Raw genomic sequence first — 106,103 nt, forward strand, 5'->3', positions numbered from 1 at the left:
TTTACCAAGTTCCGTATACAAGCTTTTAATATATTTAAGTCGTGCAGGTGTATTATAGAAGAGATTTTCTACAAAGATATCGGTGCCTTGTTTCGCTTTAGCTGGCTTTTTCTCTATGAGTTCACCGTTTAACGCATAAATTTCAAAGCCGTCTTCACCATTGGTACACGTTTTCAATGTGACTTTTGACACGGAAGCGATACTTGCTAACGCCTCACCTCTAAAACCAAGCGTTCGCACGTGAAACAAGTCTTCGTCTTTATCAAGTTTACTCGTCGCATGTCGATGGAACAATAAGGGTAAATCGTCCTCTTCAATTCCACTACCGTTATCGACCACACGAATCGACTGAACCCCGGACTCTTTAACTTCAATATTAATTTCCGTAGCTTGAGCATCAATCGCGTTCTCAACGAGTTCTTTGACGACTGAACCGGGTCGCTCAACAACTTCACCTGCAGCAATCTTATTAGCGAGAGAAGTTTGAAGTTCTTTAATTTTACCCATATCATTCATCTCCTACTTTAACGCATTTTGTAATTCGCTCAGTTTCACAAGTGCCTCGATTGGTGTCATTTGAGAAAGATTTAAAGATTTAAGTTCGAGTTCAACTTCAGATTCCGCTTTCGAATCAAACAAGTCAAAGCTTGGTTGTTCAAAGGCATCTTTCGGTTGTTCAGGTGTTTTACGGTTACTTTCATCGTTAATAGACGCAGCTTCCTGGCGGACTTCGGTAGCATCTTCACTCGTCACTTTAGCTTGTTCAACGTCTTTATGTTCAAGTGAATCAAGAATCACTTTCGCACGGTCGATGACAGCTTCAGGTAAATGCGCAAGCTTAGCAACTTGAATACCATAGCTATCATCAACGGCACCGTCTTTAACTTTATGCAAGAAGATTAACTCACCGTGATGCTCATTAGCAGCAACATGTACATTCTTAAGCGCAGGTAACGTTTCATCTAGCGTTGTCAATTCATGATAGTGTGTTGAGAATAACGTTTTAGCATGGGACGTATTCGCGACATATTCAATCATCGCTTGAGCAAGTGCAAGTCCATCATATGTTGAAGTACCGCGACCAATTTCATCAAAGATAATTAAACTTTCCTGAGTCGCATGCTTTAATGCTTTTTGAGCTTCAAGCATTTCCACCATAAACGTACTCTTACCTGATACTAAATCATCTGCTGCTCCGATACGCGTAAATATCTGGTCAAAGATCGGTAGCGTCGCTTTATCAGCAGGTACATACGCACCCATCTGCGCCATTATACTAATAATTGCTACTTGTCGCATATACGTCGACTTACCAGACATATTAGGCCCCGTAATTAAGTAAATAAACGTTTCATCATCAAGCTTACAATCGTTAGGCACATAGTCATTGTGATCCATCACACGCTCTACAACAGGATGTCTTGAATCTTGTAAATCTAGCGTTCGCTCAGCGCTAAATTCAGGTTTCACATAGTTATACTTTTGCGCAATTTCCGCAAAGCTCTGTAAGCAATCGAGTTCAGAAATTAATTTCGCTTGCTGTTGCAATTTAGAAGTATAACTCTTAACCTTCTCACGTAATTCTAGGAACAATTGATACTCAAGGTCGATAGCCTTCTCCTCAGCCCCCAAGATCAATGCTTCCTTCTCTTTTAACTCATCCGTTATGAAACGTTCCGCATTAGACAATGTTTGCTTACGCTCATAGCCATAGTCCCCCGGTGAAAAGCCCTTTAAATTCGCGCGCGTAATTTCAATAAAGTAACCAAATACTTTATTAAAACGAATCTTTAACGAGCGAATACCCGTACGCGCTTGTTCCTTTTGCTGCAGTTCAGCTAACCATGACTTACCATTACGAGATGCTTCTAAGTACTCATCAAGTTGTGCATGATAATCCGCTTTGAAAAGCCCACCTTCCTTAACAGAAATAGGTGGTTGTTCAACAATACTTTGTTCGAGTAGCTCAAGTAAGTCATCTAATGGTTCTAATTGATTAAACTGAGGCGATTCATAGCCTTCAAGAGAGTCTAGTAACGCTAAAATATTCGGAATTTCTGCGATTGAATGCTTGAGTTGAATCAAGTCTTTCGCGTTCACATTACCGTAATTCACGCGACCAACTAAACGCTCGATATCATAGACTTGTTTTAAATAGTCGCGTAACGTATCACGCTCGATAAAGTAATTTAAAAAGCTTTCAACGGCTTTTTGACGCGCTTCAATATCCGCTTGAACGATAAGCGGTCGGTCAATCCATTGTTTTAAACGTCGTGCACCCATAGGCGTCTTCGTTTCATCCATGAGCCAAAGAAGCGTACCTTTTTTAGATTTAAGACGCATGCTTTCAGTTAGTTCCAGATTACGTTTCGCATAGTAATCCATTTTCATATAGTGAACCGCTTCATACATCTTGACGTTTTCAATATGAGATAAATCTCGCTTTTGCGTTTCATGAATGTAGTCTAATAAAACTTGCGTTGCTTGATAACTCGATTCATGCGTGGCATTATTCATCTCATATTGAACATCTGATAACGATTCTTTAAGCGTTATTGTTTCAGTTATGACACTCACTTGACGTTTCAAATCATCGGATAAAGGTTGTTGAATAATAATTTCATTCGGGTTAATTGTTGTGATTTCATTGATTAAAGTAGCTTCATCGGTAAAATGCGTTGCCTTCAATTCACCCGTTGATACATCACAGTAAGCTAATGCGAAATCATCGGCTTGAATAAGACTTAAGATAAAATTATTTTCTTTCTCATTGATACCATTCTCTTGCATCACGGTACCAGGTGTTACGATACGTACGACTTCGCGTTTAACCATACCTTTAGTTTGAGTTGGATCTTCCATCTGTTCACAAATCGCAACTTTATAACCATTTTGAACGAGCGTATCAATGTAGTTATCAGCTGAATGATACGGCACACCACACATCGGGATAGGATTTTCCTTCTTCGCATCACGCTTCGTTAACGTAATTTCTAAGACCCTTGAGGCTTCAATCGCATCTTCAAAGAACATCTCATAGAAGTCACCTAATCTAAAAAATAGTAAACAATCTTCGTATTGGTCTTTAATATTTAAATACTGTTTCATCATAGGTGTTACTTTCGCCATAGTATTCACAGTCCTTCTTTATTATCACACTTTTTCTTTGTCTTAACGCATATATTTTATCAAAATATCACTTAATTAACTACTCATTCAAAATATGCAGAAATTTATAAAATGATATTAATTCCACATAGGGCTTTTCAAAAAGAAAAAAATGAGTCATACGCCACTGCGCAGACTCACTTTAAATTTAAGTACTAAAAAAAAGTATATTTAAACTTTATTTTTAATTTCCTAATCAGCATGCTTTCCTGGGGCGTGGCTGGAGCCTGTAGTCTCCAGACACACGCTTCTTCCCTAGGAGTCAGCTAATTAGGAAATTAATATCACATTACCAACCTAGTTTGATCAATATTCTAGATTTATCGCTTGTATTTATGAGAAAACTTATCGATTAAACCGCGTTTTTTAAGAACCATTAAAAGCACGTAACTAATAATAGCGCCTACAAAACTTGAAACCATAAACGTCATCATAAGCGGACGAATCATAAAGTTTTGAATGTTGAGTACCATCGCTAATGGAATACAAACTAAACTACCAATGATGCCCGTACCAATAACTTCGCCAATTGCTGCCACAAAAATGTGTTTACGGTACATATATAAGATACTCGCTAAGAATACCCCGATCATACTACCAGGAAAGGCAAATGGGCTTCCGATACCAAATATCATGCGAATAACGGATGATAAAAACGCTTGTGCTAAACCAAACCATGGTCCTAAGAATACGGCGCTTAATACATTAATAAAGTGCTGCATAGGTGCTGCTTTAATTGGACCGAGCGGAATTGTAATGAGTGTACTTAACACAACATTTAAAGCTACAAACAATGCTGTAAGTACGAGTTTATTCGTACGCAATGCTTTTATCCTCCTTTAATGATTCATTTCGTCATTTAAGATATCCACCATTGAATGTAAGAACGTATTCGCATCTTGTTGCGCGACTTTAAATTCTCCAACAATGGGTAACGCGTCAATTTTCTTTTGTATATCAGAAATATGAGATTCAGATTGATTGAACGCGGTCTCTTTACCGTAATTCTGTAAATTTACAGATTGCTTTTGATTCATTTTAAGACGTTTCATGTAGGCATCAAGTCGTTGATTATGATGAATTTGATCTTCTACACGCTTGTAATCTTGGATCATGTCTAAGTCTTGAATTTTAAGACTAATACGATTGGCCTCTTGAATGATATCGTCTTTGCTGTACATTTATTGCGCCACCATAGCGTCATGAATGCCTACGAATTCACCATTTAGGGAATATTGTCTTGGATCAGTGATTTTAACATCCACTAATTTACCAATAACGTCTTTAGGCCCTCTGAAGTTAACGAGTTTATTCTTATCTGTATAACCAGCTAACACTTCATCGTCTTTCTTACTTGTACCTTCACAAAGCACTGTAACAACTTCATTATCATATCGCTTGAGTGCTTCTTGACAATATTCGCCGACTTTTTTGTTTAATGTTTGTAAACGTTCTTTTTTAACACGAGTTGGTACATTGTCTTTCATTTTAGCTGCAGGTGTACCGTCACGTTGAGAGTAGATGTACGTATAAGCATGCTCGAAACCAACTTCATCGTAAAGCGTTAAGGTATCTTGGAATTGTTCTTCTGTTTCATTTGGGTAGCCTACAATGATATCAGTAGTTAGTGCTACATCTGGAATCTTAGCTTTAATACGTTCAACTAAATCTAAATAACTTTCACGTGTGTATTTACGTCCCATAATTTTAAGTACCGCGTCATTACCTGATTGAACTGGTAAATGAATATGAGGCACGATATTGCCACCTTTCGCAATGACATCAATCATATGGTCTGTAAAGTCCCACGGGTGACTCGTTGTAAAACGAACACGCGGAATATCAATCTTAGAAATATCTTCAAAGAGATCGCCTAAACCATATTCAATATCCTTAAGGTCTTTACCGTAAGAGTTAACGTTCTGGCCTAGTAACGTAATCTCTTGATAACCTTGACGTGCTAAATCACGAACTTCATCAATAATATCTTGTGGTCGACGACTACGTTCTTTCCCTCTTGTAAAAGGCACGATGCAATACGTACAGAATTTGTCACAACCATACATAATGTTAACCCAAGCTTTAATGTTGCCTTCACGAACTTTAGGAAGGTTCTCGATAACATCGCCCTCTTTAGACCATACATCAACAACCATCGCTTTAGACATATATGCTTCTTCTAAAATCTCAGGTAACTTATGAATGTTGTGCGTACCGAATATCATATCTACGTTTTGATATGATTTTAAAATTTTATTGACAACAGATTCTTCTTGAGACATACAACCACATACGCCAATTAAGCAATCAGGACGTTCTTTTTTAAGATGTTTTAAGTTACCTATTTCACTAAACACTTTATTTTCCGCATTTTCACGGATGGCACAAGTATTGAGTAAAATAACGTCAGCTGAGTTAATATCAGTTGATGGTGTATAACCAAGCGCACCAAAGATACCTGCCATAACTTCAGTATCGTGTGCGTTCATTTGACAACCATACGTTTTAATAAAGAACGTACGACCGTTACCCATACCACGATATTTCTCATCGATTTGGAAATCACGATTATATTGAACTTCTTCTTTACCACGCTTACGCGCCTCTTTAAGGCTCGGTGGTTGATAAACATGCTCAAAGTATTTGCTATAATCTTTTTCTTCTTTATCACGGTGGTTTAGGACGTCTAAACTACCCGCTTTTCTTTGTTCTTCATTCACATTAAAAACCCTTTCTCGCCATATATCATCTTTTCATTATATTAAATTTAAGTAAAAAGTGCAAAATGAAAATTTTGTTTAAAGATGATAAGGAATGAAGTGAATACATCTCGCGTTAAGCCTTAATCATCATACTTGCCAGTAAGTGTTTCAATCGAAATCCCTTCTGGTACATGATAAAACTTAATTTGATTCATTAAACTTTCCACTTCAAGTTCAACCATACGTTCGTTCATCTTTTGAATTAAAATTAATAACTCGCTCATTTCGCCTTCAATCGTTGTTTCTAATGGACCTACTCTATACTTTAATCCGGACTCATCAATTACACGAATTGCTTCATCTACGTACGGAATCACGTCTTCACCATTCTTCGGTCTTGGTATCATTTGAATACTCATTAATGTATCATTCATCACAAACAACCACCTTAAATGTATTTTTAAATAGAAAAACTACTTACATTATAACGTTGATGTAAGTAGTTTTACCATGAATTATTGAGAATCGACCTAAACAAGACAACTCGTGTCCGTCAAAGTCGCTTATATATTAAACGAATTGTTTCATTAAGTCATTGAATTGATTTTCATCAAGCTTAATATCTTGCTTAGCAAGTGGTTCTTCGTTGAACGTATCGATTTGAGACTCATAAGATGGTGTTTCTGTATCTTGATACACGATACCTTTAATGAGCGAATCATAATCAAGCACAGTTTGCACAGCTTTTTGTTTATCTGACGGATCATAGTTCTCGATGTCATCAATACTTGTAAGATTTTCTTTAAACCAATCATACGTATTGACTTTATTATACGTAACACATGGTGAGAACACGTTCACAAATGAGAAACCATCGTGATTAATCGCATCTTCAATCATCTTCGTTAATCCTTTAATATCACTTGAAAAGCCCTGTGCGACAAATGTGGCACCTGAAGATAACGCTAATTCAAGCGGTGCAATATTCTTTTCAATATTACCTTTAGGTGTTGTCTTCGTTACAAAACCAGGTGCAGATGACGGTGATGTTTGACCTTTAGTTAAACCATAAATTTGGTTATCCATAACAATATACGTCATGTTCATGTTACGACGTAATGCATGAATCGTATGACCCATACCAATCGCATAACCATCTCCGTCACCACCAGAAGCAATAACTGTTAGCTCACGGTTAGCCATTTTAACACCTTGAGCTAAAGGTAATGCACGACCGTGGATGGCATGTACGCCATAAGCATTAATATATCCTGATAAACGACCTGAACAACCAATACCCGTAATTAAAGCAACTTCGTCAGGTTCTAAGCCTACATTAGCCGCTGCTTTTTGAATGGCCGCTTGTACTGAGAAATCACCACAACCTGGGCACCAGTTCGGCTTAACATTATTTCTAAAATCTTTAAACGTAGCCAACTATACCAACTCCTTTAATTCATTGGCAACTTCTAAACCTTTTTCTTCAATTTCGTGTGGTAAGAAAGGTGTACCATCATACTTCGTTTGTTTAACTAATTTATCGTTAACATTCACGTTCATTTTTAAGATGCTTGCAAGTTGACCTTGATAATTGTGCTCAGCAACAATAACTTTTGAAGCTTGATCAATTGCATCTTGAACCGTCTTAGATGGGAATGGGTGTAGCTGACGAATATGCATATGATTTACTTTAATGCCTTTAGCATCTAATCTTTCGATACCTTCGTCAATGGCACCCTTCGTTGAAATAAAGCCAATATATAAAATGTCCGCTTCATCATAGTTATTTGAATACGTAACAGGATCTTTCATAACTAAGTTTTCAGTTTTACGCATTCTCTTTTCCATTTGAGCTTGACGGTTTTCGCTAACTTCACTTGGTTTACCTTCTTCGTTGTGTTCAACACCAGTAATGTGGTGAATACCGCCTTTAACGCTTGGTAGAGGACGAGGTGATACGCCACTGCCAGTTAACGCATAACGCTTGAAGTACCCTTTATCATCTTCATCGCGTTCAATATCACTTTGAATTGTCTCGCCACGACGAATTTCAATTTTACTATAGTCTAAGTTTTCAACTGTTTGCTTACCAAGTGATAATTGTAAATCACTTAAGATAATCACAGGACATTGATATTCTTCAGCAAGGTTGAACGCTTCAATTGTTAAATAAAAGGCATCTTCAGCATCAGTAGGTGCTACCACAATTTTAGGAATATCACCGTGTGTACCATAAATCATTTGCATTAAGTCAGATTGTTCCTGTTTAGTTGGTAGTCCTGTTGATGGGCCACCACGTTGCGTATTAATAACAACAAATGGTGTTTCAGTCATACCAGATAGACCGATTGATTCCATCATTAGTGATAAACCAGGTCCAGCTGAAGCTGTAAATGCACGGACACCAGCGTAGTTTGAACCAATAGCCATCGTCGCTGCTGCAATTTCATCTTCAGTTTGAATAACCGTACCGCCAACTTTAGGTAAGTTATCAATCATATATTCCATAATTTCTGAAGCTGGCGTGATTGGATATGCCGCCATAAATCTTGAGCCTGCTGATATCGCACCTAAACCAATCGCATCGTTACCAATCATATAAAGATGCGGATTAGAATGTGATTCTTCAAGTTCAAAGTCGCCTTCAATTGTTTCTAACTGTTCCTTCATAAGATCGTAACCTTGTTTAAGTGCATCAATGTTTAATTCAACGACCTTTTCGCCTTTTTTCTGGAACATATTTTCAATAAGATTTTCGAATACGTCTAAACGTAAATTCATGACTGCACATGTCGCACCAACTGCAACCATGTTTTTCATTAGCGTCGTGCCTAATTCTTTAGCAATTTGTGTGAAAGGTAAATCAATGAGTTGTGCTTTGCAATCGTCTGGTTTTTCAGGTTTCGCTTTTGTATCAGCGATAATAATACTATCTGAACGCATTTCGTGATGGTTCACTTCAATCGTTTCTTGGTCAAAAGCCACTAAGATATCTAAATCATCACTAATCGCATGTACTGGTGATGTTGAGACTCTTATTTTATTATTTGTATGACCGCCTTTAATTCGACTTGAAAAGTGTCGATAACCATATAAATAATAACCTTTACGGTTCATAGCTGTAGCAAAGATTTCACCCGTAGATTCAATCCCTTCACCTTGTTGTCCGCCGACTTTCCATGATACTTGTGATTTCATGTCACATGCCTCCTAGGGATTTTAATTCATTTCTAATCATATCAAAAGAACCCACTAGATACCATGGTATTAGTGGGTTTTAGCCTAAATTCATACTAATGGACGATACTTATTCTAATGGGTGATCATCGTTCACAAGAACGCGTTCAATACGTTTTGTACGACCTTCTTTATCAAGGTCAATGATACATCCTGAGAGTACCATACGACCTTCATCTGGTACGACATGACGTTGCGGTAAACTTGTGATAAAGCGTTCAATAATTTCATCTCGATTAATTCCTAGAATACCGTCGTAATAGCCAGTCATACCTACGTCGGTAATATAGCCTGTACCTTGAGGTAAAATACGTTCATCGGCCGTTTGGATGTGTGTATGTGTACCTACCATCGCACTCACACGACCATCTAAGAACCATCCCATCGCGTTCTTCTCAGAAGTCGTCTCAGCGTGAAAGTCTACAAATATATAGTCGGTAACTTGTTTCGCTTCTTCAATTAAAGCGTTCGCTTTTTTAAAAGGATCATCGATATCTTGCATAAATGAACGACCTTGTAAATTGATTATAGCAAGTTTAATATCGTTGATTTGAATGTAACGCATACCAACACCTGGTGCTTCCTCAGGGAAATTGGCTGGGCGTACCATGCGTTTCGCATCATCTATAAATTCATATATTTGACGTTGACCATATGTATGGTTACCCATCGTCATAAAGTCTACGCCTTCACGTAAAAGTTGCTTATAAATCTTTTCTGTCAAACCTTTGCCGTGTGCAGCATTCTCAGCATTTACAATCGTCACTGTAGGTTTATATTTATTTTTAAGCTTTTGAAGATAAGTCGAAATAGCTTCACGACCTAATTTCCCAACGATATCCCCAATAAATAAAATTCGCATGCTTGTTCATCCTTTCATTACCCTAAGTGTAAAATAATTTGATGAAAATGAAAAGTGAGTGTCAAAATTTGTTCAAATCTGAATGTAAAATAATGTATTAGTTAAATTGTGAGCGGGTATATTAGAATTACAAATAAAGATTGTCGCTTGATTGCCTAGGCTATACATGACGATGTCTTTATCTTTTACAATTTTTATCTAAAAATTGGGAATTTTAATTAATTAGGAGATGTAAAAAGTAGTATGTCTATTAATATCGAACCAGAAAAATTTGCTGATTTAGTAGTTAAAGCTAATCCATCAAATAGTGAAAATCCTGAGGAAATTTCGAAGGAAGCACTTGAGCTTTACATCACTGCTTATCGCATGGCTGAAAGATACGCAAATCTTTCAACTGGTTGCCTAGATACTAAGAGCACGATTAAAAAAGTAAAAGAATCAAAACTACAACTTAGCTAATTAAAGACTATTAATCATTTCACATATATAGAATTAGTTATAGAAGAGACACCTATCGTCTTTTTTAAAAAAAGAAATTTTACAAGAAAGCGCGAATGCAAATCAATGTTTGTACTCGCGCTTTCTTGTATTTTGAGCGGTTAAATATTAGAAAATAAGCTTTTATATAGGTTATATAATTTAGAAGCACATTGCTTTTGATACATACGAATCATACATAAAAAAAGCAGCACACTGCTTAAAATAAACGTTAGAATAGGAAATAGTATACTTAACTTTAAGAACTCAGATTTAACGTGTTGAATTGGATAGTCATTCGCAATTCCACTTTCATCAACCAGTGTACGATAGTCCATATTACGGTTTACAAAGTCAGGCGTAAGATTCATATTAAAATCTCTCAGTTGTGAATCAATTTGATAGAGCTTAAGTTGCTCAGGATAGTTCTTGTCTTTAACTAGCAGCGATAGTATATAATCCTCAGACAATTTATCCTTTTGATAAATGAGTGCGGCATCTTCATAGCGATGTTGATACGCTTTACCATTTAGCTTAAGCGGTGACATGTCTACGCTTTCATCGTTGATATACACATCCGTAAATCCATCATCCTTTTTCTTCTTCTCTAATGTAATCGTTTGATGTGCCATATGGTAACGTTTCGTATAAACCTCATAGTCTTTGGACAATAATTCATATAACTCATTTTTAGTGCGTGCAAATTGGGAATCATTTTTCTTTAACACGAATTCATGTTCAATCTGAATCGTACCAACGCGTTGATTATTTTTACCAACAACGTGCGTAATATCTTCCTCATTGTTTGGTACTTTTAATGTTGTAACAAGATGATGAGACTCATAATCATTAAGACTAATCTTTAAAATAATACCATTTATGATAGGTATAAGTGAGCATATAAATAATAAGCTACTTGCTAGCAGCCATAGTATGAGTTTTTTATTTCGTTTAAGCATGTCATAACTCCTAAGATGTTTTTTATATTATACCATATCTAATTTTTTAAATATATAATTTATTTTAGAACTTAACTAACGGGCACAAAAAAAAACGAAACATGATAACATGTCTCGTTTCGTTAAATCATTATTTTGCATATTCAATTGCTCTCGTCTCTCGAACAACTGTCACTTTAATATGACCTGGGTATTGAAGTTCATCTTCAATTTGTGATTTTATGTCTCTAGCTAAACGATGTGCTTTTAAATCATCTATAGAATCTGGCGATACGACAACGCGTATTTCTCGTCCAGCTTGAATTGCGAATGCTTTTTCAACACCATCATAACTTTCAGATAATTCTTCTAAGCGCTCTAAACGCTTGATGTAATTTTCAAGTGTTTCTTTACGTGCGCCTGGTCGTGCTGCTGATAACGCATCGGCTGCGGCTACAAGAATTGAAATAATCGTTGTTGGCTCAACATCTCCGTGGTGAGAATGGATGGCATTGATAACCGTTTCAGACTCTTTATATTTCTTAGCGAGTTCTACACCAATCTCCACGTGACTACCTTCAACTTCATGATCGATAGCTTTACCGATATCATGTAACAATCCTGCACGTTTAGCGAGCGTTACATCTTCACCAAGTTCAGCTGCAAGCATACCAGATAGATGTGCAACTTCAATAGAATGTTTAAGTACATTCTGACCGTAACTTGTACGGTATTGCATTCTACCGAGAATCTTAATAAGATCTGGATGCATGTTATGTACATTTAATTCAAATGTAGCTTGTTCACCAGCATCGCGAATAATCTCATCAACTTCTTTACGTGCTTTATCAACCATATCTTCAATTCTTCCTGGATGAATACGGCCATCAGAAACAAGATTAACTAAAGCTGTACGTGCAATTTCACGTCTTATAGGATCAAAACCTGATAAAATAACAGCTTCAGGCGTATCATCAATAATTAAATCAATGCCTGTTAATGTTTCTAATGTACGAATGTTACGACCTTCACGACCGATAATTCGACCTTTCATTTCATCATTAGGTAAGTTAACAACAGATACAGTAGACTCAGTCGTATGTTCAGCTGCAAGGCGCTGTACAGTTGTTGCTAAAATTTCTTTTGCAGTCTTATCAACTTTTTCTTTCGCTTCTTTTTCCTTTTCTTTAACAAGTATTGCAATATCATGTGACAGTTCTTCTTCCACACGAAGAAGTTGTTCGTTACGAGCTTCCTCTTGTGTGAGACCGGAGATGCGTTCTAGTTCTTGTTCGTGCTTCATTATTATTGTTTGAACACTTCGCTCATTTGCATCTACTTGTTGTTGTCTTTCTTCAATTTTAGATTCCTTTTGCTCTAAAATCTCGTCTTTTTTATCTAAAAGATCCGATTTTCGCTCCAAGTTTTCTTCCTTTTGAAGAAGTCGGGTTTCTTGTCTTTGAAGATCACCACGTCTCTCTCTAAGTTCGTTTTCAGCGTTTTCTCGTATTAATTGGTTTTCTTCTTTGGCTTCTATTAATTTTTCTTTTTTGAGATTAGCTGCTGATCTTTTTGCTTGTTCGATGATATCTTCAGCAGTTTGCCTTGCTTGTATTTGTTTGCTCTGCAATAAGTGATGGGCAATGAAATACCCTACAACAACTCCTAGAATTACTCCTAGCAAAATGAGTAAGAGGGTTAATAAATTCACACAAACACCTCCTTTTTCTAGGATTTGGTACTGTATATCAAATCTAATATGATTATATGAATTATATAAGAATCATACATATCAATTGTACGTTTAATGATAGAGTAGTGTCAAGGTTTCCCCTTACCTTTATCGTTTATGATTTTATAATTTTTATTTTATTTTTGGAAAAATTTCCCACCGATTTAAATATAGAAATTTTATCTAAATAACCAAGCCATTTTTTCGACTTTTCAATAAAAAAAGACATAGTTGGATTATTAAACGTCCAACCATGTCTTAATTGATTATAAGATAACTTATTCGTCAAATAACGTTGGTGATTCATTTTCTTCTGTTTCTTCAACATCACCGTCTTTAATTCCTAATGTTTCACGTAGTTTTTGATCGATTTCGTTCATAATTTCAGGATTTTCTTTTAAGTAGTTTTTAACATTTTCTTTACCTTGACCCATGCGGTCACCATTATAAGAATACCAAGCACCTGATTTATCGATAATATCGTTTTGAACACCTAAATCGATGATTTCGCCTTCTTTAGAGATACCTTTACCATACATAATATCAACTTCAGCAATTCTAAATGGTGGTGCAACTTTGTTCTTAACAACTTTAAGTTTCGTACGGTTACCTACGATATCTTGACCTTGTTTAAGTTGTTCGGCACGTCTAACTTCTAAACGAACTGAACTATAGAATTTAAGTGCACGGCCACCAGGCGTTGTTTCAGGATTACCAAACATAACGCCAACTTTTTCACGGATTTGGTTGATAAAGATAGCAGTCGTATTTGATTTTGAAATAGCACCAGAAAGTTTACGTAGCGCTTGAGACATTAAGCGGGCTTGTAAACCAACGTGCGCGTCGCCCATCTCACCTTCAATTTCTGCTTTAGGTGTTAAAGCAGCTACAGAGTCGACAACGACAATGTCAACGGCACCACTACGAACGAAAGCTTCAGCGATTTCTAAACCTTGCTCACCGTGGTCTGGTTGAGATAGGTATAAATTATTTATGTCTACACCTAATGCTTCAGCATAAACTGGGTCTAAAGCGTGTTCGGCATCGATAAATGCTGCAATACCGCCATTCTTCTGAACTTCAGCGATAGCATGTAATGCAACTGTTGTTTTACCTGAACTTTCAGGACCATATACCTCTATGATACGGCCTTTAGGATAACCGCCTACACCTAACGCGTTATCAAGCGTTACAGAACCACTTGATACACTAGAAACACGGCGACCTTTGTTGTCACCTAGTTTCATAACTGCACCTTTACCGAAAGATTTTTCCATATTCTTAATGACTGTATCTAAAGCCTTTTGACGTTCATTACTCAATTTGGAACCCCCTATTTGAATTCTCTTTTTTAGATTTACCCATACTATACAACCTATTTTTTAAAAATACAAGCATTTTGCGAATATCCGTTCGATATTTTAAGCGAAATATCGTCATATTTACGAACATGCGTTTTCAATTTCTAAGAAACTGAGCACTAAGTTGTACGGTTTAAATCTTTTAGTAAACGTATGAGTACATAATTTTGACTTCTGTCTCTTTTTAATGTGTAATTATGAGACATTTCAAATTGCATCGACTTAAAGTGATCGTTTTTAAGGATGCCAACGTATATTGTTTTACCTTCATTACAAATAGATATACCTATTTTGCTTTTAAATAAGGATTGAACGAGCTGCGCACTAAATTCTAATCGCGCTTCAACTGGCATGTTAGGATCTACGAAGGCCTCATTCTCAGGAAGATACCCTGTTAAAAGTTTCTGATCATTATAAGCTTGAAGTCGCGGATAAAGTGCGCCTTCAGACACTTCGTCATAGATACTAATTGAGTCTTGTAGTTCATGCATAAAGGCTTCCTCAAGTAATACATCATCTGAACCGTAATAATACATACCGATACGACTTAAAATCTCATCTTTAACGGGTTGAATGTTAGCTTTGCATTGATCAATCGTTTCGTCTTTAGAAGTTAGACGAATCTTTACTTCATGTGCACCAGCTAAAGGTGCAATTGTAGGATTTGTTTGTGCATCAATTAAATCCATCAATTCTGTTTCAACTTGTGATTCTCCGATGCCACAGAATTTTAGCATTTCTGAATAGATGGTATTCTCATCGTTCGTAAAGTAAGGCATTAACTCATGCTTAACCATGGGTTTTAGTTCACGAGGAGGTCCAGGTAATAAAGCGACGATCTTACTGTCCTTTTCAAGATACATACCTGGTGCCATGCCAACTTCATTCTTAAGTACTTTAGAACCTTTAATAACGAGTGCTTGTTGTTTATTATTAGGTGTCATCGTTTTATTTTGTTCTTTAAAGTAGTTTTCAATATATGTCATGGCTTCTTGGTCCATCTCTAAAGTTGTATTAAATAAAGAAGCTACAGTTTGTTTCGTTAAATCATCTTTCGTAGGTCCTAAACCACCTGTTAAGATAACGGCATCATGATATTTGAGTGCTTCTGACATCACACGTTCTAAACGTTTAGGATTATCACCTACAACGATATGTTGTAAGACATCATGTCCCACTTCATTAAATCTTTGAGATAAATACGTACCGTTCGTATTTGTAATTTGACCAAGTAAGAGTTCTGAACCTACAGCGATGATACATATTTTCATATGTGGATCCTCCTTAAATATAGAAAAAGCCTGAGACGTGTATAAGCATTTTATATGCTTGTTTCAATTCACAATCGTTAAAACGTGAGAATTGAGGATGCGTCCCAGACTTATCGAATCATTGATTATTATATGTTATTTTTTACTATTTTGTAAGAATACTGCTCGACCTTTATAAAAGTATTCAATACCTGAAAGAATCGTAAAGAATACGCCGATATAAAGTAAAATTTGACCTAAATAAATTCCGAATGGATCGCCAAATAATAATAAGATAATTGCTACCATCGTTACGGCAGTTTTAATTTTTCCTAATTGACCTGCAGCACTTACATAACCTTGTTCTATTTGTAATAAACGTAGTCCTGTTACAGCAAATTCACGCGCAATTATAATGATTGCTACTACTGAATTTGTGATATCAAGTTGCACAAGTACGATTAAAGCACTTGATACAAGTAATTTATCTGCTAATGGATCTAAGAATTTACCCATGTTTGTAACAAGTTGCCACTTACGTGCAAGGTAACCATCTACCCAGTCACTGACAGATGCTAATACAAAGATAATACCACTTATAATTAGCTCTATTCTTACATTATTTCCACCTAAAATTGAGATTGAACCAAACCCAAAATTATTGAGTGCAAATATAATAAATACTGGAATCAAAATAACACGAAATAATGTAATTTGATTAGGTATATTCATTTTCAAGCCTCTTTTCTAAAATCATTCTTGCTCTATTATACATGAATTTTTTTAAAATACGAGTGCCATTATAACCCAAATTACAGCCGTAATGATGACAAAGCTTGAAACGAGTGTGCTGAGCTGGTAAATATCTTTATTATTTTTACGATATGTAGGAACTGTTTTATCGTTTGAAAATTTCTCAAGTGCTTTTTCGGCAGAGTACTTTGTACGCGGTAACTCATCACGATGTTGTTCGATTAATCGATTACCATCTATGTTAACTGCGCTCGCATACTTATGAATAAATCCTTTAACATATTTAGAAGAAGCAACACTTTTAAAGTCATTGTTTTCAATACTTCTCAAAGTATCGCCTTGAATGCCTGTTTTGTCTGCAATTTCATGTAACGTCATACCCAAATTTTCACGTTTAGATTTTAAAATTTGACCTAACTCTGCCACTTACATTCACTCCTAATTTGAAAAGAAACCGAATCCGTCTCCGAAATCTCCCATGTCATTACTAAAATCAAGGTTATTCTTTTGTTTCACAGTTTGTTTTTTCATATGTTCATATTGAATTTCTTGGTCATGATTTTCTCGTAATTCAATAATATAATCAAAGTCATCCATCTCATATTCACTACTTTGAACAAATAAATCTGGATGCTCAACAACTTTAACCACTGGCATCGTCATAACTTCACGTACAAGGTCTTGGTGTTTTTGATTGCTTTCACGTGCAGTAACGGCGCCATCAATGATATAAACATGGTCATCACCATATTCACCTTTAATGAGTGAGCTTCTTACCGTTTGTTTAATCAACGTTGAACTAATAAACAACCATCTCTTGTGCGCACATACACTGCCTGCAACAATTGATTCAGTCTTACCTACACGCGGCATACCACGAATTCCGATAAGCTTGTGCCCTTCTTCTTTAAAGATTTCAGCTAAAAAGTCGACAAGTAAACCGAGGTCTTCACGTTCGAATTTATATGTCTTTTTATCTTCTTTATCTTGTTTAATATAACGACCGTGTCGAACTGCTAAACGGTCACGAAGTTCAGGATCTCTTAACTTCGTTAATGAAATGTCATCAATCTCTTGAATAATAGATTCAAAGCGATTAATTTTTTCATAACTATCAGACTTAATTAATAATGCACGTTTACCTTGATCAAGACCATTAATTGTAACAATGTTAATGCCTAACATACCAAGTAAACTTGAAATATCCCCCAACAAACCTGCTCTGTTCATTTTAATATCATATTCTAAGTACCATTCTTTCTTTGTAACTGCTGTCATGATATGACACCCCTTAATCACAATTCAGTAAGCGTTTTATTACTTTATATCATAACACTTAGTTATAAAGACATTCAAAGCTTTTCTGAATTGTCGCTTAAGTTTTATACATACCAACCGCCGTTTATACGATGAACCGTTCCCGTGATACTTTGAGACATTGGATCAAGTAAATATATACAAGCATGTGCAACTTCTGAAGGCGCTATCAGACGTTGCTGCGGAATTTCTTCAAGAATAGCTTCTAAGTCAGATTGGTCGAAGTCATCAGTCATGCGTCCACGTACGATACCTGGCGCTAGCGCATTTACCGTTACTGAAGTTAACGCTACCTCTTTGGCGAGGGCTTTTACAAAAGCAAGCTGGGCACCTTTCATAGTAGAATAAATGGTTTCGAAGCTCGCACCCGTTTCGCCCCATATTGATGAAACGACGACAATGCGGCCCTGGTCACTTTGTCTTAACTGATCAATAAAGTGTCGAGACAATCCGATAAGATGCTTAACATTTAAGTTATAGCAAGCATCAATTGTTACATCGTTCATATCTTGTAGCTGACCATAAAGACTTTGACCGCTAACATAAATCAGCGCGTCTAGGTTTTGAATAAAGTCAAAAGCGTTAATATCAATTTCAGTCTGCGATAAATCAGCTTGCACAAATGTCACTGGTTGATGCTTGAATTCATTCTCAAGGTCATTTAACTGAGCGTGATGGTAGTGCAATATAACCTCATAATCCTTTTCCAAGAGTGCATGAACGATAGCCTTGCCGATGCTACCTGAACCACCTAATACGAGTGCTTTCATGATTGCTTGTTTTCTAATCGACTATCTACCATGTTGTCTAAATCTAAGAATTCTCGAGATGTCTGATTAACGCTTTCTATCGTAATTTCTTCCATGATATCGAGCAGTTCAAATAAACTGATACCTTCAAAGTAGAATTTCGTGTATTGGTTCGCGATGTATTCCGGCGCGTTGAGGCCTGAGATAAATTCACCGATGAATTGTTTCTTTAACAGTCTAAACGCAATTTCATCTTTAATTTGACCTTGTTGTTGCTTTAATTCGTCAGTAATTAATGTTTTTAAACGGTCTGGTTCATGTGTAGCACTTGTCACAATTGAAAAGCCATATGTGCGTTCCAGAACAAATTGATAACCGAATGTTTCATCGATAAGATCTTGATTTAAGAGATTTTGATAAAATTCTGTTTCTTCGCCGAAAATCATCTCAAAGAACAATGTCATTTCAAGGTCGTGTTTCACAAGTTCACGATCTTCAATTTCTTTAATCGGGTTTTTAAAACCTAGCATTAAACGTGGTGATTGAATAGGCATCTCTTCCGTAACATACTTCTGTTTAACTTCATACGGCTCGTCAATATGAAATCTTTCAATCGTTGGTTGATTTGTTTTATCACGCTTATCCTCATGTTGGCGTACGACTTTACTAATGTGATCAGGGTCTACATCGCCAACGACAAATAAGACCATATTAGATGGGTGATAGAATGTTTCATAACATAAGTATAAATCGTCTTTCGTAATGTCATAAATACTATCAACTGTTCCAGCTATATCTACTCGAATCGGATGATTATGGAACATTGAACGCAGTGTATTAAACATTAGTTTGTAAGCGGGTTGTTCTTGATACATTTTTATTTCTTCTGCGATAATACCCTTTTCTTTATCTACCGTTTCTTTCGTAAAATAAGGACTTTCTACCATTTTAAGTAAACGTAAGATATTGTCTTCAACGTTCGAAGTTGCGCTAAATAAATAACTTGTACGGTCAAAACTTGTAAACGCATTGACTTGAGCATTATCTTCAGCGAATTCTGTAAATAAGTCGCCGTCTTCTTTTTCAAATAATTTATGTTCTAAGAAGTGTGCAACACCATCTGGGACTTTAACAAATTCGTTGGATTGATGCGGTTTAAACGTATTATCAAGCGATCCAAATTTAGTTGTATACGTGACAAATGTCTTTTGAAATCCTGGTTTAGGAATGACAAATAATTTTAAACCGTTCTGCATTTCAGTTTCATATACGGTCTCATCTATACGTTCAAAGTACGTTTTATTCATTTACATCTTCCTCCTTCGTTAAGATGTAAATCGTATCAAGTTCAGCTTGGTCACAAAGGTTTTGAACATCTGCTCTTGAGACTTTCTTGATGTTCTGTATGAACATTTCGTCAGTCATTGGTACATCTAATAAGAGTTGATTATGCATAATTTCAATCATGTTCTTAGGACGGTCTTTTGATTCAAGACGATGTGATTGGATAATTTTCTTAGCTAAATTTAATTGATTGTCGCTGAATTCGCCATTTTTTATCTTAGTGAATTCCTCTATAATCGTGTCCTTTGCTTGCTCATACTTATCTTTTGAAACGCCGCTCAATACAAATAGAAAACCGTTTTTAGCATCGATTTGCGAATGAATCGAGTAAGCAAGGCTTTGCTTTTCACGAACTTCATTAAATAAAACAGACGATGGATCGCCACCGAACATCATATTAAATACGACGAGTGCGAAATACGCATCTTTACCGAATTCCGTATTAAATTTAAAGCCCATGTTTAATTTGGCTTGATCTACGTCAGCATATTCGACAATCGTGTTCGTTTCATCATTATTATGTATCGCTGAAATTTGAGAAGGTTTATATGTAAATGGCTTAATTGCGAATTGTTGCTTTATTTGTTCTTCTGCTGCAGCTTTATTTACATTACCAACCACATATACTGAACAGAAATCATTTTCAATCATGGATTGATACGTTTCGTATAAAGAAGCAGGTGTTACTTTCTCAAGTTCCGTTAAATCACCCGTAGCAAGAAAGCGATAAGGATGGTCGTTGAACATATGTTTAAGTAGGTTTAAGTATGCAAGCTGAGATTTGTTATCGTTCATCGCTTTTAATTTCTTACGTAACAATGACTTTTCTTGTTGTAAGAATTGTGTGTTGAACGCGCCATTTTCTACTAAAGGATTCCAAATGATTTCATTAAGTAATTCGAGTCCCTTTTCGAAAAGTGGTGTGTCATCAGTTAGATAACGTTCATTAACAATTTCTAAGCTAATCGTGATAACGTGCTTGTCTTTAAACTTGGATACGTAACTATGTATGTATGCGCCATAAAGGTCAGATAAGTGACGATTAAATGCTTTATCGTCTGGCCATTTTTGTGTTGCTCTTACTAAAATCTTACTGAGTAAGGATCGATGTGTCATCGTTTTAACATCGAGTGGCGCCATAAATTTAAATGTAACAATCGTTGTTTTAAATTTATCTGTCGGTGTCACTTCAGTGTGAATGAGTGGCTCATCTTTCATTAGATTGTCCAATATATTACCTCACTTTCATTAAAATCGTTACATCTATTATAAACGTTTTCGAATTGTTTGAAACTTAACTAAGCTACTTTTTAAATAATTAAGTGAATATAAAATAGGTTTGTCATTCGAATCATAATGTATTTGCTTGAGTAACATTAATGCATCATGCGGATTCGCATTTAATGCTTCTGAAATATAAGGTTCATAACTAATTGATTCTATTTCAGTGCGTGCGTATGTGATATTACAGTCTGATGAAAGCTCAATGGCTTTTAAAATAGAACGCTCATGAGATTGATATTCTTGAGCCGAAAGGATAGCTGTCGGCACTTTATCAAGACAATAAACGACAGGCTCATCGTTTGCAGTACGAATGCGTTCAATTACGGTAATATCTGCCTCAGGTTCGATATTTAAGACATCACAATCGTGTGACGACGCAACTTCTTCATCTAAACTTAAGAAATGCGTACCTGAGCGATACCCTTTTTCTTCAATCATTTGGTTGATACTAACGAGTTCATGTAAAGGGTAGAAAAAAGGTCTTATCGTTTTAACATATGCACCTTCACCAAAGTTTTGCGTGATAATTTGCTCTGTAACGAGTTCGTGAATGGCTTCATTTACTTCACCCGTTTTGACATCAAGCAATCTTGAAAGATCGTAAGCGCCTGGTAAAGATTCCCCAGGCTGAATACGTTCTTCCTTGATTTCATTAATAATCCATTCTTTGACTTTATTGATTGATACATTTGTTGACATGATTACACCTCTTCTTCACTTAAATCTACAAGAACTTGTCTTGGTTTACTTCCCTTTTGTGGACCGATGATGTTATTGCGTTCTAAATCGTCCATTAATCTTGAAGCACGATTATACCCTATTCTAAACTGACGCTGTAATAATGACGTACTCGCTTTTTGCTTTTCAACGACAAACATATAAGCATCTGGATAGATTGGATCTTCACTTTCCATCTCAGATTTATCAACTGGCGCGTCAGGTTCCATTTCCTTAACATAGTTCGCCTTTTGTTGTTCTACTACATAATTCACTACTGTCTGAACTTCTTCATCGCTTAAGAAGGCACCTTGAACTCGGGTTCTAATTGAACCACCATTAGCGACAAATAACATATCACCTTTACCTAATAGCTTTTCAGCACCCGAACTATCGATAATCGTTCGAGAGTCAGTTTGGGAACTCACCGCAAAAGCAATTCGTGATGGAATATTATTTTTAATGAGCCCTGTTATAACGTCTACAGAAGGTCTTTGTGTCGCAATGATAAGGTGAATGCCGGCTGCACGGGCCATTTGCGTAATACGTGTGATAGCACCTTCTACATCTTTACCTGCAACCATCATTAAGTCTGCTAGCTCATCGACTATAACCACGATATACGGTAGTTTAGCTTGCTTTTCGTCCATATCTTGATTACTTTTCTCGATGTATTGATTATAACCTTCGATATTACGCGTTCCAGTGTGTTGGAATAAATCATAACGACGTTCCATTTCACCTACAATTTTATCTAGTGCCTGAGAAGCCTTTTGAGGATTTGTCACAACAGGCGTTAAGAGGTGTGGAATACCGTTATAAACGTTTAACTCAACCATCTTAGGATCAATCATCATGAGTTTAACTTCGTGTGGTTTTGCGTTAAGCAAGATACTTGTAATAATACCGTTAATACAGACTGACTTACCACTACCAGTAGAACCTGCTACGAGTAAGTGTGGCATTTTGTTTAATTCAGCTGTAATAGGATCACCTGAAATATCACGACCTAGCGCAACTTCAAGTTTGTTTTTGGCAGGGAATTTTTCATCGAGCACTTCTTTAAGTGATACTAATGCAATATGGTCGTTCGGTACTTCAATACCAACAGCTGACTTACCCGGTATTGGAGCTTCGATACGCACATCTTTCGCTGCTAGTGCTAAGGCGATATCACTATGAAGATTGACGATTTTACTCACTTTAACACCTTGTGCCGGTTGAATCTCATATTGTGTTACAGCTGGACCGATTTTAATTTGAGTGACATTTGCGTTTACACCAAAATTCTTGAGCGTATTTTCAAGTAAACGCCCCTTCTTTTGAACTTCAGCTTTAGATGTTGATTTCTGCTTTTTAGGTTCATTTAATAATGTTAATGGTGGAATGGTATACGCATGGTTCTCAGCTTCACCAGCTTCTGAAATTGAACCTTCACTTTCACCTACTTCACCTGATGATGATAGTTGTGACGCTTCTTGCTGCGCAGGTTCTCTTTTAGGTGTAGACGTAGGCTTAGGCGTTTCCTTAGTAGGTGCCTGTGGTTCAGGTTGCTGTACATCGTCTTCATCTTGATGACCATATATTGGAATTGAACTTGAACCTGTTGGGTGGTCCTCCATCGTAGGCGTCACGTCTTCGAAATTCGAAACATCTTTAGGTTTCTTTGATCGTCTGCGATTCACAGGTTTATCTTCTTTGTTAGCACGACGGTTCGCACGTTTATCCTTATAAGATGAAACAGAGCGATTGAGTCGTGACTGAGTACGCTCAAAGGCGCTTTTCGAGACGTCACGGTGCTTTTTCTGTTGAAGCAAAATGATGCTCGATATTAATAATAGCGACATCAATAGGAAAAGCCCTACAATAGAAATCAATGGAATAAAAAGTTCAAACATATAATATCCAAATAAGCCACCGCCAAAATTTGAAAATCTCGTTATATCATATGTATGGAAAACGTGTGATAATACAGGCTCTCTTCTCGCCTTTTCCCCAGAAGTAAAAAAATAAACAAATTGTGCAATAAGTAAAAGTTCAGGAAGTAAAAGAATTGATCCAAGCATACGTCTCGATTTAGGTAGTTTACCGTTAAATGCTAAAAATCCAGTAGCTAGTAATAAGAGTATATATACATAATAGCGACCCATACCAAATAAATAATTGAAAAAACTATCTATTGCGATGCCAATAATTCCTAACTGAAAGATACCTAAGATGAGGACAATTACTGCTATGATCGCTAATAAAAAACGCAATGTGTGGTCGTTTTGTTTTTTCGTTGTACGTTTCTTACCTTTTTTCTTTGTTGTTTGACGCTTCGATGTGGTACGTTTTTTACCTTGTGGCAAGATATGTCACCTTCTTTTACTTAAAAATAAATATAGTGTTGCGTCAATGAACTGACGATAAATCATCACTGAATAATGAAATGCTATGGTACATACTAACTATACCATAGCATTAAACGTATCTATTTAAGAAACAATCATATGATAAATAACGTTCACAATTAAACTTCTGAAATAATTGGAATAATCATCGGACGACGACGTGTGCTATCAAATAGTAATTTACTGATTTGATCACGCATGTTTTGCTTCATCTCAGACCATTCAATGCGTTTCTCTTGAAGACCCGCTTCAACGATTTCATGCACTTTCTCTTCGGCCTCTTTTAATAACGCTTCGCTTTCTCTTACATAAACGAAGCCACGTGATTGAATTTCAGGCCCTGCTGCAATACGCTTATTCTTCTGATCAAGCGTAACAACAACGATAAAGATACCATCCTCTGCAAGTAAGTGACGGTCACGTAGTACAATGTTACCAACGTCGCCAACACCGATACCATCGATTAAGACGTTACCTGCATGAACTTTTTCATTAAGAATCATTTCTTTTCCATCAAAGTTAATGACGTCACCGCGCTCAGCTAAAAAGATCTTCTCAGGCGCAACACCAGTTTCATTTGCAAGTTTTGCATGCGCAATTTGCATCTTGAATTCACCTTGAACTGGAATGAAATATTCGGGTTTCATAATATTTAACATCATTTTAAGTTCTTCCATACAACCATGACTTGAAGCATGAATTTTCTTGTTATTTGGAATAATGTTAGCACCAGCACGTGACAATTCGTTTAACGTATTACCGATAATCACTTCCATATTCGCACTAGCTGTAATCGCTAGGAATACAGAGTCGCCTTCTTCAATATTCATAATCTTATGCTTTTGACGTGCCATTTGGCTTAAAGCTTCAACAGGTTCTCCTTGCATACCTGTTGCGATAATAACGACTTCGTTTTTCGGATAATTTTCAACTTCATTAATCGGAATTAATAAGTCTTTAGGGATATCAAAATAGCCCATCTTACGTGCAGTATTAAACGAACTTTCTAAAGAACGACCTAAGAAAGAAACTTTACGGTTTAATTTCTTCGCAATATTTAAAACTTGTTGAATACGAACAAAGTTTGATGCATAACAAGATACAATTAAACGACCGTGTACCTTAGTAAACGCATCTTGCATATGACTTTCAATCACATTTTCAGGCGTATTGTAGCCTGGCTTTTCTGCTTCGGTCGAGTCACTAATTAAAGCAAAAACGCCTTTTTCGCCAATTTCAGTCATACGTTGTAAGTTTGGTGCATAATGACCATGTAAACTTTGATCAAATTTAAATTCACCCGTATAGACGATTGCACCATATGATGTATGAATACAAACACCTAAACTATCTGGAATACTATGTGTTGTGTTAAAGAATGTCACGTTCACGCTCTTGAAACGCATAATCGATTCGTCATTTACAACATAATAACGAACCTTTTTCTTGATGTTACGTGCTTTCATGTTTTCTTTAACTAAACCAATTGTTAATTTAGAACCATAAACAGGTGCGTCAACTTGTTCTAATACGTATGAAACAGCACCAATCGCATGTTCATGGCCATGTGTAAGGAATATACCTTTTAATTTATCTTTATTTTCAATGACATACTGAATATCAGGAATAACGATGTCGATTCCTAACATTTCATCTTCTGGAAACATGAGCCCAGCGTCTAACATGAACATCTCGTTATCAACTTCAACGATGTACATGTTTTTGGCAATTTCACCCACGCCTCCTAAGGGGATGATGCGTATGTTTTTATTATTTTTCTTTACTAATTTCAACTTGCTACCTCCTCATCATTTGCCCCGACGATATATGAATTCATTCTATATTATAAGTTAATTTAAGTTATATGTACAATTTGAGCTATTTATCACAAGGGTCTCTTTAGGTGTAATCGATTTAAGTTAGTGCGTATATTTAAAGGGCTTTTCAATCATTTAGGAAAAGCACTCTAAGATAACGATCAATGCTCTCGCGATATCCTAAAAAGTAAAGACCGGGACGATGTAAACAATCCCAGTCTTTCAATCATAATATGACTAAAATACATGTTACCTATTTAAATAAAGGTGATGACGTTTATTAGTCTAATAGGACTTTGTGAGATGCATTCACGCGACCTTGTTTATCAATTTCAGTTACTTTAACTTTAAACGTGTCGCCGACTTTAAGCACATCTCCTACTTTATTAATGCGTTCCTTAGAGATTTGTGAAATGTGAACAAGCGCATCTTTACCAGGGAATAATTCAACGAAAGCACCGTATTTCTCAATACGTTTAACTTTACCGTCGTAGATTTGGCCAACTTCAGCTTCACGCACGATATCTAAGATCCATTCTTTCGCACGTGTAATCATGTCTTGTTCTACTGAACCGATAAATACTGTACCATCTTGTTCGATATCAAGTTTAACACCTGTTTCATCAATAATTTCGTTGATTTGTTTACCACCTGGTCCGATTACGTCACGTATCTTTTCAGGCTTAATGGTAATTACTTCAACTTTCGGCGCGTATTTACTTAATTCAGAACGAGGTGTATCAATTGTTTCAAGCATATGCTCTAGGATATTTAAACGTCCAATACGAGCTTGTTCTAAAGCTTCTTCGATAACTTCTTTCGTTAAGCCATCAATTTTGATGTCCATTTGAATCGCTGTAATACCTTCTTTAGTACCCGCTACTTTGAAGTCCATGTCACCTAAAGCATCTTCCATACCTTGGATGTCTGTAAGAATTGTGTAGCTATCTTCACGTGTTACTAAGCCCATCGCGATACCTGCTACAGGTGCTTTAATTGGTACACCAGCATCCATTAACGCTAATGTAGAACCACAAATTGACGCTTGTGAAGAGGAACCATTTGATTCTAAAACTTCACTTACAATACGAACTGTGTATGGGAAGTCCTTTTCATCAGGAATTATGTGTCTTAATGCACGTTCACCTAATGCACCATGACCAATTTCACGACGTCCTGGCGCTCTAACTGGTCCAGTTTCACCTACTGAGAAGTTAGGGAAGTTATAGTGATGCATAAAGCGTTTATGTTCTTCAGGTCCAAGTCCATCGATTAATTGATAGTCACCTAACGCACCTAAAGTTAATACAGATAAGGCTTGCGTTTGGCCACGTGTAAATAACCCTGAACCGTGAGCTCTTGGTAATAATCCCGTTTCTGATGATAATGGGCGAATTTCATCAGGTTTACGACCATCAGGACGGATTTTTTCGTCTGCGATAAGACGTCTTACTTCTTCTTTGATGATTTGATTCATAATGGCATTTACATCATTAATGAGTGCTTCGTTATCAGGATCTTCTTCATCGACATATAGCGCTACAATTTCGTCACGAACCGCATCGATTTTATCTTCACGTTCTTTTTTATCTTCAGTTTGAATCGCTTTTTTAAGGCCTTTTTCTTCAGCTTGCGCAACGACCTTCTCCTCTAAGTCCGCATCTTTAATTGGCGGTGTGAATTCAATTTTTTCAGGTTGAATGTGGTCAATAATCTCTTGTTGAAAAGCCACTAAACGTTTAATTTCTTCATGACCGAAAAGAATGGCTTCTAACATCTCTTGTTCCGTAATTTCTTTCGCACCAGCTTCAACCATGTTAACTGCGTCTTTATGTCCAGCAACTTCTAGGTCCAGACGTGAAACCTCTTTTTGTTCTTTATTCGGATTAATGATATATTCACCATCAATATACCCAACATTAACGCCAGCAATTGGGCCTTGGAATGGAATATCAGATACAGATAGTGCCATAGAAGAACCAATCATTGCAGCCATTTCTGGTGAACAATCTGGATCCGCACTTAAAACCGTATTCATGATTTGAACGTCATATCGATACCCTTCTGGGAAAAGTGGACGAATAGGTCTATCGATTAAACGTGCAGTTAAAGTTGCATCATCGCCTGGTCTACCTTCTCTTTTTTTAAAGCCACCTGGAATTTTACCAGCAGCGTACATTTTCTCTTCATAGTTAACCATTAATGGGAAGAAGTCCCCATCTCTAGGTTCTTTAGATTGAACAGCAGTAGATAATACAACTGTTTCACCGTAACGAACTAATACAGCACCGTTAGCTTGTTTCGCTAATTGACCTGTTTCAATCGTTAAAGGTTTATTTGCCCATTCCGTTTTGAATATTTTCTTTTCTTGAGACATTATGAATCTCCTCTCCATCGTCTATTATCCTTATCATAACATTTATTAAAGTAAATGAATAATACAAATTTATAGAAAAAAAAGAGAGTGTAACAGCTTAAAGTGTCACACTCCCTTAAGTAGAAATTCGTCTACTAATTTATAAAACTTAAGTTAAAGTTTAGATTAACGACGAAGACCTAATGATTTAATTAATTCACGGTAACGTTGGATGTCGTTGTCACGTAAGTAAGTTAATAAGTGTTTACGACGACCAACCATTTTTAATAAACCACGACGTGAATGGTGGTCTTTTTTGTGTACACGTAAGTGTTCGTTTAAAGCAGTGATTTCAGCAGTTAAAACTGCTACTTGTACTTCTGGAGAACCAGTGTCTGCTTCGTGTGTACGGTATTCTTTAATGATTTCGTTTTTACGTTCTTGTGAAATTGCCATTATCAATTTCCTCCTTTAATTTTAGTGTCGCCTTAATCTGAGCAAAGCGCCGGAGGGTCAACTTGCCAAGAGAAAGGTCCTTCAAAACAAATACGTTAATTTGTTCGACTTATATATTATAAGAGATATCGTCTTCAAAATCAACCGATAATAAATACTTTGCACGTTCTTTATCTTGATTCATTTGTTCAACAAGCGGATCGATACCATTAAATTTTTGTTCAGGTCTTAAATAATGATGCCAGAATACAATGACACGTTCACCATAAATATTCTCATCAAAGTCAAAAATATTCACTTCAATTACAATGTGCGACGTATTAGGATCGTGGAATGTAGGTTTAACGCCTACATTACAGACACCGCGGTAAACCTGGTCACTCGGTCCAATAGCTAAGCTTACGGCATATACGCCTTTTTTAGGTAATACGAAATCATCGCTTGGCTCAATATTTGCCGTAGGAAAGCCGATTGTACGCCCACGTTTTTCACCTTGAACAACCGTACCTTTAATTTGATAACGGTATCCAAGTTGTTCATTTGCATATTGAAGCTCGCCTTCTTTTAGAGCTTTACGAATCGCAGTTGTAGAAATTTTTTCATCATTTAAATCTTCCTTACCAACAACTGTACAGTTAAAATGATTGTCTAACGCCTGTAGTACCGCCATATTACCTTTACCAAACTTTCCAAAGGTAAAGTCAAAGCCAGCAATAACTTCTTTAACATTATTCTGAATGAGATACTGATCAATAAATGCTTCAGCAGTAACACTCGCGAATCGTGATGAAAAGTTCACGACTAAACAATAATCGATACCCATTTCTTCAATCATTTCAAGTTTATAAGGTAGTGGTGTTAAGTAATCAGTACGCTTACGCTCAGGATTTAATACAACAGATGGATGAGGGTCAAACGTCATAACTGCTTTTTTCAATCCTTCACGAGAAGCGATTTCATCTAATTTTTCGAATACCTTTTGATGCCCTCGATGTAATCCATCGAAAAAGCCAAGGGCCATCGCGATGTTTTCATTGATAAATTGTTCTTTTTGAATCGGATGTGTAATTTCAATAACTTCCATGCCAATACTCCTTTAATTGAAGACCTTTTTTGGTTTAAGTTCATCATTTTTAGAAGGATGAATTTCATAGATAGCGAGCGCTTTGTTCGTTCTAATATCCTTCATAACACATATATCTTTAATATCTTGTTTAAAGTAACGTCGCTTAAATTTTTGCCCATTTAGAATTCGTTTAACTAATTGGTCATCATCAATTTCAATTGTTAACAATGCATTCAATCCATATTCTAATGGAAATAATTCAGACTGTAACTTCTCTTGCTCATGTAACGTTCGAATCTCTTCTAGTGTAAAGCTATCATTTAAATTAAAGCCACCACTATTCGTACGCTCAAGTTGATGCATGTGCGCTGGCTTACCAAGCTTACGGCCGATATCAGTTGCGAGTGTTCTAATATACGTACCCTTACCACATGTCACTTCTATTTCAAAATATAGCATATCATCCTGATAGTTTAAGTCACCTAAACGCGCGATTTTATGAATATAGATTTGGCGTTCAGGTCGTTCTACGGTTTCATTGTTACGCGCATATTCATATAAACGTTTCCCTTTAACCTTTACAGATGAATACATTGGCGGTATTTGTGTCGTTTCACCTAAAAATGAAGCTAAAACGTCATCAATTGTCTCATTAGAAAACGCATCGACCTCAATCGCTTCAGAATCCAATACGTCGCCCGTTTGATCCTCTGTCGTTGTACTTTGACCAACCGCTATGGTTGCACGATACGTTTTACCCATTTCCATGATATATTCACTGACTTTAGTAGCACTACCTATACAAACAGGTAATACACCTGTAACTTCTGGATCTAATGTACCAGTATGACCGACCTTTTTCGTTTTCAAAATTTTTCGTAGTTTGAAGACTACATCATGACTCGTAAGCCCTTTAGGTTTATTTACAGGCAAGATGCCGTGATACATACTTTCACTTCCCTAAACGATATTTACATAAAAAATAAGCCGAGACATTACCTATCTCGACTGTTTTGTATGGTATATTAATCTTTTTTGTGTAAATCTTGAATCATTTTTTCAATTTTATTACCATATTCAATCGATTCATCATATTCAAATTCAAGTTCTGGTACAATACGTAAACTTAAACGGTTTCCAATTTCTGATTTTAAAAAGCCTTTTGCTTTTTCTAAACCTTTAAAAGTATCTTCACGTTCTTTCTCACTACCTAGAACAGTTAAGAATACCTTAGCTTGTGATAAATCGCTTGTAACGCGTACATCTGTAATTGTTAAGAAACCAATTCTAGGATCTTTAACTTCATTATTAATGATGTCCATTAATTCTTGCATCATTTGTTGACCTACACGTTCACTTCGCATATTACTCATTTTCTCACCTCATTTATTTATTATGGTAAGATGCTTCTTATTATAAAAATTATAGACTAGAGTTTACCTATTCGTCAATTGACTCCTTTTCATGATCTCGTCAATAACGCCCTTATCCTTAATCGATCTTATAGTTACAGATTCTTTATGATAATCAAAACTCAGATGATAGTGATTGAAAGATTTATGGCATTCTACATTTCGCATTTCTCTAAAGCGGAACGTATCTAAATAAAGTGGGTAAATCGGAGCTAATGGTTCGAATGTCACACTTGTTTCAGATAATATGACGTGACCTGGTATCGAAATCTTTCGAAATAAGTTAATTTCACGACGACATTTATATTTGGTTTCTTGATTAGATTTTAATTCAGTCATATTTGTTCACATCCTCTACTCTTATTATATAGCGGTAGCAGACATATAAATATGACTTTTTTATTAAATATTTACGTCGTGTGATTTGTATATTCCCTCTTTGAAAATGAACTTCAAATTTTCATTCCTTAAATCTATTTTCCTTTTCAAAAAGCAAAATAGAAGGAGCGAATGTGAAGTCAACAAACTCCCTATTTCGCTCCTTAAGAATCATCTAGCTCTATAATATTAAGCATCTTTCAAACGAACATAGATAAAGTAAAGTAATAACCTTTAAGGCTAGAACTTACTTAATCCCGTCGTTCGAAATCGTGTTATCTTTCAATTTCTACCATTACAAATGCTTCGATAATGTCGCCTTCTTTAAGGTCATTATAGTTAGAAATTGTAATACCACATTCATAACCTTTAGCAACTTCTTTAGCATCGTCTTTGTAACGTTTAAGGGTATCTAATTCGCCTTCGAATTGAACAATACCATCACGAATAATTCTTACACCAGAATCACGTGTGATTTTACCGTCTGTTACGTAACTACCAGCGATTGTACCTACTTTAGATACTTTGAATGTTTGACGTACTTCTGCTTGACCGATAACTTTCTCTTCGTATTCAGGGTCAAGTAGACCTTTCATCGCTGATTCAATTTCTTCAATAACGTTATAGATAACACGGTGTAAACGCATATCTACGTTTTCAGCTTCTGCTGCACGCTTAGCACCAGCATCTGGACGTACGTTAAAGCCGATGATGATACCGTTTGATGCATTCGCTAATGTTACGTCTGATTCATTGATTGCACCTGTTGCAGTATGAATAATACGTACATTAACACCTTCAACATCAATCTTCATAAGTGAAGCAGATAATGCTTCTACAGAACCTTGAACGTCACCTTTGATGATAACGTTTAAGTCTTTCATTTCACCTTGTTTCATTTGTTCAAATAAGTTATCAAGTGAAACGTTTTTACTTTCTTGACGTTGATTTAAGATATTTTCTTGATGACGTGCTTCACCGATACGGCGTGCTTGTTTTTCATCTTTGAATACAACGAAGCGGTCACCTGCTTGAGGTACGTCATTAATACCTGTGATCTCAACTGGCGTAGAAGGTCCTGCAGATTTAATACGTTGACCTAAGTCATTTACCATCGCACGAACTTTACCGTAAGCATTACCAACTACAATCGCATCACCTACGTTAAGTGTACCGTTTTGTACTAGTAATGATGCAGCTGGACCTCTTGATTTATCAAGTTCCGCTTCAATCACCGTACCAACAGCGCGTTTATCTGTATTAGCTTTAAGCTCTTGAACTTCTGATACAAGTACTAACATTTCAAGTAAGTCATCGATACCTTCACCATTTAAAGCTGAAAGTGGAACGAAAATGGTATCGCCACCCCAGTCTTCAGGGATAAGACCATACTCAGTTAATTCTTGCATCACTCGATCTGGATTAGCAGTTGGTTTATCGACTTTATTCACTGCCACGATAATAGGTACATCTGCTTCTTTCGCATGGTTAATCGCTTCAATTGTTTGTGGCATTACACCATCATCTGCCGCAACCACTAAGATCGTAATATCAGTTACTTGAGCACCTCTAGCACGCATCGTCGTGAATGCAGCGTGTCCTGGTGTATCTAAGAATGTAATTGTTTTACCATCGTTCTCAATTTGGTAAGCACCGATATGTTGAGTGATACCGCCTGCTTCACCTTCAGTAACACGTGTATCACGGATAGTATCTAATAATGTCGTTTTACCATGGTCAACGTGACCCATGATTGTAACGATTGATGGACGTTCAATTGCATTTTCATCTTCTTCGTCTTCATCATCAAAATAAGTTGATAAGTCTTTGTCGTCAACAATAACTTCTTCTTCAACTTCTACACCATAATCTGAAGCAATTAACTCTAAAGCTTCAACATCAAGTGATTGGTTGATATTAGCCATAATACCAAGCATAAATAACTTCTTGATGATTTCAGAAGAATCAACGTTCATTTTCTCAGCTAACTCACCAACAGTGATGCCTTCTTGATAATAGATTTTCTCTGGAATCTCTTTCTTTTCTTTAGGCTCAGCTGATTGCTTGTTATTTTTCTTATTGTTTTTGTTGTTCTTTTTATTTTTGTTATTTTTCTTGTTGTTTTTCTTGTTCTTAGGTTGGTTTTGGTTCTTTTGATTCTTTTGGTTGTTGTTCTTTGTGTTTTTATTTTGTTGTTTGTGATTATCTTGAGTTGATGCAGTGTCTTTGTTGGATTTAAATACTTTATCTAAAGCTTTGACTTGATCCTCTTCAAGTGCTTGCATGTGATTGGAAACTTCCACGTTCATCTTTTTTAATTCATCTATAATATCTTTACTTTTTAAGTTTAATTCTTTTGCATATTCGTAAATTCGTTTTTTACTCATATAATCACTCCTTACTATATTCATCCAGCAAGGACAATAGTTTTTTCGAAAAACCATTATCCGTAATTCCTACATTCACTCGCTCCCCTTTACCAATTGCTTCACCTAACTCATGACGTTGGCCGAAAAATCTAAGCGGGACTTGATAGGTATTACATTTATTTTTCATTACTTTAATTGCGTTGTCACTCGCATCATGAGGTAGAATGACTAATTTGACCTGGCGTTTTTTTAAGCTATTTACAATAACGTCTTCCCCTGTTTTGACTTTTCCTGCACGCATCGCTAACCCTAAAAAGTTAAGAATTTGCGTCTTCATCATTTCGGAATCTCTTCACGATAGATTAAGCGAATAATCTCTTTATAAACAGGCTCTAAAGTTTCTTGATTACTTTTAAAGAACTTTTCAAGTGTTTCTTGTTCTTGTGCCTTTTCAACAAGATTTAAGTCCTTTGAAACATACGCGCCACGTCCTTGCTTCTTGCCAGTGCCGTCCGCAAAGATGTCGCCTTCTTTATTTTGAACGACACGAATCATGTCTTTCTTAGGTTTCATTTCTTGCGAGAGAATACATTTTCGCATTGGGATCTTCTTTTTCTTCAATGACTATCCCTCCAAATTAAGCTTCGTCTTCGTTTTTAGCAACTGATTCATTATCTTCAGAAGTCTCATTGTCGTCATCTTCTGTAGCTGTCTCAGTGCTTTCTTCTGTAGTTGTTTCCGTACTGTCATCAGTAGTTGTTTCGACTTGTTCGTCAGAAGTAACGTCTTGTTCTTCTATAGTAGTATCTACATCTTCTTCTAGAACGTCATCATCTGCTTCTTCAGTCTCTTGTACAGGATAAATACCTGCTTCACGAGCATCCGTTTCAGATTTAATATCTATTTTCCAACCTGTTAATTTAGCCGCTAAACGTGCGTTTTGACCACGTTTACCAATTGCTAAAGATAATTGATAATCAGGTACTACAACTGTAGTTGATTGATCAGCTTCATCAACAATAACAGATAGTACTTGTGATGGACTTAAAGCATTGCGTACGAATACTTTAGGGTCTTCACTCCATTGAACGATGTCGATTTTTTCGCCACCTAATTCTTCAACTACCGCTTCAACACGCGCACCTTTAGACCCTACGCATGCACCTACTGCATCGATATCTTCGTTATCAGAGTGTACACTGATTTTAGAACGGTCGCCAGCTTCACGTGCTACAGATTTCACAATAACTGTACCCTCGTAAATCTCTGGAACCTCTTGTTCAAATAAACGTTTTAAAAGCCCAGGATGACTTCTTGAAACATAGATTTGAGGTCCTTTAGTAGTTTGTTCTACTTTATTGACATAGACCTTAATGCGTTCATTCGGAATATAGCTTTCATTAGGACTTCTTTCAGCCTCAGATAACACAGCTTCAGTACGACCTAAGTTAACGTATACATATCTATGGTCTACACGGTCGATTAAACCTGTCATAATGTCTTCTTCTTTATCAATAAACTCATCATAAAGAATTTCACGCTCAGCATCACGTAAGCGCTGCATAACTGCTTGTTTAGCTGCTTGTGCACCCACACGACCGAAGTCTTTAGGTGTAACATCTTCTTCATAGATGTCGCCTTCTTCGTAAGCTGGGTTTTTCTCTAGTGCTGTTGAAATATGAACTTCATCACGATCGTCCATTACTTCTTCTACAACACGTTTACGTGAGATAACTCTAAATGAACCTACGTCCATATTTAATTCTACACGTACGTTGCGCGCACTGTCGTAGTTCTTTTTATAAGCAGTAATTAATGCTGCTTCAATCGCATCAATTAAAACTTCTCTAGGAATCTTTTTTTCCTTTTCTAAATATTCAACTGCTAATAGTAATTCATTACTTTCCACTTTAGTTCCTCCTTATCACGGTTAAATCATAACTGCATGTCTTGCTTTAGCAATTTTGTTTCTAGGAATTTCAATATCTTTTGTATTAGATTTAACTTTAATTTCCATGACAATCGTGTCTTCATCTACTGATTTAAGAATACCTAAATATTCTTTACTACCATCAATTGGTGCATAAAGAGAAACGAATATGGGTTGCGTGACCGCATTTTGATATTCTTTTTCCTTTTTAATCGGGCGTTCTGCACCAGGAGATGCTACGTCTAAATAATACATTTCTGGGATTGGATCTTCTTCATCCATAACTTCACTGATTTTCTCAGAAGCTAGCGTACAGTCATTTAAATCGACGCCACCAGGTTTATCTATGGAAATTCTAAGAAAATGATCTTTACCTTCTTTAACAAATTCAACTTCAACAAGGTCATAATTTAATTCATCAAGGACGGGTTGTATTATTGTTTCAACTTTTTCAGTTACTTTACTCATACGAGCCTCCTTTAAAATAACAAATAGAAAAGAGTGGGACAAAACCCACTCTTTCTGCTGAGTCATATTTTTTAAGCAAGTATATTATACCACAGGTTCAATGCGTTAACAAATGTAACCTTTACGAACGCCTTCATATCACAACTTTACATATCGAATATAGAAAGTTGTGCTTTATCCGGCATGTTAGGTAATGAGCCTAGGGCATCGAGATAATCGATGACTTTTTGAGAAACACCTGCTTTTTTATTAAGGTCTTCTTTTGATAAGAAAGGTCCCTCTTCACGGGCTTCCACAATACGTTTCGCAACATTCTCACCTAGACCTGGTACTGCAATAAATGGCGGAATAAGCGTATCGCCTTCAATAATAAATTCAAACGACTGACTCTTCTCTAAATCAATCGGTTGCATACGAAAGCCACGATGCGCCATTTCATTCATAATTTCAAGAACCGTTAAGACGTCTTTCTCTTTCTTACCAAGTTCCATAAAGCGTTGGTACATATCTTGAATCGTACTCTTAATACCTTCTTTATCTTTAATCATCGTCAGTAAATCAAAGTCAGATGCACGAACTGTAAAGTATGACGCATAGTAATAAAGTGGATAATGTACTTTGAAATAAGCGATACGTACGGCCATAAGTACATAAGCTGCGGCATGGGCTTTAGGGAACATGTACTTAATCTTCTTACATGAATCTAAATACCAATCCGGAACGCCATTTTCCTTCATCGTTTCTTCCCATTCTTCTTTCAAGCCTTTACCTTTACGCACGGCCTCCATAATTTGGAAGGCAAGCGCTGGTTCAAGCCCTGCGTACATTAAGTAAACCATGATATCATCACGACAACCAATCGTACCTGATAAATCACACGTACCTGAGCGCACAAGTTCCTGCGCATTACCTAACCACACGTCAGTACCATGTGACAACCCAGAAATTTGAACCAATTCTGAGAAAGTCGTTGGTTTCGTGTCCTCTAACATTTGACGTACGAACCCTGTACCAAATTCAGGTACACCAAACGTTCCAGTCTTACAAAGAATATCTTCTTCAGTTACGCCTAAACTCTCAGGACTACTAAAGATTTGCATCGTTTCTTTATCATCAACCGGTATCGTTTGTGGATCTATACCTGATAAGTCTTGTAGCATACGAATCATCGTTGGGTCATCGTGCCCAAGTATATCAAGCTTTAACACATTATCATGAATCGAATGGAAGTCAAAGTGCGTCGTCATCCAAGCTGACGTTTGGTCATCGGCTGGATATTGAATCGGCGTGAAATCATAAATATCCATATAATCTGGCACAACGATAATACCACCAGGGTGCTGACCAGTCGTACGCTTAACACCCGTACAACCTTTAACCAGTCGGTCTACTTCAGCACCGCGTTTATGAATTCCTTGGTCATTTAAATAACCTTTCACGAAACCGAACGCTGTCTTTTCCGCAACCGTACCGATTGTACCCGCTCTGAATACTTTATCCTCCCCGAAAAGCACTTTCGTATAGTTATGCGCTTCAGGTTGATATTCACCACTAAAGTTCAAGTCGATATCGGGTACCTTATTACCTGTAAATCCTAAGAATGTTTCGAACGGAATATCTTGGCCTTCTTTAATCAATTCAGTACCACATTTCGTGCAACATTTATCTGGTAAATCAAATCCTGAACCAACAGAACCATCATTAAAGAATTCACTTTCCTTACATGTCGGACAAATATAATGCGGTGGTAATGGGTTAACTTCTGTAATCTCTGTCATTGTAGCGACAAAGCTTGATCCAACCGAACCACGTGAACCTACTAAGTAACCATCTTCAAGGGACTTTTTAACAAGACGTTGTGAGATTAAATAAATAACTGCGAAGCCATTACCAATGATACTCTCAAGTTCCTTTTCAAGACGGTCAATAACGATTTGAGGTAAGTCATCACCATATAAAGCTTTCGCGTTGTTATAACTAAGTTCACGAATCTCCTCGTTCGCACCATCCATATTAGGTGTATAAAGCTTATCTTTAATCGGTACAACCTCTTCGATGCGATCCGCTAATGCATTCGGATTATCGATTACGAATTCTTTCGCTTGTTCTTCACCTAGAAAATGAAAGGCATCTAACATTTCGTCTGTCGTTCTAAAATGCGCTTCAGGTAATGTTGAACGGTTCAATGGATTACCTGGTTGTGACGCAATTAAAATCTTACGTGCGATATGATCTTGTTCGTGTAAGTAATGCACATTACCTGTCGCAATAACTGGTATGTGATTCTTCTTACCAACATCAATCAATCTGTTATAAATTTCATGCAACGTATTCGTATCTCTGATAAGTTCACGGTCGATTAAATCTTGATATAAAGCTGGAGGTTGTATTTCGATAAAGTCATAGTACTTCGCGATACGTTCAACAGAACTTTGATCTTTCTGCATCACTGCTGTAAAGACTTCACCTTCGTCACACGCACTACCAACTAAGATACCTTCACGATATTCGTCCAGTACTGATCTTGGAATACGGGCTGTACGATAGAAATACGTCACTAATGACGAACTTACAATCTTAAATAAATTCTTAAGACCTTGTTGATTCTGAACAATTAATGTAACGTGGCTTGGTCGCGCACGTTTATACGCATCTTCGTTAGACAATTTTGTATTAATCTCATTATGGTTCGTAACATTGAGTTCTTTTAATTGCTTTAACATCTTAATGAAGATATAAGCTGTTGCTTCTGTATCGTAAATCGCTCTGTGGTGTTGCGTTAGTTCAACGCCATATTTCTTAGCTAAGAAATTCAAACCATGCTTACCATACTCTGTATTAACAGTACGTGATAATTCAAGCGTATCAATAACTGCGTTTGAAGATGGTCCAAATCCTAATCGTTCATAACCTGTATCAATAAAGCCCATATCGAATGAAGCGTTATGCGCGATAAAGATACTGTCACCGACCCACGCTTTAAATTCAGTAAGCACTTCATCAATTTCAGGCGCGTCTTTCAACATATCATCTGTAATGTGCGTTAAGTTGATGATGGTCTCAGAGAGCTTTTCATGGGGGTTACTAAATCGCTCGAATTTATCAATAATCTCGCCATTATGCACTTTCACAGCCGCAAGCTCAATAATTTTATCGTACTGATTGGATAAACCAGTTGTCTCAACGTCAAATACTACGTACGTTGCGTCTTCAAGCGGAATATCTTGCGGTTTATAAGCAATCGGCACGCCGTCATCAACAAGCATACCTTCCATACCATAAATCATCTTGATGCCGTGTTTAGAAGCGGCAGCGTGCGCATCTGGAAACGACTGCACACCATTGTGATCCGTCACCGCAATCGCTTTGTGCCCCCATTTCGCTGCTTGTTCAACATAACCACCTATATGTGTCACGCCGTCCATTTGACTCATAGATGAGTGTAAATGAAACTCAACACGTTTCTCTTCAGATTTATCTTGTTTCGGTGTCTTCTTAATTTCTTGGATATCAGACATCATCATCACGAGGTCACGGATAAACATATCTTCTTCAATACGACCTTGAGCACGCACCCATTTACCTTCACTCAATGCTTTGAAATGTTCTAAGTCATCTTTACGCTTACGTGTGAACATCTTAAGCACAAGCGAATCCGTGTAGTCTGTAACCTTTAATTCTATAATGTGACGACCGCTTTTCAACTCTTTAATATTGATATCAAAGATAACACCTTCGATAGCTACCTTAAATTCTTCTTCTATAATGGATTCAATCGGACGCACATTTTCGACTTGGATCGGTTTACCAATCTCACATTTATCAACCGCGCTATCATTGTTATCCTGTTGTTTCTCCTTCTCTTGCTTCATCTTCTCGAGTTTCTCTGAAGCTTCACGCGCACTCTTCTCATCTTCTTCTTGAATGTGCGCTTCAAGAGAGGCTAAATCATCGTCATGATCACTGTCATCCGTTTCGAAGATGACTTTATCAATATCAAACCCACAGTTTTGAAAGGCTTTTACAAGACTGCCATTACATACCTTATCAAAGTGATTACGTTCAATATCGTTCGAAACCATTACCTTAAGAACGTTACCAGATGTAATCAGTTTCTTTTGCTTCAGTTGGCCCTTAACTTTCGGTGATAAAGCAGTTTGATCAATACAATGTGGGAAATAAGAAATCGCATGCTCATCTTTAATAGATTGATCCTTGATATTAAATTTCCAGTTCACTTTCGCGATATCTTCAAATTCAGTTACAAGCGCATTCGTAAATATAAGGAAGTCTTCATGCGATAAAAAATGTGGTAGCGTGATATTAAATGTCCAACATCGATTAGACACTGAAACGTCTACACGTTCTAATTCGCCTTGTTCTATTATTTGTGCGTCAAGTTGGTTGGCTATTTTTATCTGATCAGCCAATATTTTAAACTTTTGTTGGTTAGTTATATCCAAGTTAGTTACCACCTTAATGTATAAGTTAACGCTTAAGTCATAATTTATATACTTTCATAAGTTGTAAGATACTTTAATTTATTAATCTCACTTAATTGATGTATCGGTTAGTATTGGTTTAATGCTTTACGCCTTTCACGGTGCACTTTACGCGTTTCACAATTCACATTTCGCCCCTTGAAAAACCCTTTCAAAAGCACTTTTTGATAAAACCTGCGTACATTTGGTTCCGGTACATAAGTCTTGAAATAGAGCATTTAAGCTTTATTTCATACGATTCTCAAAATAGCTGACTCAGAGGGCGGGGCCCCGGCAAAGAAATTTGCGCAAGCAAATTCTAAAGCTAAGGAAGCCGGGGTTTTCAATGTTATGAGCAAAGAAGCTCAGGCTTCTTTGTAAGTTCAACTAACGAATTTTAAATTCGAGTTGAACTTTACAGGAAAGCATGCTGTTTAAGAGAATTGTAGTAATATGTCCCAGAACCTTTTTCAATACTTTAATCAACCGAATACATCTTCTATAAGCTTTAAAGCTAAAAAAGCTGAGACATCTATACTTAGCGTTCATAAATGTCTCAGTTTGAATATGTCATGACTTATTAAAATCATATACTAAGTATATAATATTGATAATTGTTTAACTTAGTATAACAAATTTTAACCGGTCATGCTTATTTAATTTCTTGGAAAATCTGTGTTAAGTGCGATGTTAAATCATCAATATGAACTTCATCGCCTTCACCATTATCACGGCGTTTCACTTCAACAATTTGTTCATCTGCACGCTTACCTACAACTACGCGTACTGGTAAACCAATGAGGTCAGCATCATTAAATTTAACACCTGCACGTTCTTTACGGTCATCATAAAGTACATCATAGATCGTTGATAAAGATGTATAAAGCTTGTCACCTAAAACTTGTTGCTCTTCTTTTTTAGGATTAATCGTAATTAAGTGTACATCAAACGGTGTAACGGACTTCGGCCAAATAACACCATTGTCGTCATGGTTTTGTTCAACAATCGCACTAAGCGTTCTTGAAACACCAATACCATAACAGCCCATAATTAAAGGCTCACTACGGCCATCTTGATTTAGGAATGTCGCGTTCATTTCTTCTGAATAACGCGTACCGAGCTTGAAGACTTGACCAACTTCGATACCTTCTTTGAATTTAGCTTCGCCTGAACCATCCGCAAGAGGTTCACCTTCAAGAATAAATCTGAAATCACCAAATTCATTAACCTTAAAGTCACGTTCTAAATTCGCATTGATGTAATGGTAATCATCTTCGTTCGCACCTACAACAATGTTAGCCATATCTTGAACAAAGTTATCCGCATAAATCGTAATGTCTTTATCGGTAATTGGACCTAATGAACCAGGGTTAGCACCAAGTAAGTTAAAGATATCGTCTTGTGTAGCCATTTCGATTGCATCAGTTGCGAAATGCGCTTTAAGTTTAACGTCATTGATTTCATGGTCACCTCGTACAAGAACCATGATATATTCACCATCAACTTTAAAGACCATAGATTTAACGATTTTGTCTAAACCGATATTAAGATGTTTGGATAAATCTTTGACCGTTTTTACTGAAGGTGTATCTATCTTTTCAAGTGCTTCAGGTGACGCGTTTGACGGATTCGCTTCATAAACCACTTCTGCTTTTTCAATATTCGCGGCGTAATCACTATGCTCACTATAAACAATCGTATCTTCACCGATATCACTCAAAGCCATGAATTCGTGTGTATGATTACCACCAATAGCGCCTGAGTCAGCGACAACTGGACGTGCGCTAATACCTACTCGCTTAAATATCGTTGAATAAGCTTGGTACATCGCTTGATACGTTTCATCTAAAGATGCTTCATCACTATGGAATGAGTATGCGTCTTTCATAATGAACTCTCGGCCACGTAATAATCCAAAGCGTGGGCGTTTTTCATCTCTAAATTTCGTTTGAATTTGGAATAATGTAATAGGAAGACGTTTGTAAGACTTTAATTCATCTCTTACTAATGATGTAAAAACCTCTTCATGTGTAGGTCCTAAAGCGAACTCACGACCATGACGGTCTTTCATACGCATTAACTCTGGACCGTAAGCTTCCCAACGCTTAGATTCTTCCCATAATTCTTTTTGTTGCATAACGGGCATTGATACTTCTACTGCATCAATATTTTCCATTTCTTCACGTACGATATGTGAAATGTTGTTAAGTACGCGTGTTGCAAGTGGTAAGTAGCTATACACACCACTTGTCATTTGTTTGATTAAACCTGCTTTTAATAATAATTTATGACTTATCGCTTCAGCCTCAGCTGGTTCTTCTCTAAGTGTTGGGATAAACATTTTAGTTTGTCTCATAAATCTAACTCCTCCTTTTTATAAAAAGTAACGTTGTAAATCATTCCATGTTACTAAAATCATTATAACAATAACGAATATCGCACCAGCACCGATGATATATGTCTCAGCTTTTTTATTAACTGGCTTTCTAAATATCGCTTCGTAAATGACAAATAAGATTCTACCACCATCTAATGCAGGAATTGGTAGTAAGTTCATGATACCTAGGTTAACACTTAATAAAGCAGTCCAACCGATTAAGTTAATAATACCCGTTTTAACTACAGTATCAACGTTTTTATAAATACCAACTGGTCCATTAAGCATGTCGAATGAGAAACCACCAGTGAAGATACTCGCAATCATACCGACAACTGCTGTAAAGATGTATGTACCTGCTTTAAAGGTACGTTCAATACCATATATAAATGGCTCAAATATAGAATGTTTCATTTCAGGTGTGAAACCAAGTAAATACGACTCTACTGTTCGTGTTTTACTTACCTTTTGTTTGACCTTCTTAGGTGTAAACGTTGCAGTTTTCTCTTTGCCATCACGTTCATATGTTAACTTAGACGATTCACCTTTAGATTGATCTAAAGCATCTTTAACGTCTTGCTGTGAGTCAATTTTATGATCGTTAATTTTGGTGATCTCATCACCTTTTTGAAGGCCGATCTTCTCAGCTGGAAAGTCCTTTTCAATATCTTTAACGACATTACTTGGAACCCCTTGGAAATAAGCAAGTCCGATGAACAAGATACCAGCTAAAATGAAGTTGAATAATGGGCCTGCGAAAAGTGTTAAAAACTTTTGGTAAGGCTTCTTATAAGTAAGTTGACGGTACTTAGGTGCAATTTGGATAAGGCTACCATTTTCAACAAAGTAAGCTTTGTCTGCAATTTTATAACGATGACGTTCTTCATCAAAGCCCATGATACCTTCAGCGAACAAGTCGGATTTGAAATCACATTTCTTAACTTCCATAGATTCAATTTGTTGGAACTTATGTTGATCATCTAAGAGAATATGTGTGATCTCATCTTTATCATTAAGTTTAACTTTAATGTTCATACCTGGTTGCACGGGTGGTTCTTCTAAACCATCACCAGCCATACGTACATAACCACCTACAGGTAAAAGACGAATCGTATATAATGTTTCACCTTTACGAAAGTGATAAATTTTAGGACCCATCCCGATTGCAAATTCAGGACACATAATACCTGCTTTTTTAGCAAAATACATATGCCCAAATTCATGCACAAATACTAAAAGACCAAATACACACATGAATGCAATAATTGTAATTAACACTGATTTACACCTCGTAATTCTTAGATTTATAATACTGATCGACTTCTAAAATGTCTTCAAGTGTTGGATTTAATTTAACGTCGTGTTCGGACATTTCTTTTTCAATTAAATGCTCAATATCTAAAAATGAAATCTCACCTTTTAAAAATTTAGCAACTGCTACTTCGTTCACGGCATTTAATACAACTGGCATCGTACCACCGACTTTAATCGCATCATATGCGTATTTTAAGCAACGATAACGTTCTAAATCCATTTCATTAAAATGAAGTTTTTGAATGTCTGCTAAATTTAATGATGGTGCATCATGCTTGATACGTTCTGGATACGTGAATGCGTACTGAATCGGCATTCGCATATCAGGCGTACCAAGCTGAGCCATCACACTTGTATCTTCAAATTCTACCATCGAATGAATAATACTCTCTTTATGTAGGATAGTCTCAATTTGATCAATATCTAAATCGAAAAGCCATTTCGCTTCTATAACTTCAAACCCTTTATTCATCATAGTAGCTGAGTCTATTGTAATTTTGTGACCCATAGACCAGTTAGGGTGATTCAGTGCATCTTCCACAGTAACATCTTTAAGTTCGTCTCGAGATAAATCTCTAAAAGAACCGCCACTAGCAGTAATTACGACTTTCTTTATTTTCTTAGGGTCTTCCCCATTTAAACATTGAAAAATCGCAGCATGCTCTGAATCAACTGGTAGAACTGCTACGTTGTTCGCTTTGGCATGCTGCATCACAATTTCGCCAGCAACAACAAGTGTTTCCTTGTTTGCTAAAGCAATATCTTTCTTAGCTTCAATCGCTTGGATGGTTGGTCTTAAGCCTACACTTCCAAGTAAAGAATTCAATACGACATCCGATTTATGGAATGTCGCAACTTCAATTAACCCTTGTTGTCCTGAAACAACTTTTATATCATACGCAGATAACGCTGCTTTATCTTCACTTAACTTAACTGAAACTAATTCAGGGTTATGTTCTTCAATAACCTGTTTTGCAAGTTCAATATTTTCTCCTACTGAAAATGCGACTAATTTAAATTCATCTGGGTGATTTTTAATCACGTCTAAAGCTTGTGCTCCAATAGAACCTGAAGCACCTAGTATCGCTATATTTTTCATAAATTTAATTCACCTTAGTTTTGGATTAATAAAATATTCATAAGTGGTAAAACGAACATGAAACTATCAAATCGATCTAAAATACCACCATGACCTGGTAATAGACGACCCGAATCTTTCACACCAAAGTGACGTTTAAATCCAGATTCTACAAGGTCACCTAATTGACCAAACATACTAAAAATAACAGTACTAATTAACAATAACCACATCGGGTAATGGAAATCAACAACGAGGCTTAGTAAAAGTGGTACTAATAAACTACAGAATATCCCACCAATAAAACCTTCTATTGTCTTATTTGGACTAATGACCGGCCATAACTTGTGTTTACCAATCATTTTACCGAATATATACGCACCCGTATCTGTCAACCAAACCGTACATAAAGCAAGTAAAATAAATTGTAAACCAGCTGTTCTTGTTTCGTAGAAGTACATGAAGCCGATTCCAACATAAGCAATACTCATAAGACAAAATGCCGCATCCATAAAACTAAAACGGTTTTTAGACATAACCGTATAGCTTAAAAATACGAAACTTAGAATCGTAAGCGTTTTTAATTGGTAGACACCGACCCATGATCCAGCGTTTTGTGGGAACATGATAATCAATAGTGCCAAAGTACTGATTAATCCAGGGATGGATAAAATTTTGATTTGGTTCATATTCAAAAGCTCTTTTAAAGCGATGATAGCAAGTAAATATGAAAACGCAATTAAAGGCGTACCACCGTAAAGTACAAACGGTAAAAAGACGAGTAATGCTATTATCGTCGTAATAGTTCTTACTTTCATAATAAGCTCCTTAACTTACAATCCTCCAAATCGTCTTTGACGGGATTGATATATTTTTATACATTCTTTTAGATCATCTGCATCGAAATCTGGCCATAGCTTTGAATTGAATATAAATTCACTATATGAAAGTTGCCAAATTAAGAAATTACTAATACGTTGTTCTCCAGATGTACGAATTAATAATTCAGGATCTGGGTAATGTTTAGTCATAAGATGAGAAGAGAATTGTGCTTCAGTTAAATCATCGATAGACTGCTCACTATTTTGTAACTCATGATAAAGTGATTTCACGCTATGGATAATTTCTGCACGTCCACCATAGTTAATCGCAAAAATAAGACGTAAACCTTGGTTATCCTTCGTACGTGCTTTTGCAGTTTCAATTGCTTCACGTGTCTTTTCAGGCAATTGATCAACAAAACCAACTGTCTCAACCTTTACGTCTTTTTCAATAAGTTCTGGTAAGAATGTAGATAAGAAATCTATCGGTAAACTCATAATATACTTAACTTCTTTTTCAGGTCTTGACCAATTCTCCGTTGAAAAGGCATATAACGTTAAATATTTTACTCCAATATTACTTGCTTCGCGCGTAATTCTCTTAATCGTTTGCATACCTTCATAATGTCCTTTAATACGCGCTAGTTTGCGATTTTTAGCCCATCTACCATTACCATCCATAATTATAGCGATATGTTCTGGAATATTATGTAAATCTAATTCTATATTCTGTTTATCTGTATCTTTTTTATTTTTAAACTTATTAAACATGGTCTATCCTCCGCGCCTGACTATCTCTCTGTATTATAATAGGTTTTTCATGCAATTATCTACCATTTTATCACACAGAACGGCTTGGTTGAATAAACAAACAAAAAAACTGTACCAAAGTTGTATTTGGCACAGTTCTTAAATGTTTATATATTATACAGCCATAACGTCTTTCTCTTTATCATCAACTAATGTGTCGATGTCTTTGATAGACGCATCTGTAATCTTTTGAACTTCATCTGTTTGACTTCTTAATTCGTCTTCAGAAATCTCACCGTTCTTTTCTTCTTTCTTAAGCGCATCGTTCGCATCACGACGGATGTTACGGATAGAAACTTTACCATTTTCACCAAGCTTCTTAACTTCTTTGAAGATTTCTTTACGACGTTCTTCAGTTAATGCTGGTACCGTGATACGGATTACTTCGCCATCGCTTGAAGGATTTACACCTAAGTTCGCTGCGTTAATCGCACGCACAATATCATCTAAAGATGACTTATCATATGGAGATAGTACAAGTAAACGTGCTTCTGGAACGTTAATACTTGCTAATTGTTGAACTGGAGTTGGCGCACCGTAATAGTCAACGTTAACACCGTTTAATAAGTTAGAGTTAGCACGACCTGCACTAATGTTTGCAAGTTCACGTGATAAACTATCGATCGATTTTTTCATTCTTGTCTTAGCATCTGCAATGATGTCAGCCATTTCTTTCACCTCAAATTATTTTGTAATTAATGTACCAATTTTCTCACCCATAACAGCACGTTTAATGTTACCTTCTTCCATAATTGAGAAGACTGTTAATGGAATATTATTGTCCATACAGAATGATGAAGCAGTAGAATCCATAACTTGTAAGCCTTCTTGTAACATTTGAATGTGAGTTAAGTGGTCATATTTCTTAGCATCGCTATTTGTCTTAGGATCTGCAGAGTAAACACCATCTACATTGTTTTTACCCATTAAGATAACGTCTGCTTCTACTTCAGCAGCACGTAATGCAGCTGTTGTATCAGTAGAGAAGTATGGATTACCGATACCTGCAGCGAAGATTACAACGCGTTTCTTCTCTAAATGTCTGATAGCACGACGGCGGATGTATGGTTCAGCTACTTGCTTCATTTCAATTGAAGTTAGAACGCGTGTATCACAATCTAGTTGCTCTAAGCTATCTTGTAATGCTAATGCGTTCATCACTGTTGCAAGCATACCCATATAGTCAGCAGTACCACGGTCCATACCTAGATCGCTACCTGTTTTACCTCTCCAGATATTACCGCCACCAACGATAACTGCAATTTCACAGTCCATTTTAGATACTTCTGCTACTTGTTGTGCAATGCTTTTGATAATCATTGGATTAATACCAAATCCTTTATCGCCAGCTAATGCTTCTCCGCTAAGTTTCAAAACTACACGTTTATAATTAGAAGATTCAGTCATAGTCATTTCCTCTCTATAATCAGGATATGTACAATATACAATTAAAGAAGACACAATAGGTCTTCCTAAAAGCTTTAACTTTACTAAATAATAACATATTCATAAAGCTTTAAGCTATAAGGAAAACACAAAAGGTGCCTTCTTAACTGTTGATTGTGCTTTATTTATTCATTTGGCCTTTAACTTCATCAGCGAAGTTTTCATCACGTTTTTCTAAACCTTCACCAACTTCGTAACGTACGAAGTCAACAAGTTTACCGCCTTTAGATTTTAAGAAAGCTTCAACTGTTTGATCTGGGTCTTTAACGAAGTCTTGATCAACAGCACAGATTTCTTGTAAGTATTTACGTAAACGACCTTCAACCATTTTTTCAACGATGTTTTCTGGTTTACCTTCGTTAAGTGCTTGTTGTTTTAATACTTCTTTTTCGTGATCTAATTCTTCTTGGTTTACATCTTCAGATGAAACGTATTTAGGGTTGATAGCTGCAACGTGCATAGCTACGTCTTTAGCAGCTTCTTCATCGTTAGAACCTTCAACTACAGTTAATGCAGCGATACGTCCACCCATGTGTAAGTAAGCACCAAATGCGTCATCATCATTTTTAGTTCTTACAGCGAAACGACGAATGCTTAATTTTTCACCGATTGTAGCAACTTCTTCTGTCATACGATCAGAAACAGTTTGACCATTTTCAAATTTAGTTTCTAATAATTCTTCAACAGATGCTGGTTTAGTAGCAAGAATTTGGTTAGCAATTTCTTTTACTAGACCTTGGAAACCTTCATTACGAGCAACGAAGTCAGTTTCAGAGTTAACTTCAACTACTACTGCTTCATTTCCTTTAGTTTCAACGTGAGTAATACCTTCTGCAGCGATACGGTCAGCTTTTTTAGCTGCTTTTGAAATACCTTTTTCACGAAGGTAATCAATTGCTTTATCAATATCTCCATCAGTTTCAGTTAGCGCTTTTTTACAATCCATCATTCCTGCGCCAGTTTTTTCACGTAATTCTTTTACAAGTTTAGCTGAAATTGCCATTTTAATTCCTCCAATATGTTCTTGTTAATATATTTTAAAAAAAGGTGATAAGCTTATTATCTTATCACCCATTTTAAGAGTATACTTAGTTTGATTCAACAGATGTGTTTTCTTCTGATGATTCAGACTCTGATTTAGCCTCTTCATCAAGGTTGATGTTTTGCTCAGCCGCAACTTCTTCGTTAGAAACACCTTGTTGACCTTCTAAGATAGCATCTGCCATTTTACCAGTTAATAATTTAACGGCACGAATAGCATCGTCGTTTGCTGGGATCACATAATCGATTTCATCTGGATCACAGTTAGTATCAACAATACCTACGATTGGAATACGTAATTTACGAGCTTCCGCAATAGCATTACGCTCTTTACGAGGGTCAACTACGAATAATGCTTGAGGCATTGATTTCATATCACGAATACCGCCTAAGAATTTGATTAAGCGATCGTATTCTTTTTTAAGTTCAACTACTTCTTTTTTAGGAAGTACTTCGAAAGTACCGTCTTCTTCCATTTTTTCAATTTCAGAGATACGTTTAACACGTTTAGAAATTGTTTTGAAGTTTGTTAAGATTCCGCCTAACCATCTTTGGTTAACGTAGAATTGGCCAGCACGTTCTGCTTCAGCTTTAACTGAGTCTTGTGCTTGTTTTTTAGTACCAACGAATAGTACTTTACCGCCATCTTCTGATAATTGTTTAAGGAAGTTGTATGATTCCTCAACTTTCTTCACAGTTTTTTGAAGGTCGATGATATAGATACCATTTCTTTCTGTGAAGATGTATTTTTTCATTTTTGGGTTCCAACGGCGTGTTTGGTGACCGAAGTGAACACCTGCTTCTAGTAATTGTTTCATTGAAATTACTGCCATGTATAATTCCTCCTTGGTTTTTTCCTCCACATAAAACTCATATAAAGACGATTTATTAACATCGCACCTTTTATACTTTGGTTTTACGTGTGTGTGTTTAGCTTAATAGCCGCAAATAAATATATCATATACAAGTAGAAAAATCAACAGTCATTTATTGCTTATTTAGATTGACTTAATTCATCTAAGAATTGGTTTTTCTTAACTTTAATAAATGTACCCTTCATACCAAGTGATCTTGATTCAATAACGCCTGCACTTTCAAGTTTTCTAAGTGCGTTAACGATCACTGAACGTGTAATACCAACACGGTCTGCTACTTTAGAAGCGATAAGTAAACCTTCGTTGCCACCTAATTCTTCAAAGATATGATCAATTGCTTCTTTTTCTGAATAAGAAAGTGAATTAATAGCCATTGTAATCGCTGCTTTATCACGTGCTTCTTCTTCAACTTCTTTATGCTTTTCACGTAAGATTTCCATGCCGATTACAGTTGCAGCATATTCACCTATAACTAAGTCGTTATCGTCAAAGTCTTCACTTACACGACCTAGTACTAATGTACCTAAACGTTCTCCACCACCTAAAATAGGGAAAATCGTCGTTTGGCTTTCTTCGAATAAATCACGACTTTCTAATGGGAATACTGATAATTCATCTTCAATATCAATATTTGATGTCGTTTGAGAAACGTGCATTAATTTTTCAGTGTACTCTACAGGAATATGACGATCGTCTAACATGCGAATGATACGGTCATTTTTAAGTAGCTCGTTTAAGTTTGAACCTAGAATTTTACCTCTGCGTGAAACTATAAATACATTAGAAACTGAAACTTGGCTGATTGTTTGTGCAACATCTTTAAAGTCAACAGCAATACCTTTATGTTTTTGTAATAGTGTATTGAGTTCTCTAGTTTTCGCTAATAAGCTCATGATTCTTCTCCTTTTTTATGATATTTATAAAATAAATGCGCTTAAATCTTTGTTAGTTGAAATTGTTTTTAGTTTTTCGTCGACATATTGTGGTGTAATATCTACCACTGCATTAGGCATATTTGGTGCTTCAAATGATAAGTCTTCAAGCATTTTCTCAAGAATGGTATGCAAGCGACGCGCACCAATATTATCCGTATCTTGGTTAACTTGATATGCCATCTCAGCAAGTCGCTCAATCGCTTCATCAGTAAAGTTAACAGTTACGTCTTCAGTATTAAGAAGTAGTTCATACTGTTTAACTAATGAAAGCTTAGGCTCTTTTAAGATTCTTACAAAGTCTTCAGTTGTTAAACTTTCAAGTTCAACACGAATTGGGAAACGACCTTGTAATTCTGGTATTAAATCACTTGGTTTAGATACATGGAAAGCACCAGCACCAATGAAAAGCATATGTTCCGTACTTACAGTACCATATTTTGTCTGAACAACGCTACCTTCAAGGATTGGGAGTATATCTCGCTGTACACCTTGTCTTGAAACGTCTTGTCCATTGGACTGATTGTTGGTTGCAACTTTATCAATCTCATCTATAAATATAATACCCATTTGTTCAGCTAATTCTAACGCTTCTTGGTTTGCTGTTTCTTGATCAATCAATTCATCAGCGATATCGTTAGCTAATATTTTACGTGCAGTTTTAACTTTAACTTCACGTTCGACTTTCTTTTTAGGCATTAATTGATTCATCATGTCTTGCATTTGTTGGTTCTGGTTCATACCAAGCATGCCCATTGAACCCGGATCTTGTTCAACTTTGATTTTAACTTTCTCATTTTCAAGCTGACCGTTTAATAATTGTTGTTTAATTTCAGAACGTTTCGTTTTGATATCTTCTGTAGGAGGTTCTTCATCTTCATCTTGGTTAGGCCCAAAGTTAGGCATAGACATTCCAAACATATTCTCAAGTGGGTTATTACTTTGTTCTTTTTTCTTTTTCATACTCGGTACAAGTAATTTAACGAGTTTATCGTTCGCCTTTTCGATAGCCTCATCATGAACGTCGTTTTTCTTCTCTTCTTTTACTAATCGAACCGCACCATCTACTAAGTCACGCACCATGCTTTCGACATCGCGTCCGACATAACCAACTTCAGTAAATTTTATAGCTTCCACTTTAACAAAAGGCGCGCCAACGATCTTAGCCATGCGACGTGCAATTTCAGTTTTACCTACGCCTGTAGGTCCCATCATCAGGATATTCTTTGGAGCAATCTCTTGTTTAATTTCATCATCTAATAAGCTACGACGATAACGGTTGCGCAGTGCAATAGCGACCTTACGTTTCGCATCATCTTGACCAACGATGTACTCATTTAATTTTTCAACAATATCTTTAGGTGTTAATTTAACTTTGTTTTGTATCATTAGGACACTCCTTTATTACAAGTCTTCAACTATAATTTGGTCATTCGTGAACACGCAGATTTCAGAAGCAACTTTCAAACTCGCGTGTGCCATATCATGAGCGCTCATATCTGTAGCATGTTGTTTGAGCGCTCGGCCAGCACTTAATGCATAGTTACCACCAGAACCAATGGCGATTAAGTCATCATCTGGCGCAATCACTTCACCAGTACCGCTAACGAGTAAGATTGCATCTTTATTCATAACGATTAACATTGCTTCAAGTTGTCTCAGTTGTTTATCACCGCGCCATTCTTTAGCAAGTTCTACGGCTGCACGTTCTAAATTGCCACTATATTCTTGAAGTTTAGTCTCAAACATTTCGAATAAAGTAAACGCATCAGCTACGCTACCTGCAAATCCTGCAAGTACTTGGCTGTTATAAAGGCGTCGAACCTTACGTGCTGTTTGCTTCATGATGACTTGTTCGCCTAGCGTAACTTGTCCATCACCTGCCATCGCAGCGTGACCATTATGTCTAACCGCAAATATTGTTGTTGCATGAATTGAAGGTTTCATTAATCATTCTCCTTTTTTGCACGTGGATGCGCATTTAAATATACATTACGTAATTGACTATTCGTTACATGCGTATAGCGTCCCGTCGTAGATAAATTCACGTGACCTAATAAAGACTGGACTGTTCTCAAATCAGCGCCTCGGTTAAGCATGTGAGTTGCGAATGTGTGGCGAAGTTTATGTGGGTGAATTTTATTAACACCAGCTGTTCGCTTAACGACATCATTTAGCACATATCGCACACCACGCTCGGTAATAGGCTCACCTTTCATATTTACTAGTACATAATCGTGAGATACATGTTGAATTGGCTTAAACAATTCGAAATATTCAATCAGACTTTGGCGACAAAATTCCCCGAAAGGAACAATGCGCTCCTTATTACCTTTACCTAGTATTTTGATAAGTGAAAGCGATAAATCGATATCTTCACGTTTCATATGTACTAATTCAGATACCCGAATTCCAGTAGCATATAACAACTCCAAGATAACACGGTCGCGTAGCCCCTTTTTAGTATCTTGCTTAACCGTATCAAACATCGCGTCGATTTCCTCATCGTAAAAGAAATTAGGTAATCGTTTCGATTTTTTTGGATGAACAAGCTGAATAAAAGGATTGTTGACCTCTTGGTCATTAGCCATCCAGTACGTATAAAATGAACGTAACGTCGAAATTTTTCTCGAAACAGTCGTACGCGTTAAACCATTATCATAAAGATACGCTAAATAGTTACGAGCGTCTCGATACTCAAAATCTTCTAAATTCAAGCTTTCTTGTTCTAGAAATCGATTGAACTGGATGAGATCATCTTGATAAGCATGTAGTGTATGTGAGGAAAACATTTTTTCCGCATGTAACATATATAAAAATTCTTCTTGGATTTTATTCAACAAAAAACCCCTCCATCATTAGCATTGTAGCATAATCATGTAAGGGTTCGCATATAAAAACAAATAAAACGTTAAAAATATATTAGTTTAATACTTATAATTCATATAATATTGACACATAATAATTTGTTTAGTCTAACGTTTGTTTAAAATGATCTAAATACTCAAGTGCACGGTTCGCAAGTGTTTCGTAACGTAATTTCTTGTTTTTGATACGTTCTTCGAGTGATGGTAGGATACCAAAGTTTGCATTCATTGGTTGGAAGTTCTTATTATTTTTTGCATGTGAAATATAATAAGCCATACTACCTAACATCGTTTCACGAGGGAATATAACTGGTTTCTTGCCGTTAAGTTGGTTGGCAACGTTTAAACCAGCGATTAGTCCACTTGCTGCACTTTCTACATAACCTTCAACACCCGTCATTTGACCAGCAAAGTATAGATTATCGTGCCCTTTTAGTTGATACGTCTCGCTTAATACTTCTGGAGAATTGATAAATGTATTACGGTGCATAACGCCGTAACGAACGATTTCAACATTTTCAAGACCAGGAATTAAGCGAATCACTTCTTTTTGGGCACCCCATTTTAAGTGTGTTTGAAACCCAACAATGTTATATAAAGTTCCAGCTGCGTCATCTTGTCTCAGTTGCACAACAGCATATGGTCTTTCACCAGTTTTAGGATCTTCAAGTCCTACAGGCTTCATTGGACCAAATAATAATGTCTTACGTCCACGTTCAGCCATTACTTCAAACGGCATACACCCTTCAAAGTACTTTTCTTTCTCAAATTCGTTAACCGGTGCGACTTCAGCTTCTAATACAGCATCGTAAAAACGATTAAACTCTTCTTCCGTCATAGGACAATTTAAATACGCTGCTTCGCCTTTGTCATAACGCGATTTTAAATAAGCGATATCTAAATTAATTGAATCCTTTTCCACAATTGGAGCCGCTGCATCATAGAAGTATAGTTGGTCTTCACCTGTGATATTTACAATTTCTTGAGCTAAGTTTTCAGTCGTTAACGGACCTGTTGCAATGATAGTAGGTCCTTCAGGAATAGAATGTATTTCTTCATTACGGACTGTAACGTTTGGATGATTACGAAGTGTATCCGTAACATAACCTGCAAAGTCGTGTCTATCTACCGCTAGCGCACCACCAGCTGGTACACGCGCACTGTCTGCTGCTTTAATAATTAATGAATCAAGTTGGCGCATTTCTTCTTTAAGCACACCAACCGCATTTGTAAGTGCATTACCTCTTAACGAGTTTGAACATACAAGTTCTGCAAATTTATCCGTATGGTGCGCAGGCGTTTGCTTAACTGGACGCATTTCAAATAAATCTACTTTAATTCCTCGTTCAGCGAGTTGGTATGCAGCCTCAGAACCAGCAAGACCAGCACCAATAATATTAACCTTAGTCATAATATTACCTCCCTTTAAACGCATGAAGCGGTTGCCCCTATACTTGAAAATAAACGCTTAGGTTCATTTTCATAAGATTAGAAACAACCTGCTTGTATGCATCTATTATTTTTCAACTTCTTCTTTATAATCACAATTTGAGCAAATAACTTGGGATGAACGTCCTTTTTTATGTTGAACCAAGTAGGATTGACATTTTGGACAGTCTCTACCAAGTGGTTTATCCCACGAAATAAATTCACATTCTGGGTAATTAGAACAACCGTAGAACATACGATTTTTCTTAGATTTACGTTCTACAACTTCACCGTCTTTACATTTCGGACATTTAACACCAATAGATTTGATAATCGCTTTGGTGTTTCTGCAATCTGGGAAGTTCGAGCACGCCATGAATTTACCATAACGTCCCATTTTAATAACCATAGGCGATCCACATTTTTCACAATCTTCGCCAGCAGGTTCATCTTTAATTTCAATTTTTTCCATTTCTTCCTCAGCGCGTTCAACGTCCTTTTTGAAACTATCATAAAAGCGCGTGATGACTTTCTTCCATTCAGTATCACCATCGGCAATTTTATCAAGTAACGTTTCCATATTAACAGTAAAGTCTACATCTACAATTTCAGGAAAGTATTCCGTAACCTGTTCATTTACGATTTCACCTAATTCAGTAGGAACAAAGCGCTTACTTTCATTTTTAACGTAGTTACGCTTTTGAATCGTATCAATGGTAGGTGCGTACGTAGACGGTCGACCAATTTTAAGCTCTTCTAACGTTTTAACTAAACGTGCTTCTGTATATCGTGGAGGTGGTTGCGTAAAGTGTTGAGACGGTTCGATGTTCGTCGCAGTGACCTTTTCACCCTCTTCGATATTTGGAAGCTTATTCTCTTTATCTTTTTCTTGGTCATCCTTAGTTTCTACGTATAATGTCATGAAACCTTTAAATTTGATGGTTTGACCATTCGCACGGAACTTAATGTCGTTTTGTGTTAAGTCTAAAGCAACTGTATCTAAGATTGCAGGTGCCATTTGCGAAGCAACAAAACGTTCCCAAATTAATTTATATAAACGATACTGGTCTCTCGTTAAATACGATTTCATTTCGTCTGGAGATCTAAACGTACTCGTTGGTCGGATAGCTTCGTGGGCATCTTGGTCCCCTTGCTTACCTTTTTGTTTACGTTTAGATGTGTATTGATCACCATACGTATCAACAATATATTTATAAGCATCGCCTTTAGCATCTTGAGATATACGTGTTGAGTCAGTACGCATGTATGTGATTAAACCAACCGTACCTTTACGTTTTAAATCTATACCTTCATATAATTGTTGCGCAACCATCATCGTTTTACGTGCTTTGAAGTTTAACTTACGAGCTGCCTCTTGTTGAAGCGTTGACGTCGTAAACGGATTTGATGGATATCTCGTTTTCTCTTTCTTCGTAACTTTAGTAACTTCAAATTTATCGCCATCAAGTTCCGACGTGATGGCTTGAACATCATTTTTATTTTCTAATTTAAAAGGCTTGTTCTTATAATGAAGGAATTTAGCTTTGAATTTAGAACGTTTATATCTAAATTCACCTTCAATTTTCCAGTATTCTTCAGGTTTGAAATTACGGATTTCATTTTCACGGTCAATCACTAAACGTAATGCGACTGATTGAACACGTCCAGCTGACAAACCTTTTTTAACTTTCTTCCATAATACTGGTGAGATGTTATACCCCACTAATCTATCTAAAATACGACGCGCTTGTTGAGCATCCACTAAATCCATTTCGATTTCACGTGGGCTTTTAAAACTATCTTTAACGGCGTCTTTTGTAATTTCATTAAATACAACTCTAATTTTCTTTTCATCTTCAAGTTCTAAAATGTTTGCTAAATGCCAAGCAATTGCTTCACCTTCACGGTCAGGGTCACTTGCTAGATAAACTTTTTTAGCTTTCTTAGCATGGCGCTTTAATTCTTTAACTACCGGTCCTTTGCCCCGAATCGTAATATATTTAGGTTCACAATTATCCTCTACATCTATGCCCATACGACTTCTAGGTAAGTCTCTGACATGTCCCATAGATGCAACAACTTTGTATTTTTTACCTAAATATTTTTCAATAGTTTTAGCTTTTGCAGGCGATTCAACAATGACAAGATTATCTGCCAAAGTAGTTCCCCCTTGCATTTCTGATTTCAAAGATAAATGATAAACGTTACAATTTAGATTTGTCAATCTTTTAAATTAAAATGACTCAATTTAAATCTAAGATATTGTAAGATAATCCTCTAAAATATCCGACGCTTCTGTAACGATTTTCGCCCCTTCTTTCGCACGTTTCATATTGCCTTTCGTTAACTCATTAAACATTGAGCCTGGTAGCACATAAACATTTCGGTTTTGATCTAAAGCTTGATCAATAGTAATAAGTGCGCCACTTTGCTGGTTAGCTTCCGTGACTAAAACACCATTAGAAACGCCACTTATAATACGGTTTCGCTCTGGGAAACGAAACTTCGCTATTTTAGTAAATGGCGGATATTCTGAAATGGTGCAGTGATAGGTTTCAATCCAATGTCGCATATCGAGCGTTTCCTTAGGATAATGCATTTGATGACCGAATCCCAATACACCAACCGTATTTAATTGATGTTTTAGAGCCATTTCATGTGCACAAGCATCAGCTCCTTTAGCTAAACCTGAAACAATAACTAAATTTAAAGTTTTAAACTCAGGACATATAACGTCTAAGGCTCGTCTTGTGTATTCAGTTGCGTTACGAGACCCGACTATACTAAGTCCTCTTTGAGAAAGTCCTTTTAAGCAATCGAGGTTACCTTTCACAAATAAAAGTAAAGGTGCATCATATATTTCTCTCAAATTTTCAGGATATAACTGATCTTCTATGGACAGTACATGTATGTGGTCTAATTCAAGGTTACGACGAATATGATCAATGTTGATCGTTTGGAAACGTTGGTATTTTTTCTTCCATTGAAAAGGAATATCTTCCGGGGCATCGCCAAAAAAGTTATGTATTTCTAATTCATCATCTAAACTTAAGTGGAATTGTAACAGAAGTTTATAAATGTCACGTGTAGAAAAATGAGCGTAGCTTAATTTTAATAATAAATTTTGATTCAAACATACCACCTCTTAAATTTATTTTAAGTCAAAATAAATCGGTGGTGTTTTACAGTTTCAATACGTTTTCTAGTGAAGTTTAATGGGAACGTTAAGAGTACCGAAAATTTGAAAACTGTAACCTAAATGATGGCATGACAAATACCCGTGAACAATCGTCCACGGGTAACGTCATCTATAAAATTAATCAAATTATTTTTCTACTGTTAATAAGCTTTCGTAGATACCTGCATCTTTAGCAGCTTTGATTAAAGTAGTACCGATTTCTGATGGCGTATCAGCTGTTTCAACACCACAGTCATTAAGTGTTTTGATTTTTTCTTCAGCTGTACCTTTACCACCTGAGATAATCGCACCAGCGTGACCCATACGTTTACCTGGAGGTGCAGTTTGACCACCAATGAAGCCTACTACTGGTTTGTTCATGTTTTCTTTAATCCATTCAGCAGCTTCTTCTTCAGCTGTACCGCCGATTTCACCAATCATAACTACTGCTTTAGTATCTTCATCTTCATTGAACGCTTTTAATACGTCGATGAAGTTAGTACCGTTAACTGGGTCGCCACCGATACCAACTGCTGAAGATTGACCGATACCTTCTTCAGTTAATTGATGTACTGCTTCATAAGTTAATGTACCTGAACGAGATACAACACCTACATGGCCACCTTTGTGGATGTAACCTGGCATGATACCAATTTTACATTCATCAGGTGTAATAACACCAGGACAGTTAGGTCCAACTAAGCGTGTTTTCTTACCTTCCATGTAACGCTTAACTTTAACCATGTCTACAACAGGAATGTGTTCAGTGATACAGATAGCCAAATCTAATTCAGCATCTGTACATTCTAAAATCGCATCTGCAGCGAATGGTGCAGGTACGTAAATTACTGAAACATTAGCACCTGTTTCTTGTTTTGCTTCTTCTACTGTATTGAATACTGGTACACCTTCAACAACTTGTCCACCTTTACCTGGTGTAACACCAGCTACGATTTGTGTACCATATTCTAACATTTGTTTTGTATGGAAAAGGGCAGTTGACCCTGTAATACCTTGAACGATTACTTTTGTATTCTTATCAATAAATACACTCATTTTCGTGCTCCCATCCTTTCCTTACGCTTCTTGTACAAGTTTTACAATCTTTTGTGCACCTTCAGCCATTGTTGAAGCTGATTCGATTGCTAAACCTGACTCATCTAAGATTTGTTTACCTAATTCAACGTTTGTACCTTCAAGTCGAACAACTAATGGTAATTTTAATTCAACTTCTTTAACCGCTGCTACGATACCTTCTGCGATAACATCACATTTCATGATTCCACCGAAGATATTTACAAAGATACCTTTAACATTGTCATCACCTAAGATGATTTTGAATGCTTCAGTAACTTTTTCTTTAGTAGCACCGCCACCAACGTCTAGGAAGTTAGCTGGGTTTCCACCGAAATGATTGATTGTATCCATAGTTGCCATAGCAAGACCTGCACCATTAACCATACAGCCAATGTTACCGTCTAAAGCAATATATGATAAATCGTATTTAGAAGCTTCGATTTCTTTTGGATCTTCTTCTTCTAAATCTCTTAATTCTAAGATATCTTTATGTCTAAATAATGCGTTGTCATCAAAATTAATTTTAGCATCAAGTGCTAATACTTCCCCTTCACCTGTTGTAACAAGTGGATTGATTTCAACGATTGAACAATCTTTTTCAACGAATACGTTGTAAAGTGAAATTAAGAATTTAGCCGCTTTATTGATTGATTCTTTAGGAATGTTGATGTTGAATGCAATACGACGTGCTTGGTATGGCGCTAAGCCAACAACTGGGTCGATTGATTCCTTAAAAATCTTTTCAGGTGTTTGAGCTGCTACTTCTTCGATTTCAGTACCGCCTTCTTCAGATGCCATTAAAGTGACACTGTCAGTAGCACGGTCGATAACGAATCCAACGTAGTATTCTTTTTGGATGTCGCAACCTTCTTCAATGTATAAACGTTTAACTTCTTTACCTTCAGGACCAGTTTGATGTGTAACTAATTGCTTACCTAGTAATTCTTTAGCATAATCTTCAACTTCTGATAAAGACTTAGCAATTTTAACACCGCCAGCTTTACCACGACCACCAGCATGTATTTGAGCTTTAACTACATATACATCTGATTCTAATTGTTTTGCTTTTTCTACAGCTTCTTGAGCAGAGTAAGCAACATGCCCGTTAGGCACTGCTACGCCCATAGAGCGAAAAATTTCTTTACCTTGATACTCATGGATATTCATACTCCATCCTCCTGTTTCTTAGGTTAAGTTCAATAACAATTATAAGTAATGTAAGCGCTATTGTAAACTGTAAGCGCCTGAGTTTTTCTAATATTCATTACATTCTGCAAAACCGGTGTAAAATCCCTTTATTAAAGTATATTTATCGCATTTTTGTGAAATATATCACAAAAATAGTCGTCGCTTACTGAGCTTTTCAGATAATATACGCCCTTTCTAATAGATGACTTGAGCCAATTTATGCTAAATTTTATTAGGGTATTATTATCAAAAAGGAGTGACATGTCATGAATTTCCAAGATTATCATAACGAGGCACGACGTACGATGGATGAGACAAGTACGCAAAGTGAGCAGTTGCTTAATAGTGGTTTAGGCTTAACGGGTGAAGCTGGCGAGGTCGCTGATATGATTAAGAAGCACCACTTTCACGGTCACCCTTTAGTTCGTGATGCTATCGCAAAGGAACTCGGTGATATCATGTGGTACATTGCATATTGTGCTGAAGCGCTTGATTTATCTATGGAGGATATTGCGAAGATGAATATTGCTAAGCTTAAGAAACGCTATCCGAATGGGTTTACGCAGCATGATTCAATTCACCGCACTGATGACTAAATATTTCTCTCAACTCGCTCTAATTTAAAAGCCACACCTCAACCTAATTTGGGATGAGTGTGTGGCCTTATTACCTTATACGCATGAACTAACTATGTGAAACTTGGTTAAGCATATGTGTGTACGCACTAATGATATCGATACCAACGAGAGCTTCGTATTCAATGTTAACTTGAGCGTCGAAACAAGATCTTTCTAGGTCGAACAATTCGACATCGACACTTTCATCTTTAACATCGATGACCTTTGCATGAAGTAAATTTTCTTCATTTATTGCTACGAAAGTTGCTATAAGTTGATGTTCCTGAATGTAAGAACATGCTTCTTTAAAGTTATCTACAACAGGGCGTAATTCTGAAAGGTTGTAAACGTCGTAGGTACGATTAGATTTATTAAATTGAATGATTTCTTCGTACAATTTAAGGTACGGCGTTTGAGATCGATACGATTTTATCTCTTGCTTTGATCTAATTTGATAACTGTCGAAAGTACCTAACTCAGATATTGTTTCAAGCACCGCGTACTCATTATTATCATAAATTTGATAACCTACCGTAAAACTATCACTAAATGCTGCCGGCTTCGCGTAAATTTCTACGAGTTCTTTAGTCATACAATCACCTCGTCTATTAAGGTGATATGCATGGCAACTTTTAAACAAGGAATCGTGATGTAATCAGTCATAAGATGCACCTCTTTAAGTTGATATTAGTATTTTACACATAAATATACCTTATATTCTGTTTTTTTCAATCTTTTTATACCAAATTGAACTATTTGGGTGATCGCCAGCTAAAATAATCGATTGATCATACTTTTAATCGGTTCAAACGTCTTTCGATGTTCAGGCGTAACCCCTAGCTTATCAAGTCCTTCTAAATGCGCTTTTGTTCCGTAGCCTACGTTTTTCTCAAAGGCATAGCCTGGATATTTCGAAGCAAGCGCTACCATATAATTGTCTCGATATGTTTTTGCAACGACACTGGCTGCTGCTATGGAAACACTTTTAGCATCCCCTTTTACAATTGAAGTTTGAGGGATATCTATAGGAAGTTCCATCGCGTCAACTAGTAAATACGTCGGTTGAACGTTTAATCCTTCGATCGCACGTTTCATCGCTAGTTGCGTTGCCACGTAAATATTGAGTTGATCAATCTCTTCAACTGTCGCAACGCCAATACCTACTGACTTAGCTTGGTTGTGAATCGCTTCGTTTAACTCTAAGCGCTTTTTTAAAGAAAGCTTTTTAGAATCATCGATACCAATATATTGATGCCCCGCTTCAAGTATCACTGCTGATGCTACAACTGGACCAGCAAGCGGTCCACGTCCTACTTCATCGATGCCACAGATTAATGCTTCTGGTTGCTTCTTTAATATCTCATTTTCATAATGTGTCATTGCTTCATACTTATCTTGAAGCGCTTGGGCCTTTTCAAGTGAAGAGATTCTACGCTTAATCGCTTGTTGCACACCCTTACGTTCATCATTGTAAAAGCCCTGGCGTTTTATGACCTCAATTGAATGTATATCCTGTAATTGTGCCTTGATCGCTTTAATCGTTAATTGAGACATGAATTACGGTGCCTCAACCATTTCTTTATAGATATCAAAGCAATAATTACCTACTTTACCATTTCTGATATTATAAATAATCGCATCGATAACCGCTTCATAATCAACTTCATTACCCTTTTGAAGCATACCACGACGACGTCCAATTGCATCAAACCACTCGAGTACGCCTGCATCTTCGTCCACTTCAATATTAAAATGGTTCAGAAGTGTCTCTTTATCGTGTTCAATTAAGAAGTTAAGACCGTATATCGCTACATCGTCTAAATGAACAATGCTATCTTTAATCGCACCTGTGATGCTTAGTTTCTTACCAATTGTTTGGTCTTCGAATTTAGGCCATAGAATACCTGGTGTATCTAAAAGTTGTAAGGCATTACCAACTTTAATCCATTGTTGTTGCTTTGTTACACCTGGCGTATTACCTGTCTTCGCAATCGCACGTTTCGCCATTTTGTTAATTAATGTTGATTTACCTACGTTTGGAATACCTACGATCATCGCTCGAATAGCACGTGGTCTAAGTCCTTTTTCTTTCTCACGCGCAAACTTTTCTTTTGTCGCTTCAATCGCAGCTTGTTCTACTTTTTGTAAGTTCTTTCCGTGTTTCGCATCAACCGCTACTGGAAAAGCACCTTTGTCCTCAAAGAATGTATTCCACTTTTCCATTTCTTTTAAATTCGACATATCCATTTTATTTAAAATAACTACGCGTGGTTTATGCTGAATAATATCATCAATCATAGGATTTCTTGAGCTATATGGGATTCTGGCATCAACAAGTTCAAATACAACATCTACTTTTTTAAGTTGCTCAGATACTTCGCGTTTTGCTTTGGCCATATGCCCTGGGTACCATTGTATTGTCATGATTATCACCTTTCTTACCTTTACAATTTCCTTACTTATTATACACACTTTTTACAACATCACTATGTTATATTGACATTAGTTTGTTTAATCTTTATTTGCATTTTTGTATGAGTTGAAAATTTAAGACCTAATGAGCCATAATGTAAAAAGATAAATTCAAGTCATTCCTTTACTTATTTATTTTAATTGAAATTTTGATATCTATCAAAAGACCAATTATCATAACTTTTATTTTGAAAGCGTAGGTTAAAATTTTGCAACATTTTAAAAATTACTTAGAAATCATACGATTCATAATCGTTGGTGGATTAAATACACTTAATTACTACATCGTGTATTTACTCTTATTACATATTTTTCACATACATTATTTAGTGAGTCACGTTACAGGGTTTCTCGTAAGCTTTGTCATATCATACTATTTAAATTGTTATTTTGTATACAAAGTGAAACCGACACTTAAAAAGTTTCTCGCCTTTCCGTTAACACAAGTCGTGAATATGGGCGTTCAAACTGGACTCATTTTTATATTTGTACATTATTTACATCTAAATGAATCAATTGCACCATTTGCTGGATTAATCATTACAATTCCAATCACATATATTTTATCTAAATTTATTCTTAAAGATTAATGAAAATTGAGGGGTATCGTATGAAGAAACTTAAGCAGCTGTTATTGTATTCAATTATATTTATAGCTATGTCATTAATTGGTCATAGCTATATTATTTTTAGGTACGTCAAAGATGGTATTTTATTTACTGGTCCTAACGATGGGATTCAACAAATGGTTCCCATACAGATGTACTTATACAATAAATGGTCGGAAGGTACATTTTTTACTCGACCGACTTTGGCTTAGGTGGTGACTTCTTCACCGACTTATCCTACTACTTTACAACAAATATTATTTTCATTACGAATTTCATTGTTATCAAAATTCTAAATATATTTTTCCACTTTGATACAAGTCAAATGATGTTTTGGATGAATAATGCATTAATTACATCCATCATTAAAGGTGCTTTAATCATGACAGCTACGTTTTTATATGTACGTCATTTAAGAATTAATAAATTCGCATCTTTACTGATCGCATTTTTATTCGCTTCATCACCGATTTATTACAGATTTACAGTATATTGGCCTTATTTTAGTGATGTCTATATTTTATTACCACTACTCTTTTTATCGATTGAGCGTTTCCTTAAAAAAGGAAAAATTGGACTATTCATTATTATTGTCGCATTATCATTTATTAACTACTTTTACTTTGCGTATTACCAAGTATTAATGGGTCTAATTTACTTTATTTTTAGACTAATTATGATATATAAACATGACATCGTGAATCGAACGCAACGTCTTATCTACTTAGTTATCGGTTCTATTTTAGGTGTTGGTTCTAGCTTATTTATCTTTTTCCATGGTGCACGAAGTTTCATCAATAACGAACGTGTTAAATTCGAAGCACCTTTAGAATTCGACCCGATTTCACGAAATACGAATATCTTTTTCGATAATTATTTAATCGTTGTTATCTTTATTTCGATTCAAGCTATCTTAACATTTAAGTTATATAAACATTTCTATTATCGACTGTTCGCAATTCTAACATTTATCTTAATTATTTGTGCATTTATTCCACATATGGATAGTATTTTTAATGGCTTTTCCGCACCACAAAAAAGATGGCATTATTTATTAACATTTAGTTCAAATATCTTGATTGGTTTATATGTACATCACTTTAAATCTATTTCATGGAAAGTGTATACCATTACATCTATTCCAGCGCTGTTATTACTTTACATTAGTGCTTATATCTATAAGGATTTCGTAAATTGGTTATACATTGTGCCAATCGTGTTCTTAATCGGACTCATCACATTAATTATGAAATCTGAACATCATAAAAAGTGGATACTGTTACCTTATATTGCGTCTATATTTATACTAGGTAATGTCGTATCTTATACGTTCATTGAAAATAATATCTTCCATCCACGTCACGAAGATATGGCAAATTCGTACTATATTAATGCGAGTAAATATAATACACCGCTTCAGCGAAAACTCGTAGATCGTATGGATAAAGAAACTGCTGATGACGAACGTATTGATTGGCGCGTAAACGAACAAGATAATACACCTATGTATCAGAACTTTAGAGGAATGAGTTTATATTCGAGTATCTTCCATCATGACATTATCGACCTATTTTACGACACGTTAATGATTAATTTAAAAGAAGAGTCGGTAAGTCGCTATCAATCTACAGGTGGGCGTTCGAATATAGCAAGTCTTTTCTCAACGAAATATGTGATGTTAAAAGAATATCAAGATAATTTACCGGATAACTTTAAAAAGGTTCATAGTGATGGTCAATATCGCATCTATGAGAACCAAGAAATGTTACCATCTGTCCGAGTAATGGATAACTATTACAAAGCTTCATCGCTTAAAACACCACTTGATCGTGAGCATGCGATGATTGATGGTGTTGTCATGAATGATAAAGGCAAACCATATAAAGACAAGGCTAAAGACTTACTTGATCAAACAGACATCAGCTATCATGATATTAAACGTCACGATGACCGTCACATTGAAGTTACGAAAGATAATGGTGGTGCTACAATTAAGCTACCGCCTTCAATGGCAGAAAAGTATCAAGATTTCTATGTAACGCTTTATATTAAGCGTGGTAAGCCTGATAGTAACTTTACGCTCGATGTAAACGGCTATGAGAATAAGCGCATGTTTAACAACTCTAAATATAAAACAGGTCAATATGAACAGTTATATCATGTTAAACCTGATGAGAATGGTGAAATTCATGTTGGTATGAAGCCTACTGGCAACTATGAATTTAAATTATTAGGGCTTCAAGGTGAAACGTATGACAAATTAAAACAAGCTGATAAAGAAAAACGTTACACATACAAAGAAGAAAATGGCAAAATTGATATTCAGCTGAAAGATCATCAAAAAGGTATGACGGTAATTAATATCCCTTACCGTAAAGGTATGCAAGCGAAAGTTGATGGTAAGAAAGTTGATATTGAGAAAGTGAACTACTTTATGACGGGTATCCCAGTTGATAAGGATGCTAAACATATTGAAATCACATATAAACCACCATATTTCTTCTTAATGATTTGTATATCGACATTATTCATTGTGTTAAGCGTTTTCTATCATCGCTTTGTATCTCGTAAAGAATGGAATAGAAAAGAGGACAAGATTTGAAAGATTTTGATAAAAAGGATAAGAAGACGTCGATACTAAGTATTCTATTACTTGGTATCGGTGTCGGATTACTCGTTTATGCCCCAGTGCTCTACCGTTACTTACACTTAGGCTTAGTGTATAGCGGTGAAGGAGACGGGTTTAAACAAATGATGCCTTTCCAAATGCAATTATATGAACAACTATCGAAAGGCAAGAGCTTATATGACCTTTCATTTGGTCTAGGCGGCGACGTATTTCAAGATTTAACCTATTATTATTCAACATCACCTATTATGTATCTTAACTTTGGTTTAATTTGGCTTGGTGAAAGGCTCTTTCACTTAAACCCACATCACATCGGGTTTTGGCCTTTAAATCAAATATTTGTATCATTTTTAAAATGTGTGATGACTTATGCGATTACGCATTATACGATGCGTTACTTTGGATGTCGTAAACACACAACATTTATAGGCGCACTTTTATTTAGTGCATCAACTGTATTACTATATTTTAATTTTACATGGTCATTTTTTGGCGACATTCTCATGTATTTACCGCTGTCTATTCTAGGACTTGAACGTCTCTTCCGTGAAAAGAAAGTCGGTATCTTTATATTAGGTATTACCCTAACTCTATTTACGAACTTTTACTTTAGTTATTACGAAGCAATCGCACTCGGTGTTTACTTCTTATATCGCGTTATACATCCGTATCGACATGACGTCTTGAATCGTCTTCAAAAGTTCGTCTATACAGTCATCGCTGTTGGTATAAGCGTACTCTTTAGTGCACTCGGATTTTTTACAGGTGTGCTCGCGTTTTTAAACAATAATCGTAAGCAAAATGACTTTACCGTCTATCCAATTATCGATTTTTCGCAAAAGTATCATTTATTTACGAATGGCTTTTATATAACGGTAACATTTATTGTAATTATTGCTTTATGTTCATTTAAATTGTATCAATATTATTATTATCGTTTGTTCGCGATACTGACTTGGGTGCTTCTACTCGCTTCCCTTACTCAGTATAGTGACTTTATGTTTAACGGGTTCTCATATCCTCAAAGACGATGGATATATTTATTAGCATTTACATCAAGTGTACTGATTGCGCTGTGGGTGAAACACCTGAATGAGATTAAAATTAAAAGCTATTTAATGGCGTGTATACCCGTCATCATTTTAGTCATTTTGACTGCATGTTTTTCAAGGGGACCAATGTTCTGGCTTATTTCTGCATCGCTTATCATGATTGTTTGTGGGTTGTATGTTTATAAACGCAATTTACTACGTCATCAAATGTGGATCGCCATCATCACAACCTTATTTATTGTGCAACAATTTATGATGCTTATCGATTATGATACACAGAACTTAAAACCGTATACCGCTTCTGTAGATCGCATATCGGCTACAAAGTATCATAGTGAAACGTTGCAACAGTCGATTGACCTCATCACGAACAAACAAGAATCAGGCTTATCTCGATTAGATTATATGTCTGAGTATTCACCTAATTCACCTATGGTCTACGGCTTTAACGGTATTTCAATCTATTCAAGTATTTTCGATGGCGATATTTTGAAATATTATGATGATCTCATGCAAATTAATGTACCGACAGATAGTAATAGTACGTACCGCATGTTAGGTAATCGTGCAAACTTATATGCTCTATGGAATGTTGAAGATCGAATTAAGACACAGCCAGACGACAATATACCGTATGGCTTTAAGAAGCAACAAACGATTCATGATCGCAATAAAACTTGGGAACACAGTCATAACAACAATGACATTCCTGACGTCCGTTTCACGTCGCGCGTCTACAACAAGTCTCAATTGAAATCACCACTTGATTATGAACAAGCAATGCTTAAAGGTGTCATTTTAGACGATACGAAATCAAATACATCGTTTAAGTCTAATCCAAACCTTTTAAATCAGGCTCAAATTAAGCCTCGAGATGCCAAGTGGCTCGATCATCATCATTTAAAAGTCACACAGAATGATGGTGGCTTAAAGCTAACATTACCTAAGTCTCTAGCACGTCAATATCAAGACTTATATGTAGAAATGGATTTAGAACGATTGTCGCCTTCTGGTAAACATGACGTGAAATTAAATGAATATACACAACATCGTAAACATTTAACATACCCATATCGTCGCTTTGTCTCACCGACTACCATGCGTGTTAAGGCATCTGAAAACATTGACCTTAAATTACCTAAAGGCAAGTATCGTGCATCCATTAAAGGTATTTATGGTGAAGATTACAATACTTTAAAACAAGTAAGTAAACGCCCTAACAAAGCACAAGTAAGCGTTAAAGATAAGGCAATCGACGTTAAGTTAGCTCAGCATCAAGACGGCTACGTTGTACTACCAATGCCATACCGTGATGGCTTACAAGCTAAAGTCGATGGTGAAAATCGCGAAGTTAAAAAAGGAAATGGTATTATGAGTGTTGTTAAAGTCAATCAAGAGGATACACATCTTAAAATAACTTACCTTCCTAAACGTTTATTATTGTTTACTGGTATTTCACTATTTGGTGCACTAAGCGCACTTTTATTTACATGGTATATGAGAAAGAAGAAACATAATGCATAAATGAAAGGTCTTAAAACTATTTAGTATTTCGCTACATGAGTTTTAAGACCTTTTTTGGGTTCTACTACCTTTATTTAGTTAAATCGTTGCTAACGCGTTTTCGAAGTCTTCGATAAGATCACTTGCGTCTTCAATCCCACACGAAACGCGTAATAAGCCATCTGTGATACCTTGATTAAGTCGCTCTTCTAACGGCACGCAAGCGTGTGACATCGTTGCTGGATGTGAAATGATGGTTTCAACACCACCAAGACTTACAGCAATGATTGGAAAAGTTAATGCTTCTGTGAATGAATTGATCTTAGTGCCATCTTTTAGCTCAAATGACAACACTGCCCCACCATTTTCAGCTTGCGTGTCATGTATATCGTGGTGCTTATGTGATTTAAGACCTGGATAATATACGGTATTAACTTTAGGGTGTGCTTCTAAATATGAAGCAAGTTGCATGGCATTTTCAATGGATTTATCCATACGAACACCAAGTGTCTTGATACCTCTTAATATCAACCATGCGTCTTCAATACTCATAATACCCCCGAAATTCTTTTGAAAGAGACGAAGCTTTTCATGAAAGTGGTCATGATTGGTCGCGACTAACCCACCTACAACATCACTATGACCATTAATGAATTTCGTAACACTCTCGACGAAAATATCTACGCCTAATTGAAGCGGTTGTTGTCCTAATGCTGTCATAAATGTATTATCAGCAACTGTGACGATATCGTGTTGCTTTGCGACAGCTACGATTTCTCGAATATCGCAAATTTTAAGTAACGGATTCGACGGTGTTTCAATAAAAATCATTTTGGTATTCGGTTTAATGGTTCTTTGCAACAATTCGATATCACATAATGGAATGAAGGAAGCTACGATATTATATTGAGGCAGTATTTTAGTTACAAATTCACAAGTGCCTCCGTAAACTTCCTTTGGTAATATAACATGATCACCAGAGGATAGAAGCATCAACACATTTGAGATAGCGGCCATTCCTGAACTATAAGCTAAAGCGTATCGAGATTGTTCTAGAGATTGATAGGCGCTTTCAAGGGCTTTTACAGTGGGATTACCAAACCTTGTGTAAGAATAAGATTGTGCTTCATTATAAAGTTTACCTTGATGAAACGTAGACGCTTGATACTTAGGAATTGATGACGCGCCAGTTCGTTCATCTAACACAGGATAATCATGTAATAATTTAGTATTTTTCTTCATGTGCTCAGTCCTTATATATATGTTTAGACAGTTCGTTTTCTTGATTGAAGTAGATATAACAATAATGGTAAGCCAATATAACCAATAATCATTGCGATGATGGCGAAAACGTTTAAGTGAGATAAGCCGCTAGGTTCAACAATTGTGAACTGACCTACCCAATCAAATTTGATGAGTAATAATAGCGATAATAGGAATGCGAATGCTGGTATTACAACGTCAGTAACGATATGCTTTTTAGCGCGTGCGATAACACTGCCCTTTTGCTTACCGAAATAGAATAAAATGACGCCAATTGGTACTAATAAAAATTGTAAGAATCGCGATATCGAACTTAATACGATAATACTTTTCATGTCGTATTGAAATGCCATTGGTAAAACGATTGCTATAATAATTGTAATTAAAAAGGCATAGATTGGGCAATCTTGTTGCGTTCGATATGTTAGAAATTCAGGGATTTGTTTCTGTTTAGATATTGCTTCAAGTAAGCGCGGTGTATGGAAAGAAGCGGCTACGTTAATACCAAACATGGATACTAAAGCACCATATAAAATGATGTTCTTAACGATCGGTGAATCAAAAACAGGTACTAGCGTTATGATTTCTTTCGCATTAACAATCGCAACTGGGTTAATCATCATTGTCGCCGTAATCACGCTTATGTATATGAACGCGATGATTAATATTGCTACAGGGATTGCGCGCGGTAAGTATTTTTCAGGCTCTTTCATATCTTCAGAACCACTCGCAACACTTTCAAAGCCGCTAAACGCGTAGAACGCTGCGATAAGCGCCGTCACAAACGTTGTCACATTCATTTCAGCAATTAAAGGTTTGCCGTCATCATTCTTTAATAAATTAATCTCGTTAAAGTGAGATTCCCCCGTTGAAAAGACAATAAAGAACCCTGCTACAATCACGGTTGTGAGTGCTAATAGTTTACCTAACGTAGAGATATTATTCATTACTTCAAAGAATTTCGTTCCAAGAATATTAATGATGAGCAAAACTAACATCAAAATCATGAAACCGAATGTAACGAGCATAAAATTCGTATTATCAAAACCAAATATCAGTAACACGGTTTTAACTACGCCTGTTGCTAATGCTCCCCATGCGATACAGCCAGCGATAAAACGTGTAATACCGACATAGAAACCAATATTATCTCCGAATGCCGCTTTAGCGTACGCATATGCTGCCCCCGCATTTGATACGTATTTCGCAGCAGAAGCAAACGTAATCGCTAATATCGCCGCAAATAGTGCTGCACAAAAGTAAATGAATGGTGTCTTACCACCTGCAATTTGAACCACTGCGCCTGGTGATAAGAATATGCCTGCTCCAATAATTGAGTTAATTGTTAAGAGAATAATAGACCAATAACCGATTTTCTTCATAACTTATTCCTTCCTATCTGACTGAATAACGAAATCGAACAAACGATTCATGACGTCTTCAGTTTGATGTAACATTTCTGGATGCCATTGTACGCCTAATAGAAAGTCATAGTCTTTATGTTCAAAACCTTCGATAATGCCGCCGTTGGCTGTTGCTGTTGCTTTTAAAGGAGAAGCAAGATGATGTATCGTTTGATGATGGAACGAATTAACCATCAACGTTTCAGTTTGAAGCAATTGGTAGAGTTTCGTATCTTTAGCAATCGACACCTTATGCGTTAAGTCTGTCGTTTCACCCTGTTGAAAATGCTTATACGTCACGCCATCTTTATATGAGATATCTTGCCACATCGTACCGCCGAAAAAGACATTGATGATCTGCATACCACGGCATATACCTAAAATCGGTATCTCTCTTTGAATCGCGAGATCGAGTAGCTTCAGGTCGTACTGGTCTCTCTTAGGATTGACCTCACCAAGTAAGGGCATAGGGTCTTCGCCATAGATGAGCGGACTAATATCTTGGCCACCAGTGATAATTAATCCATCTAGCATCTCAACTTGTTGCTTTAAGATAGACGCGTCTTCGTGAATCGGTAATAATATTGGAACGCCATTATTTTTGATGACTGCATCGACATAATCTTCATTAAGAAAGAATCGCTTATGTCCACATAGCGGGCCATCTAAATACTTACTGATATTACATGAAATACCTATTACAGGACGTTTCAATACACACCACTCCTTATAAAAGCAATATATTATATCTAATTTATATACTAAGAAGCGCTATATTGCAATAAGAATTTTCAATTTTCAGATATTTATGCTCTTTTAAAAGACCGGGTTATCCCCGGTCGAGTTATTAGCATTTAATCACTACGTCAAAATCGTCTGCTTAAGTTGAAAATTTTACCTTACGCTCAAAGGCACTATTACAATTTTAACATAGTTTTGTTTACATAATTATTTTCCTGTTTCCTTAAACGACTGAATGCGTGCTTTGATTTCATCTCGAACGCGTTGAAATTCGGACCAGTCTTTTCCAGCAGGGTCATCAAAGCCCCAATGTGCTTTCTGTACATTGCCTGGAATCATTGGACAGTTTTGGTCTGCATCACTACATAATGTAACGACGAGTTCAGATTGTTTAATAATCTCTGGATCGATGATGTCTGAGGTATGATTCGATATATCGATACCTACCTCATCCATAGCTTTAATAGCGTTAGGATTCACACCATGAGCTTCTATACCTGCTGAATAGCTTACCCAATCTTCATCTAAAATCTCATTCGCAAAGCCTTGTGCCATCTGACTACGGCATGAATTACCTGTACAAATAAAGTAAATAATCTTTTTATCCATAATTTAATCCCCTTTTTTTAAAAGATAAGCATTGTTAAATATAAACCTAATAACGTGAAGAATAGCACGGGAATCGTAATGATGATACCTGTCTTAAAGTAAGTTCCCCATGATATCTTCATACCCTTTTGGCTAAGAACATGTAACCATAATAATGTAGCTAGAGAACCAATTGGTGTGATTTTGGGACCTAAGTCGGCACCTATCACATTCGCATATACTAAGCTTTCTTTTAACATGTGAGACGTTGATGTTTGATCAATTGCGATGGCATCAATAAGTACTGTCGGCATGTTATTCATAATTGAGGATAAGAAGGCTGAAATAAAGCCCATACCCATGATACTTGCAAACAGACCGTGTTGCGTAATACTTGTGAGTACAAACGCAAGTACTGAAGTGATACCAACATTTTTAAGACCGAACACAACAAGGTACATACCAATTGAGAAGAATACGATATTCCATGGTGCACCTTTGAGTACTTCTTTCGTATTCACTGCTTTAGATTTTTGAGCGAGTAACAAGAAGATAATCGCGATAATCATTGCGATAAATGAAACTGGTATCTTAATAAATTCACTTAATAAATATCCTGCGAATAGAATACCTATCACGATCCAAGAGAATTTAAACAACTTACGATCTTTTATAGCTTCTTTAGGGTCTTTTAACATATGTGCATCAAACGACTTTGGAATCAACTTTCTAAAGAATAACCATAATACTAGAATACTTGCGATTAATGAAAAGATATTTGGAATAATCATGCGACCTAAGTACTCCACAAATCCAATGTTGAAGTAGTCGGCTGACACGATATTCACGAGATTACTTACGACTAATGGTAAAGACGTAGTATCTGCGATAAAACCACTTGCGATAACAAATGGAAAGATTACCTTTTCATTGAAGTTTAAATTTCGTACCATTGCGAGTACGATTGGCGTTAGGATTAACGCCGCGCCGTCATTTGCGAAAAAGGCTGCTACGAGTGCCCCTAGTAACATAATGTAGACAAACATCATAAGCCCGTCGCCTTTCGAGGCTTTTACCATGTGACGCGCTGACCACTCGAAAAAGCCTATTTCATCAAGAATTAATGAAATGATAATGACCGCTATGAAAGTTAAGGTTGCGTTCCAAACAATACCTGTAACTTCTACTACATCTGATAGTGATACGACGCCGGTTATTATTGCGATAATAGCACCCGCGATGGCACTGATACCGATATCAAGCCCCTTAGGTTGCCATATTACGAATAACAACGTGACGAGGAATATCACGATCGCTAAAATTGTCATGAATTAACACTCACCCATCTTTATGTCTTTACAAATACATCGCTCATTAGAGGTATTTAATAGATTTAAAGATGACTGAACCTGCTTTAGAACCGTACTTTCAATATGATACATGCGTCTATTCCCTGTTTTATATGTCGAGACAATTCCACTTTCTACAAGCATTTTCATATGGTGACTTAATGTCGGTTGGGAAAAGTCAAAATGCGCAAGTAAGTCACAAGCACATAGTTCTCCACACGATAGAACATCTATAATTTCTAGACGATTGCGATCAGCAAGCACTTTAAAATATTGCGCTAATTCTTCATACGTCATATTAAACACCTCCTAATGTCGTATATAGACTATCATCTATATAGATATTTGTCTATATAGAATTGAATTGTCGAATGAGGAAGATTAAAGGCAAGGATACGAGATATTAAATGAAAGGCGGTTAGGATTATTCTTAGAATGAGGATTTTTGATAATTTTTAATTGGTAAGAGGATTTGAATCTGATGCCACAGCTTATATCGGAGTAGGTGTTTTAACTTCTTCATGTTTAAGTACTAGTGAAGGTCTGACTAGTTGGCAAGAACGTCGTTAGCGACTTGTGATACTAACACTAGTTGGTAAGAGCTCTGTTAGCGACTTGTGACTCAATCACTAGTTGGTAAGAGCTCTGTTAGCGACTTGTGACACATTCACTAGTTGGTAAGAGCTCTGTTAGCGACTTGTGACATGATCACTAGTTGGCAAGAGCACCGTTAGCGACTTGTGATACTACCACTAGTTGGCAAGAGATCTGTTAGCGACTTGTGACGGATTCACTAGTCTGCAAAAGATCTTACTCCTAACCCCAACTGAATTTGGAAATACAATTCCCCACCAAACCAAAGTACTTCCCCTTAACCCCAATCCTTTATCCCCCTTTCAACCATAAAAAACACCCTACTAAATGGCTTCTCCATCTAGCAAGGTGTATATAGCTTAATGCTCTAAGTACTTGATTATTTACGGATTTCTTGGATACGAGCGGCTTTACCACGTAAGTTACGTAAGTAGTAAAGTTTAGCACGGCGAACTTTACCATAACGTTTAACTTCGATTTTCTCAATTTTAGGTGTGTGAACTGGGAATGTACGTTCCACGCCAACACCTGAAGAAATTTTACGTACTGTGAATGTTTCTGAAATTCCGCCACCGCGACGTTTAATTACAACACCTTCGAACACTTGGATACGTTCGCGTGAACCTTCGATGATACGTACGTGTACACGTACTGTGTCACCTGCACGGAATGATGGAATGTCTGTACGTAATTGAGATTTAGTTACTGCTTCGATTAATTTGTGATTGCTCATTATTTACACTCTCCTTCAACCTATGTTCTTGCCTTGACAATCATATAGCAGCGGATCATAGTGATATTTGTGTCTTTCCACACTTAAAGAATAATAGCACATTCATTATCATTTTTCAATGTGTTTTTTAAAGGATTCAATGGTTTTTAAATCTTTTTCAGTAAGTGGATATTTGTCTAATAAATCTGGTCTTTTATCAAAAGTCCTTTTCAAAGATTGTTCGTGTCGCCAAGCTTCAATCTTGCTGTGATCTCCGGATAGTAAGATGTCAGGTACTTTCATGCCTTGAAATTCACGCGGTCTTGTATATTGAGGGTGTTCGAGTAACCCACTTGAAAATGAATCGTCTTCGTGGGATACCTGATTACCTAATACGCCAGGCATGAGTCTCACGATTGCGTCGGTCATTAACATCGCTGGCAACTCGCCACCTGTAAGCACGTAGTCACCTATCGAAATTTCATCCGTGACAAGATGCTCACGAATACGCTCATCATAACCTTCATAGTGACCACAAATGAATACGATATGTTTCGCTGTACTTAACGACTCAGCCTTCTGTTGATTAAATGTCTCGCCTTGAGGACACATCAGAATAACACGCGTATCCTCGTAGGTTTCAAGGGCGTCCATTGCATTAAAAATAGGTTCAGGCTTTAGCAACATACCTTGGCCGCCACCAAAGGGATAATCGTCAACTTGGTTATGTTTGTTATTCGCGTAATCTCGAAAGTTAATCGTGTTAAATTTAACAAGCTCGCGTTCTCGAGCACGCTTTAAAATGGAGCTATTTAAGACGCCATCAAACATTTCGGGGAACAAAGTGAGATAATCAATCTGCATCATCAAACAACCCTTCCATTGGTCGGATGATAACTTTCTTACCTTCAACGTCGACCTCTCGAACTACCTCTTCAATGTAAGGAATCATGTATTCTTTATCGCCTTTAATAACCCATACATCGTTAGCACCAGTTTCAAAGATCTCAGTAACACGACCAATCGGCGTGTCTGCTTCATCAAAAACAGTACAACCAATGATATCTGAGTAATAATACTCGTGTTCACCAAGTTCAATGTCCTCATGATCACGTTCTTGTAAAAGCACTGACCCTTTTAAATATTCAATTTCATTAATATTCGTGATACCTTCAAACGTTAACATATGAAAGCCTTTATGCATGCGATATGACTTTACTGTGAACGTTAGCATATCACCTTTATAATCAACCATTAGCGTTTCTCCTGGTTGAAAACGTGTATCCGTAAAGTCTGAATTCGATTTTACTTTAACTTCACCTTTTATGCCGTGCGTGTTTACGATAGTCCCAACTTCAACTTTCATGTTTGAAGCCTCCGATTCTTTATAATATACGAAAAGCGTACCATGTAATTGGTACGCCCTCAATAGTATGAATAAGTTATGACTTACTCAATTATTTAGAATGCTTTTGATCGTCAAAAGTTTTTAAGATGCCTTCTCTTGAAAGGATGTTGTGTACTGTATCTGTAGGTTTAGCACCCTCTTTTAACCATTTAAGTGCTAATTCCTCGTCGATTTTAACTTCAGCTGCATTTTTGTGCGCTGGGTTATAAGTACCGATTTGTTCGATGATACGACCATCACGTGGCGCACGAGCATCTGCTACAACAATACGGTAGAATGGGTTACGTTTAGAACCTAAACGTGTTAAACGAATTTTAACTGCCATTTATAATTCTCTCCTTTTTCTTTAATTTGTTATCTACAAGAAAATACTATAACAGTTACACAAACGTTTGTAAAGAGTTTTTTCTTTACCAATTTAAATTAATTCAAAGTTGCATCACACGACGTCTGATTAATCGTGTATTCACGTGTACCAATATTAAAGTATTTCGGATCATGTGTAACCATAATGATTGTTTTACCTCGTTTATTTAAATCTCTGAAGATATCGATTATGTGATCAGAGGTTTTTTCATCTAAGTTACCTGTAGGTTCATCCGCAAATATCACAGTGCTTTCTTTAATTAATGCACGTGCAATTGCGATTCGTTGCTGCTCACCACCACTCAACGAAACCACTTTTTGTTTTAAGATAGCTTGTGACATGCCAACAGTCTCTAAAGCATCGCTCATAAGTTGTGTATCCTTATATTTTACGTTAAGAGGCAGCGCTAAATTTTGTTGAACAGTTTTATTCTTTAAAAGTCCATAATTTTGATAAATGTACGCAAAGTGTTTTCGCTTGATATTAAGAATTTGCTTTCTAGTGTTAATGAACTCGCCTTCAAAAGTATAGGTGCCACTATCAGGAAATTCAATTAAACCCAACATATTTATAAGGGTGGTTTTACCACTTCCACTCGCGCCACGTATGATATAAAAATCTCCTTGAGTAATCTCCATATTGAGCATATGAAATAAAACACGTTGATTAAATATCTTGGTGAAATGATTTATTTTAATCATAAGATTCCCCCTTGATGACTGAATTCAATAAGGCTTTATTAAGACTATTGAAACGATATAAAACGAGTAAGATTTGAATGCAAATCATGGTGATGCCATAACTTAAACTCATAAGCGTATACTGCAAACTCAGTAATAATATAAATAATACATTTAATAACGCTAGAACCCATATAAATGTTTGGTGTATTTGGAATCTTGTATAGCCCAAGTTCATTTTAATCACAAAAGTATACGTGCTCTTATTAAGATAAACACCTATATAAGTATAAATTAATATCAAGCTTCCGATAACCAATCCAATGATAGAAAACATATTTTCAAAACGCTTCAGATGATAATCTCTTATTTGATCAGCTTTCTCATCATAAACGGACTCCATGATATACATGTATGGTTTTAAGTTAAATTGATTTAAACCTTCTTCCAACGCTTGTATAGGGTTATCTAGATTAGATTTAAGGTAGTAAAACCCAGTTAAATAATGCATATAATTCAACGCAATTGAATTACCAGTATCAACAACTATGATAGGGTCTTTAACGCTATAATCTGGTTCAACTAAGTCACTTTCATACGTAAAATACTTACGGTTATTTTCAATAAATATAGGATTAATTTTAACTTTCTTATTATAGTCTTCTAAGACTGGATCATAAGTATAGGAAGACTCCTTATAATTAGATACAATTTCATTGATATGCGTTTTATATTTCATTGGAATGATTAAGTTTAAATGAATTTTATCGAATTCCATTTGATTAAATATGCTTTTTGAAAAGTTTTCTTGTACATAGTTTTTATCTACCACAATACTTTCAACAACTGGTTCAAAACGACTATCTTTCTTAACATTTTTCTTATAAAACGGTCCCCCTTCTAGCGCTTCCGTGTAATTTTCAGCTTCTAAAATAAAACCCTTGAAATACTCACTATTATAGTAGGCTTTCATTCTTTCACTAACGTCATCATGTAATTTCTCATCAAGGTGAATACCGTTTGATTGAACTACCATACGATATGTATTTCTAGCTTGTTCCCACGCAGCTATGTTTTGATGCTCACGTTTCAAATGCTTTTCGTTTTCAATCAAGTCATGTAACACATGCGAGATTAAAAATATTGCTATTAACCCAACAACTATAAATAAATAATGATGAGCATTATTAAACTTTATCCTATTCATTTTCGAATACATAGTTAAATAAGTATTATGCAAATATAAAATGAGTAAACTTATCATAAGACATCCTATGAAAGTAAACATTACCCCCGTTATTAGGATCGGTAAAAGAATGTTTCTGAGTTCTAGCACATAATAAATTATTAGAGATTGACTAAATATAACTATTACACAAAAAAGAATAAGTATAGAAAGATTCTCTTTTAACACTGTTCTTATGATTTCAAAGGGTGTATAACCTAAATTGAATTTCAGTTTAAATTTATAGGCATTTACTTGAAGCAAGTATATAAATAACGCTAATGTTATGACTATTAGAAATAAGAATATTGAGATTAGACGATAGTTCCAATAATATTTTAAATTGAATTCGCTTTTTTCCTCAGTTACATTACCGACTTTACGATTCAAATCCTCGATCACGGCTTGCTTATTATTTTTATCATTAGAGTCGATGTAAAAGCTGCCTACACTACTATAATTCTTTAATCTAGATAAAGGGTAGACTTTTACCACTATTGATTTATCAGCTAACTTAATGTGATTATTTTTAACTTGTTGAGCTAATAAGTATGGTCTATTCGTAAATATCAATATTTTGTGTTGATTTATTTGAATGCGTTTAGTAACCGAAACTTGGTGCTTATTTGAAATCGCAATCAAATCTTTGACACTTTGCGCTTGCGTTGTTTCGTATTTATCGGGTGGGTAAATATTGATGGTGCTTTGATTATGATTAATCATGTAATCTAATTCGATTTTCTTATAAAAGTCACTAACTATAAATACGCCAAACAATATGGTTATAAAAGATAGAATTCCTAAGATGCTTTTCATGTGTTGGTTCGCCTCGCCTATTCTAAAAAAGCCACTCGTCAACAAATTATTTGTAAACAAGTGGCTAAGGAAACTTTATTCAATTCTTTTTTTAATTTACTCGACTAGTTAGTAGCTATAAGTCTTACTAGAAGGTCAACTTGATTAAGGATAGTATATACTAAAATAAAATTTTTGTAAAAATTAATTGCTTATATATATTTCTTTGTATTAGCTCTTTAGCTTCAATCGGTACACGTGTTGGTACCCTACTTCACCTAGTACATATCTACCCGTATCTTCAAAACCACATTTAACATATAAATGCTTCGCACTGTGGTTTTTCACATTCACACCTAGAACTACCTCATCTACATGAGGAAATGCTTGTTTCACGTATGAGATAACACGTTTGATTAATTCTTTTGCGTATCCGCGACCTTCATATCGTGAATCAGTTGAAAAGCTTCTAAGTAAAATACTATTTTCGTTATCCGTAAATTGAAACTTATCATCGCTCTGATCAAGAGCGCAGAAGGAAACAATTACCTCATTATCAATAAGTAGTATAGGTAACAAACTTTGGCCTACTCGTTCTAATGCGATAACATCTTTAGGTAACGCCGTATATGTAGGATCTTTAAGATAATAATCTTGAAGAATTTTACTAAAATTTTCGTTATAGGATTCTAAGTGCATAGTCGCTACACCTCATTAAATTACTCATACTTATACTTCTTTCTAAAATAACACATCTCAAAGTACCACTAAAAAAGCATCTCCCGATCACGTGGAGATGCTTTATCAATTCTATTAAAATGGTAAATTCATGCCTTTTAACATGTCCTGCATTTGACGTTGTTTACCTTTTCCTTTGCCTTTACCTTTACCACCTGTAAACTGTTTCATGATTTTCTTCATATCATTGAACTGTTTAAGGATTCGGTTTACTTCTTGTAAGGAACGACCTGAACCTTTAGCAATACGTTTCTTTCTTGAAACGTTAATTTTTTCAGGATGTTCACGTTCATATTTCGTCATCGACTGAATAATAGCTTTAATATGATCGATTTGCTTTTCGCTCATATTCATCTTATCGAGACCTTTAACTTTATTCATACCAGGGATCATCTTCATGATGTCATCTAAAGGTCCTAAGTTTTTAACTTGATCAAGTTGTACTAAGAAATCATCTAAAGTAAATGATGATGTTCTCATTTTCTTCTCAAGGTCTTTCGCTTTTTCTTGGTCAACGTCTTGTTGGGCCTTTTCAATGAGGCTTAACATATCGCCCATACCAAGAATACGAGATGCCATACGTTCAGGATGGAACAGTTCTAAGCCGTCGAGTTTCTCACTCATACCAACGAATTTAATTGGTTTTTGTGTCACGGCACGAATAGATAGCGCTGCACCACCACGTGTATCACCATCAAGTTTCGTAAGCGTTACACCTGTAACGTCGAGTTGATTATCGAATGATTCTGCGACGTTAACAGCATCTTGACCTGTCATCGCATCGACAACAAGCATGATTTCATTAGGCTTCGTAATCTCTTTAATGTCTTCAAGCTCTGACATTAAACCTTCATCGATGTGTAAACGACCTGCCGTATCGATGATAACGAAGTCTAAATGTTCTTCTTTCGCATGTTTAATCGCGTTGTCTACGATTTGTTGCGGTTTAACTTGGTCGCCTTCTGAATAAACTGGGATATCAATTTGTTTTCCGACTGTTTGGAGTTGGTTTATGGCAGCTGGTCGGTAAATATCGGCTGCGACAAGTAATGGTTTCTTATTATATTTTTTGCGCATTAATAAAGCAAGTTTACCTGCAGTAGTTGTTTTACCGGCACCTTGTAAACCAACCATCATTACGACTGTAGGTGGCTTTTTAGCCATCGTAATCGAACTGTTTTCGCCACCCATTAATTCTGTTAATTCATCTTGTACGATTTTAATAACTTGTTGGCCTGGTGTTAATGATTTCATAACATCAGAACCTAACGCTCTATCTGAAACTGTCTTTACAAAGTTTTTGACAACTTTAAAGTTTACGTCCGCTTCAAGTAGTGCCAGACGTACTTCACGCATCATTACTTTTATATCAGCTTCAGTCACTTTACCTTTACTTTTAATCCTTTGCATTGTGGCTTGCAAACGATCGGATAATCCTTCAAATGCCATATAAAGTGACCTCCTATTCTAATTCTTCTAGTTCTTTTATATAAGCTTTAATTTTTTCTGGTTCATGTGTAGCTTTAAGCATTTCTGAAAAGATTTCTTGGCGTTTTTCGAACTTTTCAAGTAAACCAAGTTTACGTTCGTAATCTTCTACTAAATCGCCCGTTCTTCTTATGTTATCATACACTGCTTGACGACTCACATCAAATGTCTCAGCAATCTCGCTTAGTGCATAATCCTCTAAGTAAAAGAGCTCTAAGTAATTACGCTGTTTGTTAGTTAATAATGATTGATAAAAATCAAACAAATAATTCATTCTGACTGTTTTAACTAAGTCATCTTGTCTCGTCATATTGTTCGCCACTTTCAACTTCTTTAGGTTGGTCTTTGTCTTCTTCTGGAACGTTTTGTTCGATCATGTCAGCAAATAAACCGTATACATAACTTTCTGGGTCAAATGGTGTTAAGTCATCTAATTTCTCACCGAGACCTACGTATTTAACTGGAATTTGCATTTCATTTCGAATTGCAAGTACGATACCACCTTTAGCAGTACCATCAAGTTTTGTTAAGACGATACCTGTTACATCTGTAACGTCTTTAAAGGCTTTTGCTTGAGAAATCGCATTCTGACCAGTAGTCGCGTCTAAGCATAATAATACTTCATGTGGTGCATCAGGTACCGCACGTCCAATAACACGTTTGACTTTCTCTAGTTCGTTCATTAGGTTTTGCTTGTTTTGAAGACGACCAGCTGTATCACAAATCAATACGTCAGCGCCTTTGTTTTTTGCTGCGTTAATAGCATCGTACATCACAGCTGCTGGGTCAGAACCTTCTTTTTGGCTCACGACTTCAACGCCAATACGGTCGCCCCATACTTGTAATTGTTCAATAGCACCTGCTCTGAACGTATCACCCGCAGCAAGCATTACTTTTTTATCTTCAGATTCATAGCGGTGCGCAAGTTTCGCAATTGAAGTTGTCTTACCAACACCGTTAACACCTACCATTAAGATGATATTTAAACGACCATATTCAAGGTTCATCGCTTCTGATTGGTCATCATCTTGTCGGTAAATCTCTACGATCTTCTCAACGATAACTTCACGTAAATCTTCAGTCTCTTGAATGTTACGGCGCTTCGCTTCCATTCTAAGCTCATCGACAAGGTCCATAACTGTAGTGAAACCTACGTCCGCTTGAATTAACATTTCTTCTAAAGCTTCGAAGAATTCTTCATCGACTTTGCGATAGCGTGCAATCAGATTATTTAACTGTTCTTGGAAGTTATGACGTGACTTTTCAAGACCGTCTCTAAACTTGGCACCAAGTTTTTGAGACTCAATTTCTTCAAACTCTTCAATTGAAATTAAATCATCATCATCGAAGTCCATTTCCCATTCGGAACTTGGACTAATTGGATCATGTTTAACTTCTTTTTGAGCTGGCATGTCATGTGACGGCGCTTCATGCGCTTGTGGTTCGTCGCGCTCTGGCGTAGGTTCGTGACGAGAAGGTGGTTCTTCCTCACGACGTTGTTCTTCATCATCCAAAGGTTCTAATTCTTCAAGATCTTCTTGAAAATCATCTCTTTCTTTAGGTTCTTGACTAAACTTATCACGTAAACGTTTAAAAAAGCTCATTACGCTTCCTCCTTCATCACATCATCTATAGTATTTAAATTAACACTTACAAGTTTTGAAACGCCTGATTCTTGCATCGTAACGCCATACAAACGATCGGCATATTCCATCGTGCCTTTTCGATGGGTAATCACGATAAACTGCGTGTCGTTCGCTAATTGCTTTAAGTATGTTGCATATCGAATCACATTTGCTTCATCTAATGCAGCCTCTACTTCATCTAGTATAACAAATGGTGCAGAACGAACTTTTAATATTGCAAATAATAATGCGATTGCACTTAAAGCACGTTCACCCCCACTTAATAATGAAAGGTGTTGGAGTTTCTTACCAGGGGGTTGCACGATAATATCGACGCCTGCTGATAAATAGTCGTCATCAGTAAGTTTCAGTTCTGCGGAACCACCGCCAAATAACGACTTAAATACATCACTGAAATGCGCCTTAACTTGAAGAAATGTATCTTTGAATCGTGTTTTCACTTCTTGATCCATCTCTTGAATAATTTGATCAAGCGTTTGCTTAGCCTCTCTTAAGTCGGTACGCTGTGAATCAAGAAACGTGAAACGCTCATTAATTTCTTCAAATTGTTCAATCGCATTTAAATTTACTGGCCCAAGTTCATCAATCGACATCTTCGTAAGCTTCACCTTTTTACGAAGCGCTTCGATATCATCATCAAGCTCATACATCGTGCGCGCATGTTCATACGTCGTCGCATACGTTTCTTGAAGATGCTCAATCGCATGTTGTATCAACACATCTAAGCGCGATTGCTTCGTTTTAATGTCTTGATAACTATTTTCGATTGCCAGTATATCGTTCTGTTCAACTTGGAGTTTACCTTCAAGCGACTCTAACGATTCAGCGAGTTCTTTGCGCGATTGCTTCGACGCTTCGATCGCTTTATCGAGGTCATCTTTCTCATGTTGACTGGCCTCAATTTGTGCTTCAATCTTTTGAAAAGCCCTTTCACCCGTCATCTCATCTGAATTGAATAGTTCAATTTGCTCTTGGAGTCGACGATTTTGTTGTTGGTTATTCTCAAGCTGATGGTTAACGTTTTCATATTGTTCCTTCTTCGTTTTCAAACGCTCTTTAACAACCGCTAAATCAGACTTCATTTGGTTTAATTTCTGTTGCTTTTCATGGGTGTCAGCTTTATCTGATTTGAAACGGTTTCGAACTTGCTCGATTTCCGCTTCAAGCCCTTGTAATTTTTGTTGTAGAGTTTGAAGTTCTGATTCCTTCTCAGCAAGCGTTTTCTGGCTATGTCCAATTTCATAGCCATCATTCTTCTCAAACTCAAATTCTTCATGATCGTCTTTAATACGGCGCTCTTGCTCATCTAAATGTTTAATCGCCATTTCTAAAGATTGATATTCATGTCGTAAATGTTGAATTTTCTCACTACATGTTACATAGGATTCGCTAAGACGTTCTTGCTCTAATTTCTCAGCGTTACATTGTTCTTCAAGCAATTTCGTCTTAGACTCGTATTCATGAAGTTGATTCTTTATCGTTTGTAATTCATCTTTTTGGCTCAAGATGCTTTTATTATGACGTTCACCGCCACCAGTCATTGAACCGCCAGGGTTTACGATATCACCATCTAAAGTTACAATTCGAGACTTATAACCTGTTTGACGTGCGATGTCGTTCGCATGTTTAAGATGATCAACAATGATCGTAGTGCCTAATAAATTCTGAACAATCGTTTCATACTGTTTATTAAAGTGAATTTCATTCGCGGCAACACCGATAAAGCCATCTTCGTGTTTCGCTTGTTGGTAAATCGTTTCATTTAAGTATCTCGGCTTAATCACATTTAAAGGTAATAACGTTGCGCGCCCAAGTCCTTTAGATTTTAGGTACGAAATTGCGTTACGCCCGTCTTCTTCATTATCGACGATGACATGTTGCAACTGTGCCCCTAAAGCTGTCTCAATGGCTTTAGTTAATTTCGATGGCACATCGATAACTTCAGCTACAGCACCATGGATACCACTTAGGTCCTTATTCTTCAATATATGCTTCACACCGCTAAAGAAATATGCATAATCGTCTTTACGCATTTCCATACCATCGATTTTAGACTTTAACTTTTGATTATAGCGATACGCTTGATACAACTTCTCCTCAAGTTCACCTAAGCGAGACTTTTTCTGCTTCAACGCGTTCTCATTATCTTGCTGCTCGCGTTCATATAGTTCAAGCGACTGTGCCACTTCTTGAAAAGCCCTTTCCTTAGAAGCCTTCTCAGTTTGAATACCTTTTAAAGATTCAATTGCTTCAACAAGTTTAGAATCAAGACGCGATTGCTTTTTCTCATTTTCTTCAATTGTACGCTTTAAAAAGCGGATGTCATTATTTAATTCAGATTGCTTAGATATCTCTTCATAATAGTCGTTTTTTAGCGTTTCAAGCTGCGTTTCGTATTCATCATCAGACACCATTACTTCAGATTCCATATCGTGAATGTGCTGCGTAAGTTGCTTTGACTTAGATTTAAGTGAATCGATATCTTGTTTTAGCGTGTCTCTATCTGATTGTAATTGCGCGAGTTGTGTTTGAAGGCTTTCAAGTTCTTCTTCAAAGCGCGCATTGGTTTCAGATTGGTTACGTTTACGCTCTTCTAATACGTGAAGTTGACCCGTGTACTTCTCAACTTCTTCTGTTTTCTGAACGAATTGGTAATTTAATTTCTCAAGCTCTAAATCTGCCTGATCTTTTTGTGACTTAATTGATTTAATTTCTCGTTGAATACGTGTCTTCTCACTATTCTTAAACTCTTGTTGGCTTTTCAAACGGTTAAGAGATTCATCTTGTTGATTAATATCATCTTGATACGCTTCAATATCATGAACGGTAACAAGGATATCACTCTTCATCATCTCTTGAGATAACACAAGGTATTCTTTCGCAATCGCAGCTTCTTCTTTAAGCGGCTCAATACGCCCTTCTAAATCATATAAAATATCTTCAACACGATTAAGGTTGTCTTCTGTTTGTTCTAATTTATCAAGTGACGCCTTTTTACGCTTCTTATATTTAAGCACGCCTGCAGACTCTTCTAAAATTTGGCGGCGGTCAATAGGTTTCGCATTTAAAATTTCATCTACACGACCTTGTGAAATGATACTAAACGCTTCTTTTCCTAAACCGGAATCTAAAAACAATTCAACAATATCCTTTAACCGAGCACGATCGTTATTGAGATAATACGCACTGTCACCGTTACGATACAGACGTCTTGTAACAGTAACGATATCTTGATCGAGATTTAACGTCCCAGAATGATTATCAAGTTGAAGCTTTACTTCAGCGTACTGATTACCTTTACGGTGTTCGGCACCAGAGAAGATAATGTCCTCCATCTTAGAACCTCGAAGTGATTTCGCTGATTGTTCACCTAGCACCCATTTAATGGCATCAGTAATATTACTTTTACCGCTTCCATTAGGGCCAACAATCGCCGTCACACCTGTATCAAATTGAACATGGGTATGTTCTGCAAATGATTTAAATCCATATGTGTCAATTGACTTTAAATAAACCATGTTCTACTCCTAACTATTTCATTTGACGATATGCTTTTTCAGCAGCTTTTTGTTCTGATTCTTTTTTCGTACGACCACTTCCAACCGCAATGGCTTCACCGTTTAACAATACTTCTGATGTAAAGAAGCGATGGTGCGCTGGACCTTCTTCTTTAGCTAAACGATATGTGACGTCACCTTTAGATTTCGTATGCATAAATTCTTGGAAGCGTGTTTTGAAATCTATAACTCCGACAAGTTCTTCAGTTTCAACAATCGGGAACATAATTTTCTCTGAGAACGTTCGTACTGTTTCAAGACCTTGATCGAGATACAACGCGCCTACAAACGCTTCAAAGGCATCTGAAACGAGTGACGGGCGTGTACGACCGCCTGTTTTTTCTTCACCTTTTCCAAGTAAGATTAACTGATTTAAATCAAATTTGTTCGCAAATATTACAAGTGATGGTTCACATACAATTGATGCACGCATTTTCGTTAAGTTACCCTCGGGTAAATCAGGGTACTTATCATATAAGTAACGTGAAACCGTCAATTCTAATACCGCATCGCCTAAAAATTCTAAACGTTCGTTGTGACTTAAGCGTTCTAAATTGAAATCATTTACAAAGCTTGAATGTGAAAAAGCTTGTTGGTAAATGTTGATATCATTATATGATAGTTCAAGTTCTTGCATCTTTTCATCAAAACGATGCTTAAATTCTTGAATCATATCATTGTATTTTGAATGTGCCAAAAATAATCCTCCCAATATAAAATTCCCTATACAAAGTTTACGTGAAAAGTCACGAAAACTAAAGAAAAATCTGAGCCTGGTAGCTACCCGACTCAGATAAATAACAAATTATTTTTCAAGGCTGTTGATGTATTTAACAGCATCGCCTACTGTGTTAATTTTTTCTGCTTCTTCGTCAGGAATTTCAGTACCAAATTCGTCTTCTAATTCCATAACTAATTCAGCAATATCAAGTGAATCAGCACCTAAGTCGTCTTTGAATGATGCATCTTCAGTAACTTTGTCTGCATCAACACCTAAGCGATCAACGATGATTTCTTTTACTTTATCGAAGTTTTCCATGTTGGTTCACCTCCTTTTAATGCGTAAATATGCGGACTTTTATATTTTGCCATTTAATTGGAATAAATACAAGTTTTCAAACAAGACTTAAATTGATTTCTCTTTTGAAAAGGCCTTTTCAAGAAGGAGGGTGCGCCCTATCATAAATCAAAGATTAAGGCGTAGAACCTGCTTCATATGTTAAAGGCGCTTATTCCATGTGCATGCCGCCGTTTACGTGGATTGTTTGACCAGTGATGTAATTCGCTTTATCAGAAGCTAAGAAAGCAACTGTGTTTGCGATATCTGTATCTTCACCGAAACGCGCTAATGGAATTTGAGCTTTCATCTTCTCTTTAACGTCGTCGCTTAACGCGTCTGTCATATCAGAAACGATGAAACCTGGTGCTACAGCATTTACAGTAATACCTCTTGAAGCTAATTCTCTCGCAGCCGTCTTAGTCATACCTAATACGCCTGATTTAGTCGCAACGTAGTTAATTTGACCAGGATTACCAACTGCGCCAACAACGCTTGAAAGGTTAATAATGCTACCGCTACGTTGCTTTAACATTTGAGGTGTAACCTTTTGAATGCAATTGAAGACACCTTTTAAGTTAGTGTTTACAACGTCATCCCATTCGTGTTCTTTCATACGCATTAATAAGTTGTCTCTAGTAATACCTGCGTTGTTTACTAATACGTCTACAGAACCAAATTCAGATACAACCTCTTTAATCATTGCTTTAACTTCGTCGCCAACTGCAACGTTAGCTTGAATTGCGAAGCTGTCGACACCTTTTTGTTTAATTTCTTCAACAACAGCGTCTGCTTTCTCTTTGTTACCTGCGTAGTTAACTACAACATTGTAACCTTCTTCAGCTAATTGTAATGCGATACTGCGACCGATACCTCTTGAAGCACCTGTAACTAATGCTGTTTTACTCATTTTCATTCCACTCCTTTACATCTTCTAGCGTTTGAATTGATGTTAATTTAACATCACGATTGATTTTTTTAATTAAACCAGATAATACTTTACCTGGACCAATTTCAATAAAGTGATCGACACCTTGGTCGATTAACCATTCAGTTGATTTAATAAACTGAACAGGAGAGTAAAGTTGTTCTACCATATTAGCTTCAATTATAGAAGCTTCTTGTTCACCTTGTGCATTGACGTTTTGAACAACTGGCATATTTGCGTCGTTCCAATCAAAGATTTGGATGAAAGCTTTAAAGTCATCTTCAATAACTTGCATCATTGAAGAATGAAAAGGTCCAGAAACTTTTAATGGCATAACGCGTTTCGCACCAAGTTCTTTACCTTTTTGAACAAGTGTATCGATAGCTTCTTTATGACCTGACACAACGACTTGACCAGGTGCATTAATGTTAGCTGGTTCCACTTTAACGTCGTCGTTTGAAAGTTGGTGACAGATTTCAGTTACCTTTTCAACAGATAAACCAAGTACTGCAGCCATGCTACCTACCCCTGTAGGAAAAGCCTTAGCCATCAGTTCACCACGTTTACGCACGATACGGACAGCATCTTCGAACTTAAGTACGCCACTAGCGACTAAACTTGAGTACTCGCCTAAGCTATGACCCATTGTATAGTCAGCATCAAGGTTTTCTAAAGCACGATATAAAGCAATGCTGTGTGTCAGTAAAGCAGGTTGCGTGTTTTCTGTCTCACCGAGCTTTTCATCACTGTCTGTAAACATTGTTTCAAGTAAATCAAAATCCATACTATCTTGCGCGATATTTAAGATTTCTGTTGCTGCTTCATTTTTGTTATATAAATCTTCTGCCATGCCAACCTTTTGTGCACCTTGGCCTGGAAAAACGATAGCTGTTTTACCCATATTATGCTCCCACCGTTTCTTTCATTGTTTTAACAATTTCTTGTTCTGATGCAACTTTAGCTTGTCTAATTGCTGAGAAAATAGCTTTAGCGTTCGAACTTCCGTGTGCTTTAACGACAATACCATTTAAACCTAATAATACTGAACCACCATATTCAGTATAATCAAGTTGTTTACCAATGTTAGAAATATCTTTTTTAAGCACTAAAGCAGCAAGCTTGTTTTTGACACTTTTTAAAAGTGATTGCTTGATGATTTTACCGACTGATTTTGACGAACCTTCAAGATTTTTAAGAATCATGTTCCCTGTATAACCGTCAGTTACAATCACATCTGCTTCATCTTCCATAAGTTCTTTCGCTTCGATATTGCCATAGAATTTGAAATCATTTTGTTGATTCATTAAATTATAGGCTTCTCGTGTAAGGGCGTTACCTTTCTTAGGTTCTGTCCCTATATTTAATAATGCTACATCAGGTTGTTTAATATTTCGAATTTTTTGGGCATAAATATTTCCAAGTTGTGCATACTGTAATAAATGCTCCGGTTTCGTGTCAGCATTGGCACCAACGTCTAGAAATACAAAGCCTTTTCCGCTAACTGAAGGTAGCGTAACAACAAGCGCTGGTCGTGAAATACCTTTGATACGACCTACAATAAATAAGCCTGCAGACATTAACGCGCCCGTATTCCCTGCTGAAATACAAGCATCTGCTTCACCGCTTCTAACCGCGTCTGCCATACGTACCATTGAGCTATCTTTTTTCTTCTTTATAGCGCGAACGGGCTCATCTTCCATTGTAATGCGCTCAGTGCAATGTCTAAATGTAACACGTTCATGTTTGAAGTTATATCTATGTTCATCACCAAACAGAATGATGTGAATATCTTTGAATTCATTGACAGCTTGTTTAACACCATCTATAACTACATCTGGTGCATTGTCGCCACCCATCATATCTACTGCAATTGTTACCATTTTATTCATCCTCACTTATGTAATACATCTTAAATTCTCCGCTGAATACATGCTTATCTTTCACATAGGAGTTTACGGATATTTCAAAATACTTAGGTGTGACTCGGTTTACTTTTGCTATAGCATGAACGCTTTCGTTCAAGTAGACCGGTTTATGAAAGGTTACTTTACTTTCATGCGTTAATACCGAATCTTTATGTATTAAAGCTACACACAATGAATTTGCTTGTGCAAAAATAACGTGACCTCGTGAGATTTGATTACGTTCAAAGACGTGTTGTGCTTTGATGGTCATCCTAGATTCTGCTTGGTGATTGGGTTCTACTTTGAATACGTCACCAATAATATCGTGTGCTTCAATTGATCGAATTTCGTCGTAACTATCTTTTGCAACGAGAGATACGCGTTTACGAACTTCAGGAATTTGAAGTTGATTACGATCAAGTCTAATGGTTTGAATACTTACAGAAAATAATTCACATAGTTCTATATCTGTTATAAAGGGATTATCTTCTATGATTTCAATAATTTTTTGACGCCTTTCGTCTTTAGATAGTTTAGCCATAAGTATATCCTCTGTCACTTTTAGTACCAAGTCTTAATGACTTCCTTACATATCATAACATTATCTAAAACATGTACTCAACAATTTTCATTTATTTACTGCTCCATTGTTGACGATGGCTTGGAAATAGTTAATGCGTGGTTGATCTTAGAGGGCTTTACATAAGGAAAAGAGATTAAAAGATGCGAACATCTCTTAATCTCGTGAGATAGGAAGGTATTAAGTTTGAGTGAGTCGGTTGAGGGCGATTTCGCCTAATGATTTAGATGCAACAAGCATACAAGCTTCGTTGACTTCGAACTTAGGATGGTGATTGCCGTACGGATCTGTGACGCCTTCTGGCATGCAGCCGACGATAAAGAATGTGCCAGGAATGTCTTTCACGTAATAAGCGAAATCTTCAGCGCCCATTAATGGCGGAACTTCGAATACTTGCTTGATGTAGTTGCCTTGGCTTTGCTTAAGCGTTTAAACGACGCTTTCTGTTTCATCGGGATGGTTGTAGAGCACCGGATAACCGAATTGAAAGTCGAGTTTAGCTTCTACGCCGTAGCTATCTTCAATACCTTTAACGATTTGTTGAAGTTGTTCGTACATGGATTGCCCAAGCTCGTCTTTGAGATATCGAATTGTCCCTTTGATTGTCACCTCGTTCTGAATTGCGTTAAAACCGCCTGGAGCGTGGAATGAACCGATTGTTACAACGCCTGACGCTTTCGGGTCAATGTGTCGTGACACAATCGTTTGCGCACGGTCGACGAATTTCGTTCCTGCGATTAAGGCATCGTTGGCGCGGTGTGGTGTTGCTGCGTGTCCGCCACGGCCTTGAAGTTTTAACGTGAAGACCGAGGAACCTGCAAACGCATAGCCTTTCGTATAAGCGACAACTCCTGGTGGCGCATTAGGTGCTACGTGGATACCATAAATTTCATCAACGTTATCAAGCGCCTTAGACGCCATCACACTTTTAGCGCCGCCTGGAACAACTTCTTCAGCATGTTGGTGCACGATGCGAATCGTACCAGGTAGCTCATCCTTGATTTCGATTAAGGCATCCGCGAGCGCCATCAGGTTAGCCGTATGCACGTCATGTCCGCAAGCATGCATAACGCCGTCGTTCTTAGATTTAAACGGTAAATCCGTTTCCTCTTGAATCGGTAGTGCGTCGAAGTCAGCACGTAAGGCGATCGTTTTACCTGGTTTGCCGCCTTCGATATCGACAATTAAGGCGTGTTGCCCTTCAACAGGGTGTGTCATTGTCACATCTTTCCCCTTGTAAAAGTCCTTTATATACGCGCCCGTTTCCTCCTCTTCAAAAGACAATTCAGGATGTTCATGCAGGTGTCTGCGTATATCAATCATCATGTGTTCACGATCTTCAAGCGCTTTAAACAATTTATCTAATGTAGTCATCATTTAATGTCCACCTTTTATATTTTTAAAATGGTTATTATAAAATTATTATATATTCATTGTAACGGTAGAATGCGCTTATTTGAAATCGTATGTTTCTACCGGTGCAACACACTTACTTGGAATCGTAAGTTTTAATTAGATAGACGAATTGAGATACGACTGCAATAATAAAAATCGTAATTGCGATAATGAATATAAGCGGTTGATTCAAGACTTGATTTAAAAGTAGTAATAGAGCTGCTAACACAGTTAAAATAATAAAGATCACGACATAAAATTCTTTCATCATTAAAACTCCTTTTTCTAAAAGACTACCTATATAATAAGAAATAGGAATTTAATGAAACATAAGTTTTGTTAGTTATTGAACTCAATAACTTATGAATTGTTAGGAGATATGAATATGGACCATACAAATGAGAAAATCTTAAAAATACTGCATCATGATAGTCGAACTTCACTACGTCAAATAAGCAATGAGGTTAATTTATCAACACCGTCTGTTCGCGATAGAATCAATAAAATGCTCGATTTAGGCATGATTCAAAAGTACACGATTGACATTGACTATGCTACTTTGGGCTATGAAATCGAAATATTAGTTGATATCACGACTTCGCCTGCAAAGTCCTCGTACTTCAACGACTTTATTCAATCACAAGAAAATGTAAAATTTTGTTATCGAGTGTCTGGTCCAAGCTGCTACTTATTTAAAGCTATCTTCAGAAATATGAAAGAAGTCGAAAGCTTCGTTGAAACTCTAAAGAAATACGGCAGTTCAAAAACTTTCTTTATACTTTCGAAAATTGTTTAAGGTGTGAGAGTTATTTGTAGTGGGTCAATTGCGATTACAGTCGATATTGATTATCAGCGTATGTAATCAAATACCTATTTTGATTACTTATTTGATTTAGATTTGTTGCCCCTTTCTTTGTGAAAAGGACTTTTAAAACTTAAATATAGATATTTAGCCGTTATGCGATTGTTTTTATTTTCTTTCGCGTAACGGCGACCTTATGCGATTGTTTTATTTTTCTTTCGCGTAACGGCGACCTTATGCGATTGTTTTATTTTTCTTTCGTGTAACGGCGCCCTTATGCGATTGTTTTATTTTACTTTCGCATAACGGGAATCGCCTCTTGTTACATTGTTTACTTCTGTCTTTGTAATATGGCTTCCTTGTTACATTGTTTACTTCAATCTTTGTAACATGGCGACCTTGTTACATTGTTTACTTCTGTCTTTGTAACATGGCGCCCTTGTTACATTGTTCACTTCAGTCTTTGTAACATAGCTTCCTTATTACATTGTTCACTTCAGTCTTTGTAACATGGCGCCCTTGTTACATAGTTTGCTTCAGTCTTTGTAATATGGCTTCCTTGTTACATTGTTTCTAAAATCTTTGTAATAAGGAAAATTTTCGGGATCGAAAATTTCCGATTATTTTTATTTTCTATCACAAAACGGCTCTCGTCACCTCTCCATCAACCATTACTGCTCTAATGTCCTTTTCAAAAAAGGAAAAAGTTGGCACCGGTAACCGTCGCCAACTTCTCTTAATCAAAGCTTTTATTAAGCAAATGTTCTTCTATGAAATTACGGAGGACTTCGAACTCAGGCTCGAAGAAACGTCCTGAGTGAATAAGCTCGCTTGCCTCGTCTCGCGCTACTTCTAGCATGCGATAGTCTTCAACGATGTTTGCCACTAAGAAATCGGGCAGACCGCTTTGTTTAACTCCGAAGAAGTCACCAGGACCGCGCATTTCTAAGTCACGCTCGCTCAGTTCGAAGCCGTCAGTAGTTTGTGTCATAATTTCCATGCGCTCGATACCCGTTTCGGTTTTAGGCGACGCAAGGAGCACGCAATAACTTTGGTGGTCGCTACGTCCGACACGTCCACGAAGCTGATGTAACGTAGATAAACCAAAACGATCAGCGTCGTAAATAATCATGAACGTCGCATTCGGCACATTGACGCCGACTTCTACAACCGTAGTTGACACAAGGATATCGATATCATGATTACTGAAATCATACATCATCTGGTCCTTTTCATCAGCAGTCAACTTACCATGCAGCAACCCGACATTATAATTCGCGTAATATTGATCCAACTGCTCATATAAATCAACGGCATTTTGAACCTCATCCAAATGCTCAGAACTCTCAATCAATGGGCAAATCACATAAGCCTGACGCCCTTTATCGAGCTCCTGCCTTAAATCCTGAAGCACCTGCTCAAAGGCCTCATGCTTCTCCCAAGTCGTGATAATCGGTTTACGCCCCTTTGGCATACTTTTTATCGACGACACATCCATCTCACCAAACACCGAAATTGCGAGTGTTCTTGGAATTGGCGTTGCCGTCATGAAAAGCACATTCGATAGGGCACCCTTTTCACGAAGTTTTTGACGTTGTGTTACGCCGAAACGATGTTGCTCATCCGTAATCACAAGACCTACATCTTTAAAGATAACATCATCTTGTATAAGCGCATGCGTACCTACTAAGCAATCAATCGTACCATTTTCTAATTGCTCTAATAACATTTCACGCTTTTTACCTTTAACAGAACCCGTTAACAAACCGATGTTCATCTTACCTTGAAATAGGTCATGTAAACTTTCTGCATGTTGTTCAGCAAGTATTTCAGTCGGCACCATTAAAGCCGATTGATACCCTGCAGTTTTAAGCGCATACATACATATCGCTGCAACTACCGTCTTACCAGAACCGACATCCCCTTGTAAGAGACGGTGCATACGGATTGGCGCTTTTAAATCACGGAAAATTTCATTCACGCTAATTTTTTGACCATCAGTTAATTCAAAAGGCAAACTTTCGATAAACGCTTTTACTTCAGCTAAGTCATATTGAACTTCAACCGCTTCTTCACTTTCCTTTTCCAAACGGTTCAACCATTGCATGCGAAGCTCAAACATAAATAATTCTGTAAATGCATATGTACGTCTAGCCTTTAAAACTGACTTTTTATCTGTCGCATAATGAAGTTGATATAAACTATCGCTCAAAGTTTCAAGTTTGTACTTTTCACGGAGGTTCTCGGGTAACCATTCATGAATTGTCACGTTATTTATGACATTTCGAATCATATCGCGCATATTCTTCTGCTTAATGCCTTCTTTGATACGATATATCGGCGTTAACGTTTCACCATCTTGCGCGTCAAAGAACATCTTAGTACCTGTTATTTCTTGCTTATGACGTTGCCATTTACCCTTGATAGTCACGACATCATGAAGGTTGATCTTCTTTTTCAAATAAGGTTGGTTAAAGTAGACACATTTAACTGCGATATTATCAATCATCACATGAACGGTAAGCTTAGATTTATTTCTACCAAAAAAAGCAACAGTAGGAGTCGCATAAACTTCCCCTCTTACTGTTACTGTATCTTGATCATTGGCTAAATTTAAGTCAATCACAGTATTATCTTCATAACGTGTAGGAAGGTGTAGGACTAAATCTTGAACTGAGTGAATATTGAGTTCACTTAATACTTGTAGTCGTTTAGCACCTATTCCTTTAACTTCTTCTAATGAAAATGTATTATCTATAAGATTGACTTTTGCCATAATTAATCACCAAATATTTCTTGTTTTAATCGTTGTCCTGTCTTCGTACCAGCTAAGCCGCCGCGACCTGTTTCACGGAGAGCAGATGGCATCGTTTGACCGATTTTGTACATCGCGTCAATAACTTCATCAGTTGGAATTCTTGATGTGACACCTGCAAGTGCCATATCTGCAGAAACAATTGCGTTCGAAGCCCCTGCTGCATTTCTTTTCACACAAGGCACCTCAACTAAGCCAGCTACTGGATCACATACTAAACCTAGCATATTCTTTAAACAAATTGCAAAGGCTTGAGCCGATTGTTCAGGCGTACCTCCTGCTGCTTCAACCGTTGCCGCCGCAGCCATCGCAGCTGCCGAACCTACTTCAGCCTGACAACCACCTGCTGCACCTGATATCGATGCATTGTTCGCTACTACGAAGCCGAACGCACCTGACGTAAGTAAAAAGTGTAGCATGTCCTTATCATTTAAATCGAGCTTATGCTTAATTGAAAATAACACACCTGGCACAACGCCTGCTGATCCTGCCGTTGGTGTAGCACAAATTTTACCCATTGCTGCGTTAACTTCGTTCGTCGCCATTGCCTTACTAATCGCATCTAGCATTAAATCGCCAGATAACGATTTACCTTCATCTAAATATTTCTGAAGCAGTACCGCATCACCGCCAGTTAAACCTGTCTTAGATGTTACACCTTCAATACCATCGGCAACCGCCTTCTCCATCGTCTTAAGGTTATGTGACATTTGACTATAAATGTCATCGAGTGAAAGTCCTGTGACTTCCATCTCTTGTTCTAACATTACTTCGTAAATCTTTTTATCTTCATCATTACATTTCGCAATGAGTTCTCTAACACTTTTAAACATACAATCCCCCTCATAAATGCTTATTCGCCCATTAGTGATACCGTAACAACGCCGTTTACGGCTTTGATTTCTTCAATAATGTCCGCGCTGATATCCTCATCAAGTTCACACGTCATTAACGCTTGGTCTCCTTTATCCTTACGTGCAACTTGCATACTTCCAACATTTATTTCATGATTACCAATGATGTTCGCTACACGGCCAATTGTGCCAAATGTATCTTGGTGAAATACAAGTAATGTCGGATAGTTACCACTAATATTGAGTTTGAAGCCATTGATAGCGACAATTTCAATCTTACCGCCACCAATTGAAACACCCTCAACTGAAATTTCCTTCTCACCATCGCGCATATTAATAACCGCTGTATTCGGGTGATCACGTTCTTCTGACATTTCAATGAATGTATATTTCATACCTTTTTCTTGCGCGATTTCAAAACAATGTTCAATGCGGTCATCGTCGGTGTCAAAGCCTAGTAATCCCCCTATTAAAGCAACATCCGTACCATGACCTTTGTATGTTTCCATAAAAGACCCATATAAATAAATATCGACTTGCTCTGGCATCTTACCAAATAAATCACGAGCTACAAGTCCAATACGTACAGCACCTGCAGTATGTGATGACGACGGTCCAACCATTGTAGGACCGATAATGTCAAAGACACTTTTGAATTTCATAAATGCTCCCCCTTAAATAACGAATCCTTTAGCACTTAATTTAATTTATTATATCAATATCTAAGAGAACTATAAACTTAAATTGTCTAAAAAGTTTGATTATTGATACTTTGCAAAAAGTAAAGTTAGTACAAAAATGGTGTATATATGCTATTCCCACTCAAAGCAAATTCATGTGAAAAGACTTTATATCTCTAAGCGTTTACACCTGAAAAGCAAAACAATAATTATTAGTATAAAACTCAACTTAATCATATCTATGATGTTCAAAATAATATAAACCTAGATAACTTTATATAGGTAACACTTAAAAAGATTATAGACTTATGTCATACAATTTCTAAACAGCTGACTCAGAGGGCGGGACCCTGGCATACACTAAGGTACAAAGTAGCTATGCTACTTTGTAAGTCCCTATCTCTATATAATTCTAGATACAAAAAGAGGTATGTAGTACCTTAGTCGTGCTAAGATACCGCATACCTCTTCGTATTCATCACATATTTACTTGACGCATCTATATTCACTTATCGCAACAAGCTTCTCTTCTGTAAAAATCACCTTATTCTACTGCGAATAAATAATCGTAAATAGGTTGATCACCATTATGTACTTCGACTTCTACGTCCTCATAAGTTGATTCTACATACTCAACAAGCCAATCTGTCGTCTCAGATTTACTTTCTTGGCCCGTAAATAAAGTTAAAATTTCGCTATCTTCAGTCACAATATGATCAACTAACGCTTTTAAAGCTTGTTGTAAATCTTGATCACTTGTCACGATTTTATCTTCTACTAAACCGATGTAGTCATTTTCATTCACTTCAACGCCATCGATTTTAGTATCTCTTACAGCGGTTGTAATTGAAGCTGACGTTACAGTTGATAACGCTTCAGTCATCGTTTCTTTGTTCTCACTAATATCCATACTTGGATCATAAGAGAACATTGCTGTAATACCTTGAGGGATTGAACGAGATGGCACAACTACCGCTTCAGCATCAACGACTTGTGTAGCTTGTTCACTCGACATCATAATATTTTTATTGTTTGGTAAGATAATCGCATGCTTACATTTCGCTTCTTCAATGACTTTAACGATGTCTTCAGTAGAAGGGTTCATCGTTTGACCACCATTAATAACATGTGTCACGCCCATTGATTTGAAAAGCTTCGTAATACCTTCACCCATTGAAATGGTAATAATCGCCGTTTCTACCTCTTGATTGTCTTCAGCTTGAGGTATATTTTGTTCTTTACGTAGAACTTCACGGTGTTGTTCACGCATATTTTCAGCTTTAACTTTAATAAGCTCACCGTATTCTTGACCAAAGTTAAATACTTGGCCAGGATGTTCTGAATGTACATGAACTTTAACGATTTCATCATCATTAATGACAAGTAATGAATCACCGAATTGTGCCATATCTTCACGGAAAGCATCTTCATCGAAAGGCTTTTTACCCTTTTCAAAGCGAACCATCATTTCAGTACAGTAACCAAATTCGATATCTTCAGTATTAATCACACCATGGAAATCATGTTCATCATTAATAAATTTCTCAGTATCAACTTTCGTTGCTTTCGCTTCGATCGTTTCACCTTTCATTGCTTTCAAGAAACCTTCGTATACAAGCGTTAAACCTTTACCACCACTATCGACAACGCCTACTTCTTTTAAAACAGGTAGTTGGTTCGGTGTATTTTCTAACGCACGTTCAGCTTCTGCGATGACTTTTTCCATAACATATAAACAATCATCTGATTCTTCACTCGCTTTAACGGCAGCTTCACTGGCACATTTCGCAACAGTTAAGATTGTACCTTCTACAGGTTTCATAACAGCTTTGTACGCAGTTTTAACACCCGCTTCAAAACATTTAGCGAATTGTTTCGCATCAATATCTTGGTGTTGCTCAAGCTGCTTTGAAAAGCCTCTAAATAATTGTGATAATATAACACCTGAGTTTCCTCTTGCACCCATTAATAACCCTTTAGAAAAAGTCTTTCCTAATTGGCCAATATGAGTTGCTGGGTTTTCTTGAACTTCATCACGACCTGAAGTCATCGATAAATTCATATTTGTACCCGTATCACCGTCAGGCACTGGATATACATTTAATGCATCTACCATATCTGCATTATTTGATAAATTTTGTGCACCTTGGGTAATCATTTCGGCAAACAATTTACCATCAATTTTGCTAACCATTACAATGTCCTCCTACATTTCATTCCCATCATTGTTGATGTGAACACCTTTAACGAAAATATTTACGTTGTTCACTTTTAATTTCAATGTCTTTTCCAAAATATACTTAACAGTTGATTGCACATTGTTCGCTACTTCTGAAATTTTCACGCCATAACTTACGATAATATACATATCAACATCTAATACGCCATCTTTTTCTTTAATAACGATACCTTTAGAATAATTTTCCTGACCTAAAATTTCTTGGAGTCCGTCTCTTACTTGATGTCTTGAGGCCATACCTACTATGCCGTAACTTTCAACAGCAGTACCACCGACTAGTGACGCGATAACTTCATTAGAGATATCAATACTGCCAAATTCATTTGTAATTTCTAAAGTCATATTTTAAGCCTCCTAATCAGCTTATTTAATGATGTAACATAAATACGTATCTAAAATCAAATGATATTCCACAATAATATTATAGTTCTTATGAAATATTAATTATTCTCACAACTTAAAATTATATCAGAAATTCACTATAAAAGCGATTTCAAAAAGTAAGGTTTTTTCATTTTTTATTGCTTTTTACCCATTACTGTGTTACATTATTTTGGTATGTAGTAGTCATGTGTATTTATATTTATTAAAGGAGGTACTTTTATGGGCAAGCAATGTTATGTAACAGGTCGTAAAGCTTCGACTGGTAATAATCGTTCACACGCTTTAAACTCAACTAAACGTAGATGGAACGCTAACTTACAAAAAGTTAGAATCCTAGTTGACGGTAAACCTAAAAAAGTTTGGGTTTCAGCACGTGCTTTAAAATCTGGTAAAGTTACTAGAGTTTAATAAATATAATGCACATTCAAAAGGCCTTTATGTGGAAGGCCTTTTTTTATGCCCTTTTTTAAGTCTAGAAGCGAACGTTCTATTACGAGCCTCTTAAAAACGCTTAGCCTAACTCGGCTTATCAGAACTTCGCATTTGTAGAAACATACCGCGCTCAACTGTGATATACCCTACGTCATCTTCAACCTCATTTGAAATCGTCAACGTTGAACCTTCTTCAAGTACTTCGTGATTCAAACCGTACTTAAAACCTTCTAATGAAATCACAGCGTTTGGTCTTAAAGGTATAAATGATACATACGGATATGCATCTAAACGCTCAATTTGATGTTTTCCTTCATTAATAAGCTGAATCTCATTCTGACTATCAATTAAACGGATGTGAATACCTACATTGATGTAATAAGGCTTTTCAAGGATTTGTAAGGCACCCATAAAGTGATCAAGTCGACCTCCTGTTGCACCATACACATTTATATGTTTATACCCTCTTTTAACTGCTTCATCTACAGCTAACGCTAAATCTGTATCATCTTTTTCAGGTTTTAAAGGTTCAATGCCATAAGTTTCAATCAGTTCCTGGCGCTCATCATCCGTAACAGAGTCGAAGTCACCAATCATAAATAAAGGTTCTATACCACGTTTCGTTAATTCAAACGCACCACGATCTACCCCAGCAAACGTTTCCTGACTGTGCTTTTCAAAGAAGTGATTAGGTAAATGTCTTAATCCACAAAGTAAATTGATATGCATATTACTCACCCTTCAGTAATTGAACTGCCTCACGATATTGTGCGTGTTTAAAGAAATACGAACCAGCTACAAGCATGGTCGCACCATTTGAAATACAAGCTTTCGCCGTTTCATCGTTAATGCCGCCATCAACCTCGATATCAAAGTCAAGTTGATGTAACGTTTTATAATCATTTAATTCTCGAATTTTACCAACCATTGAAGGAATAAACGCTTGGCCACCAAAGCCAGGATTTACGGACATGATTAACACATAGTCGACCGCGTCTAGAACGTGTTTAATCGATTCAATCGGCGTACCGGGATTCAAGACAACACCTGCTTTAATGCCGTAATCATGAATGAGCTGAATCGCACGGTGAATATGATTGGTAGCCTCAACATGCACGGAAATCATATCTGCGCCTGCTTCCTTAAAAGCCTCAATATAAGTTTCCGGTTGTTCGATCATCAAATGAACGTCGATTGGTAAAGACGTTCCTTTACGCACAGCCTCGAGAATTGGTAAGCCAATCGAGATATTAGGTACAAATTGACCATCCATGACATCAAAATGAAGCGCATCAACACCTGCTTCTTCGAGTCGTGTAAGTTCTTGGTTCAAATTTAAAAAGTCGCATGCAAGTAATGATGGCAAAATTTGTGTCATGTTAATATCTTTCCTTTCTATTCTGTAATTCCTTGAGCAACGTCACATAATGATCATAGCGAAACTGGGCGATATGACCTGCTTCAAGTTCCGCTTTAACGTTACATTTCGGCTCATTAATATGTAAGCAATCACGAAACTTACACGATGCGCTCGATGCCTTTAAATCAATGAAGTAATCCTTCAGTGCTTTTGCTTCAATGTGATCAAAATCTAACGCACTAAAGCCTGGTGTATCCGCAACGTAACCACTTTCCGTTTCATATAACTCCACGTGGCGTGTTGTATGGCGACCACGATTTAAAGACTTAGAAATTTCATTCGTTTCAAGGTTTAATGTTGGTGCGTAGTGATTCATTAACGTCGTTTTACCTACACCAGATTGCCCACTGAGAACTGCAAGGCCCTTTCCAAAGGAAGCGAAAACGTGTTGAATGTCATCATGTGCTCCCACGAACATCGTTTGGTACCCTATTGCTTCATATATATTTAAGTAATCTGTAATTTGAGTGATAGCCGCTTCCGACGCAATATCTTTCTTCGTCACAAGAATCACAGGGTCAAGCCCATAGGAATGCGCGATAACAAGAAAGCGGTCGAGGAGTTGTGTCGAGAACTCAGGTTCCACAGCACTCATCACAATCACGAGATGATCAATATTACTAACTGATGGTCGCTTTAACGCGTTCTTCCTAGGATGGATATGATGAATAATCCCTTCACCCGCGTTCTCCTCTTCGAAATCAGCCATATCTCCAACTATAGGTGAAGATTTCTTCTTTCTAAATATCCCACGTGGCTTCGTGTCATATAGCGCGCCTTCAGATTCGACACGGTACACACCACTAATGGATTTAATAATTCGGCCTGTCTTCAAATTGCCACCTCTCTCACCTAACTTTGTCATTATTATATCAAAGCGCTTGATAATTGTAACGCTAATATGCGCCAAGGCTTTGCAATACTTATCTCTTTAAGTCGCTATCAAACTACTTTTTTTCCCACTTGAAAAGCCCTTTCGAAATAACGTCGTCCCAATGAACAACGGGAATTATATCGCTACGACCTTTTCTACTAAAGTTGATAAAGCAAGTGTACTTATTTTCCGGAAGCCCCACAAATCCTTGAGCAAAATAAATTAAGACTGAGACATCTCACCATGCCTCAGCCTTTTTTAAGTTATATACGCTCATTTTCAAGTATGAAATTATTTACGCGCAACACGTGGACGTACATTACTAATGATTGTACCGCTTGTTACGTTACCTGGTAATTTATCAAGCTTAACTGATAAATCTTGAGACGGTACATCAAATTCAATCTTATTCGCGAAATATTTCATTGTTTCTTCCATAATGATAACTGTGATCCACTCACCAGCACATCTGTGGTTCGTATAGAAGTCACCGCCACCTTGTGGAATTAAGTCGAATGGGCTACCGTCCCAGTTATCAAAACGGTTAGGATTGAATTGGTCTGGGTTTTCCCATAAATCTTCATCATGTGTCGTACCATAAACATCTAATGCTGTCATCATACCTGCAGGGATTTTGTAGCCGTCATATTCTAAATCAACAGCTGCTCTACCTGGTAAGTATGGTACGAATGGGAAGATACGACGTACTTCTTGAGCGAATTTATACGCATAGTCTTCATTATTTTCAAGACGTAATTTTTCTTTTTCTTGATCGAATTCGATTAATACTTTAACACCATAGCTGATGAAACGGTTGATTGCAGCTAATGGGCGCACAACGTTCATTAAGTCTAC

Annotated in this window: 96 protein-coding genes and 1 pseudogene; 7 read left to right on the forward strand and 90 right to left on the reverse strand. The window is 36.6% G+C overall.

Annotated features, from left to right (window positions below):
- The 9 genes from mutL to A33S_RS0103320 all read right to left on the reverse strand — a co-directional run.
- Nucleotides 1–507 (reverse strand): DNA mismatch repair endonuclease MutL (gene mutL, locus A33S_RS11560; protein ID WP_017176558.1); only part of this gene is annotated, 507 nt, incomplete at its 3' end.
- A 12-nt stretch (nucleotides 508–519) separates the two neighbouring features.
- Complete coding sequence (mutS, locus tag A33S_RS0103285; protein ID WP_009381791.1) at nucleotides 520–3,129, reverse strand: DNA mismatch repair protein MutS; 2,610 nt, start codon at nucleotides 3,127–3,129, stop codon at nucleotides 520–522.
- A 359-nt stretch (nucleotides 3,130–3,488) separates the two neighbouring features.
- Complete coding sequence (gene thiW / locus A33S_RS0103290) at nucleotides 3,489–3,992, reverse strand: energy coupling factor transporter S component ThiW (RefSeq protein ID WP_009381790.1); 504 nt, start codon at nucleotides 3,990–3,992, stop codon at nucleotides 3,489–3,491.
- A 15-nt stretch (nucleotides 3,993–4,007) separates the two neighbouring features.
- Nucleotides 4,008–4,349 carry a YlbF family regulator gene (locus A33S_RS0103295; RefSeq protein ID WP_009381789.1) on the reverse strand — a complete coding sequence of 114 codons (342 nt, stop codon included), beginning with the start codon at nucleotides 4,347–4,349 and terminating at the stop codon, nucleotides 4,008–4,010.
- Nucleotides 4,350–5,888 (reverse strand): tRNA (N6-isopentenyl adenosine(37)-C2)-methylthiotransferase MiaB, encoded by a 1,539-nt coding sequence (gene miaB, locus A33S_RS0103300; protein ID WP_009381788.1) that lies wholly within the window; start codon nucleotides 5,886–5,888, stop codon nucleotides 4,350–4,352.
- Between the two features lie 122 nt (nucleotides 5,889–6,010).
- Complete coding sequence (locus A33S_RS0103305) at nucleotides 6,011–6,304, reverse strand: thiamine-binding protein (protein ID WP_009381787.1); 294 nt, start codon at nucleotides 6,302–6,304, stop codon at nucleotides 6,011–6,013.
- Nucleotides 6,305–6,440: 136 nt separating this feature from the next.
- Nucleotides 6,441–7,307 carry a 2-oxoacid:ferredoxin oxidoreductase subunit beta gene (locus A33S_RS0103310; protein WP_009381786.1) on the reverse strand — a complete coding sequence of 289 codons (867 nt, stop codon included), beginning with the start codon at nucleotides 7,305–7,307 and terminating at the stop codon, nucleotides 6,441–6,443.
- On the reverse strand, nucleotides 7,308–9,068 hold the full coding sequence (locus A33S_RS0103315) for a 2-oxoacid:acceptor oxidoreductase subunit alpha (RefSeq protein WP_009381785.1): 1,761 nt from the start codon (nucleotides 9,066–9,068) through the stop codon (nucleotides 7,308–7,310).
- Nucleotides 9,069–9,177: 109 nt separating this feature from the next.
- Nucleotides 9,178–9,969, reverse strand: a complete 792-nt coding sequence (locus A33S_RS0103320) for a TIGR00282 family metallophosphoesterase (protein WP_009381784.1) — start codon at nucleotides 9,967–9,969, stop codon at nucleotides 9,178–9,180.
- A 243-nt stretch (nucleotides 9,970–10,212) separates the two neighbouring features.
- Here A33S_RS0103320 and A33S_RS0103325 point away from each other — a divergent pair, with 243 nt between their 5' ends.
- A complete protein-coding gene (locus A33S_RS0103325; RefSeq protein WP_009381783.1) occupies nucleotides 10,213–10,428 on the forward strand; it encodes a hypothetical protein in 216 nt (71 codons plus the stop codon).
- A 140-nt stretch (nucleotides 10,429–10,568) separates the two neighbouring features.
- Here A33S_RS0103325 and A33S_RS0103330 read toward each other — a convergent pair whose 3' ends face one another.
- The 43 genes from A33S_RS0103330 to sucC form a co-directional block, all read right to left on the reverse strand.
- Complete coding sequence (locus A33S_RS0103330) at nucleotides 10,569–11,405, reverse strand: hypothetical protein (protein ID WP_009381782.1); 837 nt, start codon at nucleotides 11,403–11,405, stop codon at nucleotides 10,569–10,571.
- 130 nt (nucleotides 11,406–11,535) lie between these two features.
- Nucleotides 11,536–13,095 (reverse strand): ribonuclease Y, encoded by a 1,560-nt coding sequence (gene rny, locus A33S_RS0103335; protein ID WP_009381781.1) that lies wholly within the window; start codon nucleotides 13,093–13,095, stop codon nucleotides 11,536–11,538.
- Between the two features lie 299 nt (nucleotides 13,096–13,394).
- Nucleotides 13,395–14,438 carry a recombinase RecA gene (gene recA / locus A33S_RS0103340; protein WP_009381780.1) on the reverse strand — a complete coding sequence of 348 codons (1,044 nt, stop codon included), beginning with the start codon at nucleotides 14,436–14,438 and terminating at the stop codon, nucleotides 13,395–13,397.
- Between the two features lie 158 nt (nucleotides 14,439–14,596).
- Nucleotides 14,597–15,748, reverse strand: a complete 1,152-nt coding sequence (locus A33S_RS0103345; RefSeq protein ID WP_009381779.1) for a CinA family nicotinamide mononucleotide deamidase-related protein — start codon at nucleotides 15,746–15,748, stop codon at nucleotides 14,597–14,599.
- A gap of 135 nt (nucleotides 15,749–15,883) precedes the next feature.
- On the reverse strand, nucleotides 15,884–16,459 hold the full coding sequence (pgsA, locus tag A33S_RS0103350; protein WP_009381774.1) for a CDP-diacylglycerol--glycerol-3-phosphate 3-phosphatidyltransferase: 576 nt from the start codon (nucleotides 16,457–16,459) through the stop codon (nucleotides 15,884–15,886).
- Nucleotides 16,460–16,510: 51 nt separating this feature from the next.
- Nucleotides 16,511–16,906: a helix-turn-helix domain-containing protein gene (locus A33S_RS0103355; RefSeq protein WP_009381773.1), complete on the reverse strand. Its 396-nt coding sequence runs from the start codon at nucleotides 16,904–16,906 to the stop codon at nucleotides 16,511–16,513.
- 12 nt (nucleotides 16,907–16,918) lie between these two features.
- Entirely contained in the window at nucleotides 16,919–17,758 is an 840-nt protein-coding gene (locus A33S_RS0103360; RefSeq protein ID WP_009381771.1) for a DUF3388 domain-containing protein, read from the reverse strand.
- Nucleotides 17,759–17,862: 104 nt separating this feature from the next.
- On the reverse strand, nucleotides 17,863–18,567 hold the full coding sequence (gene ymfI / locus A33S_RS0103365) for an elongation factor P 5-aminopentanone reductase (protein ID WP_017176559.1): 705 nt from the start codon (nucleotides 18,565–18,567) through the stop codon (nucleotides 17,863–17,865).
- The gene (gene yfmH, locus A33S_RS0103370; protein ID WP_009381768.1) at nucleotides 18,564–19,853 is read right to left on the reverse strand and encodes an EF-P 5-aminopentanol modification-associated protein YfmH; all 1,290 of its coding nucleotides are present in this window, start codon (nucleotides 19,851–19,853) and stop codon (nucleotides 18,564–18,566) included. The genes ymfI and yfmH overlap by 4 nt, the downstream gene beginning before the upstream one ends.
- Nucleotides 19,846–21,108, reverse strand: coding sequence for an EF-P 5-aminopentanol modification-associated protein YfmF (gene yfmF, locus A33S_RS0103375; RefSeq protein ID WP_037556751.1), 1,263 nt, complete (start codon nucleotides 21,106–21,108; stop codon nucleotides 19,846–19,848). Before yfmF ends, yfmH begins: the two co-directional genes overlap by 8 nt.
- Nucleotides 21,109–21,156: 48 nt before the next feature.
- On the reverse strand, nucleotides 21,157–21,873 hold the full coding sequence (locus tag A33S_RS0103380) for a GntR family transcriptional regulator (protein ID WP_009381766.1): 717 nt from the start codon (nucleotides 21,871–21,873) through the stop codon (nucleotides 21,157–21,159).
- Between the two features lie 2 nt (nucleotides 21,874–21,875).
- Nucleotides 21,876–24,242 (reverse strand): DNA translocase FtsK, encoded by a 2,367-nt coding sequence (locus A33S_RS0103385; RefSeq protein WP_017176561.1) that lies wholly within the window; start codon nucleotides 24,240–24,242, stop codon nucleotides 21,876–21,878.
- Between the two features lie 161 nt (nucleotides 24,243–24,403).
- Entirely contained in the window at nucleotides 24,404–26,077 is a 1,674-nt protein-coding gene (gene rnjB, locus A33S_RS0103390; RefSeq protein WP_009381764.1) for a ribonuclease J2, read from the reverse strand.
- 304 nt (nucleotides 26,078–26,381) lie between these two features.
- The gene (gene pnp, locus A33S_RS0103395) at nucleotides 26,382–28,478 is read right to left on the reverse strand and encodes a polyribonucleotide nucleotidyltransferase (protein ID WP_009381763.1); all 2,097 of its coding nucleotides are present in this window, start codon (nucleotides 28,476–28,478) and stop codon (nucleotides 26,382–26,384) included.
- A 165-nt stretch (nucleotides 28,479–28,643) separates the two neighbouring features.
- Nucleotides 28,644–28,913 carry a 30S ribosomal protein S15 gene (gene rpsO, locus A33S_RS0103400; RefSeq protein WP_009381760.1) on the reverse strand — a complete coding sequence of 90 codons (270 nt, stop codon included), beginning with the start codon at nucleotides 28,911–28,913 and terminating at the stop codon, nucleotides 28,644–28,646.
- Nucleotides 28,914–29,022: 109 nt separating this feature from the next.
- A complete protein-coding gene (locus A33S_RS0103405) occupies nucleotides 29,023–29,997 on the reverse strand; it encodes a bifunctional riboflavin kinase/FAD synthetase (protein ID WP_017176562.1) in 975 nt (324 codons plus the stop codon).
- Between the two features lie 12 nt (nucleotides 29,998–30,009).
- A complete protein-coding gene (truB, locus tag A33S_RS0103410; protein ID WP_009381756.1) occupies nucleotides 30,010–30,927 on the reverse strand; it encodes a tRNA pseudouridine(55) synthase TruB in 918 nt (305 codons plus the stop codon).
- A gap of 77 nt (nucleotides 30,928–31,004) precedes the next feature.
- Nucleotides 31,005–31,352 carry a 30S ribosome-binding factor RbfA gene (rbfA, locus tag A33S_RS0103415; RefSeq protein WP_009381754.1) on the reverse strand — a complete coding sequence of 116 codons (348 nt, stop codon included), beginning with the start codon at nucleotides 31,350–31,352 and terminating at the stop codon, nucleotides 31,005–31,007.
- 63 nt (nucleotides 31,353–31,415) lie between these two features.
- Entirely contained in the window at nucleotides 31,416–31,730 is a 315-nt protein-coding gene (locus A33S_RS0103420) for a hypothetical protein (RefSeq protein ID WP_009381752.1), read from the reverse strand.
- Nucleotides 31,731–32,044: 314 nt separating this feature from the next.
- On the reverse strand, nucleotides 32,045–34,156 hold the full coding sequence (infB, locus tag A33S_RS0103425) for a translation initiation factor IF-2 (protein ID WP_009381750.1): 2,112 nt from the start codon (nucleotides 34,154–34,156) through the stop codon (nucleotides 32,045–32,047).
- A 4-nt stretch (nucleotides 34,157–34,160) separates the two neighbouring features.
- Complete coding sequence (locus A33S_RS0103430) at nucleotides 34,161–34,478, reverse strand: L7Ae/L30e/S12e/Gadd45 family ribosomal protein (protein ID WP_009381749.1); 318 nt, start codon at nucleotides 34,476–34,478, stop codon at nucleotides 34,161–34,163.
- Nucleotides 34,475–34,759, reverse strand: a complete 285-nt coding sequence (gene rnpM / locus A33S_RS0103435; RefSeq protein ID WP_009381746.1) for an RNase P modulator RnpM — start codon at nucleotides 34,757–34,759, stop codon at nucleotides 34,475–34,477. The genes A33S_RS0103430 and rnpM overlap by 4 nt, the downstream gene beginning before the upstream one ends.
- A 16-nt stretch (nucleotides 34,760–34,775) precedes the next feature.
- On the reverse strand, nucleotides 34,776–36,047 hold the full coding sequence (gene nusA, locus A33S_RS0103440) for a transcription termination factor NusA (protein WP_009381745.1): 1,272 nt from the start codon (nucleotides 36,045–36,047) through the stop codon (nucleotides 34,776–34,778).
- 21 nt (nucleotides 36,048–36,068) lie between these two features.
- Entirely contained in the window at nucleotides 36,069–36,536 is a 468-nt protein-coding gene (gene rimP, locus A33S_RS0103445; RefSeq protein ID WP_009381744.1) for a ribosome maturation factor RimP, read from the reverse strand.
- A gap of 146 nt (nucleotides 36,537–36,682) precedes the next feature.
- Nucleotides 36,683–40,999 (reverse strand): PolC-type DNA polymerase III, encoded by a 4,317-nt coding sequence (locus A33S_RS0103450; RefSeq protein WP_009381741.1) that lies wholly within the window; start codon nucleotides 40,997–40,999, stop codon nucleotides 36,683–36,685.
- A 670-nt stretch (nucleotides 41,000–41,669) separates the two neighbouring features.
- On the reverse strand, nucleotides 41,670–43,373 hold the full coding sequence (locus A33S_RS0103455) for a proline--tRNA ligase (protein WP_009381740.1): 1,704 nt from the start codon (nucleotides 43,371–43,373) through the stop codon (nucleotides 41,670–41,672).
- 18 nt (nucleotides 43,374–43,391) lie between these two features.
- Nucleotides 43,392–44,648, reverse strand: coding sequence for an RIP metalloprotease RseP (rseP, locus tag A33S_RS0103460; RefSeq protein ID WP_037556753.1), 1,257 nt, complete (start codon nucleotides 44,646–44,648; stop codon nucleotides 43,392–43,394).
- Between the two features lie 28 nt (nucleotides 44,649–44,676).
- Complete coding sequence (locus A33S_RS0103465) at nucleotides 44,677–45,807, reverse strand: 1-deoxy-D-xylulose-5-phosphate reductoisomerase (RefSeq protein WP_009381738.1); 1,131 nt, start codon at nucleotides 45,805–45,807, stop codon at nucleotides 44,677–44,679.
- A 14-nt stretch (nucleotides 45,808–45,821) separates the two neighbouring features.
- On the reverse strand, nucleotides 45,822–46,604 hold the full coding sequence (locus A33S_RS0103470; RefSeq protein WP_009381736.1) for a phosphatidate cytidylyltransferase: 783 nt from the start codon (nucleotides 46,602–46,604) through the stop codon (nucleotides 45,822–45,824).
- Between the two features lie 15 nt (nucleotides 46,605–46,619).
- On the reverse strand, nucleotides 46,620–47,378 hold the full coding sequence (locus A33S_RS0103475) for an isoprenyl transferase (protein ID WP_009381734.1): 759 nt from the start codon (nucleotides 47,376–47,378) through the stop codon (nucleotides 46,620–46,622).
- A 153-nt stretch (nucleotides 47,379–47,531) separates the two neighbouring features.
- Nucleotides 47,532–48,086 carry a ribosome recycling factor gene (gene frr / locus A33S_RS0103480; protein ID WP_009381732.1) on the reverse strand — a complete coding sequence of 185 codons (555 nt, stop codon included), beginning with the start codon at nucleotides 48,084–48,086 and terminating at the stop codon, nucleotides 47,532–47,534.
- 15 nt (nucleotides 48,087–48,101) lie between these two features.
- Complete coding sequence (pyrH, locus tag A33S_RS0103485) at nucleotides 48,102–48,824, reverse strand: UMP kinase (RefSeq protein WP_009381731.1); 723 nt, start codon at nucleotides 48,822–48,824, stop codon at nucleotides 48,102–48,104.
- Between the two features lie 160 nt (nucleotides 48,825–48,984).
- Nucleotides 48,985–49,866 (reverse strand): translation elongation factor Ts, encoded by an 882-nt coding sequence (gene tsf / locus A33S_RS0103490; RefSeq protein ID WP_009381729.1) that lies wholly within the window; start codon nucleotides 49,864–49,866, stop codon nucleotides 48,985–48,987.
- Nucleotides 49,867–49,951: 85 nt separating this feature from the next.
- Nucleotides 49,952–50,737 carry a 30S ribosomal protein S2 gene (rpsB, locus tag A33S_RS0103495; protein ID WP_009381728.1) on the reverse strand — a complete coding sequence of 262 codons (786 nt, stop codon included), beginning with the start codon at nucleotides 50,735–50,737 and terminating at the stop codon, nucleotides 49,952–49,954.
- 161 nt (nucleotides 50,738–50,898) lie between these two features.
- Nucleotides 50,899–51,672, reverse strand: coding sequence for a GTP-sensing pleiotropic transcriptional regulator CodY (gene codY / locus A33S_RS0103500; protein ID WP_009381726.1), 774 nt, complete (start codon nucleotides 51,670–51,672; stop codon nucleotides 50,899–50,901).
- Between the two features lie 24 nt (nucleotides 51,673–51,696).
- Nucleotides 51,697–53,100: an ATP-dependent protease ATPase subunit HslU gene (hslU, locus tag A33S_RS0103505; protein ID WP_009381724.1), complete on the reverse strand. Its 1,404-nt coding sequence runs from the start codon at nucleotides 53,098–53,100 to the stop codon at nucleotides 51,697–51,699.
- A 15-nt stretch (nucleotides 53,101–53,115) separates the two neighbouring features.
- Nucleotides 53,116–53,658, reverse strand: a complete 543-nt coding sequence (gene hslV, locus A33S_RS0103510; RefSeq protein ID WP_009381722.1) for an ATP-dependent protease subunit HslV — start codon at nucleotides 53,656–53,658, stop codon at nucleotides 53,116–53,118.
- On the reverse strand, nucleotides 53,658–54,551 hold the full coding sequence (gene xerC, locus A33S_RS0103515; RefSeq protein ID WP_009381721.1) for a tyrosine recombinase XerC: 894 nt from the start codon (nucleotides 54,549–54,551) through the stop codon (nucleotides 53,658–53,660). Before xerC ends, hslV begins: the two co-directional genes overlap by 1 nt.
- 130 nt (nucleotides 54,552–54,681) lie before the next feature.
- Complete coding sequence (gene trmFO / locus A33S_RS0103520) at nucleotides 54,682–55,989, reverse strand: FADH(2)-oxidizing methylenetetrahydrofolate--tRNA-(uracil(54)-C(5))-methyltransferase TrmFO (protein WP_017176563.1); 1,308 nt, start codon at nucleotides 55,987–55,989, stop codon at nucleotides 54,682–54,684.
- 105 nt (nucleotides 55,990–56,094) lie between these two features.
- Entirely contained in the window at nucleotides 56,095–58,182 is a 2,088-nt protein-coding gene (gene topA, locus A33S_RS0103525; RefSeq protein ID WP_193765454.1) for a type I DNA topoisomerase, read from the reverse strand.
- 78 nt (nucleotides 58,183–58,260) lie between these two features.
- The gene (dprA, locus tag A33S_RS0103530; RefSeq protein ID WP_009381718.1) at nucleotides 58,261–59,139 is read right to left on the reverse strand and encodes a DNA-processing protein DprA; all 879 of its coding nucleotides are present in this window, start codon (nucleotides 59,137–59,139) and stop codon (nucleotides 58,261–58,263) included.
- A gap of 192 nt (nucleotides 59,140–59,331) precedes the next feature.
- Nucleotides 59,332–60,240, reverse strand: coding sequence for a succinate--CoA ligase subunit alpha (gene sucD, locus A33S_RS0103535; RefSeq protein ID WP_009381717.1), 909 nt, complete (start codon nucleotides 60,238–60,240; stop codon nucleotides 59,332–59,334).
- Nucleotides 60,241–60,261: 21 nt separating this feature from the next.
- Entirely contained in the window at nucleotides 60,262–61,428 is a 1,167-nt protein-coding gene (gene sucC, locus A33S_RS0103540; protein WP_009381716.1) for an ADP-forming succinate--CoA ligase subunit beta, read from the reverse strand.
- 287 nt (nucleotides 61,429–61,715) lie between these two features.
- Here sucC and A33S_RS0103545 point away from each other — a divergent pair, with 287 nt between their 5' ends.
- Complete coding sequence (locus A33S_RS0103545) at nucleotides 61,716–62,045, forward strand: nucleoside triphosphate pyrophosphohydrolase family protein (RefSeq protein ID WP_009381712.1); 330 nt, start codon at nucleotides 61,716–61,718, stop codon at nucleotides 62,043–62,045.
- Nucleotides 62,046–62,133: 88 nt separating this feature from the next.
- Here the strand turns inward: A33S_RS0103545 and A33S_RS0103550 are convergent, their stop codons facing one another.
- The 3 genes from A33S_RS0103550 to ylqF all read right to left on the reverse strand — a co-directional run bounded on the left by A33S_RS0103550 (nucleotide 62,134) and on the right by ylqF (nucleotide 64,490).
- The gene (locus tag A33S_RS0103550) at nucleotides 62,134–62,658 is read right to left on the reverse strand and encodes a hypothetical protein (protein WP_009381711.1); all 525 of its coding nucleotides are present in this window, start codon (nucleotides 62,656–62,658) and stop codon (nucleotides 62,134–62,136) included.
- 179 nt (nucleotides 62,659–62,837) lie between these two features.
- A complete protein-coding gene (locus A33S_RS0103555; protein WP_009381710.1) occupies nucleotides 62,838–63,620 on the reverse strand; it encodes a ribonuclease HII in 783 nt (260 codons plus the stop codon).
- Nucleotides 63,621–63,623: 3 nt separating this feature from the next.
- Nucleotides 63,624–64,490: a ribosome biogenesis GTPase YlqF gene (ylqF, locus tag A33S_RS0103560; RefSeq protein WP_017176564.1), complete on the reverse strand. Its 867-nt coding sequence runs from the start codon at nucleotides 64,488–64,490 to the stop codon at nucleotides 63,624–63,626.
- Between the two features lie 257 nt (nucleotides 64,491–64,747).
- On the opposite strand from ylqF, the gene A33S_RS0103565 reads away from it, so the two are divergent.
- From A33S_RS0103565 to A33S_RS0103575, 3 genes and pseudogenes are all read left to right on the forward strand, one after another.
- The gene (locus tag A33S_RS0103565) at nucleotides 64,748–65,128 is read left to right on the forward strand and encodes a GtrA family protein (RefSeq protein WP_009381708.1); all 381 of its coding nucleotides are present in this window, start codon (nucleotides 64,748–64,750) and stop codon (nucleotides 65,126–65,128) included.
- 20 nt (nucleotides 65,129–65,148) lie between these two features.
- A pseudogene (locus tag A33S_RS11565) lies at nucleotides 65,149–67,748 on the forward strand (YfhO family protein).
- The gene (locus A33S_RS0103575; protein WP_017176565.1) at nucleotides 67,745–70,351 is read left to right on the forward strand and encodes a YfhO family protein; all 2,607 of its coding nucleotides are present in this window, start codon (nucleotides 67,745–67,747) and stop codon (nucleotides 70,349–70,351) included. Before A33S_RS11565 ends, A33S_RS0103575 begins: the two are co-directional and overlap by 4 nt.
- 78 nt (nucleotides 70,352–70,429) lie before the next feature.
- Here A33S_RS0103575 and A33S_RS0103580 read toward each other — a convergent pair whose 3' ends face one another.
- From A33S_RS0103580 to A33S_RS12180, 26 genes are all read right to left on the reverse strand, one after another.
- A complete protein-coding gene (locus A33S_RS0103580; RefSeq protein WP_009381706.1) occupies nucleotides 70,430–71,572 on the reverse strand; it encodes a trans-sulfuration enzyme family protein in 1,143 nt (380 codons plus the stop codon).
- Between the two features lie 23 nt (nucleotides 71,573–71,595).
- On the reverse strand, nucleotides 71,596–72,975 hold the full coding sequence (locus A33S_RS0103585; protein WP_009381705.1) for an APC family permease: 1,380 nt from the start codon (nucleotides 72,973–72,975) through the stop codon (nucleotides 71,596–71,598).
- 3 nt (nucleotides 72,976–72,978) lie between these two features.
- Nucleotides 72,979–73,710, reverse strand: a complete 732-nt coding sequence (locus A33S_RS0103590) for a gamma-glutamyl-gamma-aminobutyrate hydrolase family protein (protein WP_009381704.1) — start codon at nucleotides 73,708–73,710, stop codon at nucleotides 72,979–72,981.
- A 234-nt stretch (nucleotides 73,711–73,944) separates the two neighbouring features.
- The gene (arsC, locus tag A33S_RS0103595; protein ID WP_009381703.1) at nucleotides 73,945–74,346 is read right to left on the reverse strand and encodes an arsenate reductase (thioredoxin); all 402 of its coding nucleotides are present in this window, start codon (nucleotides 74,344–74,346) and stop codon (nucleotides 73,945–73,947) included.
- 17 nt (nucleotides 74,347–74,363) lie between these two features.
- Entirely contained in the window at nucleotides 74,364–75,653 is a 1,290-nt protein-coding gene (arsB, locus tag A33S_RS0103600; RefSeq protein WP_009381702.1) for an arsenite efflux transporter membrane subunit ArsB, read from the reverse strand.
- 3 nt (nucleotides 75,654–75,656) lie between these two features.
- A complete protein-coding gene (locus A33S_RS0103605) occupies nucleotides 75,657–75,971 on the reverse strand; it encodes an ArsR/SmtB family transcription factor (RefSeq protein ID WP_017176566.1) in 315 nt (104 codons plus the stop codon).
- A 676-nt stretch (nucleotides 75,972–76,647) separates the two neighbouring features.
- On the reverse strand, nucleotides 76,648–77,001 hold the full coding sequence (gene rplS, locus A33S_RS0103610) for a 50S ribosomal protein L19 (RefSeq protein ID WP_009381700.1): 354 nt from the start codon (nucleotides 76,999–77,001) through the stop codon (nucleotides 76,648–76,650).
- Between the two features lie 108 nt (nucleotides 77,002–77,109).
- Nucleotides 77,110–77,844: a tRNA (guanosine(37)-N1)-methyltransferase TrmD gene (gene trmD / locus A33S_RS0103615; RefSeq protein WP_009381699.1), complete on the reverse strand. Its 735-nt coding sequence runs from the start codon at nucleotides 77,842–77,844 to the stop codon at nucleotides 77,110–77,112.
- Nucleotides 77,834–78,346, reverse strand: a complete 513-nt coding sequence (gene rimM / locus A33S_RS0103620) for a ribosome maturation factor RimM (RefSeq protein ID WP_009381698.1) — start codon at nucleotides 78,344–78,346, stop codon at nucleotides 77,834–77,836. The genes trmD and rimM overlap by 11 nt, the downstream gene beginning before the upstream one ends.
- A gap of 91 nt (nucleotides 78,347–78,437) precedes the next feature.
- Entirely contained in the window at nucleotides 78,438–78,713 is a 276-nt protein-coding gene (gene rpsP / locus A33S_RS0103625; protein WP_009381697.1) for a 30S ribosomal protein S16, read from the reverse strand.
- 98 nt (nucleotides 78,714–78,811) lie between these two features.
- A complete protein-coding gene (locus tag A33S_RS0103630; protein WP_009381696.1) occupies nucleotides 78,812–79,456 on the reverse strand; it encodes an ABC transporter ATP-binding protein in 645 nt (214 codons plus the stop codon).
- Nucleotides 79,449–81,476 (reverse strand): bacteriocin-associated integral membrane protein, encoded by a 2,028-nt coding sequence (locus A33S_RS0103635; RefSeq protein WP_009381695.1) that lies wholly within the window; start codon nucleotides 81,474–81,476, stop codon nucleotides 79,449–79,451. The genes A33S_RS0103630 and A33S_RS0103635 overlap by 8 nt, the downstream gene beginning before the upstream one ends.
- 210 nt (nucleotides 81,477–81,686) lie before the next feature.
- Nucleotides 81,687–82,154 (reverse strand): GNAT family N-acetyltransferase, encoded by a 468-nt coding sequence (locus A33S_RS0103640; RefSeq protein ID WP_009381694.1) that lies wholly within the window; start codon nucleotides 82,152–82,154, stop codon nucleotides 81,687–81,689.
- A gap of 114 nt (nucleotides 82,155–82,268) precedes the next feature.
- On the reverse strand, nucleotides 82,269–83,642 hold the full coding sequence (gene ffh, locus A33S_RS0103645; protein WP_009381693.1) for a signal recognition particle protein: 1,374 nt from the start codon (nucleotides 83,640–83,642) through the stop codon (nucleotides 82,269–82,271).
- 13 nt (nucleotides 83,643–83,655) lie between these two features.
- The gene (locus A33S_RS0103650) at nucleotides 83,656–83,991 is read right to left on the reverse strand and encodes a putative DNA-binding protein (RefSeq protein ID WP_009381692.1); all 336 of its coding nucleotides are present in this window, start codon (nucleotides 83,989–83,991) and stop codon (nucleotides 83,656–83,658) included.
- Nucleotides 83,975–85,285 (reverse strand): signal recognition particle-docking protein FtsY, encoded by a 1,311-nt coding sequence (gene ftsY, locus A33S_RS0103655; protein WP_009381691.1) that lies wholly within the window; start codon nucleotides 85,283–85,285, stop codon nucleotides 83,975–83,977. The genes A33S_RS0103650 and ftsY overlap by 17 nt, the downstream gene beginning before the upstream one ends.
- Nucleotides 85,285–88,845 carry a chromosome segregation protein SMC gene (gene smc, locus A33S_RS0103660; protein WP_017176568.1) on the reverse strand — a complete coding sequence of 1,187 codons (3,561 nt, stop codon included), beginning with the start codon at nucleotides 88,843–88,845 and terminating at the stop codon, nucleotides 85,285–85,287. Before smc ends, ftsY begins: the two co-directional genes overlap by 1 nt.
- Before the next feature lie 13 nt (nucleotides 88,846–88,858).
- A complete protein-coding gene (gene rnc, locus A33S_RS0103665) occupies nucleotides 88,859–89,557 on the reverse strand; it encodes a ribonuclease III (RefSeq protein WP_193765455.1) in 699 nt (232 codons plus the stop codon).
- A 132-nt stretch (nucleotides 89,558–89,689) separates the two neighbouring features.
- Nucleotides 89,690–89,923 (reverse strand): acyl carrier protein, encoded by a 234-nt coding sequence (locus A33S_RS0103670; RefSeq protein WP_009381688.1) that lies wholly within the window; start codon nucleotides 89,921–89,923, stop codon nucleotides 89,690–89,692.
- Nucleotides 89,924–90,113: 190 nt separating this feature from the next.
- Nucleotides 90,114–90,851, reverse strand: coding sequence for a 3-oxoacyl-[acyl-carrier-protein] reductase (gene fabG, locus A33S_RS0103675; RefSeq protein WP_017176570.1), 738 nt, complete (start codon nucleotides 90,849–90,851; stop codon nucleotides 90,114–90,116).
- Nucleotides 90,844–91,770, reverse strand: a complete 927-nt coding sequence (gene fabD / locus A33S_RS0103680; protein ID WP_009381686.1) for an ACP S-malonyltransferase — start codon at nucleotides 91,768–91,770, stop codon at nucleotides 90,844–90,846. The genes fabG and fabD overlap by 8 nt, the downstream gene beginning before the upstream one ends.
- Nucleotide 91,771: 1 nt before the next feature.
- Nucleotides 91,772–92,749 (reverse strand): phosphate acyltransferase PlsX, encoded by a 978-nt coding sequence (plsX, locus tag A33S_RS0103685; RefSeq protein ID WP_009381685.1) that lies wholly within the window; start codon nucleotides 92,747–92,749, stop codon nucleotides 91,772–91,774.
- A 1-nt stretch (nucleotide 92,750) separates the two neighbouring features.
- A complete protein-coding gene (fapR, locus tag A33S_RS0103690; protein ID WP_009381684.1) occupies nucleotides 92,751–93,314 on the reverse strand; it encodes a transcription factor FapR in 564 nt (187 codons plus the stop codon).
- Between the two features lie 219 nt (nucleotides 93,315–93,533).
- Nucleotides 93,534–93,725: a hypothetical protein gene (locus A33S_RS12600; protein WP_017176571.1), complete on the reverse strand. Its 192-nt coding sequence runs from the start codon at nucleotides 93,723–93,725 to the stop codon at nucleotides 93,534–93,536.
- Between the two features lie 57 nt (nucleotides 93,726–93,782).
- Nucleotides 93,783–94,730: an amidohydrolase gene (locus tag A33S_RS0103700; protein ID WP_009381682.1), complete on the reverse strand. Its 948-nt coding sequence runs from the start codon at nucleotides 94,728–94,730 to the stop codon at nucleotides 93,783–93,785.
- 112 nt (nucleotides 94,731–94,842) lie between these two features.
- Nucleotides 94,843–95,016 carry a hypothetical protein gene (locus tag A33S_RS12180; protein WP_017176572.1) on the reverse strand — a complete coding sequence of 58 codons (174 nt, stop codon included), beginning with the start codon at nucleotides 95,014–95,016 and terminating at the stop codon, nucleotides 94,843–94,845.
- 117 nt (nucleotides 95,017–95,133) lie between these two features.
- Between A33S_RS12180 and A33S_RS0103710 the strand changes: the two genes are divergently transcribed.
- Entirely contained in the window at nucleotides 95,134–95,544 is a 411-nt protein-coding gene (locus tag A33S_RS0103710; RefSeq protein ID WP_009381681.1) for an Lrp/AsnC family transcriptional regulator, read from the forward strand.
- A 742-nt stretch (nucleotides 95,545–96,286) separates the two neighbouring features.
- On the opposite strand, the gene recG is transcribed toward A33S_RS0103710, so the two are convergent.
- The 5 genes from recG to A33S_RS0103735 form a co-directional block, all read right to left on the reverse strand.
- On the reverse strand, nucleotides 96,287–98,326 hold the full coding sequence (gene recG, locus A33S_RS0103715; RefSeq protein WP_009381679.1) for an ATP-dependent DNA helicase RecG: 2,040 nt from the start codon (nucleotides 98,324–98,326) through the stop codon (nucleotides 96,287–96,289).
- 2 nt (nucleotides 98,327–98,328) lie between these two features.
- The gene (gene sdaAA, locus A33S_RS0103720; RefSeq protein ID WP_009381677.1) at nucleotides 98,329–99,198 is read right to left on the reverse strand and encodes an L-serine ammonia-lyase, iron-sulfur-dependent, subunit alpha; all 870 of its coding nucleotides are present in this window, start codon (nucleotides 99,196–99,198) and stop codon (nucleotides 98,329–98,331) included.
- Between the two features lie 20 nt (nucleotides 99,199–99,218).
- Complete coding sequence (sdaAB, locus tag A33S_RS0103725) at nucleotides 99,219–99,881, reverse strand: L-serine ammonia-lyase, iron-sulfur-dependent subunit beta (RefSeq protein WP_009381675.1); 663 nt, start codon at nucleotides 99,879–99,881, stop codon at nucleotides 99,219–99,221.
- 562 nt (nucleotides 99,882–100,443) lie between these two features.
- The gene (gene fakA / locus A33S_RS0103730) at nucleotides 100,444–102,093 is read right to left on the reverse strand and encodes a fatty acid kinase catalytic subunit FakA (protein WP_009381674.1); all 1,650 of its coding nucleotides are present in this window, start codon (nucleotides 102,091–102,093) and stop codon (nucleotides 100,444–100,446) included.
- 12 nt (nucleotides 102,094–102,105) lie between these two features.
- The gene (locus A33S_RS0103735; RefSeq protein WP_009381673.1) at nucleotides 102,106–102,480 is read right to left on the reverse strand and encodes an Asp23/Gls24 family envelope stress response protein; all 375 of its coding nucleotides are present in this window, start codon (nucleotides 102,478–102,480) and stop codon (nucleotides 102,106–102,108) included.
- A gap of 261 nt (nucleotides 102,481–102,741) precedes the next feature.
- Here A33S_RS0103735 and rpmB point away from each other — a divergent pair, with 261 nt between their 5' ends.
- The gene (gene rpmB, locus A33S_RS0103740) at nucleotides 102,742–102,930 is read left to right on the forward strand and encodes a 50S ribosomal protein L28 (RefSeq protein ID WP_002510948.1); all 189 of its coding nucleotides are present in this window, start codon (nucleotides 102,742–102,744) and stop codon (nucleotides 102,928–102,930) included.
- Nucleotides 102,931–103,038: 108 nt separating this feature from the next.
- On the opposite strand, the gene A33S_RS0103745 is transcribed toward rpmB, so the two are convergent.
- The 4 genes from A33S_RS0103745 to A33S_RS0103760 all read right to left on the reverse strand — a co-directional run.
- A complete protein-coding gene (locus tag A33S_RS0103745; RefSeq protein ID WP_009381670.1) occupies nucleotides 103,039–103,683 on the reverse strand; it encodes a thiamine diphosphokinase in 645 nt (214 codons plus the stop codon).
- A 1-nt stretch (nucleotide 103,684) separates the two neighbouring features.
- Complete coding sequence (gene rpe / locus A33S_RS0103750) at nucleotides 103,685–104,332, reverse strand: ribulose-phosphate 3-epimerase (RefSeq protein WP_009381669.1); 648 nt, start codon at nucleotides 104,330–104,332, stop codon at nucleotides 103,685–103,687.
- Between the two features lies 1 nt (nucleotide 104,333).
- Nucleotides 104,334–105,209 (reverse strand): ribosome small subunit-dependent GTPase A, encoded by an 876-nt coding sequence (rsgA, locus tag A33S_RS0103755; RefSeq protein ID WP_017176573.1) that lies wholly within the window; start codon nucleotides 105,207–105,209, stop codon nucleotides 104,334–104,336.
- A gap of 330 nt (nucleotides 105,210–105,539) precedes the next feature.
- On the reverse strand, nucleotides 105,540–106,103 hold a 564-nt coding region (locus tag A33S_RS0103760), incomplete at its 5' end, for a cytochrome P450 (protein ID WP_017176574.1).

This window comes from Staphylococcus massiliensis CCUG 55927 (genome assembly GCF_000298075.1).
Taxonomy (GTDB): Bacteria; Bacillota; Bacilli; order Staphylococcales; family Staphylococcaceae; genus Staphylococcus; species Staphylococcus massiliensis.

What these genes read in the sequence shown, in the direction of transcription:
- mutS (WP_009381791.1), bottom strand. Translation starts at nt 3,129, where the DNA reads ATGGCGAAAGTAACACCTATGATGAAACAGTATTTAAATATTAAAGAC.
- A33S_RS0103295 (WP_009381789.1), bottom strand. Translation starts at nt 4,349, where the DNA reads ATGTACAGCAAAGACGATATCATTCAAGAGGCCAATCGTATTAGTCTT.
- A33S_RS0103305 (WP_009381787.1), bottom strand. Translation starts at nt 6,304, where the DNA reads ATGAATGATACATTAATGAGTATTCAAATGATACCAAGACCGAAGAAT.
- A33S_RS0103315 (WP_009381785.1), bottom strand. Translation starts at nt 9,068, where the DNA reads ATGAAATCACAAGTATCATGGAAAGTCGGCGGACAACAAGGTGAAGGG.
- A33S_RS0103320 (WP_009381784.1), bottom strand. Translation starts at nt 9,969, where the DNA reads ATGCGAATTTTATTTATTGGGGATATCGTTGGGAAATTAGGTCGTGAA.
- A33S_RS0103325 (WP_009381783.1), top strand. Translation starts at nt 10,213, where the DNA reads ATGTCTATTAATATCGAACCAGAAAAATTTGCTGATTTAGTAGTTAAA.
- A33S_RS0103330 (WP_009381782.1), bottom strand. Translation starts at nt 11,405, where the DNA reads ATGCTTAAACGAAATAAAAAACTCATACTATGGCTGCTAGCAAGTAGC.
- A33S_RS0103345 (WP_009381779.1), bottom strand. Translation starts at nt 15,748, where the DNA reads ATGAAAATATGTATCATCGCTGTAGGTTCAGAACTCTTACTTGGTCAA.
- pgsA (WP_009381774.1), bottom strand. Translation starts at nt 16,459, where the DNA reads ATGAATATACCTAATCAAATTACATTATTTCGTGTTATTTTGATTCCA.
- A33S_RS0103360 (WP_009381771.1), bottom strand. Translation starts at nt 17,758, where the DNA reads ATGACAGCAGTTACAAAGAAAGAATGGTACTTAGAATATGATATTAAA.
- ymfI (WP_017176559.1), bottom strand. Translation starts at nt 18,567, where the DNA reads ATGAAAGCACTCGTATTAGGTGGTTCAGGTAGCATCGGCAAGGCTATC.
- yfmH (WP_009381768.1), bottom strand. Translation starts at nt 19,853, where the DNA reads ATGAATAAAACGTACTTTGAACGTATAGATGAGACCGTATATGAAACT.
- yfmF (WP_037556751.1), bottom strand. Translation starts at nt 21,108, where the DNA reads ATGAAAGATGAGCCACTCATTCACACTGAAGTGACACCGACAGATAAA.
- A33S_RS0103380 (WP_009381766.1), bottom strand. Translation starts at nt 21,873, where the DNA reads ATGTCAACAAATGTATCAATCAATAAAGTCAAAGAATGGATTATTAAT.
- pnp (WP_009381763.1), bottom strand. Translation starts at nt 28,478, where the DNA reads ATGTCTCAAGAAAAGAAAATATTCAAAACGGAATGGGCAAATAAACCT.
- rpsO (WP_009381760.1), bottom strand. Translation starts at nt 28,913, where the DNA reads ATGGCAATTTCACAAGAACGTAAAAACGAAATCATTAAAGAATACCGT.
- A33S_RS0103405 (WP_017176562.1), bottom strand. Translation starts at nt 29,997, where the DNA reads ATGGAAGTTATTGAAATTACACATCCGATTCAAAAAGAACAATTTATC.
- truB (WP_009381756.1), bottom strand. Translation starts at nt 30,927, where the DNA reads ATGTATCACGGCATCTTGCCTGTAAATAAACCTAAAGGGCTTACGAGT.
- rbfA (WP_009381754.1), bottom strand. Translation starts at nt 31,352, where the DNA reads ATGAGTAATATGCGAAGTGAACGTGTAGGTCAACAAATGATGCAAGAA.
- A33S_RS0103420 (WP_009381752.1), bottom strand. Translation starts at nt 31,730, where the DNA reads ATGACTGAATTAAAATCTAATCAAGAAACCAAATATAAATGTCGTCGT.
- infB (WP_009381750.1), bottom strand. Translation starts at nt 34,156, where the DNA reads ATGAGTAAAAAACGAATTTACGAATATGCAAAAGAATTAAACTTAAAA.
- A33S_RS0103430 (WP_009381749.1), bottom strand. Translation starts at nt 34,478, where the DNA reads ATGATGAAGACGCAAATTCTTAACTTTTTAGGGTTAGCGATGCGTGCA.
- rimP (WP_009381744.1), bottom strand. Translation starts at nt 36,536, where the DNA reads ATGAGTAAAGTAACTGAAAAAGTTGAAACAATAATACAACCCGTCCTT.
- A33S_RS0103455 (WP_009381740.1), bottom strand. Translation starts at nt 43,373, where the DNA reads ATGAGACAAACTAAAATGTTTATCCCAACACTTAGAGAAGAACCAGCT.
- rseP (WP_037556753.1), bottom strand. Translation starts at nt 44,648, where the DNA reads ATGTGTGTATTTGGTCTTTTAGTATTTGTGCATGAATTTGGGCATATG.
- A33S_RS0103465 (WP_009381738.1), bottom strand. Translation starts at nt 45,807, where the DNA reads ATGAAAAATATAGCGATACTAGGTGCTTCAGGTTCTATTGGAGCACAA.
- A33S_RS0103470 (WP_009381736.1), bottom strand. Translation starts at nt 46,604, where the DNA reads ATGAAAGTAAGAACTATTACGACGATAATAGCATTACTCGTCTTTTTA.
- A33S_RS0103475 (WP_009381734.1), bottom strand. Translation starts at nt 47,378, where the DNA reads ATGTTTAATAAGTTTAAAAATAAAAAAGATACAGATAAACAGAATATA.
- frr (WP_009381732.1), bottom strand. Translation starts at nt 48,086, where the DNA reads ATGGCTGACATCATTGCAGATGCTAAGACAAGAATGAAAAAATCGATC.
- pyrH (WP_009381731.1), bottom strand. Translation starts at nt 48,824, where the DNA reads ATGACTGAATCTTCTAATTATAAACGTGTAGTTTTGAAACTTAGCGGA.
- tsf (WP_009381729.1), bottom strand. Translation starts at nt 49,866, where the DNA reads ATGGCAATTTCAGCTAAACTTGTAAAAGAATTACGTGAAAAAACTGGC.
- rpsB (WP_009381728.1), bottom strand. Translation starts at nt 50,737, where the DNA reads ATGGCAGTAATTTCAATGAAACAATTACTAGAAGCAGGTGTTCACTTC.
- codY (WP_009381726.1), bottom strand. Translation starts at nt 51,672, where the DNA reads ATGAGCTTATTAGCGAAAACTAGAGAACTCAATACACTATTACAAAAA.
- hslU (WP_009381724.1), bottom strand. Translation starts at nt 53,100, where the DNA reads ATGATACAAAACAAAGTTAAATTAACACCTAAAGATATTGTTGAAAAA.
- hslV (WP_009381722.1), bottom strand. Translation starts at nt 53,658, where the DNA reads ATGAAACCTTCAATTCATGCAACAACAATATTTGCGGTTAGACATAAT.
- trmFO (WP_017176563.1), bottom strand. Translation starts at nt 55,989, where the DNA reads ATGACTAAGGTTAATATTATTGGTGCTGGTCTTGCTGGTTCTGAGGCT.
- topA (WP_193765454.1), bottom strand. Translation starts at nt 58,182, where the DNA reads ATGCAAGGGGGAACTACTTTGGCAGATAATCTTGTCATTGTTGAATCG.
- sucD (WP_009381717.1), bottom strand. Translation starts at nt 60,240, where the DNA reads ATGAGTGTATTTATTGATAAGAATACAAAAGTAATCGTTCAAGGTATT.
- sucC (WP_009381716.1), bottom strand. Translation starts at nt 61,428, where the DNA reads ATGAATATCCATGAGTATCAAGGTAAAGAAATTTTTCGCTCTATGGGC.
- A33S_RS0103545 (WP_009381712.1), top strand. Translation starts at nt 61,716, where the DNA reads ATGAATTTCCAAGATTATCATAACGAGGCACGACGTACGATGGATGAG.
- A33S_RS0103550 (WP_009381711.1), bottom strand. Translation starts at nt 62,658, where the DNA reads ATGACTAAAGAACTCGTAGAAATTTACGCGAAGCCGGCAGCATTTAGT.
- A33S_RS0103555 (WP_009381710.1), bottom strand. Translation starts at nt 63,620, where the DNA reads ATGTCTCAATTAACGATTAAAGCGATCAAGGCACAATTACAGGATATA.
- ylqF (WP_017176564.1), bottom strand. Translation starts at nt 64,490, where the DNA reads ATGACAATACAATGGTACCCAGGGCATATGGCCAAAGCAAAACGCGAA.
- A33S_RS0103580 (WP_009381706.1), bottom strand. Translation starts at nt 71,572, where the DNA reads ATGAAGAAAAATACTAAATTATTACATGATTATCCTGTGTTAGATGAA.
- A33S_RS0103585 (WP_009381705.1), bottom strand. Translation starts at nt 72,975, where the DNA reads ATGAAGAAAATCGGTTATTGGTCTATTATTCTCTTAACAATTAACTCA.
- arsC (WP_009381703.1), bottom strand. Translation starts at nt 74,346, where the DNA reads ATGGATAAAAAGATTATTTACTTTATTTGTACAGGTAATTCATGCCGT.
- arsB (WP_009381702.1), bottom strand. Translation starts at nt 75,653, where the DNA reads ATGACAATTTTAGCGATCGTGATATTCCTCGTCACGTTGTTATTCGTA.
- A33S_RS0103605 (WP_017176566.1), bottom strand. Translation starts at nt 75,971, where the DNA reads ATGACGTATGAAGAATTAGCGCAATATTTTAAAGTGCTTGCTGATCGC.
- rplS (WP_009381700.1), bottom strand. Translation starts at nt 77,001, where the DNA reads ATGAGCAATCACAAATTAATCGAAGCAGTAACTAAATCTCAATTACGT.
- trmD (WP_009381699.1), bottom strand. Translation starts at nt 77,844, where the DNA reads ATGCAGATTGATTATCTCACTTTGTTCCCCGAAATGTTTGATGGCGTC.
- rimM (WP_009381698.1), bottom strand. Translation starts at nt 78,346, where the DNA reads ATGAAAGTTGAAGTTGGGACTATCGTAAACACGCACGGCATAAAAGGT.
- rpsP (WP_009381697.1), bottom strand. Translation starts at nt 78,713, where the DNA reads ATGGCAGTTAAAATTCGTTTAACACGTTTAGGTTCTAAACGTAACCCA.
- A33S_RS0103630 (WP_009381696.1), bottom strand. Translation starts at nt 79,456, where the DNA reads ATGATTAAAATAAATCATTTCACCAAGATATTTAATCAACGTGTTTTA.
- A33S_RS0103635 (WP_009381695.1), bottom strand. Translation starts at nt 81,476, where the DNA reads ATGAAAAGCATCTTAGGAATTCTATCTTTTATAACCATATTGTTTGGC.
- A33S_RS0103640 (WP_009381694.1), bottom strand. Translation starts at nt 82,154, where the DNA reads ATGCACTTAGAATCCTATAACGAAAATTTTAGTAAAATTCTTCAAGAT.
- ffh (WP_009381693.1), bottom strand. Translation starts at nt 83,642, where the DNA reads ATGGCATTTGAAGGATTATCCGATCGTTTGCAAGCCACAATGCAAAGG.
- A33S_RS0103650 (WP_009381692.1), bottom strand. Translation starts at nt 83,991, where the DNA reads ATGACGAGACAAGATGACTTAGTTAAAACAGTCAGAATGAATTATTTG.
- ftsY (WP_009381691.1), bottom strand. Translation starts at nt 85,285, where the DNA reads ATGAGCTTTTTTAAACGTTTACGTGATAAGTTTAGTCAAGAACCTAAA.
- smc (WP_017176568.1), bottom strand. Translation starts at nt 88,845, where the DNA reads ATGGTTTATTTAAAGTCAATTGACACATATGGATTTAAATCATTTGCA.
- rnc (WP_193765455.1), bottom strand. Translation starts at nt 89,557, where the DNA reads ATGATTCAAGAATTTAAGCATCGTTTTGATGAAAAGATGCAAGAACTT.
- A33S_RS0103670 (WP_009381688.1), bottom strand. Translation starts at nt 89,923, where the DNA reads ATGGAAAACTTCGATAAAGTAAAAGAAATCATCGTTGATCGCTTAGGT.
- fabG (WP_017176570.1), bottom strand. Translation starts at nt 90,851, where the DNA reads ATGAGTAAAACAGCATTAGTTACAGGTGCTTCAAGAGGTATCGGTCGC.
- fabD (WP_009381686.1), bottom strand. Translation starts at nt 91,770, where the DNA reads ATGGGTAAAACAGCTATCGTTTTTCCAGGCCAAGGTGCACAAAAGGTT.
- plsX (WP_009381685.1), bottom strand. Translation starts at nt 92,749, where the DNA reads ATGGTAACAATTGCAGTAGATATGATGGGTGGCGACAATGCACCAGAT.
- fapR (WP_009381684.1), bottom strand. Translation starts at nt 93,314, where the DNA reads ATGGCTAAACTATCTAAAGACGAAAGGCGTCAAAAAATTATTGAAATC.
- A33S_RS12600 (WP_017176571.1), bottom strand. Translation starts at nt 93,725, where the DNA reads ATGGGCGCTGAAGATTTCGCTTATTACGTGAAAGACATTCCTGGCACA.
- A33S_RS0103700 (WP_009381682.1), bottom strand. Translation starts at nt 94,730, where the DNA reads ATGATGACTACATTAGATAAATTGTTTAAAGCGCTTGAAGATCGTGAA.
- A33S_RS12180 (WP_017176572.1), bottom strand. Translation starts at nt 95,016, where the DNA reads ATGAAAGAATTTTATGTCGTGATCTTTATTATTTTAACTGTGTTAGCA.
- A33S_RS0103710 (WP_009381681.1), top strand. Translation starts at nt 95,134, where the DNA reads ATGGACCATACAAATGAGAAAATCTTAAAAATACTGCATCATGATAGT.
- recG (WP_009381679.1), bottom strand. Translation starts at nt 98,326, where the DNA reads ATGGCAAAAGTCAATCTTATAGATAATACATTTTCATTAGAAGAAGTT.
- sdaAA (WP_009381677.1), bottom strand. Translation starts at nt 99,198, where the DNA reads ATGTTTAAAAGTGTTAGAGAACTCATTGCGAAATGTAATGATGAAGAT.
- sdaAB (WP_009381675.1), bottom strand. Translation starts at nt 99,881, where the DNA reads ATGAAATTCAAAAGTGTCTTTGACATTATCGGTCCTACAATGGTTGGA.
- fakA (WP_009381674.1), bottom strand. Translation starts at nt 102,093, where the DNA reads ATGGTTAGCAAAATTGATGGTAAATTGTTTGCCGAAATGATTACCCAA.
- A33S_RS0103735 (WP_009381673.1), bottom strand. Translation starts at nt 102,480, where the DNA reads ATGACTTTAGAAATTACAAATGAATTTGGCAGTATTGATATCTCTAAT.
- rpmB (WP_002510948.1), top strand. Translation starts at nt 102,742, where the DNA reads ATGGGCAAGCAATGTTATGTAACAGGTCGTAAAGCTTCGACTGGTAAT.
- A33S_RS0103745 (WP_009381670.1), bottom strand. Translation starts at nt 103,683, where the DNA reads ATGCATATCAATTTACTTTGTGGATTAAGACATTTACCTAATCACTTC.
- rpe (WP_009381669.1), bottom strand. Translation starts at nt 104,332, where the DNA reads ATGACACAAATTTTGCCATCATTACTTGCATGCGACTTTTTAAATTTG.